The sequence below is a fragment of the Dyella acidiphila genome (assembly GCF_014863405.1).
Taxonomy (GTDB): Bacteria; Pseudomonadota; Gammaproteobacteria; order Xanthomonadales; family Rhodanobacteraceae; genus Dyella_B; species Dyella_B acidiphila.
Map to the genome: position 1 here is coordinate 57,672 of NZ_JACZZA010000005.1, position 115,343 is coordinate 173,014.

The following is a 115,343-nucleotide window of genomic DNA, read 5'->3' on the forward strand; positions in this document are numbered from 1 at the left end:
CTGGGGCGGAACAAGGTGTAGTCGATATTGAAGCTGGTCAGCCGCCCATAGAACGCCAGCCGCCCCCATAGCACCTGCACCACATTCGGTTCGTGCTGCTTGCCGTTGTAGGTGTAGACCACGTCGTTCAAGGCATTGAGCTGGTCTTCGACCTCGGCCGGCAGATTCAGATTGGATGGCACCGGCACCACGCCGGTGCCGTCGAACACGGTGGAAAAATCGAGCGTGCCGGGCAGCATGCGGGAAAAATTGCGCCCGCTGCCGGTGTCGCCCATCGGCACCGCGCCGCCGAAGCGGGTCTTGCGCGAGAGGGTCAGTTCGGACGGATTGATCAGCAGAGAGATCGATTTGCCGCTGGGCGTAGGCGTATTGCCGCTGGTATCGCAGATGCTGATTTTCAGCTGCGATTTCCCGGAGGAGAGACGGTCTGGCATTTATCGCTCCCGCATCCGCTCGAACTGCGTCGCCAGCAGCATGCGCAGGCGCCGCCGCTCCTCGCTGCCGCCCAGGTTGCCCTCGCTGTTGCCGCCTTCGCCGTCGTGCTCGTCAGCGGCCGGCGCGGACTCGTCCGCTCCGGCCGCTTCACCGCGGTCGATGCTGGACTTGATCACCATCTGGCGGATTTCGATCGTCACGCTGCAGCCTCAATCGCTTCGTTGGACAAACTGATAAGCAAGCTCGATCGTCTCCAGCGCCACCTCGTTTTTGGTGGACTGGAAACTGTCGATTTCCCAGCGCACCGGATAGGCGTTGGTAAGCGACCAGGTACGCAATGGATTGGCCTTGGCATCGAGCAGCTTCACCGTCACCGGCGCCAACTTGATCGACACCGACAGGCCGCCCTCCAGCGTGCTCCTGCACCAGCTCACCAGCGCCGAACTCATCGGCGCCACGCCGCGCTTGAGCGTCAGCCGCTTCTGCTTCACGCCAGTGGGAAGCTGGTGCATGAAGCGGTTTTCGCCGCCCTCGCGCAGCTCGTCCACTTCCATGCTCAGCTCCAGTCCGGACACTTCCTGGAACGAACTGTCGCCGCTCCCTGTGCCGCTGCCGATGCTGACAGTGAACTGGAATGCAGCCGGGAGCTGGGCTCCCAGCGTGTCTTCCTGGACGACCTGCGCAGGCCATGCCGCCGGATCAGGCGTTGGCAATCGTCAAGCCCTCGTGCGCGATCTCGATGGTTTCGATCGCCACTTCGTTGCCCTGCGCCTTGAGGTCGGTGCCGGTGATCTTGGTCGGCCACGCATTGGCCAGCGTCCATACCATGGTCGGCTTGCCCGATTCGTCCAGCAGGCTGATCGTGACGGGCACGCGCTGGATCGTGTTCATCTTGATCTTGTTGAACCAGTCCCAGAACTTGTTATCGCCCTTGAACACGCCCTTCTTCATGGTGACGTTGCTGAATTTCTTCAGCCCCGGCATCTTGATCGAGGCATACGCGGGACTATCGCCGTGGCGATACTCGATCGGCTGTGCTTCCACGTCGAGCCCGGACACTTCCTCGAACGACATCACGGCCGAATCCCACTTCACCTGAAAGTAAAACTTGGGCATCGGCCATACGTTGGATGACTGCTGCGAACCATCGTCTGCCATACAAATACTCCGTCAAAAGATGAGGCCATACGCAGCGGGCGCGCTGCGGCGCCCGCGCCCTGTCACGACTTCTGCATCTGCTGCTGGAAGGTGATCTCGATAAATTCCGCCGGGCGGACCATCGCCACCAGCACGGTGACGCGCAGAATGCCTTCGAGGATGTCGTCCGGCGTCATGGTTTCGCCGAGGCCGCAGTGCACGCTGAAGGCATCTTCCGGCACGGCGCCGGCCAGGCCACCGCGTTTCCAGATGCCGGTGAGGAAGTTCGCGACCATGCTTTTGATGGTGACCCAGGTGTTGGCCACGTTCGGCTCGAACACCAGCGCCTTGGCCGCCAGCTTGCAGGACTCTTCCAGCATGATCATGGTGCGGCGCACGTTGATGTAGCGCCAATCCAGGCTGTTGCCGTCGAGCGTGCGCGCACCCCACACCAGCACGCCCTCGCCGATAAACGAGCGGATCGCGTTGATCGATTTGCCCTGGGTGGTGACGTTGAGGTCTTCCTGGTCCGCCGCCGAGATGGTCACGGCCGGGGCCACCACGCCGGAGAGGCTGACATTGGCCGGTGCTTTCCACACGCCGCGGCTGTTGTCGACCATGGTGTAGATGCCGGCCATCGCCGCGCTCGGCGGCATCAGGTTCAGCTTGCCCTTGACCAGGTCCATGATGGTGTTGAACAGCGGACTGATGGTCATCAGCGTCTTGTTGAGCAGCGCCTTGTTGGCCAGGATCGCGTCATCCGTGGGCGCCGGTTCCACCTTGCTCCAATCCTTGGTGATGTCGGCGATCGCCTGGATCTGTTCCTTGTCCTTCAGCGCAGCGCCGTCGGGCGCGGTTTCCGGCAGGCCCAGTTCGCTGCGCAGCAGCTGCTGCAGCACATCGGCGGTGGCGATGTTCTCGTAGCTGAGCTCCTTGTCGCCGACCACGGTGGTGTTCAGCCACGGATAGTAGGCCGAGGCGTAATTGAGGAAGTTGATCCCCAGGCTGTTGCGGAACAGGTCGACCGGATCGCCGCCCGGATCGTTGCGCGGCTTGTCGCCGCCCCACACATCGAGAATCGCCACGCGGTTGCGCATCTTGTCGCCGCAATGCTGCAGCATCGCCTGCTGCAGGCCGATGCAGTCGGGCTGCTTGAGCAGCACGGCTTCCGGCACCACCACCATGGTCGGCTCCTGCTCCTTGAGCAGTTCGTCGATACCGCGGCCGAATTTGTCCGGATCCAGGTCCGACGCATAGTCGCCGACCGAGATGATATAGCAGGGGCCGCCGCCGTTCTGGAAGAAATGGCGCATGGCGTTGTAAAGCGTGTAGCGGCCGCCGTCCTTGCCGGCCGGCTGCTCGAACACGTATTCGGTGAGCTTGTTGTCCGCGCCCGCCGCCTTGAAATCGGCCAGCGCGGAGGGATCGCTCTTCACCGCAATGTTGAAGCGTGGGTTCGGGCCGAAACCGAAGTACTGGTGGTACTCGGCCATCGAGCTGATGCGCCAGGGCTTGAACGAAAGCGGCTTGCTGCGATTGTCGGCGATTTCGGTGTGGCCGATGAATGCGGGCACGGCGGTAGCCACTTCCACCACCGAGTTGGGAAACGCATTCTTCTCGACGATATAAACACCCGGTGTCTTCATTGCACCCATCGGCGGGCTCCTGTCATTGTGTGTCAGCTATGAACAAAAATTTCCGACACGGCGGTGGATACGCCGCGTACGGTCTCTCGCCACAGGCGCTGCGGCGCAGCGCCTGGCAACCTTGAAATCAGCACACGCCCTGGCGTATCGGTCACATCGCGCAGCTGGAACCGCTGCGGCGGTCGCTCGCGCATGGCGATCGGCGAGGTGGAATGCACCACCAGCGCGGACTGCCCGTTCGGCAGGACCTGTTGCGCCGGCGTGGTAAAGCTCACTTCGCCGCGCTGATCGACAATCGACAGCGCGCGTCCGCGCCAGTCGCCAACCAGCAGGTATTTCCAGATCGTGCTGCGGCTTTGCAGATGCAGCCGGTAGGCCGTGCCGAGCGCCTCGACCCAGGCGGCGAAATCGTCGCCGCCGCCGCTGAGCGGCAGTGCCACCGTCGCCAATGGCGCCCTCGGTGACGCTGCAACCGGCAGCAACGGCGCCGGCTGGATGCCGTCTTGCTGTGTCGGCGGCTGCACGGCGACGGTTTCGGTGTAGTACACGCAATCCGCATCGCCCGAATACAAGTCGAAGCACAAGCTTCGCGGCTGGCCTTCTTCGTTGCGCTCGCTCCAGATGCCCGGTAGCTGGGAATCGGCCACGCTGATGCCGAGGCTGCGTCCGTCCGCGTGCACCAGCATGGCGAAGCGATGCAGAAACGCCGAGGTATCGGCATGCGGCCGGAACACCAGGTCGCGCGCGCTGCCATCGGCGAAATAGTCGTGCCGCACATCGATCGTGGCGAAGGCGCGATAACGTTGCATGGTCAGGGCGCCGCCGCGGTTTCGGTCTGGCGGATCGCCGGGTCGCGGCCGCGAATGGCGCCGGCATCGAGCGTGATCATGCGTATGCGAAACAGCGCCGAAGGCAGATAGCGGCCGCCGTGGATGCTCCACAGGCTGTGCATCTCCTGGCTGCTCAGGTTTTCCATATTCAGCGCCAGCCGCTCCAGGCGCTGGTCCATGCCCGGCGTGTTCTGGTGATCGAGCACGGGGCTGCCCTGGAAAAAGGCGATCGCGCCGGACAGGAATTTCAGGGCTTCCGGATAATGGCTGCCGCTGAAATTGGCCGCGCACATCACCAACAGGTTGAGATACACGGGAGCCGCGTTGTGGATGACGCCATTCTGGTACGTCATCGGCAGGCCGGTGGCGCGGTATGCCAGCGTGTCGCGCTCCACCCCGCTGAGGAACAGCACCAGCTTGTTGGTCGACAGCACCACCGGCACGCCGCCCAGCTCCTGCAGGTTGGACACCACCGCCACATCCTCGGCCACCTCGAACTGCCGCCGGAAATGGGCGTTGAGGTGCGACGCAAGATGTTCGAGAACACGATCAATCACGAGCCGCCCCTGTGTGTCTTCATGACACGGCCCCGCTTGCATGGACTCCAGCCCGTGCAAACGAGGTCCGGCTAGGTTACGCCGCGGCGGCTGGCGCGACCTATCAGCAAAATGCTGATATTGACTTCTGCTTTGCTGAGGCACATGGGCATGCGGAAGAACGTCGCGCAGGGGCTTGCGACGTGTGTTAGCTATGTCTTATGCAGTGATGGGTTGATTCTGCCCCTGCCGAAGGATGGTATCGGGGCAAAGGTTTTAAAACGCTCACAGCAATGGGCGTCGCATATGACGCAGATTTCGAGGAAGGCTGGGACAGCAAGCGCCTGGTATTGAATTTGAGCTGAGGTTGCGCGGATTTATGCAACCCATGCTATCCAAGCCCAGGCTATCTGATTCCACAGGCAACAGAACGACACGCTCAATCGAGCGCGGTCATCCCCTGCTTCACCGCATAGCGCGTCAACTCCGCCACACTGCGGATATTGAGCTTGCGAAATACATGCGAGCGATGCGTCGCCACCGTCTTCGCGCTGATATGCAGCCGATCCGCCACTTGCTGAGTGGAATGGCCTTCCGCCAGCAGGCGCGTGATTTCGCGCTCACGCCAGGTCAGCGGTGGCGGCGTCCAGGCGCGGTGGCCGCTGCCGGCTTCGCGGTACGCGCCGAGGATGGGCGCCATCAGTTCGCTGCTCAGGAAAATCTGCCCGCTATAGGCATGGCGGATGGCGCGCGCCAATTCGTCGCAACAGTTTTCTTTCAGCACATAGCCGGATGCGCCCGCCTCCATCGCCATCAGCACTTGGGCCGGCTGCGCACTGGCGGAAAGGCACAGCACCTTGCTCGGCAGGCGTTCGCTGCGTACGCGCCGGGCGACCTCGATGCCGTTCATCACCGGCATGGTGACATCGGCCACCACCACATCGGGGGTCAAGTTGCGCGCAAGCCGCAACAGATCCGCGCCATGGCCGGCATGTCCCAGCACTTCGAAATCGGGTTCGCGCTGCAGCAGCGCGACCAGCCCTTCGCGCAGCATCAGGTGATCGTCGCCAAGCACTACGCGCACGTTCATCGCCTGACCACCCAGCCCGGCAGGCGCACGACACGCCGGCCCGGCCAACCCTGTTCGGCGAAATCGCCCGGCCAGCGGATGCATACATGCACACCGGCGCCGGGGGCGGCCTGCAGATGGAAGGCAGCGTCGACGCGTGCCAGCCGTTCCGGCATGGCGCCCAGGCCCAGGCCGCCCTGCACGCTATGACGCTGATACACCGCCACCGGATCGAAGCCGGGGCCGTCGTCGCTCACCGTCAGCTCGAAGCCGTTGGCCTGCGCCGTCAACACCAGTTCCACATTCGCGCCCGGCGCATGCTTGCAGGTGTTGAGCAGCAGCTCCTGCACCGCCTGCAGCACGATCACCGCCACCGGCGGCGGCGGATCGGCGACCGCATCGTCGCAATCGATATGCAGCGCCAGGCCGGTAAAGGAAGAAAGCCGGCGCCCGAGATTGATCAGCGAGGTAGCCAGCGACAACGATTTTTCCGCTGTCATGCCGCTATCCCATTCTTCCAGTACCTGGCGGATGCCGCGCAGGGCTTCGCTGACCAGCGAGCGGATACCGCCCAGCACCTGCGTGGCGACGTTGCGCTCGGTCTGCCGGGCCTGGTCGAGCTCAAGCAGGGCCAGCGTCATCAGCTGGGTCGGGCCATCGTGCAAACGCTGCATCAGCCGGGTAGCCGGCTGTGCGCTGCCGCCCGGCGCCGATGCGCGGCGCAACGGCACGGCCTCTTCACCGTCAAGGACTCTCCGACTCAGTGGCATCTGTGCTCCCCCGCATCGCTCATTGGATCGACCGCCTCGATGCCTCCCAGCCGCCGCTGTTGCGGCCGGACATCACACCGATGAAGCAGGGCTCACCGCAGATCCATAGAGAAAACCGAGCGGCAGACCATGACCACAACCGGTGCGCTGCGGAGCAAATCACCCGTGCATGACCTGGCATGCAGCACCAGCCAAACCGGCTGGCAGCGCTTTTATCGCAGCACGATATCGATGGCCCGCTGGCGTGTCCGGTCTGGCCGGACTAAGAAGCCATCGACATAACAAGGAAGTGTCGACCGACGTTATCCTGGTGCTGCGAACAGAGCGCTTGGCAATTCCCCCCGGAGGTACCACCGCCGATGTTCGCACCGATACACATCATGTAGCAATTAAATCGGCAGGATCAGGCGGCATATCGCCAAATTCCCGGCGCAGCCGCTTGAATCGGCACAGCGGTTTTCACATAGTCATCACGCAATTCCTTGCTCACCGACATGCGCAAGCTGTCCGCCGACCAGGCTGCCTATCCAGTGAACGACATGAAACTTTATCCACTCTTTGCAGATCTGAAGGGCCTGCCGGTGCTGGTGGTCGGCGGCGGCGCGGTGGCGGAACGCAAGATCGAGGCTCTGCTCGAAGCTGGGGCACAAGTGCGTGTGGGAGCCCAGCAGCTGAGCGGCAATTTGCTCGAATGGTCGGCGCAAGAGCGCATCGCTTTTATCGGCGATACGTTCCAGCCGGCATGGCTGGACGGCGTATGGCTGGCGATTGCCGCCACCGACGATCGCACGCTCAATGCGCAAGTCGCCGCCGCGGCCACGGAACGACGTATTTTTGCGAACGTGGTCGACGATCCCGGCCTGTCGCGCTTTCAGGTGCCGGCCGTGGTCGATCGCGCACCGCTGACGATCGCCATTTCCACCGCCGGCGCGGCGCCGGTGCTGGCCCGGCGCGTGCGCGAAACGCTGGAGTCGCAACTCGATCACGCGCTGGGCGCGCTGGTCGGCCTGGCCCAGCGTTATCGCGTGCGCATCGTGCAGCGCTGGCCCGAACTCGCCGCGCGGCGCGTGTTCTACGACTGGCTGCATGACGGGCCGGTGCTGTCGCTGTTGCGCAACGCGCGCGCGGAGGAAGCCGAACAGTTGCTGGTTCAGGCATTGGCTGCCGAGGACGTTGTATCCGCGTCAGGTTCGGTGCTGCTGGTGGGCGCCGGACCCGGCGATCCGGGCCTGCTGACGCTGCATGCATTGCGCGCGCTCAATCGGGCCGACGTGATTCTGTACGACCGCCTGGTCAGCGATGCCGTACTGGCGCTGGCACGCCGCGATGCCGAGCGCGTCGACGTGGGCAAGCGATGCGGTGGCCGGCACACGCAGCAAGCGCAGATCCATCAGCTGCTGCTCCAATACGTGCAGGCCGGCCGCCGCGTGGTGCGACTGAAGGGCGGCGATCCGTTCGTGTTCGGGCGCGGCGGCGAGGAAATGGCATTTCTGCAGCAGCACGGCATCGCTTATGAAGTTGTCCCCGGCATCACCGCCGCCATGGCCTGCGCCGCCTACGCCGGCATCCCGCTGACCCACCGCGAGCACGCCCAGTCGGTGCATCTGCTTACCGGTCACGGCAAGGATTCGCTAGATGCCATGGACTGGCCGGCGCTGGCGCAAAGCCACCAGACCCTGGTCGTGTATATGGGCGTGGCCACGCTTGAGCTGCTGACGCAGCGCCTGCTGGAACATGGCCGGCATCCCGACACGCCGTTCGCCCTGATCGAGAACGGTACGCTGGCGCAGCAGCGCGTCGTCAGCGGGGTGCTGCACGAATTGCCGGTGCGGGCACAAGCACAAGGCATCCATCCGCCAGCCCTGCTGATCATCGGCGAAGTAGCTGCCATGGCCCATGCGCATGCATGGTTCGGCCAGCAAACAACGGCGACATCCCATACTTCCCTACCCACCTCCACGGAAGCCGGCGCACATGCATGACTCAGGATCCGACCGACCTCTGCAAGGGCGCCGTATCGCATTGCCCGAATCGCGCGAGCTGGATCTGTTCGCCACGCTGCTTGAACGCCGCGGCGCGACGGTGCTGCGATGCCCGCTGATCGATATCCGCGATGCGCCCGATCCGGCCCCGGTGCTGCATTGGCTGCGCATGTTCAGCGCCGGCGGCTGCGACGATCTGCTGCTGTTTACCGGCGAAGGCCTGCACCGCCTGCTCAGCCAGTTGGAGCAGCACGCACCCGAACTGCGCGAACGCTTTGTGCAGCAGCTGGCTGCCGTGCGCCTCATCGCGCGCGGCCCCAAGCCGGGACGCGTGCTGCGCGAACTGAGTCTCAAACCGGCGCTGGTGGCCGATCCGGCTACCACGCCCGGCATGATCGGCCTGCTGCAAGGCCTCGATCTGCAAGGACGGCGCGTTGGCGTGCAGCTTTATGGCGACGATCCCAATCGACTGTTGATGGATTTTCTGGCCAGCGCCGGTGCGCAGGCACTGCCGGTAGCGCCGTATGTCTACGCCGACGCCGCGGCAGATGCCGAAGTGCTGGCCTTGATCGAAGCCATGCATCGGGGCGAGGTCGATGCCATCGCCTTTACCAGCCTGCAACAAGTGGAGCGCCTGTTCCGCGTTGCGCAGGCACGGCACGAGCAGCTCAGGCAAGCGCTGGCGCGCACCATGGTCGCCGCGATCGGCCCGGTGGTGGCGCAGGCGCTGCGTGCGCATGGCGTGGAGCCGGGCGCAGTGCCCACCGACAGCTATTTTCTGAAGCCGCTGACCCAGGCCTTGATCGAGAAACTGGGCCGCGCTTCGAGCTAGCGGCCGCGCCCTTGCGCTAGACCTGTGCTTCGGCGCGCACCTGCGTAATCAATTGCCGCAGCTCCGGTACGCACGATCCGCAATTGCCGCCGGCGCGCAAGCGCGCGGTGATCTGCGCAGGCGTTTCCAGCCCATGCGTGCGAATGGCTGCGCAAAGCGTGTTGCGTCCAACGCCAAAGCACGAGCACACGATGGGACCGGTTGCGGCGCCCGGATCGGCGGGCTCGCCGATCAACAGCGCCATGCGATCGCTTTCATCCAACGGCTCTCGCGCGAACAGCCCCGCAAGCCAATGCCGTGCCGGCAGATCGGGACGCGCAGAAAGAAACAGGCAGGCTTCGATGCGCTCATCGATCACATGCGCCGCCCGGTAAACGCCGGTGCTGTGGTCTTCGTATTCCAGCCAGTCGGCATCCTGATCGTCCACACCCAGCCAGGCGCGTGCCCAGGCGCTGCACTCCGCCGGCCGTTCGCGATGGGCGATTTCGTAGCGGCGGAAATGATCGCCCTGAATCGAGGTCCAGTAACTCAAGTCACCCGGTGCCAGTTCCCGTCGGCTTAGCGCAAAGCCATACCAGCGCACCGGGAACGGCTCCACGCATACCGGCGTGTGCTTGAACTCCGGTTCGCCGGAAACCGGATCGGCCACCGGGTTGACCACGCTGCCCACACGCGCGTCCGAGGCGAACTGATCGTTCCAGTGGATCGGCACAAATACCTGGCCGGCCAGGATGCCGCCGCCATGTTTGACGCGCGCCACCAGCGCGCCCCAGCGCGAATGCACGCGCGCCAGTTCGCCTTCGCGTACGCCACAGCGCAGCGCATCGTGCGGATGCATGTCGACAAAGGGCTCGGCGACGTGGCCAGTAAGCCGCGGCGCTTTGCCGGTACGCGTCATGGTGTGCCATTGATCGCGCACGCGGCCGGTGTTGAGCACCAGCGGATAGGCCTCATCCGCGGCATGCACCGGTGGGCGGGCTGCGGTAGCGACGAAGCGCGCACGGCCATCGGGGTGCGCGAAACAGCCGTCGGCGAACAGGCGCTCCGTGCCACCGTCGGCGGCAATCGGCCACTGCAGCGGCGGCATGGCGTCGTAGGCAGCACGATCCAGTTGCGCCAGTCCGCGCAGATTGAGCAGCCTCGGCGCAGCCGGCGCACCATCTTGCGAAAACGGCTGATTGCGCCAGGCGGTCAGCTGCGCATGTTCGGCAAAAATCGCATGCGCGCTCTCGAAGCAAAAACCCTGCGCAAAGCCAAGCCGCCGCGCCACCTCGCACACGATCTGCCAGTCCGCCCTCGCCTCGCCCGGTATCGGCAGGAACGCTCGTTGCCGCGATATGCGCCGCTCCGAATTGGTAACAGTGCCATCCTTTTCGCCCCAGGCCAGCGCCGGCAGCAGGATCTGGGCAAAAGCATTGGTATCGGTATGCGTCACAACATCGGAGCTGGCCACGAACTCGCAGCGCGCCAGCGCCTGCTTCACCCGATCGGCATCGGGCAGGCTCACCACCGGATTGGTGGCCATGATCCATACCGCCTTTACCTTGCCTGCTCCGATCGCCTCGAACAGCTCCATGGCCTTCAGGCCCGGATGTTCGGCGATGCGCGGCGATTGCCAGAACGACTGCACCAGCTGGCGATGCAACGGATTATCCAGCTCCATATGCGCCGCCAGCATATTGGCCAGACCGCCCACCTCGCGGCCGCCCATGGCATTGGGCTGGCCGGTCAGCGAGAACGGCCCCATTCCCGGCCGACCGATGCGCCCGCCGGCGAGATGGCAATTGATGATGCTGTTGACCTTGTCGGTACCGCTGGAGGATTGATTCACGCCCTGCGAAAACAGCGTCACGGTGCGCGCGCATTGCGCGAACCAGTCGTAGAAGCGCAGGAGGTCGGCCAGTTGCACACCGCAGATGCGCGCAACCTCGGCCGGATCTGCCGCATCTGCCTGCGCCGCAGCCAACGCCTGCGCAAAGCCGGCGGTATGCGCATCCACAAACGACGCATCGACGGCACCGTGCTGGAACAAATACGCCAGCAGTCCATTGAACAGCCACACATCGGTACCCGGCTGCAGCGGCAGATGCAGATCGGCGATTTCGCAGGTGGCGGTGCGGCGCGGATCGATCACCACCATGCGTGGCGGCGCAGCGCCCTCCTTCGCCTTGACGATGCGCTGGTACACGATGGGGTGGCACCATGCGGTATTGGCGCCCACCAGTACGATCAGCTCGGCCTGTTCCAGATCCGCATAGCAGCCGGGCACCGCATCCTCGCCGAAGGCCCGCTTGTGCCCCGCTACGGCCGAGGACATGCACAGGCGAGAATTGGTGTCGATATTGGCGGTGCCGAGATAGCCCTTGGCCAGTTTGTTGACGACGTAGTAGTCCTCGGTCAGCAGCTGGCCGGAGACGTAGAACGCCACCGCGTCCGGGCCGTGCCGCGCGATAACGCGGCCAAAGCCTTCGGCAACATGGTCCAGCGCGGCATCCCAGCCGATACGCTGCAGGCTGCCATCCACACCGCGCTGCATCGGATGCAATAGCCGTCCGCGCAGATCGGTGGTTTCGCCAAGTGCGGAGCCCTTCACGCACAAACGCCCGTGGTTGGCGGGGTGTTGCGGGTCGCCTTCGATCTGGGCGGTGCCGTCGGGATTGGCGCGTGCACGGATACCGCAACCGACACCGCAGTAGGGACAGGTGGTGGCGGTGGTCGCAACATGCGGCCTCGCCAGCGCCTTCATGCGGTGGCCTCCAGCTGCGCGGCATGCGCCTGGCAATACTGTCTGCCAAACAACAGCCGATCGCGGATTCCCGCAATATCCGCGCCCTGCTCGATCAGTTCGAAATACCAGCCGCCGTCCCTGACATCGCCATACAGCACTGCCCCGATCACCTGGTTGTCCTTCAGCACCAGCCGTTTGTAGATGCCGCGCCGCGGATCACGCAGCACCAGGTCTTCGGTACCCGCTCCGCCGATCACATCGCCGGCCGAATACAAATCGATGCCGGTAACCTTGAGCTTGGTGGCCGTGCGCACCGAGCGATAGCGCCGGTGCCCCACTCGGGCCAGATGCGATGCGCACACGCGCGCCTGCTCCCATACCGGCGCGACCAGCCCGAAGGTAAGGCGGCGATGCTGCACACATTCGCCTACGGCGTAGATATGCGGGTCGTAGGTCTGCAAGGTGTCATCGACCACGATGCCGCGTTCGCAATACAGTCCGCACGACTTGGCCAGGGCGATATCCGGGCGCACACCCACCGCCATCACCACCAGCTCGGCCTCGATGCGGCTGCCGTCGGCCAGTTCCACCCATTCCACCCGTTCGCCGCCATGCAGTGCCTGCGTGTTGGCCTTCAGGCGCAGGCTCAAGCCGCGCGCCTGCAAATGCTGCGAGAGCAAGCCGGCGGCATCGGCATTGAGTTGCTGCTCGAGCAATACATCGCTGCGATGGATCAGCGTCACCTGCATGCCGCGCCGCGACAGGCCGTTGGCCGCTTCGATGCCCAGCAGGCCGCCGCCGATCACCACTGCACGCCGGTAGGCACTGGCGGCCTGCAGCATCTGCTGCACATCGTCGATGCCGCGAAAACCGATCACGCCCGGCAAATCATTGCCCGGCAGCGGCAGCATCACCGGTTGCGAACCGGTGGCGATCAGCAGGCGGTCGTAGGCCAGTTCGATGCCCTTGCGCGAATGTACGCGGCGCCGGCGGCGATCGATCGCCACCACCGGATCGCCCGCATGCAAAGCCACGCCATGCTCGGCATACCACGCCGGTGTATGGAGCATGATTTCATCGATTATTTTTTCGCCGCTCAGCAGCATCGACAGCAGGATGCGGTTGTAATTGCCGTAGGGTTCGGCGCCGAACACGCTGATGTCGTAGAGGCCCGGCGCAAGCTGCAGCAATTCCTCCACCGCACGCATGCCGGCCATGCCGTTGCCGATCACCACCAATCTTGGACGGGCATGATTCACAACGGATGCCCGATCAGCACATGCCCGCCTTCCAGTCTGATTTGCCACGCGCGCACGGAATGCTCCGGCACCTCCAGGCATTGGCCGGTACGCAGATCGAAATGTTGCTTGTAGATCGGCGAGGCCACTACCACGCGATCGCCGATGCTGCCGATCAGGCCGCGCGAGAGCACCGCGGCGCCGGCGTTCGGATCGAAGTTGTCCAGCGCATAAAGCGCCCGTTCGCCGACCCGGAACACGGCCACCTGTTCGTCGTCCACCAGGGCGCACACCCCGGTATCGGGCACGATATCGTCCAGTTCGCAGACGAGGGTCCAGCCTTGTGTCGTCAGCACGTCTTCCATCGCGTCACTCCGTGGTGACACGGGCAGGAATGCGCCGAGCCGGTTTTTCTTCCGGCGTGGCCGGCCGGATCTGGCCGCGGTCATGTACAAACACTACGTTGCTGTCGCCCTCGGCGCTGTTGACGAAGTGCTGGAAGCGCTTGCGCGTCTGCGGATCGGTCACCGCCTTTTTCCATTCGCATTCGTAGCTGTCCACCACGCGCTGCATATCCGCCTCCAGTTCGGCGGCCAGGCCGAGTTTGTCCTGCACTACTACTTGCTGCAGGTATTCCAGCCCGCCTTCGAGGTTGTCGCGCCAGACGCTGGTGCGTTGCAGGCGGTCGGCGGTGCGGATGTAGAACATCAGGAAGCGATCGACGTAGCGGGTAAGCGTGGGTGTATCCAGATCGCCCGCCAGCAGTTCGGCATGGCGCGGCTTCATCCCGCCATTGCCGCAAACATATAGATTCCAGCCGCGTTCGGTGGCGATTACGCCCACGTCTTTGCCTTGTGCTTCGGCGCATTCGCGCGTACAGCCGGATACACCGAGTTTCAATTTGTGCGGCGCGCGCAGGCCCTTGTAGCGATTTTCCAGCGCGATCGCGAGGCCGACCGAATCCTGCACGCCATAGCGACACCAGGTAGAGCCGACACAGGATTTCGCCGTGCGCAGCGCCTTGCCGTAGGCATGGCCGGATTCGAAGCCGGCGGCAATCAGCTGTTCCCAGATCGAGGGCAATTGTTCCAGCCGCGCGCCGAACATATCCACGCGCTGACCGCCCGTGATCTTGGTGTACAGGCCATATTGTTTGGCGATGCGGCCCACCGCGATCAGCCCGTCCGGGGTGACTTCGCCGCCGGCCATGCGCGGCACCACCGAATAGGTGCCGTCCTTCTGGATATTGGCCAGGAAATAATCGTTGGAATCCTGCAATGACGCGTGTTCTTTCTGCAGCACGAACTCGTTCCAGCAGGAGGCGAGAATGCTGGCGGCAACCGGCTTGCAGATATCGCAGCCCAGGCCGCTGCCGTGGCGGCGCAGCAGTTCGTCGAAATGCCGGATGCGTTCCACCCGCACCAGGTGATAAAGCTCCTGGCGCGAATAGGCGAAGTGCTCGCACACATGGTTATTGACCGCCAGGCCCTGGCGTTTCATTTCGGCCCGCATGATCTGCGTGACCAGCGGCACGCAGCCACCGCAGGCGGTGCCGGCCTTGGTAGCGCTCTTCAACGCGCCGATGGATGCGGCACCGGCGGCCACGGCGTCGCATAGCTGTGCCTTGGAGACGTTGTTGCACGAGCAGATCTGCGCTGCGGCAGGCAAGGCATCCGCACCCAGCATCGGCCTGGCCTTGCCGTCGGCCGATGGCAGGATCAGGAATTCCGGCTCGTCCGGCAGCTCGATGCCATTGAGCATCATCTGCAGCAGCGTGCCGTATTCACTGGCGTCGCCGACCAGCACGCCGCCGAGCAGACGCTTGCCGTCGCCGGAAACCACCAGCTTTTTGTAGACCTGCCGGCGTTCGTCGCTGAACTGATAACTGCGCGCGCCCGGCGTGGTGGCATGCGCATCGCCGAGGCTGGCCACATCGATGCCCATCAATTTCAGTTTGGTGGACATGTCGGCGCCCGCGAACTCAGGCAGTTCCGGCGCCTGCCGGCGCTCCAGCAATGCACATAAGTGCGCAGCCACCACGCGCGCCATGTCGTAGCCGGGTGCGACCAGACCGAAGGTCTTGCCGCCCCAATACGCGCATTCGCCGATGGCATAGACATCCCAGTCACGGGTGCGGCAATAGTTGTCGACGTGGATGCCACCGCGCTCGCCCACGCCCAGTTCGCAGGCACGCGCCAGTTCGTCGCGCGGGCGGATGCCGGCGGAGAACACAATCATGTCGGTTTCCAGCTGGCTGCCGTCGGCAAAACGCATGCGATGGCGCGTAGCTTCGCCATCGACGATATCCAGCGTGCTCTTGCCGGTGTGCACGGTCACACCCAGCTCTTCGATCTTCCGGCGCAGCATCTGGCCGCCGATATCGTCGACCTGCACCGCCATCAGGCGCGGCGCGAATTCCACTACATGCGTTTCCAACCCCATGTCGCGCAGCGCCTTGGCGCATTCCAGCCCGAGCAAGCCGCCGCCGACCACGACACCGATCCGCGAACCGGCGCCCCATTCGCGCATCGCCAGCAAATCGTCGATGGTGCGATACGTCAGGCAGGCGGCGCGCTGGTGACCATCGATCGGCGGTACAAACGGCCTGGAGCCGGTCGCCAGCACCAGCTTGTCGTAGCCGATCACTTCGCCATCGGCGGTGGTGACACGTTTCTGCTGGCGATCGATATGCACGGCACGCGCGGCCAGGCGCAGTTGCAAACCGGGCCGGTCGAAGAAGCCGGGCGTTACCAGCGAAAGATCGTCGGCACTCTTGCCGCTGAAGAAATCGGACAGGTGCACGCGGTCATAGGCCGGCCAGTTTTCTTCGCCCAGCACGGTGATATCCAGCCCCTGCACCTGGCGCTCGACCAGCTCCTGCAGCAATTTATGCCCGACCATGCCATGCCCGATCACCAGCAATTTCACTGCCATAGACCCTGCCTCCTGTTGCGCAGTCAGCGTCGATCGCGGCGACTACGCCCGATCCAGCCCCAGCGCTTCGCGATAAAGCCGCTCTTCGCGCGCCGTGTGTTCGGCGCTGAAACGCACCGCCAGCGCGCACATCGAGCCGGCGATGACAAAACCTCCCAGCAAGGCAAAGGTGTGCGGCACCGAACCGGTGCTCTTGAGCAGCAAGCCCGCCGCCACCGCGCCGACATTGCCGCCAGCACCGACGATGCCGGCCACGCCGCCCAAGGCCGAACGATCGACGAATGGCACCAGCGCATAGGTGGCGCCGCAGGCCATATGCGTGAACAGGCCGAAAGCGAGCATCGCGCCCATCGCCACATCCGCCGCCTGCGCGGCGGAAAACCACAACAATCCCAGGCCCTCGCCAAGCATCAGCGCCCCCAGCAGCCAGCTGCGCGCAGCCAGTCCATGCAGGCGCGCCAGGCGATCGGAAGCCATGCCGCCGATGGCGCGTGCAAACAGCGCCAGCAGCCCGAAGCTGCCGGCAGCCATGCCGGCATGGCGTAGATCCAGGTTGAAGCGATCCACGTAGTAACTGGCCGCCACGCCATGCACGAACAGCTCGATGCCGAAGCAGCCGGCATACGTCACAAACAACATCCACACGCGGTAATTGCCCATCGCGGTACGCAAGGCGCGCCAGCCGCCGGGCTTGGCCGCATTTGTCCGAGGGTCTGGCGGACGGTCCGGTGCATAGCGCCAATACAGCGCAGCCACGATCAGCATCAGCGTGCCGGGCACCACCATCGCCGCACGCCACCCCAGTGCCTGCGGCACGCCGATGGCAAGCGCCGCGGCAAGCAGACACGGCATCACCGCCTGCGCCGCGCCGCCGCCGGCATTGCCCCAGCCGGCGGCGGTGGCATTGGCGGTACCCACCACGTTCGGCGCGAACATCACCGAGGTGTGGTACTGCGTAATGACAAAGCCCGCGCCCGCGATGCCGATCGCCAGCCGAAAGAACAGAAAAGACGCATAGCTGTGCGCGAAGGCGATGCCGAATACCGGCAGCGCGCCGATCATCAGCAGCCATGTGTAGGTACGGCGCGGACCGAAGCGATCGCACAGAGGACCGACGATCAAGCGTCCGAACACCGTGACAGCCACCGCGGCGATACTGATATTGGCCAGCTGATCCTGGCTGAGCCGGAACTCGCCCTTGATCAGCGGCATCAGCGGCGCCACCGCGAACCAGGCGAAAAAGCAGGCGAAAAACGCCAGCCAGCTCAAATGGAACGCACGCATCTGCGGCGTGCGCAGCCGAAACAATTCGATCCGCGTAGCTCTGCCCGACATGCCTTACCTCGCCGAAGACTTGCCTGCACCGATGGCTCGTCCGTCACGCGCTTGCGCAGATCGGCGAGCCTTGATGCGTGATGCAATGCATCATTTGTGCCGTCGCGAATAAGGTCGGATTTTTATGAGTTTATGGCCGCCATCACACTGAAATGCGGCTCTGAGCGCACCAGCAGCGGGCTAAAAGGTTGTTACTTGCACCATTGCAGTGCAGCAATCAAACCGGTGGCGATGACCCATGGCGGCCTAGCCCAATAGAAAGGCCGCACCATCCACGATGAAGTGCGCCAGCATGCTGGCCCACAGATTGCGCCGCCAGAAATAGAACACGGTGAGGATGATCCCGGCCGAACCGGCCACCAGGATGTGGTGCCAGCCCCAGTACGTGACATGGTCCAGCGTGAACACCGTGCAGCTCAACGCGCCGGCCACGAGGCGGCTGCCGCTCAGTTCCTGCAATCGCTCCACGGCATAGCCGCGGAACAGCAATTCTTCCGACACTGCCGCGCGCACCACGATCAGGCATTGCAGCGCATACGGTATGGTTGCCAGCTGGCTGAACTGCTGGCTCTCGCTCCAGTGCAAGGCTGGAAAAAGCACGTAATAAATGAGTCCCAGGCACACAAGAATCAGCAGGCCGGTGGCGACGGCCCACAGGCCGTCTTTCCAGCTCGGTCGCCGCAAGCCTACGGAAGTCAGCGGACGGCGCTCCACACCTTTCACGTAGCAGAGCACAGCGACAACCAGCGCCCAATAGATCAGTTCATTGACGATCACATGGCCCGGGCCGGCCAGTTCGTCGAGCCAATGGCCCAGCGGCAAGCTGATGCCGCCCAGTGCCAGCAGCAAGCCGCATAGCGTGCGCAGCGTCGATGGGCGCGGTGCCGAGAGATCCGCCGTGGATGCAACCATGTCATGTCCCCCGTTTGGATGTGGGTGAACGCTGCGGCTTGCGCTGCAGGCGTCCCTGCTCCACCAGTTCGATAAACCGGTCGAGCGCGCGCGTGGTGCGCCGGCGGTCGCCGGTGCTCATCAGTTCCAGGAACAGGCCGTCGAAGACGGCGATCGGCAAGCTGGCCATGGCGGCGTCGCGCTCGTCGTCCGGCATGATCTGTTTGGTCAGCGCCAGCCAGTCTGCGGCATTGTTTTGCAACAGGGGGCCGTAGGTTTCAGGGCTGCGGATTGCCAGTATCTGCAATTCGTAGAGCAGTTTCAGATACGGAAAATTCTGCGCGGCGACGGCCCAGTCCCAGAAGCGGCGCAACGGCGCCTTGGCCGACGAAGCCCGGGTTTCCGCCATCGCCTGCAGGGAGCTGCGCAGCTGCGCATGCATGGCTGCCATCGCCGCCGTCAGCAGGCCTTCCTTGGAACCGAAGTGATAGATCAGCAGGCGCGCACTGGTGCCCAGCTCGGCGGCCAGCGGGCGCAGCGACAGTTCCGACAAGCCATGCGTCAGCAGGTAGTCGATCAACGCTGCGGTGAGTTCTTCTTTGCGGGTATCCATGTAACGAACGTTACATGTAACAGTCGTTACACGTCAACCGCAAAGACTGTCGCCGCCAATGGCCAAGGCATCGGCAGACGGGACAACATAGTGATGGCAGCAGGCGCCCTGGAACCGGGCGCCCGCCTGATACCGGCTTCGACGTACTCAGTAAAAGCCTTTTTGCACCTGGAACCAGAAGCGCGTGGAGGTGTCGACGTGCGGTCCGGCCAGCACCGGCTTGTTGCCGATCGGCGTGGCCACGCTGGCGGCGATCACCCAGTCGTGCGCGGCCGACCAATGCACGCCGATGCCGGCGCCATTGAGGCGGGCACCGTTGACGCCGGGCATGAACGTATCCTTGTAAACCTGCACATGACCGCTGTCGACGAAGGCCGAGGCCTGCCACGGACCCGGCAATGCCGAGATGGTGAAGTCGTGGCGGTACTCGATGGTGGCCAGATTGCCTTGCGCACCGGACACCACGCCCACGTCATAACCGCGCACGGTATTGGGGCCGCCGAGGTAGAACTGCTCGGAGGTATCCAGGTTCTTGTTGGAGCGCTGGCCGGAGAAGCCGAAATACAGCGCATTGGTGGGATTGAGCTGCTGCAGGCGCGACACCGAATAATTCCACTTCACGAAGTGGCCGGCGGTCTGCGGGCCGAAGTAATCGAAGAAGAAGGTCTGGAAGTTATCCAGGTACAAGCGGCCATAGCTGCCACTGACATTGAAGTTGGTGACGCCGGTGCTGTCGCGCTGGTCGCCGGCCACGGTCAGTACCCAGTTGTCTTCGTGACGATGGGTCTCCAGCTCGGCCAGGTCGATATCGTCATACAGGCGCTTGTGGTCGAACTCGATCTGCGCATACAGGTTGCCGCGCGTGTTGCGGATAAACGGTTGCGAGAGATTGACGCTCTGGGTGGTGGCGGTGCCGTGCGCGTGCAGGTCGGACAGGCCGTTGCCCAGCTTGTATTGCAGCCCGGTAACGCCCAGGCCCAAGGTGGTGCCCTGCCCGGTCAGCAGATAGCGATAGCCGATATGGCCGTAGCTCATGTCGGCACCGGAGCTGGTGCCGCTGAAATCGAGCAGGTCGCCCTGATGGAACAGGCCATTGACGTCGAAGGTGCCCGACAGGCGCACGCGGTCGGTATAGGCGTTGCCGTAATTATCCAGGCCCAGCGTACCGGTGTAGCGCGGTGCGGAGGTGACGCCCACCAGCAGGTCCGAGGTGCCTTCGGCATCGCCGGGACGCAGCACGGAACTGACCAGTGCGCCCGGAACATCCGACAACAGCAGCAAGCTGCGTTCCAGGCCGTAGTCGCTGACCGGATCGCCCGGCTGCAGCGGCGCCAGGGTGGCGCTGAGCGGATAGTGGCCGACGTCGCTCTGGTTCTGCAGCACTACCTTGCCGTAGCGCGCTTCCACTACGGCGATGCGCACCACGCCATTGTTCAAGGTCTGCGCCGGCACATAGGCAATCGCCAGCGGATAGCCGTGATCGTGGTAGTAGTTGCTGATCTTGTCGGCCAGGTCGTCCAGGTCGTTGAGGCTCAGCTGCTGCCCCTCGCCGGCTGCCACCAGCGCATGCAGCTTGGCGGCCGGCAGCAGCTGGTTGCCGCTGATCTGGATGCTGCGCACATAGAACTTGGTGTCGTCCTGCGGGCGCTGGCTTTTCGGTTTCTGGATGTTGAGATCCAGGTCGGACGAAGGCGGCGGCGCCGGCTGCTGCATCTGTTGCAGCAGCTGGCCGCTGTTGGTCTGCGGGGTAGTGACATGGGTTTGCGCATGCACCGCCGGCACGCACAGGGCCAGTGCCGAACAAAGCAGGGAAAGACGCAACGTAGCCGTACGTGGCTCAATTTTCATGGATTCACCGGAACGAAAAGACAGCTTGGCGTGATGCAGCTTGGAGTGAGAGATCATGGCGAGGCATCCGTGGGCAGACGCACGCCGCCGTTTTGCAGGCGCAGGGCCAGGCCGGAGTGGAAGTCGGTACGCGCGCGGTTGCGCTCGATCGGGCGATGGCGCAGTTGCTGGTTGCCGGTGTAGACGCCCACCGTGTCCATATCGGTGGAGCCATAAGGCGTGGCGATCGGCATCGACTGCAGGCCGCCGTCCAGCTGTGCCAGCCAGCTACCCTGCACGCCGCTGCCATTGAAACCGGCGCTGGTGATGTCGGCATCGGTGGTGGTGATCGGATCGGTGATCAGGTAATTGGCCGCATCCGCGCCGTTCGCCGCGATACCGCTGACGGTGACGGTCTTGCCGTTGCCAACATAGGGATTGCCGAACGTAGCCGAGCCATAGGTGAAGCTCAGCACATCGCCCGGCAGCACGCCGTTGCTGGTCAGCGATACCGTGTCGCCTACCTGCCCGTTGTAGATGCGGTTGGTGCCGGTGGCGTTCACCACGATCGACAGCGGCGTAATGGTCACCCAGTCGGCGCCGCCGGCCAGCGTGTAGTTGGCGGCCAGACCGCTGCCGTTGCCCAGCACCAGCGAACCGGTGTTGGCGAACGGCTGCTGCGTGCCGACGTTCTTGCTGGTCAGCACGCCGGAGCCGCTGAGTGTCACCGTCTGGCCATTGATGCCGGTAAGCACACCGTTGTTGCCGAACAGGCCGGCGTCGGCGCCGGTGCTGCCGTCATACACGCGCGTGCCGCTGAGGTTGAGCACGTACGGGGTGATGTTGGCGCTGGTGCTGGCGGTAGTGTTGAAGGTGTAGTTGCCCGCATCGGCGCCGGAGGCAGCGATGCCGGTAACACCGATCGACACATTGCTGCCGGCGTTGGGCGAGCTGAAGCTGGCCCCGCCATCGCTGAAGTTCACCGTGTCGCCGGCCAGCACGCCACTGCTGCCCAGGTTGACGCCGGCAGTGGTGTTGCCGTCGTAGACCTTGTTCTGGCCGGTAGCGCCGACAGTGATGGCGAGCGGTGTGATGGTGACCCAGTCGGTGCCGCCGGTGAGCGTGTAGTTGCTGCCCAGCGCCGCACCGTTGCCGGTGAGCACATAGCCGCTCAGGCCGTTGCTGGCGAACGCCAGTTGCTGGCCGACGTTCTTGCTGGACAGCACGCCCGCCCCGCTGAGCGTCACCGTCTCGCCGTTCACGCCGGTGAGCACGCCATTGTTGCCGAACAGGCCGGCATCGGCGCCGGTGCTGCCGTCGTACACGCGCGTGCCGGTGAGGTTGAGCACGTACGGGGTGATGCCCAGGGTGCCGCCGACCAGCGTGTAGTTGCTGGCCGTGCCGCTGCCGTCGGTCAGCGCCAGCGTACCGTTGCTGAAGTTGCCGCCGCTGTAGTTGCCCACATTGGCGCTGCTTACTGTACCCGTACCGGTGACGTTGAGCGTTTCGCCATTCACGCCGGTATTGATCACGCCGTTGTTGCCGAACAGGCTGGCATTGGCGTCGGTGCCGCCGTCGTACTGGCGGTTGGCGCTGAGATTGATCGTCGCGCGGTTGATGGTCAGTGCATCGGCGCCGCCGATCAGCGTGTAGTTGCCAGCCTGGCCGCTGCCATTGCCCAGTTGCAGCGAATTGAGATCGAAGGCCTGGCCCGGAGTAGCCGACCCGGTGCCGCTGTAGGTGGCGTTCGCGTTAGCGCTGGCCACCGTACCTGCACCGCTCAGCGTCAGCGTCTCGCCGTTGACACCGGTGATGGTGCCGTTGTTGCCGAACAGACTGGCATTGGCCGCGGTGGTGCCGTCGTAGTCGCGCGATGCGGTGAGGCCGATCACATACGGCGTGATGGCCACGTTGCCGCCACCCAGGGTGTAGTTGCTGGCCAGGCCGCTGCCGTCGGTCAGGCCCAGGCCGTTGGTGTTGAAGTTGCCGCCCGTGTAGTTGCCGACATTCGCACCGGCCACCGTACCTGCACCGGTCAAGGTGATCGTCTCGCCGTTGACGCCGGTGTTGATCGTGCCATTGCTGCCGAAGATGCCGGCATTGGCATCCACGCCGCCGTCGTACTGGCGGGTACCGCTGAGCGTGATCACTGCGCGGTTGATGGTCAGCGCATCGTTGCCGCCGATCAGCGTGTAGTTGCTGGCCAGCGCCGCGCCGTTGCCGGTCAGGTTCAAGTTGTTGAGGTCAAAGGCCTGTCCCGGGGTGGCCGAGCCGATACCGCTGTACGGCGTACCGCTGGCATTGGCACTCGATACGGTGCCCGCGCCGCCCAAGGTCAGCGTTTCGCCATTGACGCCGGTGAGCACGCCGTTGTTGCCGAACAGAATGGCATCGGCAGCGGTGGTGCCGTCATACGCACGCGAGCCACTGAGATCGAGCACATGCGGCGTGATCGCCAGGCTGCCGCCGACCAGCGTGTAGTTGCTGGCCGAACCGCTGCCATCGGTCAGCGCCAGCGTGCCGGCGCTGAAGTTGCCACCGGTGTAATTGCCTACATTGGCGCTGGTGACCGTGCCCGTACCGGTGACATCGAGCGTTTCGCCGTTGATGCCGGTGTTGATCACGCCATTGGCGCCGAACAGGCTGGCATTGGCATTGGCGCTGCCGTCGTATTGGCGCGAGCCGTTGAGGTTGATGCCGAGTCGATTGATGGTCAGCGCATCGTTGCCGCCGATCAGCGTGTAGTTGCTGGCCAGGCCCGTAGCGTTGCCCAGCTGCAGCGCGCCCAGGTCGAAGGCCTGACCCGGCGTACCCGAACCAATGCCGGTGTAAGTGGCGTTGGCATTGGCGCTCGCTACCGTGCCCGCGCCGCTCAAGACCACCGTCTCGCCGTTGACGCCGGCCAGCAGGCCACCGGCACCGAACAGTGCTGCATTGGCCGCGGTCGTGCCGTCATACGTACGCGAGCCGCTGAGGCTGAGCACGTATGGCGTAATCGTCAGCTGGTCGGTACCGCCGACCAGGGTGTAGTTGCTGGCCAGCGCCGCACCGTTGCCGGTCAGGCTCAGCGTATTGATATCGAAGGCCTGGCCCGGCGTGGTCGAGCCGATACCGGCATACGGGGAGCCGCTGGCGTTGGCACTCGACACCTTGCCCGCACCGCCCAGCGTCAGCGTTTCGCCGTTGACGCCGGTGAGCACGCCGTTGCTGCCGAACAGATTGGCATTGGCGCCGGTGGTGCCGTCATAGGCGCGCGTGCCGCTGAGGCTGAGCACGTACGGCGTGATGGCCAGACTGTCGCTGCCGCCGACCAGGGTGTAGTTGTCGGCCGAACCCGAGCCGTTGGTCAGCGCCAGGCTGCCGCGGATGAAGTTGCCGCCGCTGTAGTTGCCTACGTTTGCGCCGGCGACCGTGCCCGCACCGGTAAGCTGCAGCGTTTCGCCGTTGATGCCGGTATTGATCAGGCCGTTGTTGCCGAAGGCCGCCGCACTGGCGTCGATGCCGGCGTCGTACTGGCGCGTGCCGGCAAGATTGATCACCGCCTGGTTGATGGTCAGCGCATCGTTGCCGCCGATCAGCGTGTAGTTGCCGGCCAGGCCGCTGCCGTTGCCCAGGGTCAGCGTGTTGAGATTGAAGTTCTGCCCGGTCGGCGTGGTCGAGCCGACGCCCAGGTAGGTGACATTGGCATTCGCACTCGCCACCGTGCCCGAGCCGCTCAGCACGACCGTCTCGCCGTTCAAGCCGGTGAGTACGCCGTTGCTGCCGAACAGCAGGGCCTGGGCGATATTGGTGCCGTCATAGGCACGCTGGCCGCCGAGACTGAGCACGTAGGGCGTTACCGTTACCGTGCCGCCGGCCAGCATGTAGTTGCTGGCCTGACCGCTGCCGTTGCTCAGGCTCAGGCTGCCCAGGTTGGCGAAGCTTTCTGCGCCGGCGTTCTTGCTGTTGAGCACGCCCGAACCGCTCAGGTTCACCGTCTCCCCGTTCACGCCGGTCAGTACGCCGGCACTGCCGAACAGGTTGGCGTTCGCACCGGTGCTGGTGTCGTAGACGCGCGTGCCGTTCAGAGTGAGCACATAAGGGGTAATGGCAAAGTTGGCGCCGGTCAGCGTGTAGTTGCTGGCCAGGCCGCTGCCGTTGTTCAGCGCCAGCGTGCCGAGGTTGAAGGTGGCGCCGGTGTAGGTGCCCACGTCCGCGCCGAAGGTCGTGCCCAGGCCACTCACTTTCAGCGTTTCGCCGTTGACGCCGGTGGCGATCGTGCCGTCGTTGCCGAAGGCGCTGGAAAAGGCATCGATGTTGGCGTCGTACTGGCGCGTGCCGCTGATGACGATCGGTGCTGCGTTGATCGTGCCGGTCAGCCCGGTCGGCTGGGTCAGCGAGTAGTTGCCCTGATCCGTGCCGCTCAAGGTAATGGCGGCGGTCACCGCAATATTGCTGCCTGCATTGGGCGACGCAAAATTGCCGACGTCGGCGTTGATGGTGACATTGTCGCTGCCCAGCACGCCGACCAGCTGCTGCGAGCCGCCCAGGGTGGCGCTGGTGTTGCCATCATAGGTTTTGCTGTCGACGGTGGTGCCGGTGATGCTCAGCGGCGCCTTGGTGATGGTCAGCTGATCGGTACCGCCGATCAGCGTGTAGTTGCTGGCATTGCCGGTGCCGTTGCCCAGCGCCAGCGTATTGAGATCGAACGGCTGCGAGCCGCTGCTTGCGCCGGTGCCCTTGTAGGTGCCTACGTTCTTGCTCGATACGGTGCCCGAGCCGGTCAGGGTCAGCGTCTCGCCATTCACGCCGCTGACGGCGAACAAGCTGGAATCGGCGGTGGTGGTGGTGTCGTACTGGCGCGTGCCGGTGAGGCTGATCACGCGCGGCGTAACCGCAAACGTATTGCTGGTGCTCAGCGTGTAGTTGCTGGCCAGGCCCGAACCGTTGCTCAGCGCCAGCGACCCGACGTTGAAGGTGCCGCCGCTTTGCGTGTAGGTGTTTACATCCGGCGCCGAGATCAGGCCCGCACCGGTCACCGTCAGCGTCTGGCCATCAATGCCGGTGCTGATCACGCCGCTGTTGCCGAACGCGCTGGCATTGGCGTTGGTGGTGGCGTCGTACTGGCGCGTGCCGGCGAGGGTGATCAACGCCTGGGTGATGGTGCCGGTCAGCCCGGTGGGCTGGGTCAGGATGTAGTTGCCCGCATCGGGGCCGCCGATAGTGATGGAGGAGCTGACCGCGATATTGCTGCCCGCATTCGGCGACGCGAACGCGCCCGTGTCGCCGGTAACGCCGACCACGTCGCTGCCCAGCACGCCCTGCAGTTGCTGCGTACCGCCCAGGGTGGCCGTGGTGGTGCCGTCATAGACCTTGGTGTTGACCGTGGTGCCGGTGATGGTCAGCACCGCCGGCGTGATCACGAAGGTATCGGTGCCGCCGATCAGCGTGTAGTTGCTGGCCAGGTCCGGACCCGAGCCGGTGGCGCCGGCCGCGGTCAGGCTCAGCGTATTGAGGTTGAACGGCTGCGAGCCGCTGCTCGCGCCGGTGCCGTTATAGGTGCCGACGTTCTTGCTGGAGGTGGTGCCCTGCCCGCTCAGCGTAAACGTGTCGCCGTTGAGGCCGGTGACCGTGCCGAACAAGGTGCCCTGCGCGGTGGTCGTGGTGTCGTATACGCGCGTGCCGCTGAGGTTGAGCACGTACGGCGTGATCACGCCGTTATTGCCGGTAGCGGACGTGGGCAGGATGTAGTTGGACAGCAGCGTGCCGGTGTTGGCGACGAAGTCCGACACCACCAGGGTCGATTGCACGCCCAGGCCGGTGCCGGCGTTGGGCGTGGTGTAGTTGGCGGTGGCCGACTGCGGAATCGACGCACCTTCGCCGCTGACGAAGCCGGTCAAGGTGTAATCGGAGGCGGTCAGCGTGGCCGAGTTGGTACCGTCGTAGACCTTGGTCGGGCTGCCGGTGATCACCGCGACCAGCGTGGCCGGCGTGATATTCGCCTTCAGGCCACCCGGCTGGGCAAGCACATAGTTGCCGGCCTGCGTACCGTCCAGGCCGAAGCCGCTGGAGGTTACGGCGAGATTGTTGCCGACGTTGATGGTGCTGAAGGTGCCCGCGGCAGAACCGGTATCGAGCGTGACGTTGTCGGTGCCGAGTACGCCATGCAGTACGGCGCTGCCGACATTGAGCGTGTCGTTGAGCGTGCCGTCGTAGACCTTGCTGGCAGCGGTAATGCCGGTGAGCGTGAGCGGCGCGGGGGTGATATCGGCAGTGAGGCCCTTGATCACCTGCAGGTTGTAGTTGGCCGACGCGCTGCCAGAAATGCTGAAACCGCTGGCGGTAACGCCAATGCCGTTGCCGACATTCGATTGCGCGAAGGTGCCGGTGGTGGAGGTAGTCAGCGTGACATTGCCCACATCGGAAGCGACCAGGCCGGACAGGCCGGCAGCACCGACGTTGAGCGTGTCGTTGGCGGTGGTGTCATAGACCTTGCCAGTGGCATACACGCCGGTGATGAACAACGGCGCCTGCGCAATGTTGCCGAAGCCGGTGGCCGCAGTAGCCAGCGTGTAGTTGGACAGCAGCGTGCCACTGGCCGCGGTGTAGTTGTTGGCGGTGAGCGTGCCGCTGATCAGAATCGTGTTGCCGGCGTTGGCGGTGCTGTAGTTGAACCCCGCAGTCGGCGTAACCGTACCGCCTTCGCCGCTGACAAAACCATTGACCTGGAAGTTCGACGAATTGAGCTGGGCGACCGTCGTACCGTCGTAGACCTTGTCGAGGTTGCCGACCAGGCTGACCGTCAACTGTGCGGGGGTGATGCTGCCGGTGGTGAAAATCGTGCTGGGATAGGAGTAGTTGCCGGCACAGCTGCCGGTACCGCCACAGGTAAAGGTGAAGTCCGTGCTATTGAGGGTGACCTGGAACGGCTGGTTGTTTGCCACGTTCTTGCTGGCAAAGAAACCGGTGATATTCGGGTTGACGACCGCGGTATCGCCGTCCTTGAAGCCGCTCAGCACGAAATCCTGCTCGCCGCCGACGTTGAGCAGATACTCGTCGTTGCCGTCGTAGATCTTGGTGATGCTCTTGGTGAGGCTGGCGATAAGACTGCCGCTCAACGGAGCCTGCGTAATCGTGCCAAAGCCGCTGGCCAACGTCGGCAGCGCGTAATTGGAGAGCAACGTACCGGATCCCGCGGTGAAGTTGCTGGCGCTGAGCAGTGCGCTGACGGCTTCGATCGAGGCGTTGGGCGAGGCGTAGTCGCCCGTGGCCGGCGCATTGAACGTAATGTTTTCGCCGCCGATCACGCCCGACAGCACGAAGTTGCCGGCGTCGAACGTGGCCGTGGTGGAGCCGTCGTAGACCTTGGTGGGGTTATTGACGATCGACACGAACAGCGGCGCCGGATCGATCGTGCCGGTACCGCTTACCGAGCTGTTGAAGGTGTAGTTGGACAGCTTGGTCGTGCCGGTGACGGTAAAGTCGGACGGCTGCAGCGTCGCGGTCAGGCCGATATTGGAACCGGCATTGGGCGAGGCATACACCGCCGGGCTCTGCGAGACCACGGCGCCATCGCTGCCGGCAAAACCGGTAATGGTGAAGTCGCCCTGGGTGAGCGTGGCGAAATCGGAACCGTCGTAGATCTTGTCGGGGCTGCCGTTGAAAGCCACGGTCAGCGGGCGCGGCGTGATGTTGGCGGTCAGGCCGATGGGTGCGGTCAGCGTGTAATTGCCTGCAGCCGCGCCGGCCAGGTTAAGGCCATTGGCGGTCACCGCCAGGCTGTTGCCCACGTCGGACTGGCTGAAGGTACCGCTGGCCGAGCCGGTCTGCAGCGACACCACATCGTTGCCCACCACACCGTTGAGCGTGGCGCCACCGGTGTTCAAGGTATCGGCGGTGGTGCTGTCGTAGATCTTGTCGTTGGCGGTGATGCCGCTGACGGTCAGCGCCTTGGGCGTGATGTTGGCGGTGAGATTGGTCGGCGCGACCAGGGTGTAGTCGTTGATTTTGCTGCCGGCCAGTACGAAGCCGCTGAGGTTGACCGTGATGCCGTTGCCGGCGTTGGCGCTGGCAAAGGAACCGGCGGCGCCGGAGGTGTCCAGCGTAATGCTGTCACCGGCGATCACGCCGTAGATGCTGGCGTTGCTCAGATCGAGCGTATCGGCAGTGCCGCCGTCGTAGACCTTGCTGGTGGCCAGCACGCCGCTGAGCAGTACCGGTGCGCGCGTGATCGTGCCGATGCCGGTGGCGGTAGTGGGCAGCAGGTAGTTGGAAAGATTGGTGCCGCTGTTGGCGACGAAGTTGGTCAGGGTGAAGGTGGCATTGAGCTGCTGCTGCCCGGCATCCGCACCGGCATAGGCGATGCTGCTGGGCTGGTTCACCGTGGCGCCCTGCCCGGCGACGAAACCGCTGAGCTGGTAGTTGGAAGAACTCAGCGTGGCCGTGGTGGTGCCGTCGTAGACCTTGGTCGGGTCGTTGATGATGATGGCGCTCAGCGCCGCCTTGTTGATCGTGCCGATGGCCGCGCTGGCCGCACCCGACAAGGCATAGCCATACACCGGAATGCCGGCGGCATTGGTAATGGCGTAGCCGCTGATGCTGCCGGGCGTGGTCACCGAGATGTTGCTGCCTGCATTGGCGCTGGCGTAGGTGCCGCTGGCCGAGGCGACGGTGTCGCCGTTGATCAGGCCGCTGTCGGCGAGATTGGATCCGGCGAGCACGGCCGTGGTGGTGCCGTCATAGGTTTTGGCGACGGTGCTGGTGAGGCCGGTCACCGTCAGCGTCGGCGCCACACTATAGAGAAAGCCATTGCCCGAGGTCGCCGCGGCGGTCTGGTACGGCGCGTTGTACTGAATGAAATTCGGTGTCAGGCCGCCGGTGGTATCCAGCGTGGGATTGGTGGAATAGATCAGCCACGGCGCCGACGTGCCGGTGCTTACCGCAGCAGCGCCGCCGTTGTTGACGAAGTTGGCGCCGGTGGACAGCGTCACGCCGGTGCCGCCCAGGATCGAGGCGCCGTTGGCGATAGTGAGATTGCCGCCGGCGGCGGTCATCACCACGCCGCCCGCACCGGTTACCGGCGCGTTGACGTTGATGCCGTGATACGCCTCCAGCTTCAGCGTGGCGGCCGCATTGCTCCAGCTCACCGCGGCATCGATATTGATGTCGCCCAGGCCGGAACTCTGCGTGCCTACGCCGGTGGCGCCACTGGAGGTGGTCTGCTCGGTGACGTTGGTGCCGGCATTGAGCGTGTTGGAAATGGTCGTTGCGGCAGTGCTGTCGATGGTCAGGTCGGTCGGGTCGACCAGCCAGGTGCCGGCGGCGCCGTGCGGCGCGGCGGCGGTGATATGCGCATCGGCGGCCAGTTGGAAATTGGCGGCCGAGGTTTCGATCGAGCCACCGGCGCCGCCATGGGGTGCGCTCGCATCCAGCGTGCCGCCGACATTGACCTGGCCGGCAGTCATGCCGCCGAGCAAGGTGATGGTGCCGTTGTGGTTCTGCACCGTCTGTGCCTGCACTACGCCGGTGTTGTTCACCACGCTGGCGAGCAAGGCATCCTTGGCGCCGGCGGTCATGATCACGCGGCCGCCGTCGGCGACGATCAGCTGGCGGTTCTCGGCCAGGTTGTTCAGCGTGCTCTGGTCCACTTGCAGATGCACCAGCTGATTGCCGCTGAAGGTGAGCGTCACCGTACTGCCGCCCGCCAGCGCCACCGTGCCGAGCTGCGCGGTGATGGTGCCCTGGTTGGAAACCTGGTTGCCGAGCAGGGCGACATAGCCGCCGTTGGCGGCGGTGATGGTGCCGCGGTTGATCACGCTGCCCTTGCCCGAACCGCTGAAACGACGCTCGCTGCTGTCGATCGTGCTGTCGTCGACATCCAGCGTGGAGGCGACCAGGCCGCCCACGTTCACCTGCGCGCCCTGCCCGAACAACACGCCGTTCGGATTGATCAGCCACACCTGGCCGTTGGCATTGAGATGGCCGTCGATCTCGCTGGGCGTGCTGCTGTAGATGCGGTTGACCGCGATCGAGCTGCTGCCCGGCTGCAGGAAATCCACCGTCTGGTTGGCGCCGACGTTGAAGTTCTGCCAGTTCAGCATCAGGGTCGAGCTGTCCTGGCGGATGGTGGTGACATTGCCCACCTGCTGGATCTGCCCGGCGCCGGACACGATCTGTCCGCCCGACGGCCCGCCCGCGTGCGCAAGACTCGGCGCACCCAGCGACATCGCCAGCAGCGACAGCGCCATCACTCGTTGACCGGTCACGCCGCGCTTGCGCGGGCCGGCGCCCGCGCGCGTCGCGGTCGCCAGCTCGGAGGCCGGCACCCACTGGGAAAGGGAGCGGTTCCAGCACAGCCTGTAGATGTGATTCATAGTCAACGAGCCTTTGAAGAGAAAGATTTCGAGGTCAGCCGCGTCCGCGCCGGCATGCAGAACCAGCGGGAATGAATTAGGTGGGACGACAATGCGATGGCTGAATGCCCACGCCCCCTGTTCCCCGAATCAACGGTGAGCAAGAGCCGTGCCGGTGACGCGATCCCGGGTGACCAGGCAGGGGCGAGTACGCTGCCCCGCCCCTGCCGCCACCGTTGGCCTATGCACAGCCACGACAGCGGGTAACAAGCACAGCAGCAGACAGCACGAAAGCGTCAATGCGCTTGCGTACGGCCGTGCATCGGGCCGGGCGGCGATTCGCGGGGAATCTGCGGCGCGGCTGCTGCGCTCACGTCACCGAGGACGTCACCGCAGTCAGCGTCGTCGCCTTGAACGATCCTGGAAGTTCACGTCATGTCGCCTGTGCATTGCCAACACCCCCTGCTGTGTAGCCTGTCAAGCATGGCCCCCGCACGCACAAGGCGTACGGCAGGCAGCCACGCTGCCCGCTTGATGGCGAGTCGGATGAGTCGGTTCATGCGAATACTGCGACCCCCTCCGTTCGGCAATCCACCGAACGGCACGCCATGAGCGATGCAACTCCTATTGCAGCGGCATGACTTTTTCTTCGATAAACGACGCGTAATCCGCAGCTCGGACCACTTGCGCGGGGTGAATGCTAGGTTAGAACAGGTCCTAGCCAAAGCTATAAATACGGGAAGTTGCGTCATGCCATGCGCGACGAAAACACCTTTGGCCAAAGCCTCGCCGCGACTGTTTCAGCGCGCCGCGCATGGCGCGCTCGCGCTGCAAAACGCTTCGTGCGAACCATGGGGTGGCGTATGGAAACTTTGCCGCAGCGGACGCGGGCTTGCCGCAGTGCAAAAAACTTTTCTTTGAAGCACATCGCATTTTTGGCAGCTAGCGCCGCTGTACGTCCAATCTCGACCTCAGGACATGATTAGTCGGCTACCCCGATGCCCTGCCCCTGCAGCCCGCGCCTGAACGCACTGGGCGTCACGCCGGCCCGTTCGCGGAAGGCAGTGGTGAAATTGCAGGCGCTGCGAAAACCGACCTGTTCGGCAATGTCTTGCATGCTCATGCGCGAATCGGCCAGCAATTCGCGCCCGCGCCGCAGCCGTTCGTCGCGGATCCAGGCAAACACGGTCATGCCCAGGTGCTGGCGGAAAATGGCCGAGAGCTTCTTGTCGTGCGTGCCGACCTTGTGGGCGATCTCGGCCAGCGCCGGCAGATTGGCCAGATGGCCGCCGATAAAGCGCATCGCCGCCCGCAGGATGACTTCGTCCGGCGACAGCAAGGCCTGCGGGGTGGACGGCTCGGAGGCGGCACGCGGCGCCAGGCGCAGGTGGATGCGGATGCGCGCCAGCACTTCGGCCGGCAGGCAGGGCTTGAGCACGTAATCGACCGCGCCGTGCAGCAGCCCTTCCAGGCGCTCGTCCTGGGCGCCGGCGGAACTGAGAAAGATGATCGGGATATCGCAGGTGCGCGGCGATTCCTTCAGCAGGCGGCTGCCGGCAAGGCCGTCGATCTGCGGCATGCGCACATCCAGCAGGATCAGGTCGGGCGTCAGCGCTACCGCGCGCTCGTAGCCTTGCCGCATATCGGTCGCCACGTTCACGCGCAGCTGTTCGTGGCGCAACAGCTCGATCACCGCGCGGATGTCTTCGGGCCGATCGTCAATCACCAGGATCAGTGGATTCGCTGCCAACATCGTGCCGCCCCCTGGCTGGCGTCCTGCGCAAGCCATTGCGGCGGGCGCCAGCGGTATCGCTCGAGAGTATAGGACATGACCGAGCAGCACTCCCCTCCGGCAAAAGTCACGTCCGCCGTGCCAAAGGCATGATCCCGCGGGGCGCGACTAAGCTTGCGCCCCGTCGCGCCACCCGCTCTTTAACGGTATGGCAAACGGCACGTACGCGATGGCACAGGGGCCGTAACGTGGATAACGCAGAAAATCTGGTGGATCTGTATCTGTTGACGCTGGTCGTGGAGGCCGGCGGCTTTTCCGCGGCGGCACAACGCGCAGGCACCACCAAATCCCGGCTTAGCCGCCGCATCATCGAATTGGAAGAGCGGCTGGGTGCGCAATTGCTGCACCGGAACGCGCGCCGCTTCTCGGTCACCGCGGTCGGCGAGCAGGTGTACCGCCAAGCGCTGTTGATTCGCGAAGCCGCTGCGGCCGCGGAAGCCGCCGCCAACGAGATCAAGGGCGCTGCCGGCGGCCACGTGCGCGTGCACGCGGAAAGCCGCCTGTTGCCCATGCTGGAAGGCATGCTGGAAGGCTTTTCACGCCAGCATCCGTATACGCGGATCAGCGCCATGCAGAGTGATGGCGGGGTCGAACCCTTGCTGGAACAGCAGGCCGATATCGTGCTGGCCATGGGCGACACGCTGCCCGACAGCGCCGACATCGTCGCGCGCGCCCTGGGCAGCGTGCAGCATGTACTGGTCGCCAGCCCACGGCTGCTGGCGCAGACCGAGCAGCCGGCGCATCCGGACCAGATTCCCGATCAGCATTACCTCAGCCATGCGGCGGCGACCTCGTTGCGCTCGCCGGCATCCGCCTCGCGCCGACGCTCTTCGCCGCGCTTTGTCAGCAACAACGTCTCCGCCCTGCTGGCTGCGGCAAGAGCCGGCATGGGCTACGCGCGTTTGCCGCGCTATCTATGCCATGCCGATTTGCAGGAGGGGCGCCTGCGCGCGGTCTTCGAAGCGCAGAACAAGCCGCCGCTGCCGCTGCATGCGCTGACCTTGCAGGAACGGGCGATGAGCCAGGCGGCGATGAGCTTTGTGCAGTTTGCGCGGCGGCATCTGGCGCTTTCGCATTTGCCGGGGGTGGTGGCGGTAGACAAGGCGGCCTGAGTATTGCGTCCGTTCGAAGCGAGATTCATCGCTCAATCACGCCATGCTCCCTCCCCTGCTTCTGCAGGGGAGGGAGATATTCGCGGCGATGGAAAGATATGCGCGTCAATCCACGGCGACGTATTTTTTGCGATCAAGCAAACGGCTGATACGCACCAGCAACTGCGTCGCCCCCACCGGCTTGAGCAAGGCATCGTCAAACGCAAACGCAAAGCCTTCCGGCGGCCGTGACGGCAACGACGAATACAGCAGCACCGGCAACCCCGAGTACGCCTGCCGCACATGCCGCAGCAGTTCCCAACCATCCATGCCCGGCATCACCTGATCGGTCACCACCAGGTTGACCGCCTGCTCGCCCAGCAAGGCCAGCGCCTGCTCTCCATCGGCCGCCGCCACGCTTTCGAAGCCAAAGCCATCCAGCAGATCGCACAGCATTTCCCGGTTCTGCGCATCATCGTCCACCACCAGGACCACGCGCCCGGCACCGTCGATCTCGCCTGCACCGCCATCGTCCTCGAACAGGCCCGGCTCCAGCTCGGCTTCGTCGGCCAGCGCCACATCCAGCACAAAACCGAAACAGCTGCCGCCACTGGGCGCCGCCTCGATGGTCAGGCGGCTGCCCATGCGTTCGAGGATCTGCGTGACGATCGCCAGCCCCAGGCCGTAGCCGTTGTAAGGCGCGGCATTGCTGCCACGGGCAAACGGCAGCGACAAATGCTCGCGATCGGCCGGCTCGATGCCAATGCCGCTGTCCTCCACCACAAAGCGCAACTGCACGCGCCCCTGCGCTGCCGGCATCGCCGTAACCGCAAACAGGATGTAGCCGTCGTTGGTGAATTTGGCGGCATTGCCGATCAGGTTAAGCAGCACTTGCCGCAAACGCCGGAAATCCAGCGTGACCACGGCGGGCAGGTCTTCGGCATAGCGGCATTCGAAGCGATTGCGATACTTCTCGGCATGCAGCACCGCATGCTCGTTCAAGCTTTGCAAAAACGCGTGCAGATAACCCGGCGATTCCACCAGCTCCAGATCGGCAAGTTCATCGCGCGAGAATTCCAGCAGTTCGTCGATCAGGTCCAGCTGCTGGCGTACGCTGCTTTCGATCAGGCCGGGATAATCCCGCTGCGCATCGCCGCCGCGCCAATGCCGCACGCTGTCGATGATGCCGCTGAGCGGCGAACGCAAATCGTGGCTGATGCGCGCCAGCAGCATGCTGCGCGCGCGCATCGCGTTCTGCAGCTGGCCGGTGCGGATCGCCACCGCCTGTTCCAGCCGTTGCGCGTGCTTCACCAGCAGCCGCACGCGCCAGCGCCAGGCCAGCACCAGCGCCAGCAGCGCCAGCAGCGCGGCCGCCGCATACGCGGCATTGCTGCGCCACCACGGCGGACTCAGGGTGAAGCGCAGGCTGACCGGCGCGGACACTCGGCGCTGATTGATGTCGATGGTTTCCAGCTCGAAGCGGTAACTGCCCGGCGGCAGCGAGGCATAGCGCAATTCGCGCGCCGACGCTTCCACCCAGTCGCTGTCGATACCCGACAGGCGATAGCGGAAGTGCACGGGGCTGCCGGAACTGTTGCCCAGCACCGCCAGGCGTAGCACCAGTGCGCCGGTCGGATCGAAATCCACCTGCTGATGTTGCGCATCGAGTTCATCCGCGCCGTAGTGGGCCGATTCCAGCCAGGGACGAATCTTGCGCGGCGCCAGCATGTCGTCCGGCTTGAGCAGATGCGACAAGCCGATCGGCGCGCCGATCCACACCGAGCCATCCGCATCCGCATAGAAAGCGCCGTGATTGGTTTCGTCCCACAGCAGGCCGTCGCGCGTATCCAGGCGCATCCAATGATTCTGCTCCAGCACGTCCACGCCGCTGTTGTTGCCCACCCACAGACGTCCGCGCTGATCCTTGCGCAGGAAGTACACGCGCGAATCGGCCAGCAGCGGATCGTCCACGGCCGTGAGATGCATGCTGTCCGCATCGCCCACGTTGCCGACCAGCAGGCCCGGTTGCGGCGAACTCAGCCACAGCCGTCCATCCGGCGTGGCCTGCACGCTCTCATAGCCGCCCAGGCTTTCGTGCGGCAACACACCCACCTTGCTCCAGCGTCCGGCGGCATAGCGAAACAGGCCCGAGCTGCAGGCGGCCCACAGCCGGCCGGCCGTGTCCTCGGCGAGGTCCGAACACATCGAGGTGGGAATCAGCCCGGGCGCCGCGCGCTGGATGGCGCCGCTTTGTGCATCCACTTGGTAAAGACCGCCGAGGGCGTAGCCCCAGATCCGCCCCTGGCTGTCCTGGAAACCGCCGCGCATCAGGAACGGCAGCGTGGCCACCAGGCGCGTTGTGCTGCTGGCCGGGTCATAACGCAGCACGCGGCCGTCGAACATGAAATACCAGATCGAACCGTCGGCCGCCGCCAGCACGGTACGCGTCTGGTGCGGCGGCGCCAGTTGCAGCGGCCATGGCTGGGCATGGTCCTGCGCCGGCTCGATCACGCTGCCGCCCTGGTCGTCGGCCACCCATACGGCACCCGCGCGGGTGCGCGTGATCGACCAGATCAAGGAACCGCTCAGGCCTTGTGCCGCCGTCCAGTTCTCGACTGCGTCGCGGCTGCTCCAGTGCAGCAGGCCGCGGCCGTAGGTACCGAGCCACACGGTGTCATCCTGATCGACCAGCAAGGACGACACGCCCACCTTCGGCAGGCTGCCGTCGGCACCGAACAGCTCCCAGCTGTGCCCATTCCAGCGCGCCAGGCCCTGCGAACTGCGGGTGAGCACGCGGCCTTCGCGGTCCTGCACGATATCGATGCTGGAAGCGGCCACGTCCGCGCTATTGCCCGGCATATCGTGCGCCACGAAGGCATCGCTGCCGGCCGGCAGCGCGCGCACCGTATGAATGCCGCGCACCCATAAGCTGCCATCGCCAGCGCCGAGAAAACCCAGCCATTTGTCCGCCGGTACGTTGGACTCCGGACCGTAGCGGCGCAGTTGTCCCTCATGCAGGCTGCATAGCTGACTGCCGCAGCCGAACCAGGTGATGCCACGGCGACGGAATACCGCGCTGACCTGGCTCAGGCCGGGAACATCGTGCAGTTGCTGCGCATTGAATGGCGAGCTGGCCTGCCAATGCCCCTGGCTATCGAGGCTGAGCCGCAGCAGATGATTGCCGCTCACCAGCCACAGGCCACCATCTTCGTCCGCGGCCAGGGTCTGGCCCCGGTCCGTCATCAGCGGCTTGCCTTGCGGACGCACCCAGCCGAAGTAGCCGTTCTCCCGCAACTGCAGGCCCGCGCGCGAACCTACCCACAGGCGTCCCTTGGCATCCTCGATAAAACTGATCACTTCCGACACCTGGAAGCCTTGCTCGGAGCCGATCTGATCGAAGGCGACGCCGTCGAACCGGTACAAGCCCTTCTCGGTGCCGACCCAGATAAACCCTTCGCGATCCTGGTAAAGGCGGACCACCGACAGGCTGGTCAAACCGCTGTTCTGATCGTATGTGGTAATCGGCAGCTGCGCCGCCGGCACCGGGGTCGACAGCATCGCGCTGACGAACAGCAGCCAGCCGCACAACGCAAGCCGCCGCCAGCGGATACCGGCGGCGCAAGCACAGCGCACCCGTTCGCATCCGCAACGACACGCGCGCGACGGCCAGATCAATGCATGGATAGAGATCACCTGCCGCAACCTTGCGCTGACGGACCACCCACGCTTATCGGCCTCATCCTGCATAACCGAAAGCGGTCGTCCTTTGCCCAGCCCGGGATCTTACCCAACCTTGCCGCAGGATTGAGCGGCAGCGGTCGCGATGATGCACAGGCGAGCCGTGCGACAAACGCATTGCTGCCCCGCATCGCCACTATCGGGCCGGTGTCGCAGGCGATTCGCGCATAAGGTGAAAATCGTTGAACTTGCGGCGTTCGATCAACATATCGACCGCACCCTGCGCATTGCGATGAAAAATGATGATGTTGCGCTCGTCGTCGCTGCCCATGAAAACATCCTTGCCGATCGGCTCCAGCACATTGGCCGTTCCACCTGGATGAGTGGTGTAGCTGAGCACGCCGTGGTCGGCACGCACCGTCCAGCTGTGTCCCGGTGCGTAGCTATAGGTGCCGGGGTAGTCGTTCACATCCAGCCCGGCCACATCGAGCCTGGGCGGCGCAGTGGGAATGGTGACGTCTTCATAGCCGGCAATCTTCCATGCTCCGCCCTGCTTTACGAAGGTCAGCAGCGACTGGTAGCGCACCACAAAGGACTGCCCGAACACGGTCTCGCGCTCGTATTCCTCCACCAGCAGCATGGCGGTGTCGCCATATTGCTGCACGCGCGCATCGCGCAGCTCGATGCTGCCGGAAAAGCCCGGCGGAAACGGCCGCAGGGAGGCGATGGAATCGGCCTTGCCGTTGATGCGGCCGAATTCGTCGACCAGGATCGCGCCATCGGTCAACGAGCGCTCCCATACCGACTTGTCCCCTTTCGGGATCGCATCGACCCAGGCCTGGGTGATCTGCAGCAACTGGTCTTTCACAGGCGGCGTTGCAGCCGTCGCCGCAGCCGGCAGCGCCAGCAATATCAGACCGAACAGATGCTTAGGCATGGCCACCCCCTGTAGGCGGCAGAGCATGCGCGGGTATCGAAGGCAGCAGCAGTGCCTGAAGTCAGGCATCGACCCGGGAGGGGCCTGGGGCGGATGTAGTCCTAATCTGACATGTTTCCGGGCGCGTCCCTGATTTCCAGACTGCGCGTTCAGTCACATTCTATGTCCGCCGGCGCCATTCCTCTGTGCGGCCGGTGTTGACCCTTTGGGCTCTATCGACCCCCTTGGATAGAGCCCGGGCCCCCGCAAGGGGGCCTTTCTATTTGTGCAGCAGCCTGGGTTGACGCTGCGTAACCCAACAAATCCCCACACCAGGCCTTATCAGTTGTACTTGGTCTGGATGTCCTGCACCTTGCCATCGATGATGGTGATGAACACCGTCTTCCCGTCCTGCAGGTATTGCCACTGCTCGTTACCGGAAACCTGGTCGTTGGTCAGGCTGGTGTCCTGCCCCTGCAGATAGGTACGCACGATCGGCTTGCCCAGCAGCTCCTGCACCTTTGCCGCACTGTCGCCCAGCGACAGCACGCGGCCATCCACGCGCAGGGAATCGTCGGCGTAGGCCGAAACGCTGATAAGCAATAAAGCCAGCAAGAGATAAGGGCGCATGATGACTCTCCTTTAGTCAGTAAGAACGAGCCGCTTCCGCCACATTGCCCGGGGGAACGACGGCGGCAATGTGCCAAAGATCATGGAGCTCCATCGCCGGCACATCCGCCGCCACGGCCCAAGTAATAACGCATGGCGCTGTTGCTGGATGACCCGTCGGCCCGAAAGGGCTCGTTAAAGATCATTGGCTTACCGCCTAATGATGCGCCTATTCACTACCATGGGCCACTGCACCGCACCCGCCCTGTCCCCCTTTGCCGTGCCACCAGGACCACCCGATGAAGCTCCGTACCCTGCTGCTCTGCGGCCTGTTGGCAACCGGCATGACCGGCGTCGCCGCAGCGCATACCCCCGCCGACGCCCAGGCCTCCGACCGGGCCGCCATCGCCCAGGTAGTGGACAACTACGCGCGCTACATGACGGCCGGCAGCGAGCAGGGTTTCGAAAGCCTGCTGCTGGACCAGGACATCCCCTTCGCCGCGGTATCCGCGCATGCCGCCATCGCCGGCTCGGCTGCGCTCAAGGACTACGCGTCATTCCGCAAGGCCGTGTTTGCCAGCGGCGACAAATACCGCCAAGTGTTTTCCAACGTGAAAATCGACGACGTCGGGCCGCTGGCCCAAGTCTCGCTCACCTTCACCGTCGAGCGCCTGGATGGCAAAGGCAAGGCCTATACGGGCTGGAAGATTCTGCAGCTGGTGAAATCGAAGGGCGCGTGGAAGATTGCCAGCGAGTTGTATACCTTCGACGGGAGCTGATGCTCTTCGCGCAACACGAGACGACCAAAGCGGAAGCAAATGGATTCCCGCCTTCGGGCGAATGACGGCCTAGAAGGATTTCGCAGTTGCCGCGCTTCTGCGTTTGCACGAATCGCGACTAACGCACATGGCGCCTGTCTTCGCCTACCCCACCGCCCATCCTGCTGCTTCCAGCAGGATGGGCATGGATCACTCATTACCAGCCAATACCAAACGCCATGTGCTCCGGCTGCTGCGTGGTAATGGTGGTGCTCTGGTTGTTGTTGTCGTCGTAGGAGAAGCCGTAGGCCATGCCGCCGACCGAGTGCAGATGCCAGAACTGCGAGTAGAAGTTGGCGGGTGCGGATTGGTAGTAGCTTGCCGCATTCGCCCAGTTCGCCTGGGTCAGCAGTACGCCGCGGTTGGTGGCGGCGCAGATCTGGTTTTCCAGCTGCAGCTGGATGGCGTTTTCATCCTGTTGCTGCGGCGTGCTGCCGGCTACGCCGCTGGCCATGCTGCCGGCGCACAGCAGGATGTCCTGCGTGGACGGCTGCTGCACCACGAAGGTCTCGCCGACATTGGCCGCAGCCGGATTCACCTCGGTAAAGGTAAGCGTGGAGCCAGCGGCGGTGCCGTTGAACTGGCGACCGTTGACGGTGATGGTCACGGGCGTGCTGCTGTACTGGCCCCAGGCGCCGGCAATATAGCTATCGAAGTAGTTGCCGTTGGCGCCGCCGTTGCCGAAGGTGGTTTCCGCCGGCGACAGGATGCGCAGGTTGGTCGGCGCCGGGGTGTGGAACGCGGTCGGGGTCTGGCTGACGTATTCCTGATCCAGATCGGCGATCGATTCATTGATGCCCATCTGCATGTGGAAGGTTTCCTTCGCGCCCCACACATCCAGCAGTAGCGGCAGGCCGAACTGGTTCACCTGGGTGGTGTTGATGTAGATGCCACCGGTGGCGTTGTAATTGAACTCATACCAGTCGTAGTGCACGTTGATATTCGGATCGGTGCCGTTGAGCGGGTTCGGTCCGGCATAGCCGTCGTTGCCGCCGTTTGCGCCGGCCATGATCGTCATGTAGAGCGGGCTGCCTTCGGAGATATAGATGCGTCCGGAGGTGATCGGCGGCAGCTTGAGCTGGTGGCTCTGGGCAAGGGTGAAGGCGTAGTTGGGATAGGTCTGCCCGTTCGGCGCCACCAGCGCATTGGCGGCGGTGTTGTCGGCGACGCTGGCCGGCGTCACGGTGCCGTCGTAGTTCACCCACGAGAGTGCGCCGGTGACCGGATCGTTGCCGAGGATCTCGACGTAGATCTGGTTATCCGCCCACTGGCCGTTGGTGTTGTTGTTGAGGTCGGTGATGATCGCGCCGGGCACCACGGTATACGTGGGCGCCAGGTTCACGCTCAGGCTTGCTGCCGACGAGTTCGCCGAGCCGGCCGAGTTGCTGACCGTGACGGTGAAGCTGCTGCTGTTGTCGGCATAGGTGGTACCCGGCGTGGTGTAGCTCGCGCCGGTGGCGCCGATGATGGCGGTGCCGTTCTTGTACCACTGGTAGCTGAGCGTATCGCCGGTAGCCACCACAGCGAAGGTGGCCGTGCGTCCGATCGTCACCGTCTGGCTGCTCGGCGAGGTGGTGACCGCGGGTGCGGTAACCGAGCCCGAACCGGATGCGGCCGTGGTGGTGATGGCGGTGTTGGAAGCCGGCGAGGTACCCGCCGTATTCACCGCTTCAACCACATAGGAGTACGTCGTCGATGCAGCAAGACCCGTGTCGCTGTACACCGTGCCGCTTACGCCGTTGGCAATTGCCGCGGCATTGCGCAGCACCGTATAGGTCACGCCTGACGTTGCCGAAGCATTCCAGCCGAGGTTGACGGCGCTGGAGGAAATCGCCGTGGCCGTGAGGTTGGTCGGCGCCACCGGCATCGCCATGGTGGTGGCAGTGGCCTGCGGCGTCGGTGCCGAAGTGCCGGCAGTGCTGGAGGCTTCCACCACGTAGTAGTACGTGGTGTTCACCGTCAGCCCGGTATCGGCATAGCTGTTGCTGTTGGCGGTAGCGATCTGGTTGGCGCTGGACGGCGTGAAGCCGGAGCTGGTGCTGCGGAACACGTCGTACACCACGCCGCTTACCGGGGATGCCGTCCAGCCGAGGTTGATCTGGCTGGCCGATACCGTGGTAGCCGTGAGCGCAGTGGCCGAACCGATCGGTGCGGACACCACCTCGATACCGTTGACTTCGGCATTGTCGGTGATGGTGGTGAATTGCAGCACGATCTGGCCCTGTGCATTGGCGGTGGCCGTGAACGGTTCGACGATGGCGACGTCCTGTGCACCGGCCGCGGCCACGATGTCGAAGTTGCTCAGTACCTGGGTGCCGTTGATCGCCACGTTGAACACACGCTGCCCGGCCTTGGTCCAGTAGAACTCGGCGAAGTGCAGGCGCACGGTGTAGCTGCTGCCGGCGGTGAGGCCGGTAAGCGTGTAGCTGAAGTTGTTGCCCACGCGCTGGTGCTGGTACACCGATTGCGGTGCCGGATTGATCACACCGGCCGTGCTGATGGTGGAACCGGTACCGGATGCGGCGCCGCCGGTGAAGTCTTCATCGGCCACATAGTCGCCCGATGCCGTGCCACCCGCGCTGATCGCCAGCACATCCGAACCGCAGCCGCTGACGCAATCCACATTGAAGGTGGTGGCGGTGGCGGTGTTGGAAGCCGTCGAGGTGCCTGCCGCATCCACCGCTTCAATGGTGTAGGAGTACGTGGTAGCGGAGCTCAGGCCGGTGTCGTTGTAGCTGGTGGCGGTAAGGTTGCTGCTCACCGGCGTGCCGTTGCGGAACACCGTATAAGTGGCACCCGGAGTTGCCGAGCCGGTCCAGCTCAGGTTGATCTGGCTGGACGATGCCACTGTGGCAGCCAGGTTGGACGGTGCATTGGGCGGCGTGTTGGTCGCGGTGGCCGCCTGCACTTCGATACCGTTGACCTCGGCGTTGTCCTTCACCGACACGAACTGCAGCACGATCTGGCCCTGTGCATTGGCGGTAGCCGCAAACTGCTCGGCAATGGCGATGTCCTGCCCGCCGGCCGCGGCGACGATATCGAAGTTGGTCAGCACCTGGGTGCCGTTGATGCTCACGTTGAACACGCGCTGGCCGGCCTGCGTCCAGTAGAACTCGGCGAAGTGCAGGCGCACCACATAGTTCGCACCGGGAGTCAGGCCAGGCAAGGTGTAGCTGAAGTTGCCGAAGCGCTGGTTCTGGTACACCGACTGCGGCGCCGGGTTGGTCACGCCATTGATATTGATGGTGGCGTTGCCGCCCGAGGCGGTGCCGCCGGTGAAATCTTCATCGGCTGCGAAATAGCCGGCACCGGGGCCGCCCGCGCTGATCGCGATGGCATCCGGGCTGCTGCAGTTGCTGGTGCAGGTCGATACGGGCGTGGTGGCCGTGGCGGTGTTGGAAGCCGCCGAAGCACCGGCCGCATCGTTGGCTTCAACGATGTAGTAGTAGGTAGCCGCAGCCGCTACGCCGGTATCCGCGTAGGTGGTACCCGACGTGGTGGCAACCTGGTTGGCGCTGGAAGGCGTGAAGCCGGCAGTGCTGCTGCGATAGATGGTGTAGCTCACCGTGCAGCCGGTGCCGGCATTGCTCGCACCCCAGCTCAGGCTGACCTGACTGGCGCTGTTGGCGGTGGCCGTGAGCGTACCCGGCGTGCCGGGCACTGCACTGCAGGTGTTCTGCTGCACGGTCAGCGTGGCGGGATTGCTGTTGACGGTGCCGAATACATCGGTGATCGCCACCGCGAATATCGCACCGTTGTCGCCTGCCGCCGTCGCCGGCGTGGTGTAGCTGGCCGCGGTGGCGCCGGCAATCGCGGTGCCGTTCTTCGACCACTGGTAACTGAGGCTGCCGAGACCGGTGGCCACGACGCTGAAGTTCGCCGTCTGGCCCACGCCCACGACCTGGCTGGCCGGTTGCGTGCTGATGGTCGGTGCGGCACCGGCATCGGTGCCCGCGGTGCACAGCGTGGCGCCCGGATAATTGTTGGTGACCTGATAAGCCGAGCTGCCGTCGAAGTTCACCAGCGCGGTCTTGCTGGAATCGTCCGGATCCACGGTCGAGGTCCAGGTGCTCCAGGTGCCGGAGAACGCGCAGGTCGCATTGTTGACGCTGCTGATGCTGTGCGCTTCGGACTGCGTGGGCAGGCGCATATTGATGCCTGCGCAATAGTTCTGCGCATTGACGCCGGTGAACTGCGAGCCGGGCGCCGTGTCGGTCATGATGGTGCGCGTCCAGGTCAGGCCGGTGAGGTTGTCCTTCACCAGGCTGGCGTTGGAAGCATTGACGGTATAGCGCTCGCCTGCCCCGCCGCACTGCGGCACGTTGTAGACCTGGAACTCGTAGACCGAATAGCCGTACTGCGTGGCGCGCTGGATACCGTTCAAGCGGATATAGCGGCCGCTTACGCTCGGGAAGTTGAGCGTCTCCGTACCGCCGGTGCCGGCGTTATTGGTGTACGCCACATTCCAGGTCGGATTGGTGGACGGATCCTGGTCGGTGTACAGAATCTGGTACTGGGTGGCGTAGGCGTTTTCCCAGTTGATGATCACCGTATTGAAAGCCTGCACCGAACCCAGGTCGATCTGCAGCCACGACGGATCCACGCCCGGCACGGCCGGTGTCGGCGGCGCACCGGCGGTGGCCGAACCCCAGCGGGTGCCCAGGCTGCCGTCGACGGCATTCTCCGGACCGAGACAGCCGGTGCCGGTGTACGGCGGTGAAGTGGTGCCGTCATTGCAGGCGTTCTGCGTGCTGCTGGAGGTAGCCAGCGCATTCAAGGCGAGGTTCACGCCCGGCGGCGCCAGCGTGATCTGCGCGGCATTGGTAGTCACCGCCGCACCGGCGGCATTGTTGACCGTCACGCTGTACGCACCCACGTTCGCCGCGCTTACGGCGGGAATCGTGTAGGTCAGCGTGCTCGACAGCTGCGTGCCACTGGTGAGAATGGTGGGACTGCCGCCCGGCGGCGTGAATTGCCACTGGTAGCTATACGGCGCGGAACCGGCCACCACGGCCGTGAACTGCACCGGCTCGTTCACCGGCACGATGGTGCTGGCCGGCTGCGTAGCGACGGACACCGGCGTGGCGGCATCGATAGTCACCACGGCATTGTTGGATTGCGTGGTGCCCAGGTCGTTGCCCACCACCACGTAATACGTGGCGCTGCCGGCCGCCGTGAATACCGGCGTGGTGTACGAAGCTTGATTGGCGCCGGCAATCGCGCCCGAGCCAAGCTGGTACCACTGATAAGTAATGGTCGGCGAGCCGGTAGCGGCTACCGTCAGGGTCGCCGATTGTCCATCCACTACCGACTGCGTCGCCGGCTGCGTGGTGATCACTACATTGGCAGGCGCATCCACGCTGAGCGTTACCGGCGTGGAAGTGACCGTGCCGAGGCTGCTGCCGATGGTGACGGTGAAGGTGTCGCCGTTATCCGCCGACGTAGTAGCCGGCGTGGTGTAGGTGGCACCGGTGGCACCGGCGATCGGGCCGTGCGCATCGGACCACTGGTAGCTGAGCGCACCCGAACCGGAAGCCACCACGCTGAACGTGGCCGGATAACCGGAGGTGGTGGCCTGGCTGACCGGCGGCACGATGATCACCGGCGCCTGCGATTGCGCAACAGCCGGCGGTGCTACCGAGCTCAAGCTGATGCTGGCGCTCTGCAACCCCGGCGCGGTAGCGGTAACCGTCACCGTGCCCGGCACAAAGGTGCTGCGCAGCGCGATCTTCTGCAGACCGCCTTCGAAATTCAGTTCCGGATCGCCGGGTGCGTGGAAGAACGCATACGGCACACCCTGGATCACATTGCTATTGGCCTGCGAGAAAGCATCCTGGTAGTAGTTGGTCCAGGACGGATCGGCCACCAGCTGCTGCGTGCCGCCCATATACGTTGCCGCGCCGCTCACCGCGAAGGTGACGTTGTCGGCCGCGGTCGGCACCAGGTTGCCATTGGCGTCTTCGACCTGCGCCACCACAAAAGCCGCATCCGAACCGTTGGCGGTCCACTGGAAGCTGCTGCCGTCGGGCTTGGTCACTTCCGGCACCACGCTCAGCACGATCTTGTTTTCCGCACCGGCCGTGGTGCGCGTATCGCTGACGCCGTCCACCGGATTGCCGTTGGCATCCAGGCACAGCGCCGTAACCGTGCCCGGCGCCCAGTTCACCATCCAGTGCACCTGCCCCGGCATCACGGTGGTGTTCTGCCCGAGGTTGGAGCTGGAATTGATATTCCACGGATTGGGCGTCTGATCCTGCAGCACCGTGCCGGTGACCGGATCGTTCGGCACGCCATTGATCAGCAGGCGCACCGCCGGGCAGTTGCTGAAGGCGTTTTCCTGGATCGGCGTGCCCTGGGTGTATTCGTAGGCGCGGTTCCAGTGATGCGCCAGATGCACCACCGGCTGGACCGAATAGGGAATCCAGTTGGCCTGGTAGATGTAGTACAGCAGGCGCGGGAAGCGGTTCGCGTCGGTCGAGGAATAACCCAGCGAGCGCACGAAGTTCACCATGTTGGGCAGGTTCTGATATTCCGCCCACAGGCTCACTTCACCCGGCGATTCGGCGAAATACCACTGCGCCATGCCGAACGCATTGGCTGCCCTGCCCTTGCGCCAGTCGTCCAGATACGGCGCGGCGAAGGCCAGTTCGTAGTCATAGGCCAGGCCGCGGCCGGTGCCCATGTTGTCCCAGTATTCGGCGCCGAAGGCCGGATTGTTCGGGTTCTGCTGCTTGTTGCCGGCTTCGCAGCCGGCGCCGTCGCATTCGTCGATCAGGCCGTAGGAAGAGCTATAGGTACGGTCGGCGCTACCGCGCGGATTGATATTGTCCCAGGTGGTCTCGATGCTGCCCAGCTCGGTCGCCAGCGTGGCGTTCATGCCGCCGTTGTCGCGCTCCCAGTCGAGGATCGAGGGATGGCTGCGGTCGCGGATGATCATGTCGCGATGCAGTTCCTGCTTCAGCTGCAGGTCGTCGGCGGTGGGATTGGAACTGGCGTTCCAATAGCCTTCGCCGTCGCCGCTGGGCTGGTCGATCATGATGCCGTAGGCATCGGCCGCTTCCACCATTTCTTCGCTGCTGGTGGAGTGGCCCGGACGCCATACATTGCCGCCCTGCGCGGCGATCTGCGCCATGTCGCGCCACCACTGCTCATCGGGTACGGACGAACCCAGCGCCGGATAGTCGTAGCGGCTGGAACCGCCCCACAGATACACCGCGTGGCCGTTGAAATACGGGAAATTCGCATCCCAGGTAATGGTGCGGATGCCCAGCCGATCCTGAGTGGAATCCACCACCACGCCATTGACGCTGACGATGTGATAGACCTTGTACAGATACGGCGAACCGCACAGCACCGGCGGCGTGCCGCAGGTGGCGTTGTTCGGATACCACAAGGTGGGATTGGGCACGGTGATCAGCTGATCGAACATCGGCTTGGCGCCGGACGGGAACGAGCTGGCCGTCATCGCCGGCACCGATTGCGTGACCGGATCGACGGTAACCACCACGTTGCCCTGCGCGTCGACGATCTGCGTGGTCAGCGTCACCTGCTGCGCCGACTGCGTTTCGTTCACCACATTGGTCTGCACGTCGACCACCGCCGATGCCGCCTTGGCGGTGCCCTGCGCAGCCGGCACTTCCGACACGGTGCCGACGTAGGTGCCCCAGGTCTTCTGGTTCGAATACACATTCGGCGGGATATGCACCGGGTTGGTGACATACAGCTTCACGTTGCGGAACAGGCCGGCCATGGCCTGGCCGAAACGGAACGCGCCGGAGAAGCCCGGCTGCTCGAACCACGGCGCACCGCGCGAGACATCGATGGCGATGACGTTGTCGGTGCTGCCGTCCGCCTTGATATAAGGCGTGAGATCGACCACCACCGGGATAAAGCCCACCACGTGCGTGGCCTGCGCATCGGCCGCCACCGCACTGACGCCCGGCAGCAAGGTGCCGTTGATAAAGATCTGGATGCCGGTGTGCGAGCCTTCCACGTTCAACAGGAATTTCTGCCCGGCGTACTTCGGATCCACCTTGAAATGCAGGCGATACCAGTTGAAGTTGCCGGTCAGCGAACCCTGGCCGCCGCCCGACGTCTGGTTGATAAAGGTGCGCGTGATATTGGCGTCGTACGGCAGGCCTACCTGGAACCAGTTGCCGCTGCTGTCGCTGCTTTCATTGAAGCTTTGCGCCGAGTACGCGGTGGAGTTGTTGCTGTTCTCGAACCACCAGTTGTTCTGCGCCGCATTCGACGTGGAGCTGGCATTGCCGATGTACTGCGGCATGCCGGCGGCCAGGTTGATGGTCAGACGCTGCGAGATGGGCAGCGAGGGCTCCACCTCCTGGCTGTTGGCCATGCCGGTCAGCGCCAGCAGCGCGACCAGCAGCAGCAACAGCCCGCCTGCCTTGGGAGAGCCGGCATGCCTTGCCGCACGGGAGCGGGCAAAACTGCATGTCCAGGCCACGAACTGCCATGTACGCAACGCATACGGTTTCACTGTCGTCCCCCTTCGGACACCAGATTTGGATGAGCATGGCCACCGCTGGCCAAAACCCGCGCACGGCAACGCATGGCTACCACCTCACCCAGGGTGCGCCAACCATTGCCACATCGGAAAAGCAGTGCCGCCGACGAGTGAGGAAGTTCGTCCGGCGGCAGTTACTGAATGATCATCCGCATTGCGTGTGTTTACTGCAATGCGGGAAAGGAGATTTTTTGTACCCGATCCGGCAATTGTTCGCGTATTGCGATGCAATGCACATTTAGATGTCTAAATTACAAAATAGACGTCTAAATTTGGAAAGTAAAAACTGCCATACAAAAGAAATAAACAACTTGCCGGCAATCGCAGGTTGGGTTAGCGCAGCGTAACCCAACGACTTTCCTTCGTAGCGGCATCCTTGGGTTACCCCGGATCAAGTCCGGCGCAACCCAACCTACAGCGCGCCTTATTCGATTACCGGCCACTCGTAGCGAGCGATGCTCATGCGCACCGGTGCCGGCAACGGCGCATGCTTGCGCAACTGCTTGGTGGTATCCATCGCGGCCTGAGCTTTGTTGAGCAAAGCCTGCGCATTGCTGCAATCCGGCTCGGCCACCACTGCGCCGACACTCGCACCGCTGTAGTCGATCAAAGCGACATCCAGCTTGAAGCGCCCCCGTGTCGCACCCTCCAGGCGTCGTGCCAGGGCAGCCGCGGCATCGCCGGCCTTTTCGCGCTGCTCCAGCGCCAGCACGGCAAATTCGTCGCCGCCCACGCGCGCGGCAAAGTCGCTGTCGCGCAGCATGCGCCGCAGCCGCTTCGCCACCGTATGCAGAAACTGGTCGCCGGCCGCGTGGCCGAACTTGTCGTTGATCGGCTTGAAATCGTCCAGGTCGATAAAGGCCACGATCAGGGCGCGGTCGTCCGGAGGAGCAGCCAGTTGCCGCTGCATTTCGTCCAGCAAGGCGTTCCGGTTGGGCAGTTGCGTGACGGTATCGGTCAAGGCCGCGGCGGTCAGCGACTGCGTGGCCTGCTGCAGAGAAGCCAGCAATTGTTCCCGTTCCACCTGCTGCGCCACCAGATGCGCAAACAGCGCCAGCACCTGCATGGCCGTGTCGGCCACCGGCTTGCGCTCGTCGCTGGCCGCGCATAGTGCGCCGACCAGCTCGCCGCCCTTGGCACGGATCGGTGCACATATATATGTCGCAATACCCAGCCGTTGCGCGACTTCGCAACTGGCCCAGCGGCCGGCGACGTCGTTGGCATAGAAGCGGCCTTCGTCCAGGGCGCGCTTGCACAGCGTGTCGGCCCATGGCGTGACCAGGCCTTCGGGCACGGTCAGACGGTAAGTATTACGCGCATGCAGGACCCGGAACGACCCTTCCGGCTGGTCCAGCCTGGCCAGATACGCCGATTCCAGCCCGCTGACCGTCTGCAGCAGTTCCAGCAGCGGTCGCGCCAGGCCCTCCAGCGTATGGGCATGGGTGACCGCGGCGACCAGGGCGCCGAGGAAATTGGATGGAATGGCGGTACGCGTGACGAGATTCATATGCCTGATATCGGCAACTCCCGGCGTAGCTGAAACCCTCGCCGGCCGCCGGAGCCCGATCGGCCGCACCTGACCATGCTGCATCGCCGTATGCACGTGGCCGACGCCCGCGCCGTTAAAAACAACCGGTCTTCCGTTCACCCCTGCCCTATGTGTTTGCGCGACGCAACAGACGGCGCCATACGGGCCTTTGCAAATCGCCATGAAAACGTTTACGTTCCGCGCACATTGAGCATGTAAACGTTTACAGGCGACCCGTTGCATCGGGCTGATATCGTGTCCAGCCCACTCATCCGCAGGAAGCCTTCGATGACGACGAAAAACGCAACGATCAAAGATGTGGCACGCGAGGCGAAGGTCTCGGTGGCATCGGTGTCGCGCGTGCTCAACGGTACCGGCGGAGTAACGCCCCAGACGCAAAAGGTGGTGCGGGAAGTCGCCGCCCGCCTGCATTACGTGCCGGACAGCGCGGCGCGCAGCCTGATCACCGGCCGCACCCACACCATCGGCGCGGTGCTGCCGGACCTGTATGGCGAGTTCTTCTCCGAACTGATCCGCGGCATCGATCTGGCTGCGCGTGCCCGTGGCCTGCATCTGCTGGTGTCCAGCTCGCATGACGGCGTGGACGATGCCGCCGCCGCGGTGCGCGCCATGCGCGGGCGCGTCGACGGCATGCTGATTTTTTCCGAATACGTCGACGCCGCCTTCCTGGACGCCAACCTGCCGGCGGCGCTGCCGGCCGTGCTGCTCAACAGCGCGGTAAAAAGCGCGCGCTACCCGGTGCTGACCATCGACAACCGCGGCGGCGCCAGCGCGATGGTGCAGCACCTGATCGAAAGCGGCCGCAAGCGCGTGGCCTTTATCGCCGGCTCCAAAACCAACTTCGATGCGCAGCAGCGCGACAAGGGCTATCGCGCGGCGATGGCCAAGTTCGCGCCGGACCTGCCGTTGAATATCGTGCCTGGCGACTTCAGCGAAGAATCGGGCTACCGCGCGGGCGTCGAACTGCTCGCGCAGAAAAAGCGCCCGGATGCCGTATTCGCCGCCAACGACATGATGGCGGTGGGCTGCCTGATGGCGTTCAAGCAGGCCGGCGTGCAGGTGCCGCAGGAGATCGCCCTGGCCGGCTTCGACGACATCCTGATCGCGCGCTACGTCTCGCCCTCACTCAGCACCGTGCAGGTGCGCATTGCCGATCTTGGCCGGGCCGCATTGGAGCGCCTGGCTGCCTTGCTGGATCCGGACGCCAACACGCCGGCTCCGGCCCAGACGCTGGGATGCGACATCGTCGTTCGAGAAACCAGCGGCGGAAGCACCGGTGCGGCAAGCACGCGCCGGCCCCGTCGCCCACCTAAATAACAGCACAGAGTCAATCTCTTGGGAGGGGTGACAATGAAAGCAGTAGTACGCACCAGAAAGTTGCTGCTTGCACGCATGATCGTCGCATCGATAAGCGCCGCCGCGGTGTCGCCGGCAGCGGTCTTTGCCCAGACTTCCGATGCAAACCTGCGTGGATCAGTCACCCCCAACACGACGGTTACCGCCAGGAATGTGGCCACCGGCTATACGCGTGTCACCAAGTCCGGCAACGACGGCAGTTACGCGCTGGTCGCGCTGCCGCCCGGCACTTACCAGATCGATGCCGGGCCGGGTACCGAACGCACCGTCACCCTCAGCGTAGCTTCCACCGCCACCTTGAATCTCACCGCCGCCACGGCCACAGCCGGCGCCAATGCGAAAAACCTGGGCGCGGTCACCGTCAATGCCCAATCGCTGACCGAAGTGACCACCTCGGAAATCGGCAGCATCGTGTCGCAGCGGCAGATCGCCACCGTGCCGCAGATCACGCGCAACTTCCTGGAATTTGCCGACACCGTGCCCGGCATGGTGTTCACCGTGCAGCAGAACGGCAATACCAGCCTGCAATCCGGTGCCCAGGCATCTTCCGCGATCAACGTGTATATCGATGGCGTCGGCCAGAAAAACTATGTGCTGCCCGGCGGCGTCAGCGGCCAAACCTCCAGCCAAGGCAATCCGTTCCCGCAGCTGGCGATCGGCGAATACAAGGTGATCACCTCCAACTACAAGGCCGAATACGACCAGATCTCCAGCGCCGCGGTCACCGCGGAAACCAAGTCCGGCACCAATGAATTCCATGGCGAAGTATTCGGCGACTGGACCGATACCGCCTTGCGCGCCGAAACGCCGTCCGAGCAGGCAGACCGCAAGAAGCAGCCCTCGCACGACAAGGAATACGGCTTCGCCTTCGGCGGCCCGATCATCCAGGACAAGGCGCATTTCTTCGTGTCCTACGAGGGCAAGGAATACGACACGCCGATCGCCGTCTCGCCTGGCAATGCCAGCAACCTGGTACCGCAGTTGCCGGCTTCGGCACAGGCGCAGCTGGGTCCGGCCAGCCTGCCGTTCAAGGAAAATCTCTATTTCGCCAAGCTGGACTGGGAGCCGACCAACCGCGACCGCATCGAGGTCAGTGGTAAATACCGCAGCGAGAATTCCATCAGCGGTCCCGGCACGGGGCAAGCGGCCTCCACTGCCGTCGACTTGATCAATTACGACAAGCGCTTCGACATCCGCTGGGATCACAGTGCGGACAGCTGGTTCAACCGCCTGCAATTCACTTACGAGAATGCGTTCTACAAGCCGACGCCGATCGAAATCGGCAACGGCTACGCCTACTTCACCACGCCCGACAACGGCAGCCAGCAAATCCTCGCCGTGGGTGCGGCATCGCCGCTGGCCACCGAGGACAAAGGCCAGAAGGGGCCGGCCGTGCAGGACGATCTCACCTTCAACGACTTCACCTGGCATGGCGACCACGTGATCAAGATGGGTTTCAAGATCAAGAAGGTGGATCTCACCGCACAGGATGCGGGCGACGACAATCCGCAGTTCTTCTATGACGTGACGCCGACCGGCACGCTGTCCACGCCATACCAGGTGCAGTTCCCGGTGATCCTGCCCGGCACCAATCCGGAGGTGCGCACCTCGGACAAGCAGTACGGCACCTACATCCAGGACGACTGGACCGTCAACGACCATCTCACCTTGAACATCGGCGTGCGCTGGGATTACGAAGAGACGCCCTCGTATCTCAACTGGGTGACGCCGCCGGCCGTGGTCGCTGCGCTGTACAGCCAGGATCCCAATGCGCCGGCCGGCCAGACCTATGCGCAAAGCCTGGCCAAGGGCGGCATCAACGTCAACGACTACATCAGCAATGGTCGCAACCGCAGCTCGCCCGATAACGAGTGGCAGCCGCGCTTCGGTTTCTCCTACGACATCGACGGCGACGAAGCGCATGTGATCCATGGCGGTGTCGGCCGCTCCTACGATCGCGATCTGTATGAACTGCTGCAGTTGGAACAAACCAAGCTGGCGCTGGCCGAACCGGAAATCATCTTCCCCAATCAATATCACTCATGTGCGCCGAGTCCGAGCTGCATTCCGTGGAATCCGGCGTATTACGGCGGCGTAGGCGTCCTGCAGAGCCTGCTGGCCGCCACCACCGCGGGCCGCGAAGTGGATATGGTGACCAATCATCTGAAGGCGCCCTATTCCGATCAGATCAGCTTGGGTATGCGCAACAAGGTCGGTGACTGGAATACCGACGTGACCGTCGCGAGCGTGAAAAGCTTCGACGGCCTGGTGTACCAGCTCGGCAATCGCTATCCCAATGGCGCGTTCTGGGAGAACGGCAGCCAGCCATGGGGCAATGGCATTCCCGGCTTCGGCAATATGATCATTGCCAACAACGGGCTGGAGACCAAGACCACGCAAGTGCTGATCTCGGCCGAAAAGCCGTATACGCCCGAATCGCATTGGGGCATGACGGTCGCCTACACCTTCACCCATGCGCTGCAGAACAACGACAGCCAGGACGTCACCGATCAATACGCCTTCGATGAAGAAACCATCGGCCAGTATCCGTTTATCGGCTCGGCGGTAGCCAAGCATCGCCTGGTCAGCACGGCCTCGGTCGACGGGCCATGGGGCCTGCTGTTCGCCACCAAGTTGACCCTGGCCACGCCGATTCCCGGCCTTGGGCTGGCCTGCTACGGCGCCAATACGCCGAGCGGCTGCGTACCCTTCACCGCCACGCCGCCCGGTTCGCACTTCCTGATCGGCGGCCCGATCTTCGGTTACCGCGCCATCGACTTCCAGATCACCAAGAACTTCAAGATCTACAGCAATTTCGACGGCTATGTACGCTTCGACCTGCTGAACGCGTTCAACTGGAACAACTTCAGCGATTACCTGCAGAACTACGGCGCCAACGGCGTGCTCACGCGCACCCCGATCACCTTCAACCCTACCGGCAATATCGACGGCGTGCCGCGCACGCTCAAACTGACCCTGGGTATAAAGTTCTGAACCATGAGCCGGAACGATCGTTGCCAACCGAAGCAGGCCCGCAGCTGGCGGGCCTGCTTCTTCACCGCCCTGCTGGCCACAGGCATCGCCATGCAGCCGACTGCGGCACAGACGCCCGTCACCTACGACAGCTTGTCCGCACCGCAAAAGCAGCTGGTCGATGACCTGCAGCGGCGTACTTTCCAATGGTTCTGGGACAGTGCCAATCCGGCTAACGGGCTGATTCCGGATCACTATCCGGGACCGTCGTTTTCCAGCATTGCCTCGATCGGCTTCGGCCTGACCGCGTATGGCATCGGCGTCGAACGCGGCTACATCACGCGTGCGCAGGCGGTAGCGCGCACGCTCACCACCTTGCGCTTTCTCGCCCACGCCAGGCAGGACGGCAATGAAGACGGCGCCAGCGGCTACCACGGCTTTTTCTATCACTTCCTGGATATGCAGACCGGCCAGCGCTTTTCGCGCGACATCGAACTGTCCAGCGTGGATACCACCTTGCTGCTTGGCGGCGTGCTGTTCGCGCAGTCGTATTACGACCGCGACACCGCGCAGGAAAAAGAAATCCGTACCCTGGCCGATACGATCTACCGCCGTGTCGACTGGACCTGGATGCAGCCGCGCGCCCCCCTGATCAGCATGGGCTGGACGCCCGGCGGCAAATTTATCGACTCTGACTGGAAGGGCTACGACGAAGGCATGCTGGTGTACATCCTGGCGCTGGGCTCGCCCACCCATCCGATCGGCAGCGACGGCTGGACGGCATGGACCAGCACCTATCCCAGGCAATGGGGCACGTTCCAGGGCCAGACCTTGCTCAACTTCGCGCCGCTGTTCGGCCATCAGTACAGCGAAGCCTGGGTCGATTTCCGCGGCATCCGCGATGCATGGAGCCGCGCACATCAGCTGGATTACTTCGAGAACAGCCGCCGCGCGGTCTATGCGCAGCGCCAGTACGCCATCGCCAATCCAGGCCACTGGACCGGCTATGGCGCGAATATCTGGGGGCTTACGGCCTGCAATGGACCGGGCGATGTCGCCGGCAAGGCGATCGACGGCAGCACGCGCCAGTTCTTCGGCTACACCGCACGCGGCGCCGGGCTGGACTACATCTCCGACGACGGCACCATTGCGCCCACCGCTGCCGGCGGCTCGATCGCCTTCGCACCGGAAATCGTGCTGCCGGCCTTGCAGGCGATGAAGGAGCGCTACGGCCAGTACGCTTACGACCGCTACGGCTTCGTCGACGCCTTCAATCCCAGCTTCGATGCGAATATTGCCTTGCATACCGGCAAAAAAGTGCGCGGCGCCGGCTGGTTCGACAGTCTGCAGATCGGCATCGACCAGGGACCGATCGAGCTGATGATCGAAAACTGGCGCAGCGATTTCGTCTGGCGCGTGATGCGCAAGAATCCATACATTCGGCAAGGACTGCAGCGCGCCGGTTTCAGCGGCGGATGGCTGGACCGGGCGCCATGAAAGCGCGCCGGCGGCTGGCCAGCCTCGTCCTCGCCGGCCTGCTCGCCGGCTGCGCCCAGCACGCCACCGACGACAACACGCTCACCTTCTGGACCATCGGCCGCGAAGGCGAGGCCATCACCCAGCTGCTGCCGGCATTCGAGCGCGAAAACCCGCAGATCCAGATCCGGCTGCAGCAATTGCCGCTAAGCGCCGCGCATCAGAAACTGCTAACCGCCTTTGCCGGCGATTCGCTGCCGGACATGACCCAGCTCGGCAATACCTGGATGCCGGAATTCGTCGCCCTGCATGCGCTGGAGCCACTGCAATCGCGGGTGGCCGCATCCAGCGTGATCCGCCCCGACGATTATTTCCCCAGCATCTGGGCCACCAATGTCTATGCCGGCCAGTTGTACGGCGTGCCCTGGTATGTGGATACGCGACTGCTGTTCTATCGCAGCGACGTTTTGCGCGCGGCAGGTTTCCAGGCACCGCCGCAGGATTGGGCGCAATGGCGGCGGATGCTGGCCGCGCTCAGTCATCCGCAGCAAGGCCGCTACGGCATCCTGCTGCCCACCAACGAATACGAGCAGCTGATGTCGCTGGCGCTGCAACAGCCCGATTCGCTGCTGCGCGACGGCGGCCGCTACGGCAATTTCGAAAGCGCCGGCTTCAAGCGCGCCCTCGCCTTCTACGTGGACACGTTCAAACTGCAGCAGGCGCCAGCCATCACCAATGTCGAAGCCGGCAATCCGTGGAGCGAATTCGGCCACGGTGTATATGACTTCTATTTCTCCGGCCCGTGGAATATCGGCGAATTCCGCCAGCGTCTGCCGGCCGCCGAACAAGATGACTGGAATACCGCGCCGCTGCCGGGGCCGGACGGTCCGGGTGCTTCCGTTGCAGGCGGCTCAAGCCTGGTCATCTTCCGTCATGCCACGCACAAGGAAGCGGCCTGGAAGCTGATCCAATATCTGTCGCGCCCCGATGTGCAGCAACAGTTCTACGACTTGCTCGGCGATATGCCGCCGCGGCGCAGCTCTTGGGCCGGCGGCCACCTGCACGACGATCCCAAGGCGCTTGCCTTCCGCGAGCAACTCGAACGGGTAAAGCCCACGCCGGCGGTGCCTGAGTGGGAACGCATCGCCAATGAAATGCAGTTGGTGGCCGCGCAAGCCGTCGCCGGCAATCTCAGCATCGACCAGGCCGCGGCCGAGATCGACCGCCGCGCCGACCGCATTCTGGAAAAGCGCCGCTGGGTGCTGGCGCATACCCCGTTGCCGACCGAGGAGCAGCCATGAGCCAGCGGCAGGCTGCATGGCTGTTCCTCGCGCCGGCGCTGCTGGTGCTTGGCGCGTTCTTTCTGCTGCCGGCGATCGGCGCGTTCGGGCTGAGCCTTACCGACTACGACCTGTATGCCCTGGCCGACCTGCGCAACCTGCGCTTTATCGGCCTGCACAACTACGCCGCACTGTTGCAGCGGCGCGAATTCTGGGCGGCGCTGGGACATACGCTGTACTTCGTCAGCGTGGGCGTGCCGCTGTCGATCGCCGCCTCGCTGGGCACGGCGCTGCTGCTGAACTCGCCGCTGGCCCGCTGCAAGGCATGGTTCCGTACCGCGCTGTTTGCGCCGGTGGTGACCACGGTAGTCGCGGTGGCGGTGGTATGGCGCTATCTGCTCAATACCAAATACGGCTGGGCCAACGAGGCGCTGGGATGGATCTGCATCCACCCGGTCGACTGGCTGGGCGATCCGCACTGGGCGATGCCGGCCATCATCCTGTTCGCAGTGTGGAAGAACTTCGGCTACAACATGATCATCCTGCTGGCCGCGCTGCAGGCGACTCCGCCCGAGCTCTACGAAGCGGCGCGCATCGACGGCGCCTCGGCCTGGCGGCAATGCCGCCATATCACGCTGCCGATGCTCGGCCCCAGCTTGTGGATGGTCGCCATCCTTACTGTCGCCGGTTATTTCCAGCTGTTTGCCGAGCCGTATGTGATGACCGAGGGCGGTCCGCTGCAAAGCACCACCAGTGTGCTGTACCTGATGTACGACGAAGGCTTCAAATGGTGGAACCTGGGTTCCGCATCGGCGATCGCCTTCCTGCTGTTCGCCATCATGTTTGCGGTCACGCTGCTGATGCTGTGGCTGGGCCGGCGCGGGGAAGAAGCGTGAGCGCGCGCATGGCCAAAGTGCTGATCAACGGCTTGCTGATCGGCGCCGCGGCAGTGGCGCTGTTTCCGCTGTTGTGGATGCTGTCGGCATCGTTCATGCCGCCCGGTGCGGCCGATACGCTGCCGCCACCGCTATGGCCGGCACACGCCACCCTGCACAACTATCACGAGCTGTTCCGGCGCGCCGGCATGGGCCGCTATCTGCTCAACAGCCTGCTGGTGGCAACGGCGATCACCCTGCTCTCGCTGGCGCTGAATCTGATGGCCGGCTATGCCTTTGCCAAATTGCGCTTCGCCGGCCGGCGCGGATGGTTCAGGGCCGTGCTCGGCACACTGGTGATTCCGGCCCAGGTGGCCATGCTGCCCTTGTTCCTGATGTTCAAATATCTGGGCCTGGTCAATAGCTACGGCGGCGTGATCGTGCCGGCCATGGCCAGCGCATTCGGCATTTTTCTGGTGCGCCAATATGCGCGCGGCATTCCCGACGAGCTGCTGGAAGCGGCGCGCATCGACGGCGCCGGCGAACTGCATATCTTTACGCGCATCGTGTTGCCGCTGCTCAAGCCGATCGTGGCCACGCTGGCGATCTTCACCTTTCTGACCGCATGGAACGATTTCATGTGGCCGCTGATCGTGCTGACCGGACAGGAGCATGAAACCTTGCCGCTGGGACTGGCCGCGCTGGCCCGGGAACATGCACAGGACAGCGAACTGATGATGGCCGGCGCGGTGGTGACCGTGCTGCCGGTGCTGCTGTTGTTCCTGGCCCTGCAGCGGTATTACCTGCAAGGCCTGCTGCTCGGCAGCGTGAAGGGCTAGGAGGCCGGTGTGACGCGGTATCGCCCAAACCGGTCTGCGTCAGGCGATGCGCTTGCCGTCGGCGGCATCGAAAAAATGCAGATGCGCGGCAGCAAAGCCCAACGGCAACACACTACCGCGCGTTGGCAGTTCGCCGGGCGGCACGCGCGCCACCAGCATGTGCTCGCCATGGCGCAGATTGAGAAACACATCGCTGCCCACCGGCTCGATCACCTCGAGCGTGGCGGCCAGCGCAGCGTTGCCGGCCGCGACCGGCTGCAAGTGTTCCGGGCGCACGCCCAGCGTAACCTCCCGGCCCAACCAGGCCTGCAGTGCGGACGCCTGCGCAGGCAGTTCGCCCAGCGGCAGCAAGGCGCCTGCCATATCGAGCTGCCATTGCGTATCGCGCCGCAGCTGGCCACGCAGAAAATTCATTGCCGGCGAACCGACAAAGCCGGCGACAAACAGATTGGCCGGCCGCTGGTACAGGTTCATCGGCGTGTCGATCTGCTGGATATGCCCGCCATCCAGCACCACGATGCGCTGCCCCAGGGTCATCGCCTCGACCTGGTCGTGCGTGACATAAATCATGGTGGCGCCCAGTTGCCGGTGCAGCCGTGCGATCTCCACCCGCATCGACGCACGCAGGCGGGCATCGAGATTGGACAGCGGTTCGTCCAGCAGGAACACCTTCGGCTCGCGCACCAGCGCGCGCCCCAGCGCCACGCGCTGGCGCTGGCCGCCCGACAATGCCGCCGGCCGTGCGTCGAGCCGCGATTCCAGCTCGAGCAGCCGCGCCACCTCGCTTACGCGCCGGTCGATTTCCGCGCGCGCCTTGCCGCGCAAGCGCAGTCCGAAGCCGAGGTTCTCGGCCACCGTCATATGCGGATACAGCGCGTAGTTCTGAAACACCATCGCGATATCGCGGTCTTTGGGTGCAACCTCGTTGACCACCCGCGTATCAATCGATACGGTGCCGGACGAAATCGACTCCAGTCCGGCGATCATCCGCAGCAGCGTCGTCTTGCCGCAACCGGAGGGACCGACCAGCACCAGCAGCTCGCCGTCGGCGATATCGAAGCTGGCTTCGTCCACGGCCACGTGGCCGTTGGGATACAGCTTGCGAACGCGGTCAAGGCTGACGGTGGCCATCGGGATGCATCACTCCGGGTAAAGACGAACCAGGCCGCATACACGCGGCTTGGTACCAGCGCTGCGCCGCACTATTCTCGTCGCGTAATCGATTACATCAAGCCGCATCGCCGCATACAAGGTTTTACAACATGAGCGTCAGCTATTCGTTTCCCGCGAACTTCGTGTGGGGCGCCGCCACCTCGGCCTACCAGATCGAAGGCTCCCCCCTGGCCGACGGCGCCGGCCCCAGTATCTGGCAGCGCTTTGCGCATACGCCGGGCATGATGGCCAATGGCGACACCGGCGATATCGCCTGCGATCACTACCGGCGCTTCAAAGACGATGTGCAGCTGATGCGCGCGCTGGGACTGCAAAGCTATCGCTTCAGCATCGCCTGGGCGCGGGTGCTGCCCGACGGCACCGGGCGCATCAACCAGCAGGGCCTGGATTTCTATTCGCGCCTGGTCGATGAATTGCTAGAACACGGCATCGAACCGAATGCGACGCTGTTTCATTGGGACCTGCCGGCGGCGCTGGACGACCGCGGCGGCTGGCTCAACCGCGATATCGCGCACTGGTTCGCCGAATATGCCGGTGTGCTGTTCAAGGCGCTGGATGGGCGGGTCAAGCGCTGGTCCACCATCAACGAGCCGTGGGTGGTGACCGACGGCGGCTATCTGCATGGGGCACTCGCGCCCGGCCATCGCAGCAAATACGAAGCGCCGATCGCCGCGCATAACTTGATGCGCGCCAGCGGCGCGGGCATCCAGGCCTATCGCGCACTGGGCAAGCATGAGATCGGCGTGGTGTTCAATATCGAGCCCAAGTATCCGGCCTCCGACAGCGCCGACGACCTGGCGGCGACGCGCCGCGCGCACGCCTACATGAACGAGCAGTTCGCCGACCCGGCCCTGCTCGGCAGCTATCCCGCCGAGCTGAAGGAAATCTTCGGCAATGCGTGGCCCGATTTTCCCGACGAAGATTTCCGGCTGACCCGCCAGAAGGTCGATTTCGTCGGCATCAATTACTACACGCGTGCGGTGGTGCGGCACGATGCTTCGGCCTATCCGCTGAAGGCCGCACCGGTGCGCCAGCCCAACACCACCCAGACCGAAACCGGCTGGGAAGTCTACGAACAGGGCCTGATCGACACACTGGCCTGGTTCAAGCAGCGCTATGGCGATATGCCGCTGTACATCACCGAGAACGGCGCGGCCTTCTACGATGCACCGGTGGCATATACCGAGGTAGTGGAGGATCCGCTGCGCGTGGATTATCTGCGCCGGCATCTGCGCGCACTGCATGCCTCGATCCAGTCCGGCGTGGACGTGCGCGGGTATTACGCGTGGTCGCTGCTGGACAACCTGGAATGGTCGCTGGGGTTTTCCAAGCGCTTCGGGCTTTATCACGTGGACTTTGCCACATTGAAGCGGACGCCCAAGGCATCGGCGAAGTTTTATGCCGGGGTGATCAGGAGCAACGGGGCTGCACTCGAAGATCGAGCCCCCGGCCCCGTCCTCCCGGCGAAGGTCGGGACCCAGTGAGGTGAGACGGTAAAGACGCTGGATCCCGGCCTGCGCCGGGACGACGAGTTATCGGGCAGCGAATGGTCAGCGTCGAAGCGGAAAGAGCACGGCGCGCAGCATCAATGCAATTCCACCACCACCAGGCCCTGCGGCGGAATATCGAGCACCAGGTGCCCATCCCGCAGCGCCACCGATTCCGCGGCCGCCATCTGCCCTGCCTCGCGCAGTTGCACGATCTGTTCGCGACTGGGGAAATCCGGCCGCCCCATCCGGTCGAACAGTGCCACCGCATTGCCGTGCTGCTCGTCCAGCCGCCACACCGTCGCCTTCGCACTGGCGGCAAGATGCGCCACATCCACGTCGAAATGCTTTACTTCGCCCTTGGGCTTGCCCGGCGTATAGCTCGCCGTATCGCCTACCGGCGGCGCATAGTTCCATAGCGCCAGCACCACCGAACCATCCGCGCGGCGCGTCGCCAACGCGCTGTCGCTAGCCAGCGGCAGCTGCGTATCGCCCAGCTTGTGCAGCATGGCAAAGGCATTGAAGGCCGGCTTGGCGATGCGGTCCTCGGCGATCAGGCCAAAACCGCCGTAGAAGGGATTCTTCACCACGCCCTGCTCCTCGAATACATCGGAGAAGGACCAGTAGCTCATCAGTTCCACCTTGCCCGCGCACTCGCGGATGGTGTTGGCCATCCACGGGCCCATATAGACGGTGTCGGTGACATTGGGCAGGTTGGCGTAGGAAGCGTTGTATTCGCTGAAGATCAGCGGCAGCTTGGGATACGGCGACTTGGCGATTTCATCGTGCACTTTCGCCACTGCGCGGCAGACCATGTCGGCGCGCGGAATATTTTCCCCGGTATGGAATACGTTCTGCGCGGTGTCATCGCCATACACATGCGAGCTGACGAAATCCACCGGCAGGCCGGCATCGTGCACATGCTTGAGGAACACCGGCACCCACGCCGCCTGCGCGGTGCTGGGGCCGCCAACGCGCAGGCGCGGACTGACCGCCTTCAGCGCCCGCGCGGTGTGTTCGTACAAAGTGAAATAGGTGGGCTGCACTGGCGAGCCGCCCCAGAAGGCCAGGTTGGGCTCGTTCCATACCTCGAAATACCAGCTGGATACTTCATCGAGGCCGTAGCGCGCGATCAGATGTTGGGCAGAGGCGCGGATCATCGCATCCCATTCGGCGTAATCGCGCGGCGGCATCACGTTCGGGTGATACCAGAAATCATGTTGCTTGGACGGATCGGAGCTGAGTTCCGGCGGCATGAAGCCCAACTCGACATAGGGCTTCACGCCACGCTCCAGCAAACCGTCGTAGATCTGGTCGACGTAGCTGAAGTTGTAGGCGATCTTGCCGTGCTCGTCGCGGTACACCACACCTACATCGCGGTCGAAGATGCCGTGAAAGCGGATGTACTGGAAGCCGGTGGCGGCATGCACCGCATCCAGATCCTTGCGGTAATCGTCGCGCAATGCCAGCGAGGCGCGGCCGGAGCCGAACATCTGCTCCCAGAAATGCGGCAGCGGCGTGCCCTGGGCGGTGGCGTCCACCTGCAGGTCAACCGTATCGGTCGTAGCGCCTGCGGCGGCGGAAACGGCCAGCAAGGCAGTGCACACGCAAGCTGCGAGGCGGCGGAGCAAGGACGGGTTCGGCATGGCGGCTCCCATGGCGGCCGGCGAAATAGCCGGCCATGTAAACGTTTACGTGATCAGGGGAGTTTCGTATGGATGCCGCTTCGCTTCAAGTGGCAGAACGGTCATTCCGGCCCACGCCGGAATGACGGCTGCCCGTGCTACTGCACCAACGGCGAAACCGCCGCATCAAGCTCCACGCCCTGCAGTTCGGCCTGACCGGCCAGCACTTGCACGTACTGGCGCAACGCACGCGCCTCCGCCTCGCCGCGCAGATCGTCGGCGACGCGTTCGCATACCTGCTCGTAGGGCAGTTGCTGGCCAGGTACGCGCCGCTCCACGGTAACGATATGAAAGCCGAAGCGCGTCCGCACCAGTGCAGGCAGGATGCCAGCCGCGCTGCTTTCGAACAGGGCCTGCTCGAACTCGGGCACCGTGGATCCACGCTGCAACTGGCCCAGTTCACCGCCGAGCGCTCCGGACGGGCAATTCGAATGACTGCGCGCACGCTCCGCAAATAATTCCGGCTGCGCGCGCAGTTCGCCCAGCATCGCTTCGGCCATGGCGCGTACCGCAGCCACCGGCGTACCCGCCGTCACCTGAAAAAGAATATGCCGCGCAAATACCAGCTCGCCGCTCTGGTAACGCGCCAGATGCTGCGCGTGGTAGCGCCGGCAGGCCATGTCATCGACCGCGGGTACCTGCACTTCCGCGCTCAATACGCGTTCGATCGCCTGCTCGATCTGCGCCGCGCCCGCATCCGGTTCCAGCCAGCCCAGCGCCAGCGCACGCTGGCGCAGCAACTCATGCACGGCGGCCAGCTGCGGCGAGACGTCATCCTGCGCGGGCACCGCGATACCGTTGACCAGGATCGTCATGAATGCGCCGCCCGCTTGCGCGTACGTACCAGTTGGTAAGGACGGAACAGATAGGCCAGCGTGCCGGCGCCGCTCCAGATATGCACCATGCGTGTGAACGGCGAGATCAGGAAAATGGTGAAGCCCAGCAGGATATGCACGCGGTAGACCCACTGCGTCTGCAACAGCAGCGCAGCCACCCCGCTCTGAAAGGTGACGATGCCTTTCACATAGCTGGTCAGCAGTTCGAATTCGGCACCGTCCATATGCTGTGCCGACAGCGGCACGGTGATCAGGCCCAACAGCAATTGCAGCCACAGCATGATGACCACCGCGATATCCCACTTGCGGCTATTGCGCCGGATGCGCGGATCGCCGAGCCGCCGGAAGATCAGCACGCTCAGGCCGATGATCGCCACCACCCCGGCCACGCCGCCGCCGGCCATCGCCAGCAGCTGGTGCTGGGCCGGGTTCAGCGCCCAGTCGACCGCCCAGTGCGGCATCAGAAAACCCAGGAAGTGTCCGATCACCACCACCAGGATGCCGTAGTGGAACAGGTTCGAACCGAGTTTCAACCACCTTGCCCGCAGCAGCTGCGAGGAATCGCTTTTCCAGGTGTACGGCTCGCGGTCGAAACGAATCAGGCTGCCCAGCAGCAAGACCGTAAGACAGATATACGGATAGATACCGAACAGGAACAGTTGCAGGCTGGTGGCGATGTTCATATCAGTCTCTTCTCTCGCTACGTATCAGCGGCGAAAATCGGTCGGGCGGCAAGGCGGCGCGCGGTCATTGGCAAACGCCGGCCGCTCCTCCCAGCTGGCATCCAGATCTTCCGGCGGGAGCACCGGCGCATGCGGGTCGAGCCCTTCGGCCCGCGCCAGTTCCAGCAGTGCACCGAATACCGCGGCATAACGGCTGCGCTTGTGCAGCAGGCGATTGCCGATCGAGCGCAGAATGTGCGCGCAGTCGCCCAGCGTCTCGCGCACTTCGGCAACATCGCGGCAGCTGAGGTATTCCAGCAGCATCGGCAGGTGATCGGGCAACTCGTTGCCGCTGGGCTCCAGCCCGGCATCCAGATAGCGCTGGCGCAGATCGAGCATGGCCGGACCGCGGTCGCGGCCGTCGCCGTGCACATGCTCGAATAGATTGAGCGACGTGCTGCGACCGCGGTCGAACAGATCGACGAAGCGCGCCTCGGCATCCAGCGCATCGCGGCGCGCAATCTCCCGCGCCAAGGCCAGCAGGCCATCGCGGCTGGCGGTTTTCAGGTCCTGCGCGGCACGGATCGCCGCTTCGATGTCCGGCAGCGCGGCCCGCAGCTCCGCGTCTGGATAAGCAAGCAACGCGGACAGTGCGCGCAGCAGCATGGTGGGTTGGCTACGCATCTCAATGATTGTCCAACAGGCGGATCGGAATGACCTTGCGGCGCCCCATGCGTCCGCCGAACAGACTGGATTCGGTATCCACGCCATCGCAGCCGTTACCGAAACTGAAGCCGCATTCGCCACGCAGTGCATACGCATGCTCGGCCTCTTCGCGGTGGGCCGTTGGGATGACGAAGCGGTCTTCGTAATTGGCAATCGCCAGGTAGCGATGCATCGCTTCTACCGTGGACCGGTCCAGGCCATGCTGTTGCAGCAACGACAAGGGCGGCTCGCCGCCCAGCTGCTTGATGCGGAACCAGGCGCGCATCGCCAGCATGCGTTGCAGGGCGCTGGTCACCGGGGCCTCGTTGCCGGCGGTAAGCAGGTTGGCCAGATAGCGCACCGGGATACGCAGCGTATCCACCGCGGGCACGCCGTCCCGGCTTTCGATCGCGCCGGCATTGGCATGCGCCTGGATCGGCGACAGCGGCGGCACGTACCACACCATCGGCAGCGTGCGGTATTCCGGATGCAGCGGAAAGGCGATCTTCCATTCCACCGCCATCTTGTAGACCGGCGACAGCGCTGCCGCTTCCAGCCAGGCGGCAGGCACGCCGTCGGCCAGCGCCTGACGCATCACCTGGGGATCGTTCGGATCGAGGAACAGGTCGAGCTGCGCCTGATACAGGTCGTGCGGGTTTTCCACCGCGGCGGCCTCGTCGATGCGATCGGCGTCGTACAGCAGCACGCCCAGGTAGCGGATCCGTCCCACGCAGGTTTCCGAACACACCGTGGGCAACCCGGCCTCGATCCGCGGATAGCAGAAGGTGCATTTTTCCGCTTTGCCGGAGGTCCAGTTGTAATAGATCTTCTTGTACGGACAGCCCGACACGCACATGCGCCAGCCGCGGCATTTGTCCTGGTCGATCAGCACGATGCCGTCTTCCTCGCGCTTGTAGATCGAGCCGGAGGAACAGGACGCCACGCAGGCCGGATTGAGGCAGTGCTCGCACAGGCGCGGAAGATACATCATGAAGGTGTTTTCGAACTGACCGTAGATATCTTTCTGGACTACCTCGAAGTTGTAGTCGGCGCTGCGCTTGTTGAATTCGCCGCCGAGGATTTCCTCCCAGTTCGGGCCCGCTCCACCTTGTCCATGGTGCGCCCGCTGATCAGCGAGATCGGCCGCGCCACCGGCGCGGTAGGCAACTCCGGCGCGGTCTGCAGGTTTTCATAGTCGAAGGTAAAGGGTTCGTAGTAATCGTCGATCTCGGGCAGATGCGGATTGGCGAAAATCTTGGCCAACACCGCCAGGCGGCCGCCCTGTTTGGGCTGCAGGCGGCCATTGGGCTTGCGCACCCAGCCTCCCTGCCAGCGCTCCTGGTTTTCCCAATCCTTGGGATAACCGATGCCCGGCTTGGTTTCCACATTGTTGAACCAGGCGTATTCCATGCCCTTGCGCGAGGTCCACACATTTTTGCAGGTGACCGAGCAGGTATGGCAGCCGATGCACTTGTCCAGGTTCAACACCATGGCGATTTGCGCGCGGATCTTCATCTTGGTTCCCCTCAGGCCGATGCGTTCTGCTGACGCGCTTCGCGCTGCACGCTATCCATCCAGTCCACCTTCGCCATCTTGCGCACGATCACAAATTCATCGCGGTTGGAGCCGACCGTGCCGTAGTAATTGAAGCCCCAGCTCAGCTGCGCATAGCCGCCGATCATATGGGTCGGCTTGAGCACCGTGCGCGTCACCGAGTTGTGGATGCCGCCGCGCATCTGGGTGATTTCCGAGCCAGGCACATTCACGATCTTCTCCTGCGCGTGGTACATCATCACCATGCCTTCCTGCACGCGCTGGCTCACCACCGCGCGGGCGGTGATGGCACCGTTGATGTTGAACAGCTCGATCCAGTCGTTGTCGACAATGCCGCCACGCTGCGCATCCGCTTCCGACAGCCACACGATCGGGCCGCCGCGCGAAAGCGTCAGCATCAGCAGGTTGTCGGTATAAGTGGAATGGATGCCCCACTTCTGGTGCGGCGTGATGAAGTTCAGGGTCAGCTCGGCATGGCCGTTATCGTGCTTGCCATGCAGCGCCGCCACCGAACGTGTATCGATCGGCGGCCGGTACAGCGCAAAGCCCTCGCCGAAATCGCGCAGCCACGCGTGATCCTGGTAGAACTGCTGGCGTCCGCTGAGGGTGCGCCAGGGAATCAGCTCGTTGATATTGGTCCAGCCGGCGCTGTAGCTGACGTGTTCGCTCTCGATGCCGGACCAGGTCGGCGAACTGATGATCTTGCGCGGCTGCGCCTGGATGTCGCGGTAGCGGATCTTTTCGTCTTCGCGCGCAGTGGCCAGATGGCGATGATCGCGGCCGGTGATCTGCGACAGCGCCGCCCAGGCTTTGACCGCCACCTGACCGTTGGTTTCCGGCGCCAGCTGCAGAATGGTTTCGGCCGCATCGATATCGCTGACGATACGTGGACGACCCTTGGCCGGCCCATCCTCGACCAGGTAATTCAGTTCGCCCAGACCCTGCACTTCCTGCTGTGCATTCCAGCCGATGCCTTTGCCGCCGTTGCCGAGTTTTTCGAGCAACGGCCCCAGGGCAGTAAAGCGCGCATAGGTGGCCGGATAATCGCGCTCGACCAGCACGATATTGGGTGCCGTCACGCCCGGCACAAAATCGCATTCGCCCTTCTTCCAGTCACGCACCTCGAACGGCTGCGCCAGCTCGCCGGCGGTGTCGTGCATGATCGGCGTGAGCACGACATCCGGCTCTACCCCAAGCTGCCCCTCGGCGAGTTCGGAAAAGCGCTTGGCCACCGCCTTGAAAATCTCCCAGTCGCTGCGCGATTCCCATACCGGATCCACCGCGGCCGACAGCGGATGGATAAACGGATGCATGTCGGAGGTATTGAGGTCGTTCTTCTCGTACCACGATGCCGTCGACAGCACGATGTCCGAATACAGGCAGGAAGTGGACATGCGGAAATCCAGCGTCGTCACCAGATCCAGCTTGCCTTCCGGTGCTTGCTCGTGCCATGCGACTTCCTCGGGCTTGTGACCGCCCTCCTCGCCCAGGTCCTTGCCTTGCAGGCCATGCCGCGTACCCAGGAAATGGCGCAGAAAATATTCGTGCCCCTTGCCGGACGAACCGAACAGATTGGAGCGCCAGATAAACAGATTGCGCGGGAAATTGGCGGGATCGTCGGGATCTTCGCAAGCCATGCGCAGGGTGCCCGACTGCAGAGCTTGCGCCACATAGTCGCGCGGCGGCTGGCCCGACTGTAGCGCTTCGCGCGCCACCTCCAGCGGATTGCGCGCCAGCTGCGGCGCCGAGGGCAGCCAGCCCATGCGTTCGGCGCGCACATTGCAATCGATCGGGCTATGCCCGTATTTGTCGCGCGATGCCAGCGGCGACAGCAGGTCGTCGATATCCAGCTTTTCGTAGCGCCACTGGTCCGAATGCGCGTAGAAGAACGAGGTACCGTTCATCTGCCGCGGGGGCCGGATCCAGTCCAGCGCAAACGCCAGTGCGGTCCAGCCGGTTTGCGGACGCAGTTTTTCCTGGCCTACATAGTGCGCCCAGCCGCCGCCGGAGACACCGATGGTGCCGCATAGCATCAGCATATTGATGATGCTGCGGTAGTTCATATCCTGGTGGAACCAGTGATTCATGCCGGCGCCGATGATCACCATGGAACGGCCGCGCGTCTTTTCCGCGCTTTCGGCAAAGCCGCGCGCCACGGCGATCGCATGCTCGGCCGACACACCGGTAATCGCCTGCTGCCAGGCCGGCGTATAGGGCACATTGTCCGCATAGCTTTTCGCGCAGGCGCCGCCCAGGCCGCGATCCAGGCCATAGTGCGCGCACAGCAGGTCGAACACGGTAGCCACCATGCGCTCGCCGTCGCGCGTGGCGACGCGGCGTGCAGGCACCCTGCGCAGCAGCACATTGCCGCCCTGCACGTTGTTTTGAAAATGCTGGTGCACTACGCCACCGAAATACGGAAACGCCACCTCCAGCGTCTCGTCGCGCCGGTCGAGCTGGCTCAGCACCAGTTCGATCGGCGTGCCGTCGGCGGCCTTCTGCTCCAGGTTCCACAAGCCATGTTCGGGACTGTCCTTGCCCGGCCAGCGAAAACCGATCGCACCGCGCGGCACCACCGGCTTGCCGTCCGCATCGAAGCCGACGGTTTTCCAGTCGGCATGCTCGGGACTGCCCAGCGCGCCGGCAAAATCGCTGGCGCGCAGATAGCGGTCGGGGACCCAGCGTTCGCCGTCGCTGCGCAGGCTCACCAGCAATGGCAGGTCGGTATAGCGGCGGCAGTAATCCTGGAAATACTCGCACTGGCGATCCAGGAAGAATTCGCGCAGCATCACGTGCCCCATCGCCATCGCCAGCGCGGCATCGGTGCCTTGCTTGGGATGCAGCCACAGGTCGGAAAGCTTGGCCACTTCCGCGTAGTCGGGCGTCACCGCCACCACGCGCGTGCCGTTGTAGCGCGCCTCCACAAAAAAGTGCGCATCGGGCGTGCGCGTCTGCGGCACATTCGAGCCCCAGGCGATGATATAGGCAGCGTTGTACCAGTCCGCCGATTCGGGCACGTCGGTCTGCTCGCCCCAGGTCTGCGGACTCGACGGCGGCAGATCGCAATACCAGTCGTAGAACGACAGCAGCGTGCCGCCGATCAGGCTCAGATAACGCGCGCCGGCCGCATACGACACCATCGACATGGCGGGAATGGGCGAGAAGCCAACTACCCGGTCCGGTCCATGCTGCTTCACCGTATGCACATTGGCCGCCGCCACCATGTCCAGCACTTCGTCCCAGCTGGCGCGCACAAAGCCGCCGAGGCCGCGTGCGGCCTTGTAATCCTTGGCCTGCGGATCGGCCATCAGTGCTGCCCATGCCGGCACCGGCGCCAGCGTCTTGCGCGCCTCGCGCCAGCGCCGCAGCAGACGACCGCGCACCATCGGATACTTCAGCCGGTTGGCGCTGTACAGGTACCAGGAATAAGACGCACCGCGCGAACAGCCGCGCGGCTCGTGATTGGGCATGTCGGCGCGCGTGCGCGGGTAGTCGGTCTGCTGCGTTTCCCAGGTCACCACCCCGCCCTTCACGTAGATCTTCCAACTGCACGAACCGGTGCAGTTCACACCGTGGGTGGAGCGCACGATCTTGTCGTGCTGCCAGCGGCTACGGTAACCGTCTTCCCACTGCCGATTCTCCACGCGCACTTCGCCCAGGCCGTGGGCGAAAGGTTCGCGCCGTTGCGAGAAATAGCGCAGCCGGTCGAGGAAATGGCTCATGGCTTGCTCCAGGTGAACGGCTCACGATGGCGGCGGTGCGGCTCCGCGTCCGCGGATGTCGATCCGACGCACTTCGGTGAAATAGATCAGGATCAACGACACCCACACGATGCCGTACAACAGCATGAAGGCGCTGGAGCGGATGCCGAGCAGATCCAGCAAGCCGCCCCACAGAATCGGCAGCAGAAAACCGCCGAGGCCGCCGGCCAGGCCGACGATGCCGGTGACGATACCCAGCGTCTGCGCAAAATCGTCGCCCAGGTATTTGAAAGTGGAGGCCATGCCAAAGGCCAGGGCCACGCCCAGCACAAACAGCAAGGGCGTGAAGATCCACACATTGAGGCCGATATGGAAGCTCGATGGCCCGCGGATGGTCTGCACGATCAATTGCGTCTGCGGGTACGACAGCAGGAACAGCGCAATCCACGCCAGCCACAGCACCCACCAGGTCAGCGCATGCGCACCGACGCGATCGGACAGTGCACCGCCCACCGCACGCAGCACGCCCGCCGGTAGCGAAAAACACGCCGCCAGCGCTGCGGCACTGGCAATGCCCAGGCCGTATTCGCCGGCGTAGTACTGCGGCATCCACACCGACAAGGCGGTAAAGCCACCGAAGGTCAGCGAGTAATACTGGCAATACTTCCACACACGCGGATCGCGCAGCACCTGGAACTGCTGCTTCAGGCTCGTCCCCTTATTGCCGCCTGCGCCCGGATCGGGTGCCGACAGCAGCCAGAACAACACCGCCGTGACCAGCAAGGCAACCGCATAAATGCGCGGCACCGCGCGCCAGCCCATCGCATCCACGATGGCCGGCGCCACGAACATGTTGAGCGCGGCGCCGCTTGTACCTGCGCCGAAAAATCCCATCGCAAAACCGCGCCGACTGGCCGGAAAGAAACGCGCCACATACGGCGTGCCCACCGCAAACGAAGCGCCTACCGCACCCAGGCACAGGCCGATGGCCAGGAACTGCCACAGCACGGCGGCATAGCTCACCAACCATACGGGCACGGCTGCCACCAGCAGCAGAATGGTCATCACGCTGCGGCCGCCGAACCGGTCGGTCCAGATGCCCAGCGGCAGGCGCAATACGGCGCCGCTGAGAATGGGCGTGGCGCTCAGCAGGCCAAATTCGGTGGCATTGAGGTTGAGTTCGTGGCGAATCGGAATGCCGATGACGCCGAAGGCCATCCACACCGCAAAGCACACGACGAATGCAAACGTGCTGACGAACAACACCCTGTACGCAACGCCCATACCCCGGGTTCCTTGTGCAGGTAAGAGTTCACGCTTTCGATCGCAGTGGAAGATGCCGCCCCCAACGGCATCCCGCGCACCTGGCCAATGTAGCCAAGCAACGCAGCAAGAATTTGATCCCCGTCAATTTGCCGCAGTCCGACATTCCTGCACAGGAACATTCGCTTTGCGCTTGTTAATCCATCGTGACGAGCGCGTAAACAATTAGCGCATAAACACGTAGGCTGGGTTACCCCGGATCAAATCCGGAGCAACCCCGCTTCCGCTCAGGGCGAACACCGCCCCGCCGTATCCAGCTTGCGCCCGCAACTCACTTCCATCAGCGCCGCATTGAATTGCAGGCGGGCATAGTTGAAATCATTGCCGAGCGTCTTGCGCACCTTGGCATGGCGGATCGTCGACGCGATCGCCAAGTAGCCGTCTTCGGGCAGGCCTGCCGTGTCGAACAGCAGCCCGGGCAAATCGTAGGCAGCCAGATTCACCTGGCGCGGCTGGGCGGGATTGAACGGCCGGTTGGACAGCAGCATGAAGCGCGTATGCTCTTCCGGCGCAGTCTTGTCGTCGTCGAAACCAAGATCCGCATACGCCGCGCTCAACGCCGGCAGATGATCGCCGTAGAACAACAGCAGGGTCCAGCGCGGGCGCGCCAGCAGTTTGTTCGCGAAATCCGCCAATGCGGCATCGCCATGGATCAGGTGCGATACGTAGTAAGTCATTTCCTCCTGCCCCTGCGAAGACAGGCCAGGCGGCAGCGGATGTTCGCGCAACACCTGGGCCAGGTCGCCCGGATCGCGATCCCAGTCGCCGTGGTTTTCCATGGTGATCACCATGGTATAGCGCGGCTTGCTGTCGTCTTGATCCATATAGGCCAGCACGCGCTTGAACAGCGAGCGGTCGGAAATATAGATGCCGGCGTACTTGGCATCCTTGAACGAATTCTGGAAATACATGTGCTGGAAGCCGAGCTCCGGCATCACTTGCTCGCGATTCCAGAACTGCGCCTCGTAAGGATGGAACAGCGTGGTGCTGTAGCCGAACTGTTGCAGGCGATGCGGTACGGTCGGCATCCAGCCCGCGGCGAGGCCGAAGTACGGATACTGGACGCTGGGAAAAGCCAGCATCGGATAACCGGTAAGCGTTTCGAACTCGGTGCGGATGGTGCCGCCGCCATAGGTCGGCGTCGTAAGGCTGCCGGTAATGCCGCCGGCGGCGAGGCGCTGGTAATTCGGATCGTACTGACCGTATTCCACGTGCTTGAGCACGCCCGGATCGAAGAAGGCTTCGCTTTGCACCACCACGATATCGGGCAGTTCCTGCGTCAAGGCACGCGTCTGACGCTGCTCGATTTCCTGTGCGTTATGGCTGGCAAACGCAGCCACCTGCTGTTTGTCCGGTGGCGGCACACGCACCTGCATGTCCTGGTACATGCGCACGAAAGCGGCCAGCATGCCCAGGCTCTGCGCGCTGTAGACCGGATTCCATTGCTGATAGGTGGTGAGGTCCCGATCCGAATACAGCTCGCGCCACGGGCGCAGGCCGTGCAGCAGCGCATAGAACACGCCCAGCGACAACACCACCAGACCCAGTCGCGTCAGCCAGCGCGGGCGATAGCGCGGCGTTTCCACGCGCCACAGCACAACTGCCAGCACCAGCATGAGCAGCGGTTCGCCGATCAGCGAAACAGTGTGATAGCCGGTGTAATGCGCGAAAAAACCAATATGGTCGGCCACCTGATGACCCAGTTGCACGTCGCCGGGCGTAAGTGGCGAATCCATATTGCGCAACTTCAGCGTATTGATCTTGTAGACCAGCGCGGCCAGTGCACCGCTCAGCAACAAGGTGAGCATGGCGCGGCCGCACAAGCCATAGAGCAGCAAGGCGAACAACAGGATCGGAAACGCATTGCGCCATAGCAGCGCGGGATGCAGCGCGTCATGGAAGGTGCGATCCAGGTGATGAACCAGCAGCAGGCTCGCCGCGATCAGTCCCAGCAGACGCCAGCAAAATGCTACGCCGCGATTCGTAATTTCATGCCGAATGGCGAAAGACATGCAGACTCCCCCGGCGCAGCCGCGGCCACGCTGTTTTCAGATCGCATTTTTTTGCTGATGGGCCGTTTTCCCCGCGGCCCTGCTGTCGTTCTAGCGGCTTAACCGCCGATGCCGCCCCTGGCATGGATGTGCGACAGCTTCGCGTAAGCTTGCATATTTATGACAATGCGCCGCCACGTCAAGCGCCGTATCGGCCCTATCGGCTCCGTTCCGCATAACTCGACATTTGTCGCAGCGATTGACTGGCCGGCTCAGCGCCAGCCAGTACTACGCATGGTGTGCACATGTCTCTCGCGGTGCTTTTCTGTCGGCATCGGCATGATTGCCGCTGCGTGCAATTACGCAGTACGTTGCTTCGACGCCGCACGAATCGCGGGAACACCGACGATATGCAGCAGCCTGCGCGTTTGCGCCGAGAGCGGCGCCTCGATGTAGCGAAATACGGCCCAGGCGCACATCACAGCAGCAAGCGGACGTATTGCCAGCAGCAGTATTGCCGCCGTGCGATGCTGCAATGGCACGGCGCTGACAGCGTCCTGCACCAGCTCGAACACATACACATGCATCAGGTACAGGGAATAGGAAATATTTCCCAGCCACACCAGCCATGCAGGCACCTGCATGCTGCCCAGCTTGGCGCGCAGCGCGATACCCGCAAACAGGATCGCCAGCGGCGCGCCCCAGCCGCGCGGACCGAAGAAATTCAGCATGCCCAGCCGATGCCATGCAAGCAGCAAGGCAATCAGCAGCACGGCCACGCCGATGTAGATCGAGGCTGGCTTTCTGATTTTGATATCGGATTGATAGAGCCATGCGGCGAGCATGCCCGCAATGAAATCCCACACGATCGGATTGACGGCGAGATTGGCATAGCGGGACCAGGCCACCAGCGGCCGCGTTGCGACGTCCAGGCTGTAGTGTCCGCGCAGCCATGGCACGGCGACCAGGGTGACGCCGAACCATGCCGCCATGGCGGCATAGCGCCAGCGGCCGAACAACATGCCCAGCGCGAACACCAGATAGAAATAGCACTCGAAGCACAAGGTCCAGGCCACACCTACCGCCATGCGGAAATAAATGCCCGAGGCGGCCGGATCGTGCGGCATGAAGAGCAGGCCTTCCAGATACGGCTGCAACACAGCGGCATCGAGGTAGCCGCGAAAGCCATGTTCCACCGCAACCGCCAGCACGCTCACCACCGCAAACAGCGGCCAGATCCTGGCAATACGCTTGGCCGCGAACTGCCGGGCATAGGCCGCACTACCGTCGCAATCGCGAGTGGTCAGCACCATCAGAAAGCCGCTGATGATGAAAAACAGGTCCACACCCATGGCCAGCGGCAACAGGCGGTCGGCGAGCAGTTTGCCGGCGCCGGCATCCAGCAGCGCACTGCGGCTGTGCACCAGCACCACCATACCGGCCGCGATGCCGCGCAGGGCCTGGAGCCAGGCTAGTTTGTGCTTCGGGCCACCCATCCTGGTGAGTGCACAGGATGCGGTGTTTGGTTACGGCGTTTCGCCAGGGTGTTTCGTTCCCATCGCTCTAGCGGCCGTCATCCCCGAAACCGGGAATGACGGCATGCACGATGGACGCCCTACTTCGCAGCGCCTTTGTCGTCCGGCTCCGCCGGCGTCTTCGGCGCCGGCGCCCGGACGGCCTCCTGAGCCAGGCGCATCGCCTCGGATGCCCCCGCAACCGCCTGCATTACCACCTTCTGCGCCAGCTTCACCGCATCCTCAGCATCCCGCTGCCCGGCCAGGATCGCGGCCAGTGTCGCGGCATGTGCGCGTTCGAGCTCGGCCGCTACATCGTCTGCGGTCGGTGCGGGCGGCTGCTCTTGCTTGTCTTCGTCGCTGCTCATGGTCATGCGCCTGGTTCGGGCCGGGACGCCTTGGTGCTCTCCATCAGCGCACGCAGACGCTCAAGCGTTTGGGCAATGTCGTCCCCGGGAAGCGCTTCGCTGGCATAACGCAATGCATCTTCCGGACTGGCTTCCAGAATGGCGTTGACGGCAGCCGTGGTCATCGCGTTGCGCAGCATGTAGAGCTGTTGCTGCTGCGCAACGGCGTTGTGCATGGCCAGGCCAATGGCGTGCGCCATCACCTGATCGGCCATGGCACGGGCCAGCGCCTCCGAAGAGCCGCCGACCATCGCATTGACCTGGGTAACCGCGTCCGTGATCTGGCTGTTGACCTCGGTTTTGTCGGCCACCGGATTACTCCTGCTCGGCAGCCACGCTGCCCGCGCTACCGCGGACCAGCGATTGCACGCAACGGGTTGTCACGGCAAGCGCCACCTGGTTGGCGTTCTGCTGGTTGGTCACCGCGTTCTGCGCGGCAGTGGCACTGGCCTGCGCCAGCGACTGGTAGAGCTGACCCAATGCAACCGCAGGCGCTTCGCCCAGCACCTTTACGTTGGACTGCGTGACGGCGTCGGTGATCTGATCATTGACGGCAGTAGGAAAGGCCATGTCAGTTTCTCCTTAGTTGCTCGAAAGGATCAGCGCTTCGACGCAACGCGTAGTTACCGCTTGCCCCACCTGCTGCGAATTCTGCTGGTTTGTCGCCGCATTCTGCGCGGTCATGCCGGCTACCTGCGCCAGCATCTGGTACACCGAACTGAGTGCCATCGCCGGAGCGTCGCCCAGCACCTTGACATTGCTCTGGGTTACGGCGTCGGTGATCTGGTTATTGACTGCAGTAGGAAATGCCATCGTTCAACCCCCTGTGATTGATGATTAGCTGGTGTTAAGTCCGCGGCACGTTACGCCGTGGATGCCATGCAGCGCAAGAGGTCTGTGCGTAGAAAAATAAGTCGGCGGCATTGCAGCGCATGCTTCCAATGCAAATCAATGCATTGGATCTTGCACGTGTCAGCGGCGCGTGCCGGGGGTAAAAAATTTCACCGCAGCTACACGGAAGTTATGCCTACGCGCTTACAGGCGGGACATGCCTCAATCGGCCAGTCCAAGCCGCTGCTTGATCAAACGCTTGGTATCGGCAAGCAACGCATTCGAACGCGTAACGCTCGGGTCGATGCGCGCGAGTGACAAGGCGCCAACCAGCTCAGCCACCAGCAAACGTCCTTGCGCCTCGGCATCCGCATGGCCGAGTTCGGTCAGTTTTGCCGCAAGCGTTTCGGCCAGCCGCCGCGTACCGGTAGCGAAGATTTCGCGGGTTTGATCGGACAGGCGTGGCAGGTCCGATGCCAGCGCCGCCATCGCGCAGCCCGATTCGCGTGCATCGCGGTGCTTTTTGGAAAGATAGAAATCGATGTAGGCCGCAAGTCCTTGCGCTGCATCGCGGCCTTCGGTCTCGCGCCGGACGCGCGCACGCGAGTCCTCGAACATGCGCTCGATCGCTGCGGCGACCAGTTCGTCTTTCGATTTGAAGTGTGCGTAGAAGCCGCCATGGGTAAGCCCGGCCTCGGCCATGACGCCGGCTACGCCGATGCGATCCGGTCCTTCGGCGCGGATCGCCTTGGCGGCAACATCCAGCACTTTTTCGCGGGTTCGCTGCTTCTGTTCGGAGTCGTAGCGCATAAGGTCGGCCGCCTCGGTCTTTTCAGATGATGCATATCATACCAACACCAGGACCATGGCGCGAACCCGTCCAGCAATCAATCCGCTGCGCATGCATGTCATGAAGCGGCCGCTACACTAAGCCGGCTTCAGAGCCACCAGAGAGAATCCATGAAACAGCAGCCCCCTTCCCCGCCCGATGCATCTTCCGACACCCCAGCCGCAAGCAGCACAGCACCTGATCTGAGCCGGCGTTCGTTCCTGGCCGGCCTCGGTGTTGCTGCCGTGGCCGTAGGCGGCGGCCTGGGCGGTTGCAGCGCTCCGGATCAGCACGCGCGCGCCGCGGCGCCGGCGGATGCCGACCTGGATCGGTTGCTGCGCGAGAAGGTCAAGAACGTGGTGGTGATCTACGCGGAGAACCGTAGCTTCAACAATCTGTTCGGCGAGTTCCCCGGCCTGGAAAAACCGCTGTCCGCGCTCAAGCCGGAGGACTATCAGCAGCTCGACCGCGACGGCAAGACCGTGCTGGCGCAGCTGCCCACCGTGCCGGGCGGCTGGCTGCTGAAAGATCAAGTGGTGGATGGCATCGCCTACGCCGGCAAGCAGCAATACCAGACCCAGCTGCCGAATGCGCCGTTCGCACTGAAGGGCCCCAAGGGCGAACACCTGCCGCTGTCGCTGATCACGCGCGATCTGTGGCACGTGTTCTATCAGAACCAGATGCAGATCAACGGCGGCAAGAACAATATGTTCGTGGCCTGGGCCGATTCCGCCGCCTTCACCATGGGCCATTACGCCAATGCCCACTACGGGCTGCGCCTGTGGGATCTGGCCGGCGAATTCGTGCTGTGCGACAACTTCTTCCAGGGCGCCTTCGGCGGCTCCTACCTCAATCACCAGTATCTGATCTCGGCGGCGGTACCGCGCTATGCCGATGCCGACACCAGCATCGCGCAATCGCAGATCGCGCAAACCGTGAGCGGCAAGCCGGACGACCCCAACCTGAAACCGCTGGATCACTCGCCCGCCAGCGCGATGGACGGCATTCCCAGCTTCGGCCCCAGCGCACTGACGCCGGTGGAAACCACCTCCGACGGCAAGCGCTTCAGCTATGCGGTCAACACCATGTTTCCGCCCTATGCGCCGACGCCGATGAAACTGGGTGCCGACGGCGTGGTGGATTTCACCCAGCCGACCAATGCGATGGCACTGCTGCCGCAGACGCACCAGCACATCGGCGACAAACTGGACCAGCGCGGCATCGACTGGGCCTGGTATGCCGGCGCGTTCCAGGAGACGCTGGATACGCAGGGCAAGAATCTGTCCGACGGTACGCCGGTGGTACCGAACTTCCAGTTCCACCATCAGCCGTTCAATTACTTCAAGGACCTGGCGCCGGGCACTGACGCACGGGCCAAACGCCTGCGCGATGGCGGCCTGGGCGATGACGAAAGCACCAATCATTTCCTGGCCGACGCCAAGGCCGGCAAGCTGCCGGCGGTAACCTTCTACAAGCCGCAGGGCAATCTCAACATGCACGCCGGCTACGCCGACGTCGCGGCCGGCGACCGCCACATCACTCATGCGATCAAACTGCTGCGCAGCAGCCCGCAGTGGGAAAACATGGTGGTGATCGTCACGGTCGATGAGAACGGCGGCTGGTGGGATCACGTGGCGCCGCCGCACGGCGACCGCTGGGGGCCGGGCACGCGGATTCCCGCGCTGGTGATTTCGCCGTTCGCCAAGAAGGGGCACGTCGATCACACCATCTACGACACCGCATCCATCCTGCGCCTGGTGACCCGCGTATTCGATCTGGAGACGCTCGACGGCATTCGTGCACGCGATGAAGCGATGACCGCACGTGGGCAGCAGCCGATGGGGGATCTCACCAACGCGCTGCAATTTACGGGCTGAAACACGCGGCCCGCATGCGGCCGCACAAGCCGTCATTCTGCGCAAGCCGGCACGACGGCGCGGATCGATCACCTGCAAAAACACAAACCCGTCCCCCATGCACAAGGGACGGGTTTGTCTCCAGCAAGACTTACTTCGTACCCACCAGCGCCGAAATAAACGCCGGCCCGACCGGGCTACCCCAGCCGGTCACCAGGTCATAGCCCGCTACGGCCTTGAAGCTGCCGTTGCTGCCGCTGGTGATGTCGTGGAAATAGCTGTGATAGCTCGACCCCACGCCGAAGTTGTACAGCGCCGTGTTGAGGAAGCCGATGTTGCCCACGCCACCCTGCGCTGCCTGCTGGTTGGCCAGTGCGATCACGCCGGCCAGGCGCGGTGCCGCATAGCTGGTGCCGCCCACGCCAGTTTCGAGCTGGCCGTTGCTGTAGGTCGGATTGTCGAAATTGCCTTCCAGCGCGATATCCGGATCGTTGCGGTACTTGGTCGATCCCTTGTTGGTGCTGTTGATCACACCGGTCAGCTGCTGATAGCTGGGAATCGCATAACCGGCCGACGACAGATAGCCGCCGCTGCTGTCCGACCATGCCGTTTCCGACGCCCACGAACCGCCTGCACCGTTGGTGGTGAGATCGGTAGCGCCGACATCGGTGATATACGGATCCAGCGACGGCGGATCCCAGTTCTTGGTGGTGTACGAACCGGCATCGCCGCTCGCATTCACGAAGGTCTGGCCCTGGGCCTGGAATTCCTTGTAGATGGAATCGTCGCTGCTGCCGAAATCGCCGCCGCCCCAGGAGCTGGAAATGACCGAGGCTTTGTTGTCGCTGGCCATCTGATTGAGGATGTCGCCGGCGCTGGTGCCCTCGTAGAACAGGATCTGCGTGAGACCCGGCGCCATGCCGGCGAGGTTGGCGATGTCCAGAATCTGCTCGCCGTCACTGCAGGAACTCGAACCGGTGCTCGGGTTGGTGCAGGCGCCGTTGAAGCCGTTCACCAGCACGTTCTGCACCGGCACGCCCGGATTGGAGGCGCCGGTGGCCGAGTAGTAGCCGCTCAGATCGCTGCTCTGATAGCCGTCATACGAGAAAATCGCCGCCGTCTGGCCAGCGCCGGTCAGCGAACCGGAACCGTAGTAGGCCGCGCGGATATCGCTGGGCAGGAAATTGCCGCTCGGGCCGGACCCGCTGGTGCGCGTCACCGCCATCGCCTGCTCGGATGCCGGGCGATGCACCATGTGCGTATGCGGACGCACGTAGTTGTCCAGGCCGTTGATGTGCAGCAGTTGCACGCCTAGGTCCAGCGTCGGCTCGCGATCCGGCGCGAAGAACATGCGGTTCTCGGTCGGATGCTGGTACTGGCGCATGGTGATATGCAGCGCACGATTGACGTCGTTCACCGCACCCTGCACGTCGACGATATGGCGATTGGCGCTGGTGGCGGTAATGGTGAGGTTGTTGGCTTTGGCCCATGCCACGACTTTGTCGTAGTCGGCCTGGCTCGGCTCGAAGTGGGCAGTGAATTCCTTCGCGCTGAGGTAGTGATGGTATTGCGGGCTGCTGGGATCGTAGAGCTGGCCGATCAGGCCATCCAGCTCGGTTTCATTGCGCAGCGGCAGCACCAGGCCGAGCTTGAGCTGTTTGGCGCTGCTCAGCGCCTGCGCGCTGGCCGCCTGACCGGTACGCACCGCAGCCGGCACGTGATCCTGCGTGAGCAAAGAAAAAGCGCCGGTACTGGCGCTGGCGAAACTTGCCTGGGTTCCCACAGCGAGCGCGCCGGCAATCAGCAGCGCCGGCAGAGTGCGCTTGAGGCGCGAGAGCTTGCTTGACGAAGACAGCTTGGCAACAGAAGACGACAAACGCATGTTTCCGATCTCCCTAAGTACTTCGAGCAATGGTTGGGCACGGATAGCTGCTGCCACGCCAATCCGGTGACGATGTGTCTACTCCGTGCCATAAGGTTGAGTCCCCTGTGTTTCGCTCTCGGACGCCCTTATTGCGTGGCCCGCACCTTATACCGAAGGCAGTCGTGAAATTTTGATGACGCGAAACATCATGCGTGCACTGCATCATGCGCAACGCATCGAGCTGTGCTGTATTAACGTAAGCGAGTCGTAAGCAAGCCTGTTTATCTATACACGCACTTCACGCCGCGGGTAATAAAGCGGCATGTTTGCGTGAATCGCTGGGGAGCGAAATGACGGCTGTATCCTTTGCCATCACGGGGCGATGATCCATGTCACAGAATGCGACACCCAATAAGGACGATGCGCCTGACAAGCGCGATATCGAAACCCTGGTCGCGCTGATCGGCCAGAAGCAGCATGCTGCGGCCGAAGCACTGGCGCGCCGGCTGGTGCAACAGCATCCGACGCACGGCGCGGCATGGCAGGCGCTGGGCGCCGCATTGCGCGCGCAAGGACGCGTTGCCGATGCGGTGGATGCACAACGGCGTGCTGTCGCGCTGTTGCCCTGGGATGCCATGGGGCACTACGTGCTGGGCGAAAGCCTGATGGCCATGCAGCAACCCGCTGCCGCCGCGGAAAGTTTCCACAGCGCGCGCAGCATCAAGCCGGATTTCGCCGATGCGCATTTCAAGCTCGGCAATGCGCTGGCGGTGCAGAACCGCTACAGCGAGGCAGCCGAAGCCTACCGCCAGGTGATTGCGCTGCGTCCGCAGTTGAGCGAGGCGCAGGCCAATCTCGGTTTTACCTTGATGAGCGCAGGCGACTACGCCCAGGCCGAGACGCATCTGCGCGCTGCCCTGCACGCGCATCCGGACAGCGCACCGATCCACAATGCCATGGGCGTGGTGTTGTACGGCCAGCTGCGCATGGACGAGGCAGCGCAGAGTTTCCGGCGCCTGACCATGCTGCTGCCCAACGATGCCGAGGCGCACGCCAATCTCGGCAATGCCCTGCGCGAAATGGGTGCATATGCCGAAGCCGAAATCAGCTATCGCCGCGCCCTCGCCCTGAACGAACGCTTTGCGCGCGCGCATTTCGACCTCTCCGGCCTGCTCTACATGCAGGAGCGCTACGCCGAAGCCGAACAAGGCTATCGTCGCGCGCTGGAGCTGAAACCCGATTATGTCGAAGCCTGCAACAACCTCGGGCGCAGCATTCGCCGGCAAGGCCGGCTGGACGAGGCGCGCGATTGTTTCGACCGTGCCAGGACGATCGATCCGGATGCGGTGGAAACGTATTTCAACCTGGCTTCGCTGCGCAGCTTCACGCCGGAGCATCCCGAGCCAGCGCATATGGAGAAGCTGGTCGCCAAAGTGCCGTTCCTCAAGGAACACGCGCGCATCCGCTACTGGTTTGCGCTGGGCAAGATGCGCGAGGACCTGGGCCGCTACAGCGACGCATTTGCCGCGTATGCGGAAGGCAACCGCCTCAAGCATGCGCAGATCGCACCGGACGAGCGCAGCCGGGTCGCCTTGATCGACAACGTCCGCAGCGTCTTCGATCGAGCCTTCCTGGCCAAACACGCGCTGCCCGTGTCGCCGGACGCGCGCACGCCGATTTTTATCGTCGGCATGCCACGCTCGGGCACCTCGCTGATCGAGCAGATTCTTTCCACCCATCCGAATGTGCATGGCGCAGGCGAACTGCCGGAGCTGGAAGACAGCCTGTTTGCGCTGGCCACGGATGCCGGCGTGCCGGCGGAGCGCTATCCGCACATAGCCGCCCAACTGGCACCGGAAGCATTGCATCACCTGGGCGATACCTATATCGAGCACGTGTGGAAGCTGGCGCCGCAGGCCACGCACATCACCGACAAGATGATGTCCAACTTCGCCCACATCGGCATGATCCGAATGATGTTTCCCCAGGCGAAGATCATCCACGCCATGCGCGACCCGATGGATTCGTGCTTCTCCTGCTATGCCACCCTGTTCGCCAAGAACAACCTGGATTTCACCTACGATCTGGGCAGCCTTGGCCGCTACTACCGGCGCTATATCGAGCTGATGAGCTATTGGCGGCAGGTGTTGCCGGCCGGTGCCATGCTCGAGCTGCGCTACGAAGACATGGTTGCCGATACTGAGGCTCAGGCGCGGCGGCTGCTCGACTACCTGGGGCTGCCCTGGGATCCGCGCTGCCTGGATTTTCATGAAAACAAGCGCGTGGTGCGTACGGCCAGTGCAGCGCAGGTGCGGCGGCCGGTGTACAAATCGTCAGTGGCGCGGTGGAGGCACTTTGAGCCGCATCTTGGGGTGTTGCTCGAGGCGGTGAAGGATTATCGGTAACTCCCACCATCCTGGTGTTGGTATCGCCCCACAAAGTGCAACCTTGCCTCACGGTCATCCCGGTGAGAGCCATAATCCAGTGACTTTTACGCATTCAGGGCCAAGGCGCTGGATCCCGGCTTTCGCCGGGATGACGGTGAGGTAGTGGGTTGATCTTGGGTAATGATGCAGTGGTGCAGCGGATGCATTTCGAGCTGCAATGGTGCAGCGGATGCATTTCGAGTTGCATCCGTGATGCATTGCTGGAAGTAGATGAAGGTTTGCAGGCAGGTTTCGCGAAGCCTGATGTTGGCGTCGGCAGTAACCTACAACATCGCCTCACCGTCATCCCGGCGAAAGCCGGGATCCAGTGACTTTTACGCATTCAGGGCCAAGACGCTGGATCCCGGCTTTCGCCGGGATGACGGTGAGGTAGTGGGTCGATCTTGGGTAATGATGCGGTGGCGCAGCGGATGCATTTCGAGCTGTAGCTGTGATGCGTTGCTGGAAGTGATGAGGGTCTGCAGGCGGGTTCCGCGAAGCCTGATGTTGGCATCGGCAATAACCTGCAAACTCGCCTCACCGTCATCCCGGCGAAAGCCGGGATCCAGTGACTTTTACGCATTCAGGGCCAAGGCGCTGGATCCCGGCTTTCGCCGGGATGACGGTGAGGTAGTTTGCAGGCCGCAGCGTCAGGCGAGAGCCGACGCAACGAATGGATCTAGAGCTGCTTCAGCTTGATATTGCGGAACCACAGCCGAATCGGCAGCTCGCCCTTGTCCTCGGTACCCTGCAGCGAAATATGCCCGCTCTTGAAGGTGCCAAAATCCGGCCACTGCGCAAACTTGGTATGCGCCACCAGCTTGCGCCAGTCGTCATCCCAGAAATGCGTGTCCACCACCTTGTGCCCATTCTGGAAAAACTGAATATGCCCGTGGTCGGCGATGATCTCGAACTGGTTCCAGTTACCCGCCTCGCGCACGCGCTCCACGTCGGAAGAAATCAGGTCGAATAGATCGCCGGAACGCTCATAGAGCACCTGGCTGTCCGGCTTGGTGCAGACCAGGTCGGCGATCTGCATTTCCGGGCCGGTTTCATAGGTGGCCGAATACTTGGGCGATTCGTGCACGTAGAACATCACGCCGCTGTCCGCGCACGCCGTCATCTTCCATTCCAGCTTCAGGTCGAAGTTGCTGTATTCGGCATCGCTGACCAGGTCGGCGAAATCTTTTTCGTCGCCGGTACGCGAGCGTTCGAGCATGATCGCACCGTCATCGACCGACCAGTCCTTGCCCGGCGTCTTCTGCTGATAGGAATGCCAGCCGTCGAGGTTCTTGCCGTTGAACAGCAATTGCCAACCTGCGGCCTTTTCCTGCGGCGTAAGGGTATTGACCTGCTGAGCCTGCAGTGGCGCTGCGGCGAAGGTTGCGGCGACAACAGCGAACGCGACCGTGGATAGCGGTTTGAACATGAAATCTCTCCCTGCAGGTATGGCCATACTTGTGCAGCAGACCGGCGTTAAAGCTCAGCTGCCCACAGCTGGAAAGGACGGCGGCGCATCCTGCGCTGCGCTGCCCCACGTTTTATCGGCGTCGGATTGCAAGCTGAAGATCAGGCGTCCGCCATGGGTGGCGAAGTCGCCGGGCAGCCAGGGTTGCGCATGGTCCTTGCCGTCCAGCGACAAGGCATGCACGTAGCGGTTCGCCGCCGATGCACCCTTCGCCTCGATCGTCACGTCACCGTCGGTGCGATGCACCGTGATATGCGTAAACAGCGGGCTGCTGACCACCAGTTCCGCCCGCCCGGGAATTTCCGGATACAGCCCCAGCGCCGACCACACGTACCAGGAAGACATTTCGCCCAGGTCGTCGTTGCCGGGAATACCGTCGGGAGCGTCCTTCCAATAGCGCTCCAGCACCGTACGCACGGTGTCCTGCGTCTTGTAGGGCTGGCCGGCGAAGTCGTAGAGCCACGGCGTTTCCACCGACGGTTCGTTGTTGAGCTCGGCGTGCAGCGGCCCGGCATTGGTCACTGCCCAGCTGCCGTCCTTGTTATGGAAGAAACGGTCCAGCCGCTCGCTGGCCACCTTGTCCCCTCCCATTTGCGCGAACAGGCCGTGCACATCGAACGGCACCATCCACACATAGACTGCGGCGCTGCCTTCCACAAAGCCATCGTCGGACTCCGGCTTGAAGGCCGGCCAGCTGCCGTCGGCGTTGCGGTTCTGGATATAGCCTTCCTGCGGCGTAGCCTTGGGATTGAAAAGATTGCGCCAATAGCCCGCACGCGCCAGCAGATGCCGTGCGTTGGCGGTATCGCCGGTGGCCAGTGCCAGCTGCGACAGCGCGAAATCGGCCGTAGCGTCTTCCAGAGTTTCCGCGGCACCGCCCCAGGAATGCGAGCTGGTGGCGATGTAATGCAGCGTCAGCCACTGATCCAGCGAGGGGCGTTCGCCGACGCATTCCACGTTGCAGCCGTCATCGGAGGCATCGTGCGCAGTCGGCACGGTGGCCGCTTTCAGCATGGACGAGTAGGCGCCGCGCAGATCGAAATGGCGGCCACCAAAGGCATAGATATCGGCCAGCGCCGGCACTGCCGGATCGCCGCTCATCACATGGGTGCCGCCGTTGTTATGTGTCCAGCGATCCCATTCGCCCTGGTTCTGCTGCGCCTGGTTGTACAGCGATTGCGCGATGTCGCTGCCGCGTTCGGGCATCAGCCAGGTCACCAGCTGCAGCTGCGAGCGATAGATATCCCAGCCGGAGAAATTGGCGTACTGCACGCCCTGCCCGGCTTCGAGGCGATGCACCTGCTGGTCGAAGCCGCGGTAGTCGCCGTTGACGTCACTGAATACATTCGGATGCAGCAGCGAGTGATACAGCGCGGTGTAGAACACGCGCTGTTGCTCAGGCGTGCCGCCCTCGACCGAGATCTGCGACAGCGCCTTGTTCCAGCTGTCGCGCGCCTGCTCGCGCAGCTGTGTCAGCGTAAGCGAAGGCGGCAGCTCTGCGACCAGGTTGGCACGTGCATTGTCCAGGCTTACATAGGAAATGCCGACGCGCACCTGCACCGGCCCCTTGGCCGGATCGAAGCCCAGCCATACGCCCGAGCCTTTGCCGGGCTGCGGAAAACCTTTCGCATCCCAGCCGGTGCCGCCGCGGGCGGCGAGTGCACCGGCGTGCACGCTTTCGTTCTGCCAGGCACCGGTGGCGGTAACCGGCTGATCGAACTGCGCCACGAAATACAGCGTGTAGTAACTGCGCTGATCGGCCTTGGCCAGGTAGCCGCAGAAGTTGCCGCTGGTGACCGAACCGGTGACGGTGCGGTTGGCCGGATCGATCTTCACTTCGGCATCGCTGCTGCCCACTTCCGAATCGGAAGCGCGCACCAGCAGATTGGCCGGCTTGCCTGCAGGGAAGCTGAAGCTGGCGATGCCGCTGCGCGTGGCTGCGCTCAGTTCCACCGCCACGCCGTTGGCCAGCGTTACGCGGTAGTCGCCGGCCGTGGCCTGTTCGTCGGCATGGCTGAAATTGGCGGCGTAATGCTGGTCCTTGGCATCCAACGATGGCGAGCTGTCCAGCGGCAGCGTCACCGGCATAAGCGGAATATCGCCGCTGGCGCCGGCACAGCCGGCACCGGACAGATGCGTCAGGCTGAAGCCGCGGATGCGCTTGACGTCGAACTGGTAGCCGCTGGGCGAGGCGGTGCGCACATGCTTGCCGCGCGTGTTTTCCGGACTCCACTGCAGCATGCCGAACGGCATAACCGCGCCGGGAAAGGTGTTGCCGCCATTGCTGCTGCCGATCAACGGATTGACCGCATCGGCCGGCGCAGCATCCTGCGGCATCGCCACCGCATTGGCCAGGATCGACATGCCGGCGCAGAACAGCGCCAGATACAGTTTCAATTTGAGGCCCTGGTAACGCGGCGAGAGATCCATGGATTACGGCACCGGTGGCGGAAGGAAAAAGCCGGACTTAAATCGATCTAAATGCACGATCAAAAAAAAGATGCCGCCGCTGGTCAACCGCACCATTCGCCGAACATCCATTCCGAGGGCGGACTGTACTGCTTGTCCCCTACAGAAATCTTGTTGCGCTGCAAAATACGGAAATCCACAAGCTGTTTTTGCGGATAGAAGTCCAAAATGAGTGCCACTCAGCGGCTTGCAGGCGCGCTGGATGCAGATACACAAGGCTTGCGTCTGCTGCAAGCATGCCTTTTGGCATGGGCGTCAGTAGGGGGGAGTGGAATCGCGCAATAAGCAAATGTCTTGCTGCGTTGCGTTGTTGATGATCCGGCAGTGCAAAGTCGCTGGGTCCCGGCCTGCGCCGGGATGACGGTGAGGCGAAGTTGAATTCTTTCCAAGGCGTATCGCTGCCACTGATTAGTGCGCTTTCAGAACTACCTCACCGTCATCCCGGCGCAGGCCGGGACCCAGCGACTTCCTCGCAGCACAAACCAGCCATTCCACGTCTCGGCTACACTCGATCGGCGCCGCGCTCAGCCACACGCCCAGCACCAAAATGCAGGACACACAACAAGAACATGACTCGACCTCCCCTGCTCCGCTGCGCCAGCGTGCTACTTGGGCTTGCCCTGACCCTGCCCGCCTGTTCCGCTTACGCAGACACCCCGCCCGGCATCCTGGTCGTGGTGCAGGCGATGGACGATCTGGTCAGCCTGGATCCGGCGGAAGGCTTCGAGCTATCCAGTGAGCAGTTGTTCGGCAGCCTCTATCAGCGGCTGGTGCAGGCGGATCCGGCCGCCCCTGCCCGCCTGCAGCCGGTGCTGGCCGCGAGCTGGACGGTTGGCGCGGACGATCGCAGCCTGATCTTCATCCTGCGTGCGGGCGCAAGCTTCGCCAATGGCGATGCGCTCAGCGCCGAGGATGTCACCTATTCGCTGGCGCGCGCGGTGAAACTCAATCGCTCGCCGGCCTTCATTCTCAACGAGCTGGGCTGGACCGCCGACAATATCGACCGCTACCTGAGCGCCGTCGATGCCGAGCATGTGCGCATCAGCTGGCCGGCTGCGGTCAGTGCGAATTTCGCCCTGCATATTCTCACCGCCACGGTGGCCTCGATCGTGGACAAGCGCGACGTACTGGCGCACCAGCAAGATGGCGATGCGGGCAATCGCTGGTTGAAAACACACTCGGCCGGCAGCGGACCGTTCCGCATCCGGCGCTATGTATCGCGCGAGGCGCTGGTGCTGGATGCCAATCCGCGCGCACCCGGCGGCGGCCCGCGCATCAAAACGCTGATCATCCGCAATATCGTCGACGCGGCGACGCGCCGCCTGTTGCTGGAAGTGGGCGATGCCGATATCGCGCGCGACCTGGGACCGGATCAATTCACCGCGCTGCAAGGCAAGCCCGGCATCCGCATTGCGCAATTTCCCTCCGCCACGGTGTGCTACCTGCTGTTCAACACCACCGATACTTCCAATCCGGCGCTGGCCAATCCCGCCTTCTGGCAGGCCGCGCGCTGGCTGGTGGATTACCGGGGCCTGGCCGAGGGCCTGCTGCAAGGCCAGTTCAGCGTGCACCAGGCGTTTCTTGCCGACGGCTTTCCCGGCGCGCTCGACGACACGCCTTATCATTTCGATCCCGCCCGCGCCAAGGCGATACTGGCCAAGGCGGGTCTCGATCACGGCATCGAGCTGACCCTGGACGTGTTCAACGAGGAGCCATTCATCGATATCGCGCAGTCTCTGCAGGCGAGTTTTGCGCAGGCCGGCGTGCAGTTGCATCTGCGTATCGAGGCCGGTGCCGAAGTGTATGCGCGGCTGCGTTCGCGCACCTACCAGGCGGCGTGGCTGTACTGGATCCCCGATTACTTCGATGCGCATTCCACCGCCAGCGCATTCGCCGCCAATCCCGTCAACGGCAGCCATACGCTGGCCTGGCGTGCGGGTTGGTCGATTCCGCAACTGACTGCACAAACGCAGCAGGCGGTGATGAGCAGCGATGCGGCCGGACGTCTGCGCCTGTACCAGGATATCCAGCGCCAGGTGCAGCAGAACTCGCCCTTTGTAATTGCCCTGCAGGAGCGCAGCCAGCTCGCCATGCGCAGCAATGTGCATGGTTACCGGCAAGGACTGGTGCGGACATGGTCTATTACGATCAGGTCAGCAAATAAGCATGCCGGCGCCGCGGTGGTTCAATGCGAATACGGCATGGCGCATGCTCGGCAGCAGTGCGTTGAGTCTGGTGCTGACGCTGGCGGGGTTGCTGGCGGTGACCTTCGTGATGTCGGCGTTCTCGCCGATCGATCCGGCCCTGCAGCAAGTAGGCGATCACGCCAGCGCCGCCACCTATGCGCAGGCGCGGCACGCGCTGGGCCTGGACGCGCCGCTGCCGCTGCGCTTTGCGCATTACCTGATCGGCCTGTGCCATGGCGACCTCGGCATCTCGACCGCCACCGGGCAAGCGGTAGCAGGCGAATTGCGCGAAGTCTTTCCGGCCACGCTGGAGCTGTCGACCATCGCGCTGCTGATCAGCGCGATCGCCGGCGTGGGGCTGGCCTTGCTCAGCGCGCGCTGGCCGGGCAGCTGGGTCGACAGCGCCATCCGCGTGATCTCGCTGCTGGGCTCGTCGGTGCCGATCTTCTGGCTGGGCCTGGTGGCGCTGGCCTTGTTCTATGCGCACTGGCACTGGGCCGGCGGCCCGGGCCGGCTGGATGACGCTTACGAATACACCATCGACATGCCCACCGGCCTGGTGCTGCTGGACAGTTGGCGCAGCGGCATGCCCGGCGCGTTCGCCAGCGCCATCCGCCATATGCTGCTGCCGGCGCTGTTGCTGGCCAGCTATGTGCTGGGCAGCATCGCGCGCCTCACGCGCACCTCCCTGCTCGGCGAACTGCATCAGGAATACGTCACGCTGGCGCGCGCCAAAGGTGCGGGACCGGGTGGGATCCTGTTGCGCCATGTGCTGCCCAATTGCCTGGGCCCGATGCTGACGGTGATCGCGCTGGCCTATACCAATCTGCTGCAGGGCGCGGTGCTGACCGAAACCGTGTTCGCGCGTCCGGGCCTGGGCCGCTATCTCACCAATGCCTTGTTCTATGGCGACGTGCCGGCCATTCTCGGCGCCACCCTGGTGCTCGGCATCGTCTTCATTCTGATCAACGGCGTCACCGACATGCTGGTGCGTTTGCTGGATCCACGCCTGCGATGAATCTGCGCGCAGCTACCCTCGTATTATCCCGTGCACGGCACGGCCTGCGCTCGCCGGCGGCAACGATCGGCGCCGGTGTATTGGTGCTGCTGTTGCTGGTGGCGATCCTGGCGCCATGGCTGGCGCCGCACGATCCGCTGCAGCAGAACATTGCGCTGCGCCTGCGCCCACCCGGTGCCGGGCATTGGCTGGGCACCGACAACCTGGGCCGCGATCTGCTGTCGCGACTTATCTATGGTGCGCGCCCCACGCTCGGCATTGCGTTGCTGGTGATGGCCAGCGCGGCGCCGGTCGGCCTGCTGATCGGCATCGTCGCCGGCTATGCCGGCGGCTGGGTGGAACGCGTGCTGATGCGTTTTACCGATATCGTGCTGGCGTTTCCGCAACTGGTGCTGGCGCTGGCGTTTGCAGGCTTGCTCGGTGCGGGAACATTCAACGGCGCGCTGGCGGTGGCGCTGACTATCTGGCCCAGCTATGCACGGCAGGCGCGTGCGGAGACGCTGGCGATCCGCGACAGCGATTACCTGGCTGCCGCGCGCATGCTCGGCATTCGCAGCGGCCGCCTACTCTGGGGTCATGTGCTGCCGATGTGCCTGCCGTTCGTCTATGTGCGTCTGGCGCTGGATATGGCGGCGACCATCCTGTCGTTGTCCAGCCTGGGCTTTCTCGGCCTGGGCGTGCAGCCGCCCACGCCCGAATGGGGCGCGATGGTGGCCGGCGGCAGCAAGGTGATCTTCGATCAATGGTGGGTGGCGGCGGTGCCGGGCGCGGCGATCCTGCTGGTGTGCATCGCCTTCAACCTGCTTGCCGACGGCCTGCGCGACCTGGGAGATCCACGCCATGGCTGAGCATCCGCTGCTGCGCGTGGAGCAACTGGAAGTGCGGCGCCGGCATGGCGACGCAACGCCGCTGGTCGGTCCGCTGTCGTTCGAGATCGGACCGGGCGCAACCGGATTGGTGGGCGAATCGGGCTCCGGCAAATCGCTGACCGTGCGCGCCCTGCTGCAGCTGCTGCCGCCCAGCCTGCAGTCGCACAGTCGCTGCATGCAGTTCGACGGCCACGAGCTGTCCACCCTGCGCGAGCGCCAGTGGCAGGCGCTGCGCGGAGCCGACATGGCGCTGGTGATGCAGGACCCGCGCCATGCACTCAATCCACGCCTGAGCATCGGCACGCAGATCGACGAAGCCCTGCGCCTGCACGCACGCCTGCCGCGTGCCGAACGCCGCGAGCGCGTACTCGCCGCCATGCACGAAGTGGGACTGCCGCAACCGCGGCAGCTGTGGACGCACTATCCGCACCAGCTTTCCGGCGGCATGGGCCAGCGCGTGATGCTGGCGATTGCGCTGATCAACCGCCCGCGCCTGCTGATCGCCGACGAGCCCACCTCCGCACTCGATACGCATCTGCGCGATCAGGTGCTGGAACTGATGATGCACCTGGCCGATGCGCACGGCATGAGCCTGCTGCTGATCAGCCACGACCTGCCGCTGGTGGCGCGCCATTGCCGCGACGTGCTGGTGATGTATCGCGGCCGCTTGGTGGATCGCTGCGCGGCCGCGGCGCTGGACACCGCCACCTCGCCGTATACGCGCGCCTTGTGGCATTGCCGGCCCAGTGGCGACACCCATGGGCAACTGCTGCCGGTATTCGATCCGGCGCAGATGGACCCCGTTGCATGAGCGCCATCGTCTGCAGCGCGCTCAGCGCCGGCTTCGTTGCGCGCGGCCAACCCGGCGCACCGGTACTTTCCCAGGTGGCGCTGCAGGTGGAGCCCGGCGAAATCTTTGGCTTGATCGGCCCCTCCGGCTGCGGCAAATCCACCCTGCTGCGCATCCTGGCCGGCCTGCACGCGTCATGGCAGGGGCAGCTGTCGATCTTCGGACAGAACGTGCCGCCTGCACGCTATCCGCGCGAACGCATGCGCGAGCTCGTGCAAATGGTGTTCCAGGATCCGTATGCGTCCTTGCATCCGCGCCATACCGTCGGCCGCGCACTGTTGGAACCGCTGCAGGTAAACCGCATCGCCCAGCCGCTGCAGCGCTTGCACCAGGCGCTGGCCGAAGTCGGCCTGCCGGCGGAGATCGCACAGCGCTATCCCAACCAGATGTCCGGCGGCCAGCGCCAGCGCGTCGCCATCGCCCGCGCCCTGCTGCTGCAGCCCAGGCTATTGCTGCTGGACGAACCCACTTCGGCACTGGATGTCTCCGTGCAGGCCGAAATCCTCAACCTGCTCAACCAGCTCAAGGCGCGCTATGGCATGACCATGCTGCTGGTCAGCCACGATGCGGGAGTGATTGCGCATATGTGCGATCGTGCGGCGGTGATGCACCAGGGACGCGTGCAACGTATCCTCGCGCGGGAGCCATTGGCGACCTTGCATTAGCGCCGATGTTCACTCGTTGATATAGACCGGATTGCCGACCATCAGCAACTCGCCCGCCGAGCCACGTACATTCGCGCGCAGCCAGTGTCGCTTGCCGTCGCTGGGCCAGTCGAAGGACAGCGTTTGATCGGTGCCATGGATATTTAGATCCGTAGTGAGCTGCAGCGGCTTGCCGTCGAGGACCAGCTCGGCCCGGTCGCCGGCCAGGGCAAGGACATGGATGGCTACATGCACGGCGGTGCCAGCTGCGGCAGGCAGGCTGTCGCCCATCTCCGCGTGACGCTCGCCGGCCGTTGCCGTCATTTCGAGCAGGCGGTCGCGCGTACCCTGCACGTCGACAAAGACGTGCCCGGCGCGGATGCCATCCAGAATCGCCGGCATCGACAACTCGCGCGCATGCACCACGGTAGTGGGCGTACCGATCAGGCTGCTGCCGCCGGGTGTAGGCATCACCAGCTTGGCGTCATGGTTGTCGCTGCCGCCCACCGCGGTAAGGTGCAGGCCTTGATTGAGCTGGTTTTGCCAGAACGGAATGCCCGATAGCACCGGGATCATCGCATCCAGGCCGTTGACGGCCTCGATCGCCTGCACCAGATGCATATCCACCGGCTTGGCCGGCGCCCAGCCGCAGCCCATGCAGCGTTCGTCGTCGGGTCGGATCGGATGGTTGATCGAGATCAGTCCATGCAAGGACGCCACATGGCGCAACAGCGCGCTCCAGTCCGGCACCGACGCACTGCTGACCCGGAAATCCACCGGCTGCACCACGCCGAACAGGTTGGCGTGACCCTGGAAGGTAGTGATCTCGCGCGCGGGAATCAGTAGCAAACGATCGAAGTACGGCTGCAGCTCGCGCATATCGTTGAACTGCGAAACGGTGTTGTGATCGCTGAGCGCGATGAAATCCAGGCCGCGGTCGAGCGCATGCTGCACGGTGAGGAACAGCGGGCACGGCACACGCTTCGCACCGCTCTGGCTGGTGCAGCTGCCGTCGCTGTGCGCACCGTGCATATGCAGGTCGCCGCGGTACCAGCCGGCCTGCGTACGCAGGGGCGGATTCAGTACCTCCGGTCCCCATGCCGTGGCGGCATCGCGCGCGAACCAGATGTGCGCGGTATAGCTGGCGTGTGACTTGGCGCGGATATTGGGAATGCCCAGCAGCAAGGTCCAGCGTCCGGGCTGGATCGGCCCGGGCAGGAACGACGGCGTAGCGTCCGTGGCCGATACCGTAAACACCTGCTTGCTGCCGCCGCTCCAGCCGCGAAAGCCGTCCTGGCCCTTGAACCCGTCAGGGCCGAGCAGGCCCAGATCGATGGTGGTGTGCTCTTCCCTGCCGGTGTAGCTGAATTGGACCGTGATGCGGGTGACACCGGCCGGCACATCGAACGGCACGCTGCGGTAAGTGTTGTTGTCGCGTCCGCTGATATCGCCGTGCAGAACGCGGTCTGGCGCGGTCTGGGCCAACGCGCAAAAACTGAACGAGACCAGGAACAGGGTGAGCAAGGCGCGCATGAATGGATTCCTCGCGACAGGTTTTCAATAGTTTGAGCAGAACTCTGGGGCAAACAAAGCGACATCGTTTCGCCTCAGCGTCATTCCGGCGAAGGCCGGAATCCGCGCTTCGCAATCACCATGGATTCCAGCCTTCGCCGGAACCCCGGCATGCCTAGAAACGGTACATCACCGCGGCCCGATACGAGCGGCCGATCAGCGGACGCGCGATAAACACCGCCGCATTGGCCTGGCTGCTGTCCAGTTCGCCCGAGCGCGGATTGCCTTCGGTCAGGCCCAACGAATTGTTGATGTTGTCGGCGTAGAGAAAGAATGAAAGATCCGGCGTGGCCTGATAACGGACGCTGGCATTGATGGTGTGGTATTGCGGCAGCACTTCCGAATTGGCGGTGTCGGCGTAGCGCTTGCCCTCGTATTCGTAGGACATCTGCACGCGCAGCTTGCCGTTCAGCAGATTGATACCCGGCACGATGCGCGCGCTCACCTTGGGCACGCGGATCAGCTGGTTGTCGTCGTAATCCAGCAGCAGCGGTGCGCCGGCTTCCACCGTGGTGTAGCGCAATCCCTTGTACTGCGGATTTTCCAGCGTGGCGTTGTATTGCAGGTCGAACAGCTGCGAGGGATAGAAGGTGCCTTCCAGCTCCAGGCCATAGGTCTTGGTGTTGGCGTAGCCGGTCTGCGCGGTGGAGGCGCCGGTCTGCAGATTGAATACGTAATTGCTGAAGCCGACGTTGTTGTATTTGGTATAGAACAGGGTGGCGTAGGCATCCACGTAGCGGTTGCTGAATTTGTAGCCGGCTTCCGGCAGCACCATGGTCTGCGTCACCGGCACCGCGCTGGGCGTGGTGATGTAAGTACTCAGGTTCGGCAGGCGAAACGTGGAGGTATAGCGCGCGAACACGCCCTGGTGATCGCTGAACTGGTAATTGGCGCCGAGAGTCCAACCGGCCTTGTCGAAATTGTGGTTGTAATTTACGAACTGGCCGCTGCCGGTAAGTATCTGCGCGGTGGTCGGCGTGCCCAGGTTCACGGTTTCGGGATTTTCCGTCCAACCCTGCGTATTCACCGTTTCCCAGCGGGCGCCGCCGTCGATGCGCAACTTGTCGGTTACCTGCCACTCGTCCGAGAGATAGGCCGCATAGGTGGTCGAGGAACCGCTGGCGTTGGCCCACTCGTAGCCGTAGCTGTATACGCCGTTCTGGGTCAGCATGCCGATCGGCTGGCCCGCGCTGTTCACTGCCACCAGATTGAGCAAACGTGCACTGTTGGTGGTGTCGGTCAGTACGCTGGACGAATAGCGGTCGAAGCCCTGGTCGAAGTGCGCGAAATACGCGCCGATGGTGATGTCGTGGGTCTGGTCGCCGAACTCGAACTTGCGCATCAGCCGCGTATCGCTGGTGATTTCGTTCAGCGGCATGCTGATGCCGCGCAGGCCGTCGACCATCACCAGACCGTTGCCATTCTGGTTGGCATTGTTGAACACCTGCCCGTTATCCACGTATTGCAGGCGCATGCCGGCAGCACCCGGATAGTATTGCGTCAGCCGCGATTGGGCCTGAGCGAGAAAGGCATCGCCGGTGAGCACGGTGTTGGGGTATACGCCGTTGCGCACGGTGTTGGTGGTGTCGTAACGCAGGCCCTCGGAGATGCGCCAGTCATCGCCCAGGTTGTAGTCGAACTTCAGCGTGACCTGCGTGCGCTTTACGTCAGTGCCGAGGTTGTTGTTGAAGTCATACCAGCTGCCGTTTCCCTGCAGCATCGCCAGATGCTCGGTTTCCGGGCCGGCCAGCGTGCCGTAATTGCCGTTGAAGCCCGGTACCGCGAGGATCTGGCCATTGGCCGCGGTATACATGGGAATACCCAGATCGAGCGTGACCTTGTCGTCCATGTGCTTGACGTCCAGGCTGAAACCGCCGTTCTCGAACGAGCGCGACAGCGTGGCGCGCAGCTGGCCGCCGTCGTCGGCATGAAAGCCCGGATCGCGCACGCCGTCGTCGATGCGGTAAAAGCCGCCGGTGGAAAGTTTCCAGCCGTCGCCCAGCGGCGTGCCGTACCAGAAGTCCACGCGATTGAGGTCGTAGTTGCCCACGGTGTACTTGATCAGGCCTTCGGCTTCATCGCCGACCTGGCGCGGAATGAAGTTGATCGCACCGGCCGGCGCATTGGAATAAAACACCGAGGACGGCCCGCCGCGCACCACTTCGATGCGCTCGATGGTTTCGTCCAGCCGAAACACCTGATCGGCATTGAGATAGCCCAGCGCCGGATCGTGCTGTACCGGAATGCCGTCTTCCAGCAGGTTGACCGAGCCGTAGCCGTCCACCGGGATGCCGCGTGCGCGGATATTGCCGCTGGCTTCGCCGCCGGACGATTCCACCCAGAAACCCGGTACCGATTTCATCGCTTCGGTTACGCTGGTCGGCGCTTGCATGCGCAGTCGATCCTCGTCGATGGTGGTGATCGAATAACTGGTCTGCGCCTTGGTGCGCACGTCCACGCCGGAGCGCGCGGTAACCACCACCTGGTCGAGATCCTTGGCGCTGGCTGCGCTATTGCCCGCGGCAGAACCGCCATTGGGACTGCCCGGTGTGCTTTGCGCCAGCGGTGCGCTGGCAGCGGCAGCCGGCGTCGCGGTACCGGATACATTCGCCGGCACGATCGTCACCGTATTGGGCGTGATGAAGCGATAGCCGAGGCCGGTGCCTTTCAGCAGCTGCTGCAATTGCTGTTCCGGCGCGAGACCGGCATCGGCACCCTGGCTGCGCACGCTATCGGCAACTTCCGAACCGTAGACCACCTGCATGCCGGTTTCGTGCGCAAAGCGATCCAGCGCCTGCGCCAGCGGCATCGCCACAATGGCGACGGTCTGGGTAGCTGGCGCGGTGTCGGCGAGGGAAATGCACGGCAAGCTGCCGGCGAGAATCAAAGCGATATGCAGAGCGAGACGATTACGCATGCCTGGCGGGACCTTTGCTGAATGGGCGGCTGGACGAACGGAGCAAGCCACGCTCACATGTCGACCGATACCCATCTAAGAGTCCCGGGGCGGCACAACCGGGTACCGCCGATTCGATGAATTTTTTCTTACAACGCGTGCGGCCCTGCAGGCGGCTCTGCCGCAGCCATCACGCGCACACGGTCATGGCCCTGCATCACGCGCACGCCCGGCAAGCTCGACAGGTAGGCGAGAAACGCTTCCGGATTGTCCGCATGAAACACGCCGCTGATGCGTAGCTTCGCAATCTGCGTGTCCTCGATCACCAGCGGCGTGGTGGTGTAGGCGTTGAAGCGCCGCGCCACCTCGCCTACCGTTTCGTGCTGGAAGCGTATTTCCGTCGGCAGCCACGCGGTGGTGCGCGCCAGCACTGCCGGCTGCACGGCGGTGGCATCCGTGGCGGGGTCGAGCTTGATCTGCTGGCCCGCGCCGAGATCGGCGATGGCATGGTTGCCGGTGGCCGGCACGCCGACGAAATCCTGCATGTCGGCCAACCATGCCTTGGGCGCGTTCCATACCCGCACGCGGCCGCTGATCACGGTCAAGGTATCGCCGCCAGCATCGTGCCGCACATCGAATACGGTGCCGATGTCCTGCAGCACATGGCCGCCGACCGTGACCAGCAAGGGGCGCTGCGGATCCTTGCCGACGTCGAACAGGGCATGCCCGCTGACCACCGCGATGCGGCGCAGATGGCGATCGAACTGCACCTCGATCACGCTGTGCTGGTCCAACTGCACCAGGCTGCCGTCGGGCAGATCGAGCGCCTTTACCGTGGCGTCGGCCATGTAGCGCTGATGGAACGCCGTCCCTGCCCCGCGCCAATACATACCGCTCGCCACCATCAGCAGCAACACTGCGGCTGCCGCGGCGATGCGCAGGGCGAACGGGCGCGCACGTGCTGCGCGGCCGGTTTCTTTGGCATGTGGCCCAGCACCGAGCTGCGGGAACATCACCACCGGACTCTCATGTTTCACGCGATGCGCCAGTTCCATCACGCTCAAGGTGTCCATCGACGCCGCCACCTTGAGGTCACCGTGCATCTGCGCCACGGCCAGGTATTCGGCCACGTGCGCGGGCGAGGTACGCAGCCACGCCAGGAACGCCTGCTGCTGGCGGTCGCTGGGATGATCCTGCTGTTCCAGATACCAGGCCACCGCCTGCTCGCTGATGCGGCGGGCATGGCGCCGCGCTTCGAAGTTCGCGTGCTTATTCATAGTCGGCCATCCTCTGGCGGCAGGCGGCAAGTCCTTTCACGATGTATTTCTTCACCATGTTGGGCGAGATCGACAGCTTCTCGGCAATCTGGCGATACGACAAATCATCGCGGTAATGCATCACCAGCACCGCCCGGCACTTGGGCGACAGGCGCTGGATCAGCGTACCCAGGCGTTGCCGGCGCAGCTCGCGGTCCATGTCCGCTTCGGCGTTGCACGGCGTGCTCAGCTGCTCGAGCACATCCTCCAGCCCATCGCCGCTCACCGGCGACTGCTGCTGCAGCACCGCATGTTCCTTGACCAGGTTGGCCGCGACGGTGAATAGATACGCTTCCGGATTGCGGATATTGGCGGCATCGGCAGGCTCGATGCGCAGCAGGCGCAGATAGGCTTCCTGCACCAGATCCTGCGCATCCCAGCGATGCGCCACGCGGCGTAGAAAATAGCTGCTGAGTGTGGCGCCCTTGGCCGCGAACAAGGCGGACCAGGTCTTGTGCTTTTCGTGCATCACATCCCCTTCGGCCGGAACGCCGAAGCGGGCCGAGGCATTCGATGGTGACGCAGGGTATGGCGCTTTTGTGACTGCCGTGTGAAACGGTGCGCTCAGGCCGGCGTTTTGCTCGCGCGTTTGGGCGCCGGTTTGGTCGGCGTAAGCACCGGCACGGTGGCGATGGCGAACTGCGCCGCTTCCTCGAACGAATTGGCCACGCGGTCCACGCAGGCGCTGGCGTTGAGCGGCTGCGGCACCTCGAGCAATTGCGGCAGCAGCACCACTACGATGTTCGCCTCCGGCAGGCGCTGGCGCATTTCCTTGGCGGTGTTGTTGATCTGCTCTTCTTCGCGCGAGCCGACACTGCTGACGATATAGATCATCGATACCGCATCGGGCGTGGCCTCCGGATGCACTTCCGACTCGAAGGCGCGGATGTCATCGAGCGAGAAATGGCGGCCGTCGATGTTCAGGTCGCGCAGCACGCGCACCAGGATCTCGGTGACCATGTCGTCGTCCTGCGAGCAGGCTTCCACGCACAGCACGATCGATTTGGGCGCCACCGCCAGCGGCCCCTGCCAGCGCCCGCTGACATGCTCGCGCTGCTGGCGCAGGCTCAGCGCCAGGCTGCCTTCGCCGAGCACGGAACTGCTGCGCCACCAGCTGAAGCGGCCGCGCGGCTCGCCGGCCAGCGTCTCGATCACGCGCACGATCGAACGGCGCGCCTTCAATCGCTGCTCCGGTCCGATCGCGCCCTGCTTTACATCGATAAAGGCCAGTTGCAAGGCCGGCAGCAGCACCACGTCGCAGTATTTGGCAAAGGATTTGCGCTTGAGGAATTCGCGTGCCGAAGCGATCACTTCCTGCGCATCGCCGGACAGCATGCGCTGATAGAAACGTTCCGGCAGGGTCAGCGCCGGCCGGTCGCCGAGCAGGATCTCCAGCACCGACAGCGCCTTCACGTGCCGCCCCGCCACCACCAGGCACAGCGTCAGCGGCGTCGACAGGATCAGGCCGGCCGCGCCCCACAGCCAGCTCCAGAAAATCGCCGCCACCACCACCGCCAACGGCGACAGCCCGGTGGTGTGTCCATACAGATGCGGCTCCACCAGCTGGCTCACGATCACTTCCACTACCGCGAACAAGCCCAGCGTCAGCAGCATCAGCGACCAGCCCGGATCGACCGCCGCCGCCAGCAGGCCGGCAAGAATCGCCGCCAGCCACACGCCCACATACGGCACAAAGCGCAGCACCGCCGTGCACGCGCCCCACAGCAAGGCATTGGGCAGCCCCACGATCATCAGCCCCAGCCAGATCAACAGGCCCACGCCGAAGTTGACCGAGAACTGCGAGACGAAAAAGCGCGACAGGCGCTGGCCCGCATCGTTGATCGCCGCCGTGGTGGCGCGCAGGTCCTTGCCGCCGATCAGCCGGATAAAACGGTCGCGCAGCGATTCGTATTCCAGCAGCACGAAAATCAGCACCACCAACACGATGCCGCCGGTTTCCAGCGGCGTCCAGATCGAGGACAGCACCTTGCTCACCGCCTTGAGCGAATTGGCGGCAGGTACCGCGGCGGATGATTGCGCGGCGGTGGATACCGCCATCACGCCTTCGTTGCTGGACAGATTGGGCGAGTCGTCGTCCAGGCCGATCACCTTGCCCGCTTCACCCGACACCGCTTCCATCCGGCCGAGGGTTTCGTCGTGCAGGATCTGCAGCTTGGCGTGGATGGTGGCTTCGTATTGCGGCAGGCTGCGGGCCAGATGCACCACCTGCGAGCCGATCACCGTGAGCAGTCCGCCGAGCACAAAGGTGAGCAGCAGCACCGCCACCAATACCGACGCCCCGTGCCCGATGCCGATGCGGCGCAGGCCGCGCACCACCGGCGCCATCAGCAGGCCCAGGATCAGCGCCAGCGTCACCGGCACCAGTACTTCCCGGCCGAAATACAGCAAGGCCAGGATCGTCGCGATCGCGATGATGGTCAGCGCGCGCTGGTTCGCAACGTTCTGCGGCGAGGCCGGATCGGTGGACATGGATGCATCCTGATGGGTGTCGGCGGCGGCGTGGACGCCGCAGCGCGCCTACGTTACGCCTTCCGACGCGCGAAAGACATGCGCCACGGCACCGCCGTTCGCAGAAATCGGCCATCTGCACGAGGCGGCGACGCCGCCGGTCGCACACTTGCGGCTTGACATCCTTGCGCGCGGACGGCACCTTGCGGCCTCCACCCGGGGTGCCCCGACAAGAGGCTGAGAGGCTGCTGGTGCCGGAGGCACGGTGCAGCGACCCGTCGAACCTGATCCAGTTCATGCTGGCGTAGGGATGGTGCGGATGCCGGCAGCGCAGTTCGCCTGCTGTTCCATGCATCCGCTACCCCGCCTGATCCGGATCAGCTTGCCGCACGATCAGGAATGCCCATGGCCACCGATACATCCGCCACCACCACGGCCACGCTGTACGGCGACATGCTCGAACGCATGCGCCATGCCTCTCCGCTCGTGCAATGCATTACCAATTTCGTGGCCATGAACTACGCCGCCAACGTGCTGCTGGCCGCCGGCGCATCGCCGGCCATGGTGCACGCGCCGGAAGAAGCCGGCGAATTCGCCCGGCTGGCCGACGCGCTGACCGTCAACATCGGCACGCTCTCCACCGACTGGCTCGAGGGCATGCTGGCCGCGGCCCGCGCCGCCAACGAGGCGGGCAAGCCCTGGGTGCTCGATCCGGTCGCGCATTTCGCCACCGGCTTCCGCCGCCGCGCGGTGCAGCAACTGCTTGCCTTGCAGCCCGGCATCATCCGCGGCAATGCATCGGAAATCATGGCGCTGGCCGGCGTGGCGAGTGCAGGCCGCGGGGTCGATGCCGGCGACAGCGTGCAGCAGGCGGAAGCGGCCGCCACGCGGCTGGCGCAAAGCACAGGTGCGGTAGTGGCGGTCACCGGTGCGGTGGACTTCGTCACCGACGGCAGCAATGCCGCGCGCATCCACGGCGGCTCGGCGCTGATGCCGCGCGTCACCGCCATGGGCTGCGCACTGACCTGCCTGATGGGCGCGTTTGCCGCGGCCATTCCCGAAAATCTTTTTCTCGCTACGGTCAGCGCCCTCGCCTGCTTCGGCGCCGCCGGCGCGCAGGCCGAGCCGGCGGCGGATGGTCCCGGTTCGTTCGCATGGCGCTTTGTCGATGCGCTGGCCGCACTCGATGCCGCCGCCCTCGCTGCACAGGTGGAGCAGATCAGCGTATGAAGCCGTTCGATCTGTCGCTTTACCTGGTGCTCGATCCGGATCTCTGCCAGCGCCACGACATGCTCGAAACCGCACGCCAGGCGGTGGCCGGCGGCGCCACCATGGTGCAGTTGCGCCACAAGCTGGCGTCCACCGATGAGCGCATTGCGCTGGGCCGCGCGCTGATGGAATCCCTGCGCGACACGCCGGCCGTGGTGATCATGAACGACGACGTCACCGCCGCGATCGAGTCCGGTGTCGATGGCCTGCATATCGGCCAGGGCGACATCTCGCCCTCGCTGGCGCGTGCGCGCATCGGCGCCGAGATGATCCTGGGCCTGTCCGTAAATACCGAAGGTGCGGCGCGGCTGGTCGATCCGGCCGTCATCGACTATGTCGGCGTCGGCCCTGTCTTCGCCACGCCCACCAAGCCCGATCACGAAAAGCCGCTCGGCTTCGACGGCCTGGCCAAAGTGATCGCGGCCAGCCCGGTACCGGCCGTAGCCATCGGCGGCTTGAAGCACGAACACGTGCAACGCGTCTTCGCCGCCGATGCCGATGGCATGGCGGTGGTCTCCGCCATTTGCGGCACGCCCGATCCGCGCCTTGCTGCACACGAACTCAGCGAACGTATCCGCGCCGTGCGCTGACGGCACAGCGGCGGCTGGCCTGCGACAAGCTGCGCCTTCGCGCCGGCCTCAACGCCGAGCGTAGATAAAAGACGTCTGCTGCCAGTATTCGTCGGGCTGGTAGGTGGCACTGTTGTAGGACGCTTCGTGGATCGCCCCGTCGCGCGGATCGAATACCTGCAAGGTCGAGCTGCCGCCGTCGGCGATGCCGACAATCACCACCCATTGGCCTTGGTTAATATCCGGCGCGGCCTCTGGGCTTGGCCCAATGGCGCCGATCAAGACAAGCAGCGGGTCGCCGTTGCCCAAGGCCGCACCAATATCCGCCGTTGACGGCACCGGCAGCTCGGCGACCAGCGCGCTGAATCCAAGGGCCTCCAGTGCCTGCACCGCCGACTGCTGCACATAGATATCGCTGTTGATCATGTTTTGCGACACCATCATCCAGGCAGTCCCCAGGTCTTGGTCGGTGCTCAAGCACGGCACTCCTGGCAACCCTTGCATGTAGTACCAGTTGACGATGGCGCGCGCAGCGCCGACCCAGCTCGACGCTCCGAACTGCGACACCTCGGCAGGAAAATTCTGCAAGCTCGGCATATTCGATGACCTCCATGTAAAGCATTGAAGAAAGGAATTCGACGGCCACCCGTCGTTCGGCCGCTTTGCGCACCGCTCCAACACACATCGAAGAGCCTGCATCTGCATGATGGACGGCCATAAACATCGCATGTGAATCGCGCCGTCTTCAACACGCATCGAACACGCCGCAACACCTTCGCCGGCTGCGTCTAGACGGCGTGAATTTTGTGTCTAGAAGTTTCCTCCATTATTTAATCAGTGCTTTTTCTGCTGCCTTCGTCTATCCAAGACGCACTAACGCAAGGATGATTGCAAGTTTTTAAAGACAGCCATGTCATCCACATTCACAGGATGACCGCGAAGACGTTCAAGGATGTTTCGCGAGAGCGTTGATCAGGGGGAGCGCAGTGGAAACGAAGGAGTGTTCCGTCGGGCGCGATTGCGCGCCCGCGTCATGGGAGCGACGTGCCGCCGTGGTCAGGCGGTCGCGACTGTTCCGCGATATGCCCGATGCCATGATCCATCACATTGCGACCAATGCGACCGAGCGTCGCCTGCGCAGCGGCGAAGTGCTGTTTCTGAAAAACGATCCGCAGGATTTTCTTGCCCTGGTGGTATCGGGCTGCGTCTACGCCATGGTCTATGGCCCGGATGGACGCGAACTGATCGTCAACAGCTTCCCTTCCGGCGACGTGGTCGGCGAAACCGCGCTGATCGACAGCCGGCAGCGCGACACGATGGCCTTTGTCTGCGCGCCCACGCATATTCTGATCTTGCGGCGCCATCACTTCGCACCGCTCATCGCCGAACCGCTGTTCCTCAATCGCCTGCTGGCCTTGCTGTGCGCACGCCTGCGCGATGTGGCGGCGTTGACCGAATCGGTCTGCCTGTACCGGCTGGAGTCGCGCCTGGCGCGCTATTTCCTGTCCGCGGTGGACGAATGCGGCCGGATTGCGCCGGACGGCGTGGTAGTACCGATGCCGCCGAGCCAGAGCGTACTGGCCGCGATGGTCAATGTGAGCCGGCCCAAGCTCAATGCCCAGCTGCAGGCCTGGCGGCGCAGCGGCCTGGTCAGCTGGGCGCAGGGACAGGGGTCGCTGCTGATCACCGATGTGGATCAGTTGCGCAATATGGCGCATGAAGTGACGTCTTGAAGATTGGCGCCCACCTGTCTGCCGCTTGAAAACTACCGCCCCGTCATCCCGGCGCAGGCCGGAGTCCATCGCCAGTACGAAGGATGGATTCCGGCCTGCGCCGGAATGGCGGTGAAGAGATTTATCGCTTTCTGATACTGCTCGCTTTTCGTAGACATAAAAAAAGCGCCGGAGCCCATGCTCCGGCGCTTGACAGCAGCGCGCTCGTGGATCAGCCCGTCGCGCCCGGGCGGAACGCGTTGAGCACCGTCAGCAGGCTGGTGAGGTTGTCGGCCACACCGGTCTGCGCGACCTTTTCGGTGGCGCCGGCAGCTGCCGTGGTGTCCAGGGTGTAGATCTGCATCACGCCCTGGTTGGCCGCCGCCTGCGACAGCGTGTTCTGCTGCTGCTGTGCGGATACGGCGTTCTCGAACAGGATGCCGGTCGAGTGCGCCATGGTCTGGTAGATGGAACCCATCGCCATGGCCGGCGCTTCACCGATCACCTTCACATTGGACTGGGTGACGGCATCGGTGATCTGGTTGTTGACGGAGGTCGGAAACGTCATGGTTGTTCTCCTGGATCAATGATTGGAAGGGACAGTAGCTCTGGCCGGCCGATTAACCGGTCGCGCCAGGACGGAACGCACTGAGTACAGTGAGCAGACTGGTGAGGTTGTCGGCAACCCCGGTCTGGGCCACTTTCTCGGCAGCGCCCGCGGCCGCCGTGGTATCGACGCTGTAGATCTGCATCACGCCCTGATTGGTGGCGGCTTGCGTCAGGGTGTTCTGCTGCTGCTGCGCGGCGACGGCGTTCTCGAACAGAATGCCGGTGGAGTGCGCCAGGGTCTGATAGATCGTGCCCATCGCCATCGCAGGTGCTTCGCCGACCACTTTCACATTCGATTGGGTTACCGCATCGGTGATCTGGTCGTTGACTGAGGTAGGAAATGTCATGTGTTGCTCCTTCTGGTGGATGCGCGGCAAACGTCGCGCTGTGTCAGGAACGTCGAACGAGGAAGGCTGTGAACGGCGTTCCTAACCCGACGATGTGCCGCTTGGCGGCGCGGGTGCAGGCGGCGTAACCGCCGGCGCTGGACTGGGTACAGGCGGTGTGGCCACCGGTAATGGACTCGGTGCCGGTGGCGTGTCGCTGGGCGGCGCCGGTGCAGATGGCGTGGGTACCGGCGCAGGACTCGATGCCGGCGGTGGGCCGCCAGCTGGCATGGCCTGCTGCATCTGCTGTTTCACCGCGGTGAATTCGCCGATGGCCTGTTCCAGTTTTTGCTGCAGGCCGCCAAACTTTTGCGTGAAGATTTGCGTGACCTCGGCCTTGACGAGATTGGCCAGCCGATCGGCGATCTGCGCCATCACCATCTGGCTGTCGACCGCTGCCGCGGGTGCTGCAGTGTTCAAGCTCGAAGGTCGCAAGTCGGCGAGCGTCCTGGCCGCTTCCACCGTTTTCAGAATGGCCTGCGCTTCGCGATCCTGTGCCTGCAGGGCTTGCCTGGTAGTGCCCTGGATCTTGTGCAACACATCGCGAATGACCGTATCGGTGCGCGCCTGCCCTTCCTGCAAGGCGTGCTCCGCCTGCAGCCTGGCGTAGGCGGCAGGATCCTGGCCGCCGCCGGGCGCGCCCGCTGCCGTTTGCTGGAATGCCTGCAGTTCCTGTTCTTCGGCGGCGGTCAGCGGACGCTTCAACCACACTTCGGCCACGCGGCGCAGCGCCGCGGAAATATCCGGATCCCACTGAGTCATATCGATATCCCATGCGTAAAAGCAGACGACGGCTGGCCATGACGGCCCGGCATGTCACTCAGCCCGATTTGCTGTTGGCGAGCAGGCTGCTGTACTTGGAAATGCTCTGATCGATCTTGTCGATCGCAAAACTCGCCGCCTCGCCCTCGATGGCGCCTGCCGCAGCCGCCACCACCGCGGCAGCGCCCATCAACAGATCCGTCACCAGCACACCGATCGCATCTTCCGCCGCGGCTTCCAGGTTCTGCTCGGCAATGTTCTGCGTCATGTCCTTCAGCAGCACGGCCTGGCTGGCCAGGGCGATCTTGCTGACGCCGTCGAAATAGTTGGCCGCCGACTGCGCCACCAAGCCCGCCGCCTGGCTGATCATCATGTCCGGCGCGGTGGCGATCTGCGACGGCGCATAGCTGGCGGTTTCCGCATTGGTGACGGTCACTGCCTGCACGATCTGGCTGTTCAGCGCATCCGACGGCGGCGGTGCCGCAGCCAGGCGCGCCACCATCAAGTCGTTCATGCGCCCCAGGGTCGATCGCGGCGCTGGTACCGGTGCTGGTGCCGGAACCGGCGTCGGCGTCGGCGTTGGCGTTGGCGTTGGCGTTGGCGTTGGCGTCGGTGTCGGTGTCGGCTCCGGTGCGGGCGTCGGCGTCGGTGTTGGCTCCGGTGCCGGTGCTGGTGTTGGCGCGGCCGGCGACGCCGCCAGCTTGGTCGCCGACGAACGCTTGGCTTGCTTGAATCTATCCAGAAATCCCATGGCCTGATTCCTCGGTCGGATGTTCGGCAATCACACTGGCGCTACGCGCCGTGTTATTCGCCAATGGCCATGATCAGGGTCGCCGCCTTCGATACCACGGCGGTGGAAATCTGGTTGAGCGATTGCTGGCTTTGCACCGCGTTCTGCATCGAAAGCCCGGCCGAATGGCTGGCAACCTGATAAAGCGAGGCGATTGCCTGGGCCGGTGCCTCGGCCACCACCTTTACATTGGTCTGCGTGACTGCATCGGTGATCTGCGAATTGACTGCGGTGTTATCCGCCATGGGATTCCCCTTCGAAGGCTGTCAGATGGATGGAAGCGAACACATGGACGTACGACTGAGCCCATGCTTCGTGAACATGCATTTCAAAAATCAACCCACCGCCCGACGCAGGCGGCGGCGCAGCAACTCCACCCGCTTGCGCGCCAGGGCTTCGTTGATCTGCAGGCGTTCGGCGATCACTGCGTATGGCAGATCCTGCTCGAACTTCAGCGCGAACAGCTGGCGCCAGCTCGGCGGCAATTGTTCGATCGCCATCGACAAGGCCGATAGCGACTCTCTCATCTCCACCACGTCCAGCGGCTGCGGCGAAGGCGCCACTGCTTCGGCGCAATGATCGTCGTCGAAATCCGCCGAGAAGCGCAACACGCGATCCTCGCGATCGGAATGACGCACGTGATCCAGAAAAACGTGGCTAAGCACCACAAACAAGAAACCTTCGGGATTGCGTATGCGCCCTGGCATGCGCCGCATATAGGTCAACGCCTTGATTGCCGTGTCGGCCACCAGCTCTTCGGCCGCACCGCGATCGCCACGCACCAGGTGCAAGGCGCGGCGCTGCAGATCGAAGTGGACGGTATTCCATGCGCGTTCGAACAAAGCATCGCTGTGGCCCGATCCGCTGCAAACAACATGCGATGAAAACTGTGCCGCCGTGTTATCTCGATTCATTCCATTCCCCCCGTGCAAGACATGCGCGGGGAGATTGGCGATGCGCGATCACTTCGGCTGTTACTTGGGTTACATCGTCATCGCATATGGCGGCATGGAAGCAGGCGGCGCGCAACTTCTCTCGAAAGAAGCGCCTGCATGGGCCGCAAAGCAGATAATTTCACGGCGCCGTGACATCTGCATGTGTAATGCGCGCGCAGATCGCCAGCATCGCAGACAAGGAAAAACCCCGCACAAGGCGGGGTTTTTTTATGAGTGTTCCGGCTTCAGGCCGGACTTGCTTCGCCGGCACGCAATCGATCCTGATAGGCGAGCTCGCTTTCCTGATACAGGCCCGACCACGGATTGAGCACATAGCCTTCTACCGGGTCCGGCGATACGCGCCGCAGATCGAAACGCGGTTCCGCATGCTCAAGCTTCATCGGTTTCATAAGTGCCCCTCGGTCCAAGTCGCGATGATTCACCTTATCGGCGCTGGCGTTGGCATTGGGTTAAGCCGATCGGCGTTTTTGCAGAACGCGAAATTTATGAGCACGTCGCACGATCACGCCGCCATGACGCTGTGCCATAAGCTTATGCGCGGACCGTCATTTCCTGGAAATATAAACATTGTCCGGCACGTACCAGCGCCACGGATAATCCGCCGCCTTGCTGAGCCCAATACGCGTGGTCTGCACCGCTTGCTCCGGCGGCCGCATGCCATCGTCGACCAGCGCATAGGCGTTGCCTTTCACGAGGTCTTCACCGTTCTGTGCACCACTGATGCCCAAGGCCTGGGCCAGCCGGGCCGGCCCGTTGCACAATTCCCGATCGCGCTTGGCCAACGGGCGCGCCGCACGCATACCGTCCAGGCCTGCCACCGGCTCCAGCGCGCGGATCAGCACTGCATTGCCATCCCCTTCCGCACCGCAGACCACATTGCTGCACCAGTGCATGCCATAGGTGAAATACACATACATACGCCCCACCGGCCCGAACATCACCGCGGTGCGCGGGGTCCTGCCCCGGTACGAATGCGCGGCCGGATCGTCGGCACCGCGATAAGCTTCCACCTCGACAATGCGGCCGGCGCGCCCATCGGTACGGCAGACCAGGATCTTGTTCAATAAATCGGGCGCCACCAGCAATGGATCGCGTTGATAGAACTTGCGGGGCAGCAGGCTGGCTGCGAAGGGGAACGCTTTCATGGCCATGATCATATAGGACGCTCCCGCGCTGGATCAGGCAAGCTTTCCGTTGCATCGAACAACGCCGTACGCTTGAAGCGGGTACCCGCGACATCACTTCCAGACGCATCGTTCACTTCCTCCCTGCTGGAGCACATCATGCAAATCCACCTGGCCAATCGCACCGCCATCGTCACCGGCTCCACCGCCGGCATCGGACTGGCCATCGCCAGCGGCCTCGCCGCCACCGGCGCGCATGTGGTCATCACCGGCCGCACCCAGGCCCGCGTCGACGAAGCACTGGTCGCCACCGCCAAGCAGATTCCCGGGGCGCGCCTGACCGGCATCGCCGGCGACCTCGGCACACGCGCCGGCGCCGAGCATCTGATCAAGCAACTGCCGGAGGCCGACATCCTGATCAACAACCTCGGCATCTTCGAGCCGAAGGCATTCTTCGATATCCCGGATGAGGACTGGCAGCGCTTCTTCGAGATGAACGTGATGAGCGGCGTACGCCTGTCGCGCCACTACGCACGCGGCATGGCCGAACGCGGCTGGGGCCGCATCCAGTTCATCTCCAGCGAATCGGGTGTGCAGATTCCCAGCGAAATGGTCCAGTACGGCATGACCAAGACAGCGCAGCTGGCGGTATCGCGTGGCCTGGCGGAAACGCTGGCCGGCACCGGCGTAACTGTCAACTCGGTACTGCCCGGCCCTACCCGTTCGGAAGGCGTAGGCGATTTCTTCGGCAAGATCGCTGCCGAGAAAGGGCTGTCGCAGGAAGAAGTCGAACGCGACTTCATCGCCACGCATCGCCCGTCGTCGCTGATCAAGCGACTGGCCACGGTGGAGGAAGTGGCGAATCTTTGCGTTTACTTGGCATCGGAGCAGGCATCGGCCACCACGGGGGCGGCGATGCGTGTCGATGGGGGCGTGGTGCGTTCGATCGTGTAAGCACCTATTTCGTCTTGCCGCATGAAATCACCCGAAGAATTGCGGGCAATGACTGTACAAAGGCGAACCTTCAATCAAGCAAGCCTCCGCAGCCTCCTGCGAGTCATCCATCGGCCTAATCCGCAGGCAGACGCAGACCCAAATGACGCTACGCAAATTAGATAAAAATCACTTACTCCAACCATGCTCGAAAAAAAAGAAATAAATATCGATAATATTAAAAATATCACCGTCTCGTAAGAGAAAGATGCTTTACTTAAATCCACAAATCACTCCTTTCATAAAAGTTCGGCACGCCAACAGGCGTGCCGAACTCAAGGTCATATCTTGTTGGGAATTTTGTAATAGGGGAACGCCTGATTTGGATTAGGGCGCATTGATCCGGCAGCCATGCCGGCCAAGCCAGCAATAGCAGCACCGTAAACTCCAAGCTCCCCTAACGGGCTACAGCCAGCAGCGATCCCTACGATCCAGCCCACAAAATTGCCGAAGCCTCCACCACCTCCGCCAGCACCACCTCCGCCCTGGGAGCTAAACATCATGCCCCCACCCACCATGTCTATTTCCCTGACACTTAATTCATTCATAAAATTACTCCTTTATCAATATGCCTGGAATATATCGCCGCCCAGACTTCGGCTAAATTTCTCAGTGTCAAAAATTCTGTCAATGGCAACCTAAAGTGCCGCTTTGCTTATCCAATGAAAACACCTTGCTCGCCGCAGCGATGGTATCGGGACGATGAGCAATGACTAGGGTTGTTATATGGAGTTGCCGTACGACATTGTTTACAAGACGCTCATTTGCAACATCCAGATGACTCGTGGCTTCGTCCAATACGAGAAATTTGGGCTGACGGTATAACGCTCTAGCCAAAACCAGTCGCTGCTTTTGGCCGCCCGACAAACTCGATCCCATCTCGCCCACCAAACTCTGATAACCCATCGGCATCGCCATGATGTCTTCATGGATCGCAGCCATTCGCGCCGCACCTTCGATGCCTTCCGGCGTCGTGGCGAAATCGAAGAAACTGATGTTGTCGGCAATCGAGCCTGCAAAGAGCTGGTCGTCCTGCATCACCGCAGCAACCCATTGCCGGTATGTATCGAGCCCCAGCTTGCGGATATCGATGCCACCGAACAGCACTTCGCCCTCGGTCGGTTCCAGCAGGCCCAGCACAAGCTTGGCCAGGGTGCTTTTGCCGCACCCGCTTGGCCCGACCAAGGCGACGGACTCACCGGCTTCGATATGGAGATTGCAGTTCCTGATGACCCATGGTTCGTCATCCGCATAGCGGAAGCTGACATGGCGCAGCTCAATGTTCGCGGGCGGCGTAGATCCTTGCCACGGTGCATCGGCGGTACTTTCGGGCGCTGTCAGCGCAATGTCTGCAACACGCTCGGCATGCAATTTCAGCATGCGGAACTCCATCCACTTGTCGATCAGGCCGGCCGAGCGGGCGGTGAATTGATCGGCGTAGGCGACAAAGGCGATCAGCGCACCCGCCGAAAATGCACTCTCCAACGCCAGGCTGGCGGCAATCCAGATCAGTGCCACGTGACCGATGCCGAACATCAATTGATTGCTGAGCGAAAAAGCCAGATCCAGGCGTTGAATGGCGATATCCCGGTTGACTGCCGCCACGGTGGCATTGGCGTAGCGAGCAAGGCGCAGATCCTGCTTGTTGGCCAGCTTGATCGGCATCGCACCGCGGATCGACTCCAGCAATTCGCTTTGCTGGCGGGCCGCGTACACGATCTGTTCCTCGCTGGCGCGGCGCAGCGGATGGAAGAACAGGCAGCGGGTGGCGGCGTACGCAGCGAACAGGCCGATCACCAGCACGGTCAGGCGCATGCTGTAGCAGGCCATGACGATCAGGGTCACGCCCGACATCAGGCCATCCAGCAGCGAGCCGGCAAACTGAGTGGTAAGCGTCTTCTGGATGGCCTGGATGGAGCCGAAGCGCGACACCACATCGCCGATATGCCGCTTTTCATACCAGTCGAGTGGCAGGCGCAGCAGATGCGCAAACAGATTGCTGGCCCACTGCACGCCCAGGCTTGCCCCCAGCCGGGTGAGCGCCCATGACCTTGCCGCCGCGATCAAGGCCGAAAAGACCGTAACACCGAGAAACCCGAGGCCCAGCAGATTGAGCAAATCATGATCGGCCGACACCAGCACTTGATCGAGCACCCATTGCAGATAAAACGGACCTGCCAGGGCAAATACTTCGAGTGCCAACGCCAGCAGCAGGATATGCAGCATGGCTGGAGCGAGCCCATGCACGCGCCCGGTCAAGGCGCGCAAGGACACCGCCTGGCGTTCGCGGACAGGAGCGAAATCCGCCGCGGGCGCCAGCTCCAGCGCAACGCCGGTGAACTGCGCAGATGCCTCGCGCAGACTGAGCTTGCGGACACCATGGGCCGGATCGTGGACGACGATGTGCCGACGCGTGACCCGCTTTAGCACCACGAAGTGGTTGAAGTTCCAATGCAGCACGCAGGGCGTGCGCAAGCGGCGCAATTCTTCCAGTTCAAGCTTCACGGCACGGCAGCTGAAGCTCATCTGGCCAGCCATCACCATTAGCCGAGCCAGCGTCATCCCCTTGAGCGAGGTGGAAAAACGCCGACGCAATCCGGCCAGATCCACATCGTGGCCGTGATAGCTGGCGATCATCGCCAGGCAAGCCACGCCGCATTCGGCGGCTTCCGTTTGCAACATCATCGGCAAGGGCGACGACCAGCCGAAGCGCAACCGGGACAAAGCGCGCCGCTGCGCGGTCCCGTGGACATCCCGCCGCGCGCCATCAGCCATGCGCCCCTCCCCATCCATGCCGGACCATGCCGTACAGCGGCTCGAACACCCATTCCAGCAGGCTGCGCCGTTCCAGCAGGATGTCGGCATCCATCGCCATGCCGGCCTTCAGCGTTTCTGGCTTGCCATAAGCCATCACCTGCTGGCTATCGAGCGCCACCAGGACGCGATAGAGCGGCTCCTGCGGCAGCCGGCCGCCAAGCGCCTGCACGTCGGCAGCGGCGAGCGCGCTGCGCGAGACATCGAGCACCCGCCCGTATTGCTGGCCGAACTTCTGGTAGGGGAAGGCGGCATATCTGAGCACCACCCGATGGCCCGGCTCGATAAAGCCGGCTGCGCGCGAAGGCACCAGCAATTGCGCTTGCAAGGCCGAACCGGCCGGCAGCAATGCGAGTGCCGATTGGCCAGCGCCGATCGCCTGCCCCTGCTTGAGCAAGACAGCCGATACGAGCCCGTCGCGCGGCGCCCGGATCACCGCACCGCGAAGCACCTCGTTATGGGCGACGGATTGCCCGATATCGGCCAGTTGCCGTTCGATATCGTTGCGACGCGAGGCCACCTCCAGCGGCAGTTGGCGAAGCTGCTGTTCGGCCGTATCCCGTTGCTGGCGTATATCCAGCTGCTGTCGCAGCAGCGATTTGTATTGATTGCTGGCATCGAGCGCCGCGTTCTCCTGCTGCTGAATCTGAAAAGCCGATACATAGCCCTGCCGGCCCAGCGGCTTGATACGCTCCAGCAGTTGCCTGGCGCTCTCGGCTTGCCGCCGCTGGATGACCAGTTGGCCGGCCACTTGCACAAGCTGGGCTTGCAGCAGCGCGACCTTGCTCTGCAAAGCTTGCGCTTGCTGCGTTTTCAGCTCGTCTTGTGCCTGCAAGTCCTCCTGCAGGCGCCACCGCTTTGCCCGCAGTTGCTGGTCGACAAAAGCATAGGTACTGCCGATAGCAGCGCTCTCTTGCTCTCCTGAAATTTCGATCAGCGCATCGCCCGTCTTTACCGCCTGACCGTCACTGACCCAGACGCGAGTGACTAATCCAGCGCTGACGGCCGAGAGATGGAGCACGCCTGCGTTTGGTACAAGCTGGCCGTTGACGCTCTCACGCCGGGTGTAATGTCCCAATAGCAAGAACATCATCAATGCGACTGCGAGCGAAACGGCTAGCAGCATCCAGAGCCAGCGCGACAGCTGCGTGGCGACAAGCATCGATCCCATCCACTCGCCGCGCTGCGCAGCCATCGCCTGCTGGCGAAACAACGAATCGTCCATCCTTGCCCTGCCCCTCTTCCGCTCGCCCTGTCCGTTTCATAGCGTGGACAGCTATCGAACTTAATCTCGAGATACGGGGCCCGATACCAGAAAATTCCAGTCAGCCAATCGGCTCGCTTTTATCGATGGCGTACGTAGGTACGTAGACAAGCCGGCATATGGCTAGGGATGACTCACCGCCACTGGAATATCGTGTTTGCGCAGTATTTGCAGCACCGCTGCAATCGCCTTCGGATCGCGTGGTACGCCATGATGATCCGCATCGATGATCAGGCTGGATGCGGCGCCCGGCAGCAGGGCACTGGCCAGGGGCACGTAGCCATCGCTGGGCGGATGCTCGCCCGCCAGCGAGCCGGCGATGTTGTGGTAGCGCACGCCCACGGCCGGCATCAGGGTTTCATCCACCATCGACACCGGTTCATCCGGCATCAGGCTGGTGACGCTGCTGAGATGGCTGATGCGATAGGTGCCGGTAATCAGGCTGGCCTGCACGGCACCGGGATTTTCCTGGCTGATGCGCTGCAGTTTTTCCATTTCCGGAATATGGTGCCAGGCCAGATCCTGCGCCAGCCGGCCGAACCAGTCACCGGCTACCGGACTGCCGTGCTGCGGCGATGCCATGA

General features: G+C 63.6%; 83 protein-coding genes, 1 pseudogene and 1 riboswitch (2 of these 85 cut by a window edge). Of the genes and pseudogenes, 23 read left to right on the forward strand and 61 right to left on the reverse strand.

All coding sequences use genetic code 11. The annotated features are described in order from the left end of the window. The 9 genes from IGX34_RS09795 to IGX34_RS09835 all read right to left on the reverse strand — a co-directional run. A protein-coding gene (locus tag IGX34_RS09795) for a CIS tube protein (RefSeq protein ID WP_192555544.1) crosses the window boundary here: on the reverse strand, positions 1 to 434 show its 5' portion. The gene continues 259 nt to the left of window position 1, outside the view; the window shows 434 of its 693 coding nt (coding positions 1-434); its start codon is at positions 432 to 434; its stop codon lies beyond the left edge, outside the window. Next, entirely contained in the window at positions 435 to 635 is a 201-nt protein-coding gene (locus tag IGX34_RS09800; protein WP_192555545.1) for a DUF5908 family protein, read from the reverse strand. 9 nt (positions 636 to 644) lie between these two features. Beyond that, the gene (locus IGX34_RS09805) at positions 645 to 1,148 is read right to left on the reverse strand and encodes a phage tail protein (protein WP_225737362.1); all 504 of its coding nucleotides are present in this window, start codon (positions 1,146 to 1,148) and stop codon (positions 645 to 647) included. After that, positions 1,135 to 1,593, reverse strand: coding sequence for a phage tail protein (locus IGX34_RS09810; protein WP_192555546.1), 459 nt, complete (start codon positions 1,591 to 1,593; stop codon positions 1,135 to 1,137). The genes IGX34_RS09805 and IGX34_RS09810 overlap by 14 nt, the downstream gene beginning before the upstream one ends. 62 nt (positions 1,594 to 1,655) lie before the next feature. Next, positions 1,656 to 3,227: a phage tail sheath family protein gene (locus IGX34_RS09815; RefSeq protein WP_192555547.1), complete on the reverse strand. Its 1,572-nt coding sequence runs from the start codon at positions 3,225 to 3,227 to the stop codon at positions 1,656 to 1,658. A 23-nt stretch (positions 3,228 to 3,250) separates the two neighbouring features. After that, positions 3,251 to 4,027 (reverse strand): hypothetical protein, encoded by a 777-nt coding sequence (locus tag IGX34_RS09820; protein WP_192555548.1) that lies wholly within the window; start codon positions 4,025 to 4,027, stop codon positions 3,251 to 3,253. A gap of 2 nt (positions 4,028 to 4,029) precedes the next feature. Beyond that, the gene (locus IGX34_RS09825; protein ID WP_192555549.1) at positions 4,030 to 4,605 is read right to left on the reverse strand and encodes a Pvc16 family protein; all 576 of its coding nucleotides are present in this window, start codon (positions 4,603 to 4,605) and stop codon (positions 4,030 to 4,032) included. Between the two features lie 418 nt (positions 4,606 to 5,023). Continuing rightward, complete coding sequence (locus IGX34_RS09830; protein ID WP_192555550.1) at positions 5,024 to 5,674, reverse strand: response regulator; 651 nt, start codon at positions 5,672 to 5,674, stop codon at positions 5,024 to 5,026. Next, the gene (locus tag IGX34_RS09835; protein WP_192555551.1) at positions 5,671 to 6,384 is read right to left on the reverse strand and encodes an ATP-binding protein; all 714 of its coding nucleotides are present in this window, start codon (positions 6,382 to 6,384) and stop codon (positions 5,671 to 5,673) included. The genes IGX34_RS09830 and IGX34_RS09835 overlap by 4 nt, the downstream gene beginning before the upstream one ends. Before the next feature lie 578 nt (positions 6,385 to 6,962). Between IGX34_RS09835 and cysG the strand changes: the two genes are divergently transcribed. Further along, complete coding sequence (gene cysG, locus IGX34_RS09840; RefSeq protein ID WP_192555742.1) at positions 6,963 to 8,405, forward strand: siroheme synthase CysG; 1,443 nt, start codon at positions 6,963 to 6,965, stop codon at positions 8,403 to 8,405. Then, positions 8,398 to 9,237, forward strand: coding sequence for a uroporphyrinogen-III synthase (locus tag IGX34_RS09845; protein WP_192555552.1), 840 nt, complete (start codon positions 8,398 to 8,400; stop codon positions 9,235 to 9,237). The genes cysG and IGX34_RS09845 overlap by 8 nt, the downstream gene beginning before the upstream one ends. A 16-nt stretch (positions 9,238 to 9,253) precedes the next feature. On the opposite strand, the gene IGX34_RS09850 is transcribed toward IGX34_RS09845, so the two are convergent. From IGX34_RS09850 to IGX34_RS09895, 10 genes are all read right to left on the reverse strand, one after another. After that, complete coding sequence (locus IGX34_RS09850) at positions 9,254 to 11,983, reverse strand: nitrate reductase (RefSeq protein WP_192555553.1); 2,730 nt, start codon at positions 11,981 to 11,983, stop codon at positions 9,254 to 9,256. Beyond that, positions 11,980 to 13,224, reverse strand: coding sequence for an NAD(P)/FAD-dependent oxidoreductase (locus IGX34_RS09855; protein WP_338015447.1), 1,245 nt, complete (start codon positions 13,222 to 13,224; stop codon positions 11,980 to 11,982). Before IGX34_RS09855 ends, IGX34_RS09850 begins: the two co-directional genes overlap by 4 nt. Continuing rightward, entirely contained in the window at positions 13,221 to 13,568 is a 348-nt protein-coding gene (nirD, locus tag IGX34_RS09860; protein WP_192555555.1) for a nitrite reductase small subunit NirD, read from the reverse strand. The genes IGX34_RS09855 and nirD overlap by 4 nt, the downstream gene beginning before the upstream one ends. A gap of 4 nt (positions 13,569 to 13,572) precedes the next feature. After that, entirely contained in the window at positions 13,573 to 16,137 is a 2,565-nt protein-coding gene (gene nirB / locus IGX34_RS09865) for a nitrite reductase large subunit NirB (RefSeq protein WP_192555556.1), read from the reverse strand. Between the two features lie 42 nt (positions 16,138 to 16,179). Then, complete coding sequence (locus tag IGX34_RS09870; protein WP_192555557.1) at positions 16,180 to 17,472, reverse strand: MFS transporter; 1,293 nt, start codon at positions 17,470 to 17,472, stop codon at positions 16,180 to 16,182. A gap of 246 nt (positions 17,473 to 17,718) precedes the next feature. Further along, the gene (locus IGX34_RS09875; protein ID WP_192555558.1) at positions 17,719 to 18,384 is read right to left on the reverse strand and encodes a CPBP family intramembrane glutamic endopeptidase; all 666 of its coding nucleotides are present in this window, start codon (positions 18,382 to 18,384) and stop codon (positions 17,719 to 17,721) included. A 1-nt stretch (position 18,385) separates the two neighbouring features. Beyond that, entirely contained in the window at positions 18,386 to 18,976 is a 591-nt protein-coding gene (locus IGX34_RS09880) for a TetR/AcrR family transcriptional regulator (RefSeq protein WP_192555559.1), read from the reverse strand. Between the two features lie 147 nt (positions 18,977 to 19,123). Then, entirely contained in the window at positions 19,124 to 20,824 is a 1,701-nt protein-coding gene (locus IGX34_RS09885) for a ShlB/FhaC/HecB family hemolysin secretion/activation protein (protein ID WP_192555560.1), read from the reverse strand. Between the two features lie 53 nt (positions 20,825 to 20,877). Next, complete coding sequence (locus IGX34_RS09890; protein ID WP_192555561.1) at positions 20,878 to 31,155, reverse strand: YDG domain-containing protein; 10,278 nt, start codon at positions 31,153 to 31,155, stop codon at positions 20,878 to 20,880. A 961-nt stretch (positions 31,156 to 32,116) separates the two neighbouring features. Next, positions 32,117 to 32,887: a response regulator transcription factor gene (locus IGX34_RS09895; protein WP_192555562.1), complete on the reverse strand. Its 771-nt coding sequence runs from the start codon at positions 32,885 to 32,887 to the stop codon at positions 32,117 to 32,119. A 227-nt stretch (positions 32,888 to 33,114) separates the two neighbouring features. Here IGX34_RS09895 and IGX34_RS09900 point away from each other — a divergent pair, with 227 nt between their 5' ends. Further along, a complete protein-coding gene (locus tag IGX34_RS09900) occupies positions 33,115 to 34,038 on the forward strand; it encodes a LysR substrate-binding domain-containing protein (RefSeq protein WP_192555563.1) in 924 nt (307 codons plus the stop codon). A 105-nt stretch (positions 34,039 to 34,143) separates the two neighbouring features. On the opposite strand, the gene IGX34_RS22425 is transcribed toward IGX34_RS09900, so the two are convergent. The 3 genes from IGX34_RS22425 to IGX34_RS09915 all read right to left on the reverse strand — a co-directional run bounded on the left by IGX34_RS22425 (position 34,144) and on the right by IGX34_RS09915 (position 39,241). Next, positions 34,144 to 37,650, reverse strand: a complete 3,507-nt coding sequence (locus tag IGX34_RS22425) for a two-component regulator propeller domain-containing protein (protein ID WP_192555564.1) — start codon at positions 37,648 to 37,650, stop codon at positions 34,144 to 34,146. A gap of 241 nt (positions 37,651 to 37,891) precedes the next feature. Further along, the gene (locus IGX34_RS09910) at positions 37,892 to 38,632 is read right to left on the reverse strand and encodes a nuclear transport factor 2 family protein (RefSeq protein WP_192555565.1); all 741 of its coding nucleotides are present in this window, start codon (positions 38,630 to 38,632) and stop codon (positions 37,892 to 37,894) included. Positions 38,633 to 38,953: 321 nt separating this feature from the next. Continuing rightward, the gene (locus tag IGX34_RS09915; protein ID WP_192555566.1) at positions 38,954 to 39,241 is read right to left on the reverse strand and encodes a DUF2845 domain-containing protein; all 288 of its coding nucleotides are present in this window, start codon (positions 39,239 to 39,241) and stop codon (positions 38,954 to 38,956) included. A 278-nt stretch (positions 39,242 to 39,519) separates the two neighbouring features. On the opposite strand from IGX34_RS09915, the gene IGX34_RS09920 reads away from it, so the two are divergent. Next, the gene (locus tag IGX34_RS09920) at positions 39,520 to 39,999 is read left to right on the forward strand and encodes a nuclear transport factor 2 family protein (RefSeq protein ID WP_192555567.1); all 480 of its coding nucleotides are present in this window, start codon (positions 39,520 to 39,522) and stop codon (positions 39,997 to 39,999) included. A gap of 196 nt (positions 40,000 to 40,195) precedes the next feature. Here IGX34_RS09920 and IGX34_RS09925 read toward each other — a convergent pair whose 3' ends face one another. Both IGX34_RS09925 and IGX34_RS22360 read right to left on the reverse strand, forming a co-directional pair. Next, positions 40,196 to 48,430: a beta-1,3-glucanase family protein gene (locus IGX34_RS09925; RefSeq protein WP_192555568.1), complete on the reverse strand. Its 8,235-nt coding sequence runs from the start codon at positions 48,428 to 48,430 to the stop codon at positions 40,196 to 40,198. A gap of 556 nt (positions 48,431 to 48,986) precedes the next feature. Next, a complete protein-coding gene (locus IGX34_RS22360; RefSeq protein ID WP_192555569.1) occupies positions 48,987 to 50,069 on the reverse strand; it encodes a GGDEF domain-containing protein in 1,083 nt (360 codons plus the stop codon). A gap of 309 nt (positions 50,070 to 50,378) precedes the next feature. On the opposite strand from IGX34_RS22360, the gene IGX34_RS09935 reads away from it, so the two are divergent. The 6 genes from IGX34_RS09935 to IGX34_RS09960 are packed head-to-tail and all read left to right on the forward strand — an operon-like array spanning position 50,379 to position 58,910. Beyond that, positions 50,379 to 51,428, forward strand: a complete 1,050-nt coding sequence (locus IGX34_RS09935) for a LacI family DNA-binding transcriptional regulator (RefSeq protein ID WP_192555570.1) — start codon at positions 50,379 to 50,381, stop codon at positions 51,426 to 51,428. Between the two features lie 33 nt (positions 51,429 to 51,461). Continuing rightward, a complete protein-coding gene (locus IGX34_RS09940) occupies positions 51,462 to 54,461 on the forward strand; it encodes a TonB-dependent receptor (RefSeq protein WP_192555571.1) in 3,000 nt (999 codons plus the stop codon). A gap of 3 nt (positions 54,462 to 54,464) precedes the next feature. Then, positions 54,465 to 55,937: a glucoamylase family protein gene (locus IGX34_RS09945; protein WP_225737365.1), complete on the forward strand. Its 1,473-nt coding sequence runs from the start codon at positions 54,465 to 54,467 to the stop codon at positions 55,935 to 55,937. Further along, on the forward strand, positions 55,934 to 57,217 hold the full coding sequence (locus IGX34_RS09950; RefSeq protein WP_225737366.1) for a sugar ABC transporter substrate-binding protein: 1,284 nt from the start codon (positions 55,934 to 55,936) through the stop codon (positions 57,215 to 57,217). The genes IGX34_RS09945 and IGX34_RS09950 overlap by 4 nt, the downstream gene beginning before the upstream one ends. Beyond that, on the forward strand, positions 57,214 to 58,092 hold the full coding sequence (locus IGX34_RS09955) for a carbohydrate ABC transporter permease (protein WP_192555573.1): 879 nt from the start codon (positions 57,214 to 57,216) through the stop codon (positions 58,090 to 58,092). The genes IGX34_RS09950 and IGX34_RS09955 overlap by 4 nt, the downstream gene beginning before the upstream one ends. An 8-nt stretch (positions 58,093 to 58,100) precedes the next feature. Beyond that, positions 58,101 to 58,910 (forward strand): carbohydrate ABC transporter permease, encoded by an 810-nt coding sequence (locus tag IGX34_RS09960; RefSeq protein WP_192555744.1) that lies wholly within the window; start codon positions 58,101 to 58,103, stop codon positions 58,908 to 58,910. Positions 58,911 to 58,949: 39 nt separating this feature from the next. On the opposite strand, the gene IGX34_RS09965 is transcribed toward IGX34_RS09960, so the two are convergent. Then, positions 58,950 to 60,041, reverse strand: coding sequence for an ABC transporter ATP-binding protein (locus IGX34_RS09965; protein WP_192555574.1), 1,092 nt, complete (start codon positions 60,039 to 60,041; stop codon positions 58,950 to 58,952). Between the two features lie 131 nt (positions 60,042 to 60,172). Between IGX34_RS09965 and IGX34_RS09970 the strand changes: the two genes are divergently transcribed. After that, entirely contained in the window at positions 60,173 to 61,567 is a 1,395-nt protein-coding gene (locus IGX34_RS09970) for a GH1 family beta-glucosidase (protein ID WP_192555575.1), read from the forward strand. Between the two features lie 101 nt (positions 61,568 to 61,668). On the opposite strand, the gene IGX34_RS09975 is transcribed toward IGX34_RS09970, so the two are convergent. From IGX34_RS09975 to IGX34_RS10040, 15 genes are all read right to left on the reverse strand, one after another. Then, positions 61,669 to 63,216 (reverse strand): GH39 family glycosyl hydrolase, encoded by a 1,548-nt coding sequence (locus IGX34_RS09975; RefSeq protein ID WP_192555576.1) that lies wholly within the window; start codon positions 63,214 to 63,216, stop codon positions 61,669 to 61,671. A gap of 137 nt (positions 63,217 to 63,353) precedes the next feature. Next, positions 63,354 to 64,070, reverse strand: coding sequence for a peptidylprolyl isomerase (locus IGX34_RS09980; RefSeq protein WP_192555577.1), 717 nt, complete (start codon positions 64,068 to 64,070; stop codon positions 63,354 to 63,356). Further along, positions 64,067 to 64,774, reverse strand: a complete 708-nt coding sequence (narI, locus tag IGX34_RS09985; protein ID WP_192555578.1) for a respiratory nitrate reductase subunit gamma — start codon at positions 64,772 to 64,774, stop codon at positions 64,067 to 64,069. The genes IGX34_RS09980 and narI overlap by 4 nt, the downstream gene beginning before the upstream one ends. A gap of 24 nt (positions 64,775 to 64,798) precedes the next feature. After that, the gene (gene narJ / locus IGX34_RS09990) at positions 64,799 to 65,437 is read right to left on the reverse strand and encodes a nitrate reductase molybdenum cofactor assembly chaperone (protein ID WP_225737367.1); all 639 of its coding nucleotides are present in this window, start codon (positions 65,435 to 65,437) and stop codon (positions 64,799 to 64,801) included. Position 65,438: 1 nt separating this feature from the next. Beyond that, positions 65,439 to 66,539, reverse strand: coding sequence for a nitrate reductase subunit beta (narH, locus tag IGX34_RS09995; protein WP_338015454.1), 1,101 nt, complete (start codon positions 66,537 to 66,539; stop codon positions 65,439 to 65,441). Next, complete coding sequence (locus IGX34_RS22365; protein ID WP_274380824.1) at positions 66,488 to 66,973, reverse strand: nitrate reductase subunit beta; 486 nt, start codon at positions 66,971 to 66,973, stop codon at positions 66,488 to 66,490. Before IGX34_RS22365 ends, narH begins: the two co-directional genes overlap by 52 nt. Before the next feature lie 11 nt (positions 66,974 to 66,984). Next, positions 66,985 to 70,734, reverse strand: a complete 3,750-nt coding sequence (locus IGX34_RS10000; protein WP_192555579.1) for a nitrate reductase subunit alpha — start codon at positions 70,732 to 70,734, stop codon at positions 66,985 to 66,987. A 21-nt stretch (positions 70,735 to 70,755) separates the two neighbouring features. Beyond that, a complete protein-coding gene (locus tag IGX34_RS10005; RefSeq protein WP_192555580.1) occupies positions 70,756 to 71,997 on the reverse strand; it encodes an MFS transporter in 1,242 nt (413 codons plus the stop codon). Between the two features lie 266 nt (positions 71,998 to 72,263). Beyond that, positions 72,264 to 74,048, reverse strand: coding sequence for an LTA synthase family protein (locus tag IGX34_RS10010; RefSeq protein ID WP_192555581.1), 1,785 nt, complete (start codon positions 74,046 to 74,048; stop codon positions 72,264 to 72,266). A gap of 338 nt (positions 74,049 to 74,386) precedes the next feature. After that, on the reverse strand, positions 74,387 to 75,523 hold the full coding sequence (locus tag IGX34_RS10015; protein ID WP_192555582.1) for an acyltransferase family protein: 1,137 nt from the start codon (positions 75,521 to 75,523) through the stop codon (positions 74,387 to 74,389). A gap of 119 nt (positions 75,524 to 75,642) precedes the next feature. After that, positions 75,643 to 75,909, reverse strand: a complete 267-nt coding sequence (locus tag IGX34_RS10020) for a hypothetical protein (protein ID WP_192555583.1) — start codon at positions 75,907 to 75,909, stop codon at positions 75,643 to 75,645. A gap of 2 nt (positions 75,910 to 75,911) precedes the next feature. Next, positions 75,912 to 76,259, reverse strand: a complete 348-nt coding sequence (locus IGX34_RS10025) for a RebB family R body protein (RefSeq protein ID WP_338015448.1) — start codon at positions 76,257 to 76,259, stop codon at positions 75,912 to 75,914. 4 nt (positions 76,260 to 76,263) lie between these two features. Beyond that, complete coding sequence (locus IGX34_RS10030) at positions 76,264 to 76,518, reverse strand: RebB family R body protein (RefSeq protein ID WP_192555584.1); 255 nt, start codon at positions 76,516 to 76,518, stop codon at positions 76,264 to 76,266. 12 nt (positions 76,519 to 76,530) lie between these two features. Continuing rightward, the gene (locus IGX34_RS10035; protein ID WP_192555585.1) at positions 76,531 to 76,761 is read right to left on the reverse strand and encodes a RebB family R body protein; all 231 of its coding nucleotides are present in this window, start codon (positions 76,759 to 76,761) and stop codon (positions 76,531 to 76,533) included. Between the two features lie 240 nt (positions 76,762 to 77,001). Continuing rightward, positions 77,002 to 77,589, reverse strand: a complete 588-nt coding sequence (locus IGX34_RS10040; RefSeq protein WP_192555586.1) for a TetR/AcrR family transcriptional regulator — start codon at positions 77,587 to 77,589, stop codon at positions 77,002 to 77,004. A gap of 150 nt (positions 77,590 to 77,739) precedes the next feature. Between IGX34_RS10040 and acpA the strand changes: the two genes are divergently transcribed. Next, positions 77,740 to 79,485 (forward strand): acid phosphatase, encoded by a 1,746-nt coding sequence (gene acpA, locus IGX34_RS10045; RefSeq protein WP_192555587.1) that lies wholly within the window; start codon positions 77,740 to 77,742, stop codon positions 79,483 to 79,485. Positions 79,486 to 79,615: 130 nt separating this feature from the next. Here the strand turns inward: acpA and IGX34_RS10050 are convergent, their stop codons facing one another. After that, positions 79,616 to 81,346, reverse strand: a complete 1,731-nt coding sequence (locus IGX34_RS10050) for a S53 family peptidase (RefSeq protein ID WP_192555588.1) — start codon at positions 81,344 to 81,346, stop codon at positions 79,616 to 79,618. A gap of 371 nt (positions 81,347 to 81,717) precedes the next feature. Between IGX34_RS10050 and IGX34_RS10055 the strand changes: the two genes are divergently transcribed. Together IGX34_RS10055 and IGX34_RS10060 are read left to right on the forward strand one after the other, a co-directional pair. Further along, positions 81,718 to 83,733 (forward strand): tetratricopeptide repeat-containing sulfotransferase family protein, encoded by a 2,016-nt coding sequence (locus IGX34_RS10055; RefSeq protein ID WP_192555589.1) that lies wholly within the window; start codon positions 81,718 to 81,720, stop codon positions 83,731 to 83,733. 182 nt (positions 83,734 to 83,915) lie between these two features. Then, positions 83,916 to 84,086 carry a hypothetical protein gene (locus IGX34_RS10060; protein WP_192555590.1) on the forward strand — a complete coding sequence of 57 codons (171 nt, stop codon included), beginning with the start codon at positions 83,916 to 83,918 and terminating at the stop codon, positions 84,084 to 84,086. Between the two features lie 347 nt (positions 84,087 to 84,433). Here IGX34_RS10060 and IGX34_RS10065 read toward each other — a convergent pair whose 3' ends face one another. Both IGX34_RS10065 and IGX34_RS10070 read right to left on the reverse strand, forming a co-directional pair. After that, complete coding sequence (locus IGX34_RS10065) at positions 84,434 to 85,183, reverse strand: 3-keto-disaccharide hydrolase (RefSeq protein WP_192555591.1); 750 nt, start codon at positions 85,181 to 85,183, stop codon at positions 84,434 to 84,436. Positions 85,184 to 85,237: 54 nt separating this feature from the next. Next, positions 85,238 to 87,652 carry a GH92 family glycosyl hydrolase gene (locus tag IGX34_RS10070; RefSeq protein WP_192555592.1) on the reverse strand — a complete coding sequence of 805 codons (2,415 nt, stop codon included), beginning with the start codon at positions 87,650 to 87,652 and terminating at the stop codon, positions 85,238 to 85,240. A gap of 725 nt (positions 87,653 to 88,377) precedes the next feature. Here IGX34_RS10070 and IGX34_RS22485 point away from each other — a divergent pair. The 5 genes and pseudogenes from IGX34_RS22485 to IGX34_RS10095 all read left to right on the forward strand — a co-directional run. Continuing rightward, positions 88,378 to 89,580, forward strand: a pseudogene (locus IGX34_RS22485) (ABC transporter substrate-binding protein); the annotation flags it as partial. A gap of 385 nt (positions 89,581 to 89,965) precedes the next feature. Then, on the forward strand, positions 89,966 to 90,895 hold the full coding sequence (locus tag IGX34_RS10080; protein WP_238482170.1) for an ABC transporter permease: 930 nt from the start codon (positions 89,966 to 89,968) through the stop codon (positions 90,893 to 90,895). Beyond that, the gene (locus tag IGX34_RS10085; RefSeq protein WP_192555594.1) at positions 90,892 to 91,743 is read left to right on the forward strand and encodes an ABC transporter permease; all 852 of its coding nucleotides are present in this window, start codon (positions 90,892 to 90,894) and stop codon (positions 91,741 to 91,743) included. Before IGX34_RS10080 ends, IGX34_RS10085 begins: the two co-directional genes overlap by 4 nt. Further along, positions 91,736 to 92,575 (forward strand): ATP-binding cassette domain-containing protein, encoded by an 840-nt coding sequence (locus IGX34_RS10090; protein WP_192555595.1) that lies wholly within the window; start codon positions 91,736 to 91,738, stop codon positions 92,573 to 92,575. The genes IGX34_RS10085 and IGX34_RS10090 overlap by 8 nt, the downstream gene beginning before the upstream one ends. Further along, positions 92,572 to 93,279 (forward strand): ABC transporter ATP-binding protein, encoded by a 708-nt coding sequence (locus IGX34_RS10095; RefSeq protein ID WP_192555596.1) that lies wholly within the window; start codon positions 92,572 to 92,574, stop codon positions 93,277 to 93,279. The genes IGX34_RS10090 and IGX34_RS10095 overlap by 4 nt, the downstream gene beginning before the upstream one ends. 9 nt (positions 93,280 to 93,288) lie before the next feature. Here IGX34_RS10095 and IGX34_RS10100 read toward each other — a convergent pair whose 3' ends face one another. From IGX34_RS10100 to IGX34_RS10120, 5 genes are all read right to left on the reverse strand, one after another. Beyond that, complete coding sequence (locus tag IGX34_RS10100; RefSeq protein WP_192555597.1) at positions 93,289 to 94,791, reverse strand: CehA/McbA family metallohydrolase; 1,503 nt, start codon at positions 94,789 to 94,791, stop codon at positions 93,289 to 93,291. 154 nt (positions 94,792 to 94,945) lie between these two features. Beyond that, on the reverse strand, positions 94,946 to 97,747 hold the full coding sequence (locus tag IGX34_RS10105) for a TonB-dependent receptor (protein ID WP_192555598.1): 2,802 nt from the start codon (positions 97,745 to 97,747) through the stop codon (positions 94,946 to 94,948). Positions 97,748 to 97,875: 128 nt separating this feature from the next. After that, positions 97,876 to 99,003: a FecR family protein gene (locus IGX34_RS10110; RefSeq protein WP_192555599.1), complete on the reverse strand. Its 1,128-nt coding sequence runs from the start codon at positions 99,001 to 99,003 to the stop codon at positions 97,876 to 97,878. Further along, the gene (locus tag IGX34_RS10115; RefSeq protein WP_192555600.1) at positions 98,996 to 99,511 is read right to left on the reverse strand and encodes an RNA polymerase sigma factor; all 516 of its coding nucleotides are present in this window, start codon (positions 99,509 to 99,511) and stop codon (positions 98,996 to 98,998) included. The genes IGX34_RS10110 and IGX34_RS10115 overlap by 8 nt, the downstream gene beginning before the upstream one ends. A 95-nt stretch (positions 99,512 to 99,606) precedes the next feature. Continuing rightward, the gene (locus tag IGX34_RS10120) at positions 99,607 to 101,532 is read right to left on the reverse strand and encodes an AI-2E family transporter (RefSeq protein WP_192555601.1); all 1,926 of its coding nucleotides are present in this window, start codon (positions 101,530 to 101,532) and stop codon (positions 99,607 to 99,609) included. Positions 101,533 to 101,718: 186 nt separating this feature from the next. After that, positions 101,719 to 101,840: riboswitch (TPP riboswitch) on the forward strand. Positions 101,841 to 101,916: 76 nt separating this feature from the next. Here IGX34_RS10120 and thiM point away from each other — a divergent pair. Continuing rightward, positions 101,917 to 102,741, forward strand: a complete 825-nt coding sequence (gene thiM / locus IGX34_RS10125; RefSeq protein WP_225737369.1) for a hydroxyethylthiazole kinase — start codon at positions 101,917 to 101,919, stop codon at positions 102,739 to 102,741. Beyond that, positions 102,738 to 103,370, forward strand: coding sequence for a thiamine phosphate synthase (gene thiE / locus IGX34_RS10130; RefSeq protein WP_192555602.1), 633 nt, complete (start codon positions 102,738 to 102,740; stop codon positions 103,368 to 103,370). Before thiM ends, thiE begins: the two co-directional genes overlap by 4 nt. A gap of 48 nt (positions 103,371 to 103,418) precedes the next feature. Here thiE and IGX34_RS10135 read toward each other — a convergent pair whose 3' ends face one another. Then, positions 103,419 to 103,946 (reverse strand): hypothetical protein, encoded by a 528-nt coding sequence (locus IGX34_RS10135; protein ID WP_192555603.1) that lies wholly within the window; start codon positions 103,944 to 103,946, stop codon positions 103,419 to 103,421. A 497-nt stretch (positions 103,947 to 104,443) separates the two neighbouring features. On the opposite strand from IGX34_RS10135, the gene IGX34_RS10140 reads away from it, so the two are divergent. After that, entirely contained in the window at positions 104,444 to 105,082 is a 639-nt protein-coding gene (locus IGX34_RS10140; protein WP_225737370.1) for a Crp/Fnr family transcriptional regulator, read from the forward strand. 211 nt (positions 105,083 to 105,293) lie between these two features. On the opposite strand, the gene IGX34_RS10145 is transcribed toward IGX34_RS10140, so the two are convergent. The 8 genes from IGX34_RS10145 to IGX34_RS10180 all read right to left on the reverse strand — a co-directional run bounded on the left by IGX34_RS10145 (position 105,294) and on the right by IGX34_RS10180 (position 109,709). Further along, a complete protein-coding gene (locus IGX34_RS10145; protein ID WP_192555605.1) occupies positions 105,294 to 105,629 on the reverse strand; it encodes a RebB family R body protein in 336 nt (111 codons plus the stop codon). Between the two features lie 52 nt (positions 105,630 to 105,681). Beyond that, complete coding sequence (locus IGX34_RS10150) at positions 105,682 to 106,017, reverse strand: RebB family R body protein (protein WP_192555606.1); 336 nt, start codon at positions 106,015 to 106,017, stop codon at positions 105,682 to 105,684. Between the two features lie 81 nt (positions 106,018 to 106,098). After that, positions 106,099 to 106,818: a hypothetical protein gene (locus IGX34_RS10155; protein ID WP_192555607.1), complete on the reverse strand. Its 720-nt coding sequence runs from the start codon at positions 106,816 to 106,818 to the stop codon at positions 106,099 to 106,101. Positions 106,819 to 106,876: 58 nt separating this feature from the next. Beyond that, positions 106,877 to 107,332, reverse strand: coding sequence for a hypothetical protein (locus IGX34_RS10160; RefSeq protein WP_192555608.1), 456 nt, complete (start codon positions 107,330 to 107,332; stop codon positions 106,877 to 106,879). Between the two features lie 290 nt (positions 107,333 to 107,622). Continuing rightward, the gene (locus IGX34_RS10165) at positions 107,623 to 107,853 is read right to left on the reverse strand and encodes a RebB family R body protein (RefSeq protein WP_192555609.1); all 231 of its coding nucleotides are present in this window, start codon (positions 107,851 to 107,853) and stop codon (positions 107,623 to 107,625) included. A 90-nt stretch (positions 107,854 to 107,943) separates the two neighbouring features. Then, positions 107,944 to 108,522: an RNA polymerase sigma factor gene (locus IGX34_RS10170; RefSeq protein ID WP_192555610.1), complete on the reverse strand. Its 579-nt coding sequence runs from the start codon at positions 108,520 to 108,522 to the stop codon at positions 107,944 to 107,946. Between the two features lie 266 nt (positions 108,523 to 108,788). Then, positions 108,789 to 108,953 (reverse strand): hypothetical protein, encoded by a 165-nt coding sequence (locus tag IGX34_RS10175; RefSeq protein WP_192555611.1) that lies wholly within the window; start codon positions 108,951 to 108,953, stop codon positions 108,789 to 108,791. A gap of 156 nt (positions 108,954 to 109,109) precedes the next feature. After that, positions 109,110 to 109,709, reverse strand: a complete 600-nt coding sequence (locus tag IGX34_RS10180) for a DNA-3-methyladenine glycosylase (RefSeq protein WP_225737371.1) — start codon at positions 109,707 to 109,709, stop codon at positions 109,110 to 109,112. A 138-nt stretch (positions 109,710 to 109,847) separates the two neighbouring features. Here IGX34_RS10180 and IGX34_RS10185 point away from each other — a divergent pair, with 138 nt between their 5' ends. Continuing rightward, positions 109,848 to 110,642 carry an SDR family NAD(P)-dependent oxidoreductase gene (locus IGX34_RS10185; RefSeq protein ID WP_192555613.1) on the forward strand — a complete coding sequence of 265 codons (795 nt, stop codon included), beginning with the start codon at positions 109,848 to 109,850 and terminating at the stop codon, positions 110,640 to 110,642. 320 nt (positions 110,643 to 110,962) lie between these two features. On the opposite strand, the gene IGX34_RS10190 is transcribed toward IGX34_RS10185, so the two are convergent. The 4 genes from IGX34_RS10190 to IGX34_RS10205 all read right to left on the reverse strand — a co-directional run. After that, a complete protein-coding gene (locus IGX34_RS10190) occupies positions 110,963 to 111,229 on the reverse strand; it encodes a hypothetical protein (protein WP_192555614.1) in 267 nt (88 codons plus the stop codon). 79 nt (positions 111,230 to 111,308) lie between these two features. Further along, the gene (locus IGX34_RS10195) at positions 111,309 to 113,405 is read right to left on the reverse strand and encodes a peptidase domain-containing ABC transporter (RefSeq protein ID WP_225737372.1); all 2,097 of its coding nucleotides are present in this window, start codon (positions 113,403 to 113,405) and stop codon (positions 111,309 to 111,311) included. Between the two features lie 43 nt (positions 113,406 to 113,448). Then, a complete protein-coding gene (locus IGX34_RS10200) occupies positions 113,449 to 114,690 on the reverse strand; it encodes an HlyD family secretion protein (RefSeq protein WP_192555616.1) in 1,242 nt (413 codons plus the stop codon). 192 nt (positions 114,691 to 114,882) lie between these two features. Continuing rightward, positions 114,883 to 115,343, reverse strand: partial view of an esterase/lipase family protein gene (locus IGX34_RS10205; RefSeq protein ID WP_192555617.1) — the end only. 1,204 nt of this gene lie beyond the right edge of the window; 461 of the gene's 1,665 nt are visible here — the last part of the coding sequence; the start codon falls outside the window, past its right edge; the stop codon is at positions 114,883 to 114,885.

Excerpts from the sequence above, each read along its gene's own strand:
- narI (WP_192555578.1), bottom strand. The coding sequence starts at position 64,774 with ATGAACATCGCCACCAGCCTGCAACTGTTCCTGTTCGGTATCTATCCG.
- IGX34_RS09915 (WP_192555566.1), bottom strand. The coding sequence starts at position 39,241 with ATGCGCCCTTATCTCTTGCTGGCTTTATTGCTTATCAGCGTTTCGGCC.
- IGX34_RS09980 (WP_192555577.1), bottom strand. The coding sequence starts at position 64,070 with ATGACGATCCTGGTCAACGGTATCGCGGTGCCCGCGCAGGATGACGTC.
- IGX34_RS09880 (WP_192555559.1), bottom strand. The coding sequence starts at position 18,976 with ATGGATACCCGCAAAGAAGAACTCACCGCAGCGTTGATCGACTACCTG.
- IGX34_RS10150 (WP_192555606.1), bottom strand. The coding sequence starts at position 106,017 with ATGACATTTCCTACCTCAGTCAACGACCAGATCACCGATGCGGTAACC.
- IGX34_RS10040 (WP_192555586.1), bottom strand. The coding sequence starts at position 77,589 with ATGCGCTACGACTCCGAACAGAAGCAGCGAACCCGCGAAAAAGTGCTG.
- IGX34_RS09895 (WP_192555562.1), bottom strand. The coding sequence starts at position 32,887 with ATGTTGGCAGCGAATCCACTGATCCTGGTGATTGACGATCGGCCCGAA.
- IGX34_RS09955 (WP_192555573.1), top strand. The coding sequence starts at position 57,214 with ATGAGCCAGCGGCAGGCTGCATGGCTGTTCCTCGCGCCGGCGCTGCTG.
- IGX34_RS10135 (WP_192555603.1), bottom strand. The coding sequence starts at position 103,946 with ATGCCGAGCTTGCAGAATTTTCCTGCCGAGGTGTCGCAGTTCGGAGCG.
- IGX34_RS10090 (WP_192555595.1), top strand. The coding sequence starts at position 91,736 with ATGGCTGAGCATCCGCTGCTGCGCGTGGAGCAACTGGAAGTGCGGCGC.
- IGX34_RS09810 (WP_192555546.1), bottom strand. The coding sequence starts at position 1,593 with ATGGCAGACGATGGTTCGCAGCAGTCATCCAACGTATGGCCGATGCCC.
- IGX34_RS09940 (WP_192555571.1), top strand. The coding sequence starts at position 51,462 with ATGAAAGCAGTAGTACGCACCAGAAAGTTGCTGCTTGCACGCATGATC.
- IGX34_RS09850 (WP_192555553.1), bottom strand. The coding sequence starts at position 11,983 with ATGAAGGCGCTGGCGAGGCCGCATGTTGCGACCACCGCCACCACCTGT.
- IGX34_RS10005 (WP_192555580.1), bottom strand. The coding sequence starts at position 71,997 with ATGGGCGTTGCGTACAGGGTGTTGTTCGTCAGCACGTTTGCATTCGTC.
- IGX34_RS09920 (WP_192555567.1), top strand. The coding sequence starts at position 39,520 with ATGAAGCTCCGTACCCTGCTGCTCTGCGGCCTGTTGGCAACCGGCATG.
- IGX34_RS10020 (WP_192555583.1), bottom strand. The coding sequence starts at position 75,909 with ATGAGCAGCGACGAAGACAAGCAAGAGCAGCCGCCCGCACCGACCGCA.
- IGX34_RS10105 (WP_192555598.1), bottom strand. The coding sequence starts at position 97,747 with ATGCGTAATCGTCTCGCTCTGCATATCGCTTTGATTCTCGCCGGCAGC.
- thiM (WP_225737369.1), top strand. The coding sequence starts at position 101,917 with ATGGCCACCGATACATCCGCCACCACCACGGCCACGCTGTACGGCGAC.
- IGX34_RS10140 (WP_225737370.1), top strand. The coding sequence starts at position 104,444 with ATGATCCATCACATTGCGACCAATGCGACCGAGCGTCGCCTGCGCAGC.
- IGX34_RS09820 (WP_192555548.1), bottom strand. The coding sequence starts at position 4,027 with ATGCAACGTTATCGCGCCTTCGCCACGATCGATGTGCGGCACGACTAT.
- IGX34_RS09965 (WP_192555574.1), bottom strand. The coding sequence starts at position 60,041 with ATGGCCACCGTCAGCCTTGACCGCGTTCGCAAGCTGTATCCCAACGGC.
- IGX34_RS10080 (WP_238482170.1), top strand. The coding sequence starts at position 89,966 with ATGTCGGCGTTCTCGCCGATCGATCCGGCCCTGCAGCAAGTAGGCGAT.
- IGX34_RS10145 (WP_192555605.1), bottom strand. The coding sequence starts at position 105,629 with ATGACGTTTCCGACCTCCGTCAACAACCAGATCACCGATGCCGTCACC.
- nirB (WP_192555556.1), bottom strand. The coding sequence starts at position 16,137 with ATGGCAGTGAAATTGCTGGTGATCGGGCATGGCATGGTCGGGCATAAA.
- IGX34_RS09815 (WP_192555547.1), bottom strand. The coding sequence starts at position 3,227 with ATGGGTGCAATGAAGACACCGGGTGTTTATATCGTCGAGAAGAATGCG.
- thiE (WP_192555602.1), top strand. The coding sequence starts at position 102,738 with ATGAAGCCGTTCGATCTGTCGCTTTACCTGGTGCTCGATCCGGATCTC.
- IGX34_RS09885 (WP_192555560.1), bottom strand. The coding sequence starts at position 20,824 with ATGAAAATTGAGCCACGTACGGCTACGTTGCGTCTTTCCCTGCTTTGT.
- IGX34_RS10165 (WP_192555609.1), bottom strand. The coding sequence starts at position 107,853 with ATGGCGGATAACACCGCAGTCAATTCGCAGATCACCGATGCAGTCACG.
- IGX34_RS10190 (WP_192555614.1), bottom strand. The coding sequence starts at position 111,229 with ATGAATGAATTAAGTGTCAGGGAAATAGACATGGTGGGTGGGGGCATG.
- IGX34_RS10000 (WP_192555579.1), bottom strand. The coding sequence starts at position 70,734 with ATGAGCCATTTCCTCGACCGGCTGCGCTATTTCTCGCAACGGCGCGAA.
- IGX34_RS10120 (WP_192555601.1), bottom strand. The coding sequence starts at position 101,532 with ATGTCCACCGATCCGGCCTCGCCGCAGAACGTTGCGAACCAGCGCGCG.
- IGX34_RS10200 (WP_192555616.1), bottom strand. The coding sequence starts at position 114,690 with ATGGCTGCGCAGCGCGGCGAGTGGATGGGATCGATGCTTGTCGCCACG.
- IGX34_RS09870 (WP_192555557.1), bottom strand. The coding sequence starts at position 17,472 with ATGTCGGGCAGAGCTACGCGGATCGAATTGTTTCGGCTGCGCACGCCG.
- IGX34_RS09935 (WP_192555570.1), top strand. The coding sequence starts at position 50,379 with ATGACGACGAAAAACGCAACGATCAAAGATGTGGCACGCGAGGCGAAG.
- IGX34_RS10035 (WP_192555585.1), bottom strand. The coding sequence starts at position 76,761 with ATGGCATTTCCTACTGCAGTCAATAACCAGATCACCGACGCCGTAACC.
- IGX34_RS10015 (WP_192555582.1), bottom strand. The coding sequence starts at position 75,523 with ATGGGTGGCCCGAAGCACAAACTAGCCTGGCTCCAGGCCCTGCGCGGC.
- IGX34_RS10160 (WP_192555608.1), bottom strand. The coding sequence starts at position 107,332 with ATGAACGACTTGATGGTGGCGCGCCTGGCTGCGGCACCGCCGCCGTCG.
- IGX34_RS10180 (WP_225737371.1), bottom strand. The coding sequence starts at position 109,709 with ATGAAAGCGTTCCCCTTCGCAGCCAGCCTGCTGCCCCGCAAGTTCTAT.
- IGX34_RS10100 (WP_192555597.1), bottom strand. The coding sequence starts at position 94,791 with ATGCGCGCCTTGCTCACCCTGTTCCTGGTCTCGTTCAGTTTTTGCGCG.
- IGX34_RS10110 (WP_192555599.1), bottom strand. The coding sequence starts at position 99,003 with ATGAATAAGCACGCGAACTTCGAAGCGCGGCGCCATGCCCGCCGCATC.
- IGX34_RS10155 (WP_192555607.1), bottom strand. The coding sequence starts at position 106,818 with ATGACTCAGTGGGATCCGGATATTTCCGCGGCGCTGCGCCGCGTGGCC.
- IGX34_RS09970 (WP_192555575.1), top strand. The coding sequence starts at position 60,173 with ATGAGCGTCAGCTATTCGTTTCCCGCGAACTTCGTGTGGGGCGCCGCC.
- IGX34_RS22365 (WP_274380824.1), bottom strand. The coding sequence starts at position 66,973 with ATGAAGATCCGCGCGCAAATCGCCATGGTGTTGAACCTGGACAAGTGC.
- IGX34_RS10185 (WP_192555613.1), top strand. The coding sequence starts at position 109,848 with ATGCAAATCCACCTGGCCAATCGCACCGCCATCGTCACCGGCTCCACC.
- IGX34_RS09910 (WP_192555565.1), bottom strand. The coding sequence starts at position 38,632 with ATGCCTAAGCATCTGTTCGGTCTGATATTGCTGGCGCTGCCGGCTGCG.
- IGX34_RS10030 (WP_192555584.1), bottom strand. The coding sequence starts at position 76,518 with ATGGCCTTTCCTACTGCCGTCAATGATCAGATCACCGACGCCGTCACG.
- narJ (WP_225737367.1), bottom strand. The coding sequence starts at position 65,437 with ATGCGTAGCCAACCCACCATGCTGCTGCGCGCACTGTCCGCGTTGCTT.
- IGX34_RS09890 (WP_192555561.1), bottom strand. The coding sequence starts at position 31,155 with ATGAATCACATCTACAGGCTGTGCTGGAACCGCTCCCTTTCCCAGTGG.
- IGX34_RS10070 (WP_192555592.1), bottom strand. The coding sequence starts at position 87,652 with ATGGATCTCTCGCCGCGTTACCAGGGCCTCAAATTGAAACTGTATCTG.
- acpA (WP_192555587.1), top strand. The coding sequence starts at position 77,740 with ATGAAACAGCAGCCCCCTTCCCCGCCCGATGCATCTTCCGACACCCCA.
- IGX34_RS10010 (WP_192555581.1), bottom strand. The coding sequence starts at position 74,048 with ATGTCTTTCGCCATTCGGCATGAAATTACGAATCGCGGCGTAGCATTT.
- IGX34_RS10115 (WP_192555600.1), bottom strand. The coding sequence starts at position 99,511 with ATGCACGAAAAGCACAAGACCTGGTCCGCCTTGTTCGCGGCCAAGGGC.
- IGX34_RS10055 (WP_192555589.1), top strand. The coding sequence starts at position 81,718 with ATGTCACAGAATGCGACACCCAATAAGGACGATGCGCCTGACAAGCGC.
- IGX34_RS09845 (WP_192555552.1), top strand. The coding sequence starts at position 8,398 with ATGCATGACTCAGGATCCGACCGACCTCTGCAAGGGCGCCGTATCGCA.
- IGX34_RS10175 (WP_192555611.1), bottom strand. The coding sequence starts at position 108,953 with ATGAAACCGATGAAGCTTGAGCATGCGGAACCGCGTTTCGATCTGCGG.
- IGX34_RS10065 (WP_192555591.1), bottom strand. The coding sequence starts at position 85,183 with ATGTTCAAACCGCTATCCACGGTCGCGTTCGCTGTTGTCGCCGCAACC.
- IGX34_RS09945 (WP_225737365.1), top strand. The coding sequence starts at position 54,465 with ATGAGCCGGAACGATCGTTGCCAACCGAAGCAGGCCCGCAGCTGGCGG.
- IGX34_RS10060 (WP_192555590.1), top strand. The coding sequence starts at position 83,916 with ATGCATTTCGAGCTGCAATGGTGCAGCGGATGCATTTCGAGTTGCATC.
- IGX34_RS09975 (WP_192555576.1), bottom strand. The coding sequence starts at position 63,216 with ATGCCGAACCCGTCCTTGCTCCGCCGCCTCGCAGCTTGCGTGTGCACT.
- IGX34_RS09950 (WP_225737366.1), top strand. The coding sequence starts at position 55,934 with ATGAAAGCGCGCCGGCGGCTGGCCAGCCTCGTCCTCGCCGGCCTGCTC.
- IGX34_RS10050 (WP_192555588.1), bottom strand. The coding sequence starts at position 81,346 with ATGCGTTTGTCGTCTTCTGTTGCCAAGCTGTCTTCGTCAAGCAAGCTC.
- IGX34_RS10170 (WP_192555610.1), bottom strand. The coding sequence starts at position 108,522 with ATGAATCGAGATAACACGGCGGCACAGTTTTCATCGCATGTTGTTTGC.
- IGX34_RS09960 (WP_192555744.1), top strand. The coding sequence starts at position 58,101 with ATGGCCAAAGTGCTGATCAACGGCTTGCTGATCGGCGCCGCGGCAGTG.
- IGX34_RS09875 (WP_192555558.1), bottom strand. The coding sequence starts at position 18,384 with ATGGTTGCATCCACGGCGGATCTCTCGGCACCGCGCCCATCGACGCTG.
- IGX34_RS10085 (WP_192555594.1), top strand. The coding sequence starts at position 90,892 with ATGAATCTGCGCGCAGCTACCCTCGTATTATCCCGTGCACGGCACGGC.
- nirD (WP_192555555.1), bottom strand. The coding sequence starts at position 13,568 with ATGGAAGACGTGCTGACGACACAAGGCTGGACCCTCGTCTGCGAACTG.
- IGX34_RS10095 (WP_192555596.1), top strand. The coding sequence starts at position 92,572 with ATGAGCGCCATCGTCTGCAGCGCGCTCAGCGCCGGCTTCGTTGCGCGC.
- IGX34_RS09830 (WP_192555550.1), bottom strand. The coding sequence starts at position 5,674 with ATGAACGTGCGCGTAGTGCTTGGCGACGATCACCTGATGCTGCGCGAA.
- cysG (WP_192555742.1), top strand. The coding sequence starts at position 6,963 with ATGAAACTTTATCCACTCTTTGCAGATCTGAAGGGCCTGCCGGTGCTG.
- IGX34_RS22360 (WP_192555569.1), bottom strand. The coding sequence starts at position 50,069 with ATGAATCTCGTCACGCGTACCGCCATTCCATCCAATTTCCTCGGCGCC.